The organism is Segetibacter sp. 3557_3, from assembly GCF_004354985.1.
In the GTDB taxonomy this organism is placed as follows: domain Bacteria; phylum Bacteroidota; class Bacteroidia; order Chitinophagales; family Chitinophagaceae; genus Segetibacter.
On the sequence record NZ_SMSK01000011.1, the window covers coordinates 1 to 115,343 of the forward strand.

Below are 115,343 nucleotides of genomic sequence, written 5' to 3' on the forward strand. Positions count from 1 at the left end.
ATTGAGGTGTATAATGGGGAGGGTGAGCGAACGTGGGCAGCGGAATACGACATCTATGGCCGGATCCGGACTCAGCTCGAGGGCAAAGCAGCAGATTGTCCCTTCCGCTACCAGGGACAGTACGAGGATCAGGAAACCGGGTTATATTACAACCGCTTTCGCTACTACTCCCCTGACGAAGGCACCTACCTCAGCCAGGACCCGATCGGGCTTGCAGGAGGTATGCAGTTGTATGGGTATGTGGGGGACACTTGTAAGTTGCTTGATGTTTTTGGGCTTGCCCCAGGTGTGGATGTTACTACGTTTTATCATGCAGGACGTGAAATTATTGGTTCAATAGACTTGTCAAGAGGTAGATTAAACTTAGATTTTAACCCTGGTGGCCAGAGAGGATTTTATGTTACAGATGATTTGAAACAGGCACAAGACTGGCTCAATCCAGCAAAAGGAAGAACGGCTATAACACAATTTAATATACCGAAAGGCGAACTAATAAAACTGAATATCAAAGTTTTTGAAGGGCCTACTTCTGAGTGGGAAGATTTTGTTACAAAGGGCAGACTAGGAACATTACAGCATAACTTTGACGCGGTAGCAGGACCTATGGTAAGAAATCCAGGAGATGTGTTAGACTATGACGCTAAACCAATCTCGAAAGGTTCACAGTTAGCTCTTTTTAGCAAGGAGGCTGCCGCATTATTTGATAAATATAAAACACGCTCCATATGTCGCTAGTTGAGAAGCCTCAGTATAAAGATGGAATAGTTCTACGTAATGAACAAAACCCCGAAGAATTTATAACTGTTAACCAGCTTACCCTCATTGAAGTGATAAAAGGTATCATGGTCAAATATGCGAACAAAGAACTAAAAGAAGCTGAGTCAATAATTGAACTGGATGAATTTCTATCTGAGAAAATTAACAGTTTCAACAAAGCAATTCAAATTGCTCATGAACATGAATATCACTGGGCAATGCTTTTAATTTATGGAGATCTATATTGGCACAAAGGGGTAAGTGAAATACTTCCCGCTGACTATCGAGAGTGGAATCGAAAATACAGAAGGGAGAATGGTCTGGCAAAATCAAGCTTTGAATATGCTTGAAATTGAAAGACACGCTGTTGCGCTTCTTTACTCATCCTTCCGCTGTTGGTTGAGTGTCTTCCGCAGCATGACCTAGAACCCGCCCGTCACTTGTCTGAGTTAACGCACACTTTTTCAGGTAAATTCCGTTTGAACAAATGGGTCCGTCATCTGGGCTTCGATCAATCGCTATAAGGTAGTTTGAGTTTCTTCCGGAGGGTGAGGGGTTGTTCGAGTGTCTTCCGCAGGATGACCTCGAAATCAGGATATCGGGAGGTCTTTGACCTCCTCGGGAGTACATACGCGATTTTTCGAAAGCCTTATGCGCGCAGGAGAGTTCTGTAACCAAACTGTTTTACAAAGCAAATTCTATCCAGAGGTGGAGGTTCCCTTCGAAACACGTCGCTTCGGACACACTCATTCAACATTATTTGAGTTGAGCCTTTTATTTGGTAAAGGCTGTACGAACGTGCAAAACATTTCATTGGCCATTCGAAAAATCGGTTCTGAAGCTAATCGGCCTTATAAAATGGCCTGCCTGGATGCTCAGTCGGACGGGCGTAAAGAACTTTCCTTCAAAGCTGCGTTAAACAGCGAAAATGACCAGGGCTAAAGAAAATATTTCATAGTCTTCGATCAGGCGGCTATGGTGGTCGCTCTAAGAAAAGATTTTGGGCAGAATTCGAGGTGCCCTTCGAAACACCTCGAACGACCCATAACAACTGGATTTGCTAAACCAAAAGCAGTCGAATATGTAATTTCCACATTCTATCTTTTCACCGCATTGATAAAGAAACGATGTGCCGTTAAATCCTAAGATATGAAACAGTACGAAAGTTTGATTTTAGACCTGATATCCGGACAAATGTCTGATGAAGAGTTTCTCAGAAAATTCCCTGTTGACTTAAAGGAAAACAAGATTTTCATCCTAGAAAGGTTGCAGGAAGTTTATACGTCAAGGAACGCTGACTTAGTCGAGTATGCTTTGATGTTGGGTTTTCGGTTTCATAGTTTCACCTGCGCCTTTTCTGAAGTACTCGCTAATCTTTTGTTAGCAAATTGGCATACCACGCATGAAGATATTCCAAGAATTTTGGAGGGCTTGAGAGATTCCCGAACCGTAAATGCGCTTTATGAGGCTTGTGGTCTGAAACTGAAATATTTGGCGTATGATGACAATTTCGGATTAGCTAGAAAATGTATTTATGCATTAGGAGCAATTGGTTCTGAGGAAGCAACGGAAAAATTGATGTTACTAAGCCGAAGTCCAAACAAAGTCATTCAGGGGTTTGCAGACAGGCAATTAAAGGCGTTATGTTAAGCACCAATAATTCTCTTTGAGTCATCGGATAAAGAATATTTGGTTTCTTTCGGAAGCAACGCTACCGCCTCCAAGCTGTTTTGATCCGCTGCTTTATTGTTTTAAATTTAAAGGTAATATCGGTAATATCAATTACCCATTCCGTAATATATTTTTCAACCGCAATGCCTGAAAGGCCGATTTGAATTGCTCGTTGCTCTAAAGGCTGAAGATAGAGATCACGGTCCGGGTCGCATTGAATTATTACCAGGCTATGTGCTAGCTTTTGTTTCCACTCATCGTAAGATGTATTTATTCTTGAGCCAGACTAGAAAGTCATGAGTGACGTAACGCCCAATCAAAACCTCCCGATTACGGTTTGATACGGAGAATATGATCCTGCCCCGCTTTTTTGCAAACCTGATCTATATACATCATCCATAAAAAAGACGTTTTAATCCCCGATTATTTTTCCCCATCTTGAAGGGCGGTCTACTTTAGCCAGGACCCGATCGGGCTTGCAGGTGGGATGCAGTTGTATGGGTATGTGAGCGATAATAATAGGGCGGGGTGGATATGTGGGGGTTGAGTGAGTGTGATGGAAGTGTTGAACGTTTTTATCGGACAATGAGCGAGGAACACTATGATATACTTTTACGAACGAATAAAATAACTGCAACGCGCGAGACCTTTATCTCACCTACAAGGGCATTTTCGCAGTATCCCAATATGGACATGCGAAAAGGGTGGACGTATACAAATGCATATTTCAAAACAGAAACACTACGTTCAACCTCAACCCAACAAATTAACATCGGGCTTGGCAAAGGAAAAGTCCTAGACATTTTCGATGAAAACATATTGAGCTTTTTAAAAGTCACTATATGAGCAGCAGAGAAAAAGAATTAATAATGGCACTTGCAATGCATTCAAATAATCAGAGCAATGCTACTTCTACTAAGTACAACACAATATCAAGAGCCGAGTTCTTTAAGTTGTTCCCGGTAGATCTTAAAAAAAATCACCGATTTCTCTTAGATGTATTTGAAGAGGCTTATCATAATAAAGATACAGAGACTATTGAGTATGGGCTGATGTTAATAGGTTTTTTAGAAACACCTTTAAGAACGTATGCCCCAATTTTTAAAAAGCTACTTAAAGAAAACTGGCATCAACTTCATGAAATGCTACTAGACCTATTGGTTTCAATGAAGGATGTAGAAAATGTAGAAGCAATTTACCAGGTAGTTTTATATGCAGGTGAGAGCTTCAATGTAGCTGACTATGAAACTATAGCGGTAAAAGCGATATGGGGGTTAAGTGCTATTGGGAGTAAAGAAGCTTGGGAAAGGATCAAAACAATAAGTGAAAATACAAGCAGTGATTACGTAAAGGGAGAGTATGAAAAGGTGAAAAATGCCTTTACGTTAAAACCCCTGTGAACTTCTTGAGATCTTCAGCTAATTTGTAGGGATACTCCATGGGCAGCTTCCGATAACAGTCTTCCACATCTCCTTTGTCTAAGGAACGTTTAATTGAATAGCAGACTTCTGTGATATCCGAGATCTCTACTATCCAGGCCGTTATGTATTTTTCCACCGCAATGCCTGAGAGGCCGATTTGAATTGCTCGTTGCTCTAAAGGCTGAAGATAGAGATCACGGTCCGGGTCCCATTGGACCCGAACAGGTGCATTCGCCAAATTTGCCTTCCACTCCTCATAGGAAGAATGTACCCGTGGATCAAAGTGAGACAAGCACGAATGACGTACCGCCCAATCAAAACCTTCCCGTTTCAATTTGATGCGCAGAATATGCTCTTGCCCTTCTTTAGTTGCCCAACCTGAACGATACATCATCCATAAAAAAGATGGTTTAATCCAGGTCATTCTCCCCATCTTGAAGGGAGGTGAAACAAAAGTTTGACTTGAAACTGCCGACTTGGCTATATCGGCATTATATGCCTGGTAAACTGTGATGCTCTCGTTATCGTATTGTGCTCTGATCTGCCGTAGCCTGAGTTCCTCAGATATTGCAACTGTCATTTTTAACTCTCTGCATTTTGTAACTGACCTTTTCTGAGAATGGCCGCAACAAGATATAGGTTTTATTAAGGCCGTGCAACAGTTGTGTTAACGACTTGAATAAGCTTCAAAGCGATACCATTTGGAGCCAACTACGAAATCTATTTGCCGCTCTGTAGACACAAGGGCATCATCTTCAGCCTGTCTCTTCCGCGACCAGGGACAATACGAGGATCAGGAAACCGGGCTATATTACAACCGCTTTCGCTACTACTCCCCCGACGAAGGCATCTACCTCAGCCAGGACCCGATCAGGCTTGCAGGGGGATGCAGTACAGAGCATCAAAGGAGTAGTTAGTTGCCGTTAAGATTAATATTAAAATGTGTCGAACGAATCCCGAAAAACTTACCTTATCGTTCACTAATAGCGTTGATGGAAAGACCTATATATACCGCCATTACTCTTTCGTAAATAAGATTGTAGCATGCCTTGTGAAATACGGAGGCCTAACTGAAAAGGAAGCTATAAACATGGCAAATCAAGCAGATTTCGTCAAAGATGTGCCCAAGGATGAACACGATGTTGCTTATCTCACTCATGAGTACGAGTATCATTGGGCCATGATAATTTTACATGGTGAGAATTACTGGACGAGTCAACCAAACCTCTACCCACCCCCACAAGCATATTTTCAATGGGTAAAAAATTATATGCACGCCAACAACATACAGGATGTTTTGGAAGAAGTCTCTGAAACTAAATATCAAAAGTTATAGCGGATTTACTGAGTAAAGTCTGAAAGGAAAGACCAATTGATCAAGTGTTTTCTGCGTTGTTCGAGTGTCTTCCGAAGGATGATTCCAGACTTACAAAAAGGTTGAGACTTAAACTTCTTCTTTGGCCAGGTTTTACTGGCCTACTGGTATAATAAAGCTTCAATGGAATCCCATCTCAAGGTTAACTTGTGAACTGATGCGTTTCGAAGCTGAGTAGATAAAAACGCTTTATAGAATTTTTGGGGTAATCGACTTGGTACACTTAGGTAGGCTGTAGTCCGCAATCATCTTTGATTTCTAAACTGTCCCCAGAATAGGTTCCATCAGGATGTTAGAGGTGCGTTGCCCAACACCTCGAGAAACGAGAGCCTTTTTTGTCGGCTCTTACCCCTCGATTCTGAAAGGAGGCTCCTATGGAGCCCTGACGACTATCTTGTGTCCCGATTCTATAAACCGGAGGCTCCTATGGAGCCAAGAATCATCGTCGGCAGATCACCTTCTCGTAGTAATCCCCCGGAATATTATTCATCAATCGTTTTAATAACCGGTTAGTTATTCCGGTCGGCAGCATACTCCCGAGCCTAGACTGCCGAAATTTCAATTATATGCCCCGACACCCGTATGCTGTTTGTCCTGCCTGGTCATGAAACCATCGCCAGCAGACATGGAGCTGCATAGCAGCTTCCTGTTTATAGAAAATCATATTAACATCTATTTCCCGGCTCCATAGGAGCCTCCTGTGAAGTAATGGATCTTAATGTAAAATGGGGTAATCAACAAACCTCGGTATATCCGGAGTATATTGTCGGCTTTAAACATTTGACCTCCAATCGCAGCTATCCTGAATATCTTGAAGACTAAGCCGCACGGTTCGGCTTGCGTAAGTTTTACTCCCATGGATATACGATTATAGGAACCCTTACCAGTAAACTGAAATTAATACATCCGAAGTATAGGGCTTCTCACCCACGATCTGTTTCTTTGTCTGACAGTTGTAAGTTGTACCTCGGTGTTGCCAATCTCGTGTCATCTCAATGTTCAAAGAACAACCGCTACCCAGGTTCGGGTTTGCCCTTCGAAACACCTAAAAACAACGGCAACGATTTTAAATGTTTAATCCATAAAAATGTCAGAAAACGCTACCCTTAACCGACGGGTTACTTCCATTGATCTGCTTCGTGGAATAATTATGGTCATTATGGCCCTTGATCACGTACGTGACTTTTTTCACGAATCCGCATTTCTGGACGATCCGTTGAATCTGCAAACCACCACACCCTTTTTGTACTTCACCAGGTGGATCACGCATTTTTGTGCCCCGATATTCGTGTTTCTTGCCGGTACATCTGCCTACCTGATGGGTTTGAAACGGTCAAAGCGCCAGGTAAGCAAGTTCCTGATCACGCGGGGGCTATGGCTCATCTTAATTGAGGTTACGGTGGTCACCCTTGGGTGGACCTTCAATCCCTTTTTCAACCTGTTTGTTTTGCAGGTGATCTGGGCCATTGGCGTTAGCATGCTACTGCTTGGAATACTCATCCACCTGCCTCACCCTATCCTGGTGGCGCTTGGATTGTTGATTGTTTTTGGGCATAATACGATTGATTATGCCGAAGCGGAACGCAATGGGAAAGTGGGGTTGTTGTGGGACCTGATGCATAAAGGAAATTACTCTTTTTATAGTCTTACCCAATCGCAGACTGTGCTTGTGGTGTATGCATTTCTGCCATGGCTCGGTGTGATGATTTGCGGCTATGGCATCGGGAAACTTTACGGAAGGGATTTCGATCCTGTGAGAAGAAGAAAATTTTTGCTGGGTATCGGAGCCGGGTCGCTGGTGCTCTTCTTTATCGTACGACTGTTAAACGGCTATGGCGATCCTGCACACTGGTCGGTGCAGCGTACACCTGTTTATACCGTGCTTTCTTTCCTGAACGTTTCCAAATACCCGCCTTCGATGTTGTTTGTCTGTATGACCATTGGTATAGCTTTGATTGCACTGGCGCTGATCGAAAATGTCAGGAACAAATTTACCGGTTGGATGACGGTGTATGGACGGGTCCCTTTTTTCTATTATATGCTGCACATCTACCTGATACATACCATTTGCGTGATCATCTTTTTCCTGTCTGGTTATGGAAGCAACGACATCATTTCCGACCAGGTCCCGTTTCTTTTCCGGCCCCAGCAGTTCGGGTTTTCGCTCCCTATTGTATATGGGCTATGGCTGCTGGTCATAGGCCTGTTATACCCGCTCTGCCGTTGGTTCAACAGGTATAAAGCCACCCACCACCAGTGGTGGGTGAGCTACCTGTAATCGCGCAGGGCAGGTGCAAGGTCGTCAACCTTAAACATTGGGAGAAATAGACGGACGTTGTTAAAGTCTTTGCTTAATTGTACAGACCTTGTAACTTTTGAGATGTGCGGCTTAGTGCGGCTATTGTGAAGCGACTTCAAATGCTCTACATAAAGCATGTTGAAAATTAATATCGGCTTCGGGCCGCGAAAAAAGTAAAGCAAACCATTATCGCATTGTAAAAAGGTTCGCTGATCGCAACAGAAAGCATTGCTGCTTTCTTTGAAAAAGTTAGCCCCAAAAGTTGCGCTAGTGATGCCCTGCGTTGATGACCGAGTTCACCCCTTGGTTAGCCATGTAGTTTAGTAAAGGCTACACAAAGAGTTGAAGCACCACGATGTTTCTTCGTTGTTCTGCCGTTAGGTCCACAAAAAACTCCTAACTGAAAGCGTTAATTGGTTTGCCGATAAGTGTTGCAATGGGCCACAGGTCGTTATGGGCTTTGCGTTAAGTTCCCCATTGATATGTTGTTGAACTGAGCCCGTCCAAATGTCCGTCCGACTGCCCGTCCGACTGCCCGTCCGACTAGTGTCATCCGGGCGGAGTGTCATCCGGGCGGAGCGTCATCCGGGCAGGGCTAGCCGGGCGGACGTAGCAACGATGATGCTATAAAAAACAAATGCTGGTATCCAGATAAATGAAATGAACCTTCAGATAAACGGCATTTAAATATTAATTGATCTCGTTTCGTTAAGCTTCTGCACTGCATAAAAGGCGAATACTGAATTATAGGTACAAGAGTGCGACGCAACGGTGCGAAATAGCATTTCTAAAGCTGGGTCCAAAAAAAATTCCTAAGCTAAACGGCTTTTAAATATTAATGTCAACGCTTTGCCCCGGGAGTGTTATTTTGTTAGCTGAAAACACTTCTCAATATACCGCTAATCAATCGACGAAATACACACAGCTAAATCGGCCCTCTATTAAAATTGCACTACTAACGTTTATCTTTTTCATATGAAATATTTGCCAGCCTCATCTTCCGCAAAGCGGCACCTTGGTTTTTTACTTGTTCTTGTGCTCTCCTCTTTCACCACAGCCTTTGCCCAATACGAGGTTGTTGTGGCAAAAGATGGTACAGGAAACTTTGCTACGTTACAGGCGGCTATCGACGCAGCACCAGCCAACCTGGCAACGCCATATAAAATCCTGGTAAAAAAGGGCAAGTATGTAGAAAAGGTGACCATCCCCACCAACAAACCTTTTTTGCATATCTTTGGTGAGGGTGTTAATGAAACCATTTTTACGTGGGATGACTATGCGGGCAAACCAGGTGTAACCGAAATTGCCACCATCACCATCTTTTCCAATGATTGTGTTTTTATGAACATGACCATAGAAAACGCGTGGGGTCGTAAATACGATGGTCCCCAGGCGTTAGCGGTAAGGGCAAATGGCGACCGAATTATTTTTAAGAACTGCAAATTTGTAAGTGGGCAGGATACCGTGATGGCGAATGGCAATGGCCGAAAGCAGTACTTCACCAATTGTTATTTCGACGGTAACACCGACTATATCTACGGCTCCGCAATTGCAGTCTTTGACTCGTGTGTGATCTTCAACAGGGACCGGGTGGATGGTTCTACAACCAGCGTATTCACTGCTGCAAGTACTCCCGCTGGTCAAACCTACGGTTATGTTTTTCGAAATTGTTTACTGCCGAATAACAATGGCCAAACAAGATATACCCTGGGTCGTCCCTGGGGCAATGCAGCGCCCCCGCATACCTCCGAAACAAAAGTGGTTTTTCTAAACTGTAGAATGGGTACCACTGTGTTGCCTGCAAGGTGGCAGGTTTGGACACCCGAGACCAATACCGCTTTAATCACCTACGCCGAATATAAAACCCGTTATTTCAACGGAACATTGGTCGACTTAAGCCAGCGGCTCAGCTGGACAAAAGCGTTCAGCGATGCAGAAGCAGCGCCTTATTTTGTCAACAGCAATATTTTCGGTTCCTGGGATCCTTGTACCATATTGGCAGAGATATGTCAACCATTTTCCGCCCCGATTACGATCAGCAATTTCAGGGTCAATCGCTCGTCGTCCCAATCAACCTTTTTGTTTAATATCTGCTGGCCCATAAACGGGGTGACCTACCAGTTACAAAGGAGTACCGACAGCCTGAACTTCTCTCCTATTAATTCATTTACCAGTATCACCGATACCACTGTGGCCTACCAGTTTACTGACGTGTTGCCACCCTCCGGCACTTCTTATTTTTATAAGTTAGTTGCTTCCAAAAGCGGTTATCAAACCAATACTGCCGACACCATCTTAAAAGTAAACATCTCCGTTCCTTTAAATGGAGAGTATCGTTCTGCCAACTCCGGACCGTGGTCAAACAGCGTTACAGCTTTCACAACTTTGTCGGCCGGTGCTGTTGGTGCGGTTTCGATCACTGCCAGCCCAGGTGGATTTACGGTACCACCAACCGTAACGTTCTCTGCTGCACCATTAGGTGGAACCACTGCAACCGGAACGGCTATACTAACCAACGGAGTGGTTACAGGTGTAAACATTACAAACGCAGGTTCAGGTTATACCACAGCGCCTTCGATCACCTGGAATTACACTGGTGCAGGTGGCAGTTCGGTATGGCAGTCGTATTCGTCCGCGACCGCTTCATGGGCTCCCGTGGCTTTGGGTACGTCTCCATCAAACGTCAATACGACCATTCGGTCGGGCCACACCGTAACCTTAAATGTATTGGCAAGCGCGGGCAGTTTAACCATCGAAAACGGCGCATCCTTAAATTCGATTTCCAACGCCCTCGCCGGTGCTACGCAAACCCTTCGTGTGGGTAATGGAACGGCGCCGGTAACGGCATCGGTAACCAATAACGGCTTGTTTGGTTCAACCTCCGGAACCCAGGACGGCATCGTGATGGAAGTAGCAATGGGTTGTAAAGAGCTCACCATTACGGGAACGGGTACAACATCCATCGCCCGCTTCCGGCCATTGGCACCTAACCCTAACAGCCTTAATGTAGTGATCGACCAGGACATGGATTTCAACATGAGCAACAACATAGGTTTCACGGGATATTACAACACCTCAACCAACACCAATACAGAAGTGGTAACCATTACGGTTAACGCGGGGAAAACGGTTAGGATTACCCAGCCGGGGGGTGGCTTTCACACGGGTACCACTACAGCTAACCCACAGGGTAATATCACCTACAACATCAATGGAACCCTGGATTTAAGTGCTACCAATAGTGCTAACATGGTTCCCGGTTCGGTAAACGCGGCTTCTTCGGTGATCATGAACATTGGCGTAGTTGGCCTTTTAAAAACCGGGACGACTTTCTCGATGACCAATACCGCTGGCAGTACCTATGGCACTTCCCGGATTGTGGTAGCCGAAGGCGGTGTAGTTGATGCAACAAAAACCAGCGCTATGAGTGCCGGGAGCGGTGCCAATAGTGGTTTGATTGTACTCAATGGGGGTTTGCTTAAACGAGCGGTTGGTAATACCCCGGTAACTTACCCGGTATCGGCTACTGCTTCCTCGTACAACCCGGTAACGATTAGCCATACCGGCACAATGGATAATTATTCGGTGGGTTTACAGGTAGGGTTTGATCATCCGGTTAGTAGTGCAAACAGGGTGGTGAACCGGCAGTGGACCATTAATAATGATGTGGCTGGTGGAAGCACCGTTACCCTGGGTTTTGGCTGGACGGTTGCTGACCAGGCTGCGGGTTTTGATCCGGCCCAAGCTGTTTCCATCATTCGATTTAACGGAAGTGCATGGGAGCAATTTCCGGCAACGGTTACAGGTTCCGGCACAATGGCCTCACCTTATGTAGCTACCGCAAGTGGAATCACCGGCTTGGGAGCTTTTGGTATACAGAACACCCAGGCAACTTTACCCTTAACCTTGTTGTCGTTTAATATAACGGCGAACCAAGCGACCAATAGCGTTGATCTCACCTGGACCAGAACCAACGAAAGCAATACCAAAGAATTTGTGGTTGAGCGTAGTTCAGACAACAGTGCATTTAAGACAGTTGGTGCAGTCGCTGCGTTAAATAGGGTTAACCAGAATGAATATCGTTACACCGATGGTACACCCCTGAAGGGCCTGAATTATTACCGGTTAAAGCAGGTCGACATCGATGGCAGCTACAAGTACAGCAACATACTGCTGGCGAACTTTAACTGGCCTGGTAAGATTGCTGTTTACCCTAATCCCGCAACAGATAAGGTTTGGATAAGTTATCCTGCATCAAACCATGCGCAGATCAACATTACAAGGCTTGATGGCGCTATGATGCTTTCCCTGCCCTTACCTGCATATTCCACTTCAAGGGAAATCAATATCAGAAATTTGGCTTCGGGTAGCTACCTGTTAATTTACGAGGATGGAAAGGGGAGGGAAACGATACGATTCTCGAAGCAATAAGGTTGTGTTATACTCGATTTTGGCTTATGGCGAAGGCTTTTTGAAGGCGGGAATTTATCCGTCCGAAAAGGGATGCATTCACCGGTCCCATCACCGAGAACCAAAGACGCTTGTGAAATACGGGAAGGTGAGTTTGAGATAGGAGAATTTTATTAGTCCGCCTTAATTGGGCTTTGTTGCACCGGAATAAACTTGTTCTAATGCGGTTTATTAGGTTTTTTGGTAACCGGCGGTAGACCTGCCTTCAACATCGTTGTGCGTGCCCCCAACACTTTGGAAGAGGCGTCAACCTTCCTATTTCGAGAATCTCACGTAATGTACGGTGGGCAAGAGCTTCATTGATTTTTAAAGCTCTTGAGTCACTTTCTTTTCCTTAATGAAAAGAAAGTAACCAAAGAAAAATCAAGGCTGTATAAAAATTGGCTAAAAATTGCCCAATGTCTCTACAGCGAAAAAGCTATCGCCGATCTGTTAATGTATGGTCGCCGGAGACATATGAAGATCGTTGGAATATAACTCAGGATTTTCGCTGCTTAACGAGACATCTGTCAATTTTCTTGACGCCATTTTTATAAGGCCGGATGAGCGAAGATTGAAGCGTATAACCGGAATGGCCTGGCGATGACGTCTCCATCAACGTAATTGTTATATAAGACGAAATTAGGTTGACGCGAATGCCAACACTTTGGTGGGTCACTCCCCGTCCGACTGGTGTCAGCCGGGCGGAACTTGTACGTCCGGTCTTTACTCATCGGAATAGGAATAGGGATGACACGGATACGACGGATGGAAGTGATCACCGTCCATTCGTTGATAATACTTGTTTGTTCGTGACACGTTAGTGCAGACGAAATATCATCTTAACACAGCAGATGTGATTGAATCGCCTGTTCCCTGTAAAAGAAATCTGTGAAAATCCGTTCAATCCGCGTTATCTGTGTGCCATGCTTACTTCGTAATATTGTCTTGAAATCAACCTACATGATTCAACGATTTTTTTGCTTCGCCACCATCCTGCTATTGTCCCTTTTTACAAATAGCAGCTCTGCACAAACCGACTCCGCCAAAGGTCCCGCGATCAGGATTGTTCCCAAACTGGAGAAACCCAGGCGTGCGGTGGCCCCCGCCGAACGGGACCTTGGTGGCTATTTAATGGTGTATTTTAAAGACCCCACGCATTCGGCGTATTTCGCCATCAGTAAAGATGGCTACACCTTCACCGATGTCAACAGGGGACAGCCCATCTTCATTGGTTCGCAATTAGCGGAGCAGAAGGGGGTTCGTGATGCCCACATCACCCGTGGTCCCGACGGTGCTTTTTACCTGGCTATGACCGACCTGCACATATACGGACAAAGGGCCGGCTACCGCGATAGTGCGTGGGAGCGGCCCGAGGCCAAATACGGTTGGGGCAACAACCGGGCGCTGGTATTAATGAAGTCGTACGACCTGGTGCACTGGACCCACTCCGATTTCCGGGTCGACAAGGCCTTCCCCGAGCTGGGCGACATCGATTGTTCCTGGGCGCCGGAAACTATTTATGATCCCATTGCAAAACGGATGATGGTGTACTTTACCATACGCTACAATAACAAAAACGCCAACATTTATTATTCCTATGCCAATGACGATTTCACCAGGCTGGAAACCGTGCCCAAAAAGATAGAGGGTATCGATGGTATAGATGCCGACATTACAAGGGTAGGTAGTGGGTACCAGATGTTTTATGTGGGCGATGCAAAAATCTGGCAGGCTACTTCCGATAAAGTCAATGCCGGCTATAAACCCGGTGGAAAAAGGATCGACCCCGAAAAAGTGTCTACCGAGGCGCCCAATGTCTTCAAGCGCCTTGGCACCAATACCTGGGTGTTGATGTATGATATCTATGGCCTGCGTCCCAACAATATGGGTTTTAGTGAAACCACCGATTTTGTCAACTTCCGTGATGTCGGTCACTTCAACGAAGGTGTCATGAAAGGCACCAATTTCACCAGCCCCAAACATGGCGCGGTCACCCACCTCACGAAGAAGGAACTGGAGGCCCTGGCCAAATACTGGAAGGTCGATTTGAAATAGGGGGAGCGGGGGTGTTCCAAGGCGTTGATATGCTTTCTTTTAATCAATGCACGGGCTTTCGAACCCGGAATGAAACATTTGCCATGAGATGCAGTTTTATTTTTTGGTAGCCGGCGGTGGACCTACCTTCGACATCGTTGTGTCACTCCCTTGTACTTGCAGAGTTTAATTCAGCGGAATAGGCACACGGATGACACGGATTGGAAAGATCAAAATTGGATTTTGGATAAACCATATCCTATACAATCCATTTCGCTCGGGATTTGACAAAGGATATTTTTCTGCTTCGCAGAACGATCAACCGTGTTTATCAGTTTTATTACTCACTTGTACATACCGTGTTTACTCATCGGAATAGGAATACGGATGACACGGATTGGACAGATCAAAGTCGGATTTTGAATAAATCATATCCTATAACAATCCATTTCCCTTGGGATTTGACAAAGGATATTTTTCTGCTTCGAAGAACGATTTTCAGTGTTTATCCATTTTATCCCTGTCATCTCCCGAAGTTTTTCAGGACGGGCTGTGTTTCGTTGTTAAGCCGCTAAAAAAGTGTCTCAACGTTAGCTCTTTTACTGGCCAGAATGCTATTCAGCTTTCTTGTTCAGTGACTGAAGGCAACAGAACGGTCGGTGAAAATAGCCGCATCGATCTTCAATTAGCTTTTTGTGATACTGGGGTGAGTTTCCGAAGTACTCTGCCGATGCAGCTAAATACCGTTCGCAATTCACAACCGTTTATTAGGACTTTACTTTTGATTGAGCACCGGGATACCTTTGAACACATGGAATTGGCTGCTTAATAGAAATTCAAATCCTTGCATAGAAGTACAGGTGAGTTCAACTTTGAAGCTGAGAGTGGGTGGGCGGCAAAACGGCCGGAGGCATTCGGGTTTGCCTTGAATTTTCTTTGGTTACTTTCTTTGTTTCAAGACAAAGAAAGTAACTGAGCGTGATGGGGAGAAACAACAGCTATCCACGGAGGACCATTTCCTCGATACCACATCGGTTTGCAAGACCTTAACAAGGTTAATAATGCACCCGCATTGGCCTTGCATCTTTGATGCTCCCAGAGGATAAAAAATGTAGATCCGTTCGTAAATTATCGCTTTTACTTCGCGGAAAACCCTTCAGAAAACACGTCTGAACAATTATATTTGTCGTATGACTACTTCCCCAACACCCGGTAAAGTACACCACGGCCGCAACATCAAACGGCTTCGCGAAATGCTTGGCATCAAGCAGGAATCCCTTGCAATCACCCTTGGAGACGACTGGTCGCAGCACAAAGTCTCCCGGCTCGAAGACAAGGAGGTGGTTGAAGATGAAATATTACAGGAAGTCGGGAAGGCGCTGCACGTAAGCGCAGAGGCGATTAAGCAATTTGATGAGCAGGCAGCGATTAATATTATCTCCAATACTTTCCACGACTTCCATGATAATGCTACTGCATCGGCCATGAACTACCAATGTTCATTTAATCCTTTAGACAAGATTGTGGAGTTGTACGAAAGAATGATTAAGGATAGGGATGAACTTATTGGAAAGTTGGAGAAGATCTTAGACAGGAGGGTTTAGATCTATGGATTGCATTACTGGATAGGTGACCTTGATTGTAAAATAAAGGACATCCTAAATTTCTAATATTTCATTGTCTTCTATTTGACTCTGCAAGTTGAAAGCTAGATGCAAATTGATTGTGCAGATAGCAAGTAAATCGATGAAGTTCCGGTCTGATGAATATCGATGCTCGGCTATTCTTTGCTTCCGGCTGTTCCGAGAGTAGACTTTATCCAACGTTTTAGGTGCACTACGGAACACCTCGCACAACCAGGTTATTACCACTAGCAAATCTGCCCATCCGACTTCCACTCTAACTCCCCAGCCATTATAATCAATTAGTTATCTTCGCTACCTAAATTTCTTTCTGATGGACCTTAAGTTCTTTGACTTCACTGATTCGGGATACTATCCCAAAGTTTTACTAACTGATATAGAACCGGACATGCGTTTCAAAGAAGATATTATAAGTAAACCGGGCAAATCGGAAACTTTCTTCGAGTATAAATTAAATCAGTACTTCAATAAGTACTTAATTAGAGATATTGAAAAGGATAATTATAAACCGGATTTTGTCATCGCTTCTAAAAAAGAGGGTTATATAATAGATATCGAAGTAGATGAACCTTACGCTTTTAAACAGGCGAAACCAATACATTTTACAGGAAAAGATGACAAAAGAGATTCGTTTTTTGCTAATGCAGGCTGGGATGTAATTCGTTTTTCTGAAAATCAAGTTATTAATTATCCTAATGGTTGTTGTAAGGTAATCTCTTATCTAATTTACCACAAAACGCAGAATCATATTTGGTTGGACGGGTTTGAAAATATTCCGTTCCCAGAGACGGAGGAATGCTGGGATCATGAAAGAAGTAAATATTTAGCACAAATTGGGTATCGTGACGAATATCTCAAGTTCTTAAAGCCAGCTTTAACGGGAAATGCTGATGCTTCAATTTTGATTGATGGTATTTATCTAGCGCAGGCAACAAGAGATACTAAGCAACTATATCAACGTATCCATGGAGAAGAGTATGGTAAGGGGAAATTCGAAAATTTAATACTTGAACTAAAAAAGTATTTGCCGAACCTAATACAGACGGACGGGCAAAAACTCAGAATAAAGGTAATAGTCTTTATTTCTATCTATCATGAGTTAACCAATTTTGACTTCGACATAGACTTTCTTCAGCTTGATAATTATGAGTTTGACTTTTGCTTTGTTAAAACCGACGAAATCATTTGCTTCGAGATAGGTGATTTTGTAAATAGTAACCCCCACGTCCCTTTTATTTTAATGTCTGACGATCCTGCTTATATAAGTTTTATTAAAGGCTGGGAGAAAGATAGACTTAATTTTATATTGTGCAGGAATAATCCTAATACCTTTTTACCCGGGCACTTGCGCTATATTGATTCAAGTTACCCTTGTGGGAGGGCAATTGGGGTCAAAGAGCTTTAGCTTTTTTGCCCTTGTTGGGGTGCCCTGCCGCAATGCCCGTTGCAAGTTGTTATTACCAGCAACTATAAACAACAATTAAAATATATCTCATAAATAGTTAAGCGTTTTTTTTTTGCTGATTATGTATCACGTTTTTCAACCACTTAAGGTAGAATTCGGCAAGGCGTTTGAAGTACCGCACAATGATTTAAGAATATTGCAAGAATGCCTACGTCTTCCTGGATAGGAGCAATTATTGCTTTAATATTATTTAGGGTGTGGAGGTCAGTTTTTTGAGCCTCAGGCAGATTTGTCTCCCTTTTAGAGGTACACTTGTTTTTTACTCATACTGTCACTCCAGTGATTTTTGTCTAGTTGAATAAATCTTCTAGGACGTTATTTTTTACAGTTCTATCTTGCTTTTCTTCCCTTATATTTGATTATCCTTGACAAGTGAAATATGAATCAATTGGGATCCTTTGATGAAACCCTAAGAGAACATAGAGAATCAAAAGGCCTTGTTTTCTGGGCGGCTCCTGCCTTTCCGATCACAGAAACACGATCTGTCAGCAAGCAGAAAAAGAATAGAGGTAAAGCAAAACGGACGCAGGTAGAGAAACTGGCTACATTTCTTTCTGCCTTTGAAGATGAGCTAATAACAGTTCTGTCAGCTGAAAGGGTTTTAAATACAGTTAATACGAGATGCAAGTAAAAGCTGCGCTGAAACTTGTTTTAAAACAATACAAGCAAAAATGGAGCTAACACCGTTGCACGCTAAATATTTTGCTCATGAACTTACCAGGCGCTATTCTTCTAATAGCTTGCAAAAGTTCACTGCTTCGCTTGCCGATGCACAGGTTGATTTAAACCCACATCAGGTAGAAGCCGCATTGTTTGCTTTCAAATCGCCGCTTTCTAAAGGAGCTATATTAGCAGATGAAGTAGGTTTAGGTAAGACCATTGAAGCCGGTATAGTCATTTCACAGAAATGGGCAGAGAGAAGAAGGAAGATATTAATTATCGCACCGGCAAACCTTAGAAAACAATGGAACCAGGAAATATCAGACAAGTTCTTCCTGCCGTCTTACATCTTAGAAGCGAAGTCATTCAATGAGACCATTAAGTCGGGCAACCTTAACCCTTTCATCCAGAAGGACAACATTGTAATTTGCTCATATCAGTTTGCACGGTCTAAAGATGTTTACATTAAGCAAATTGATTGGGATTTAGTAGTCATTGATGAAGCCCACCGTTTACGCAATGTTTACAAGTCTTCAAACAAAATTGGTAAGGCAATTAAAGAAGCCCTGCTCCCTGCCCCTAAAATCCTATTAACAGCAACCCCTTTACAAAACTCTTTATTAGAGTTATACGGATTGGTAAGCATCATTGATGAATACACTTTTGGAGACCTTAAAAGTTTTAAAACGCAGTTCACAAGGCTGTCCACCGAAACAAACTTCGAGGAACTAAAAAGAAGGTTAGAACCAATCTGTAAAAGAACACTGCGCAGGCAGGTGTTAGAATACATCAAATATACAAACCGGATTGCCCTTACGCAAGATTTCTACCCTACAGAAGATGAGCAGCGTCTATACAATCTGGTATCAGATTACTTACAAAGTGATAACCTGTATGCTTTGCCGCCAAGTCAACGGCAGCTAATGACTTTGATTTTAAGGAAACTTCTTGCTTCTTCCACCTACGCCATTTCCGGTACATTAGAAGCATTAGCTAACAAGCTCGAGACCATAGTAAACAAACAAAATTCTCCGGCACTTCCATTTGAAGAAACTGTTGCAACCAACTTTGAAACCTACGACGAATTGAAAGATGAATGGTTAGATGATGAAGAGGAAGAAACAGGTAAAGAGGAACGGATATATAATGAACATGAAATACAGGACATCAGGAAGGAAATAGAAGCCTTAAAAGATTTCAAAAAGCTGGCAGTATCAATCCGAATAAATTCTAAGGGTGAAGTTTTATTTACCGCGTTGGAAAAAGGGTTTGAAAAACTACAGGAGCTGGGTGCAAATAGAAAAGCTATCATCTTCACAGAAAGTACAAGAACCCAGGAATACCTGAAAAATAGTTTAGAAGCCAGAGGCTATAAAAATGAGATTGTACTTTTTAATGGCTCAAATAACGACCCCTTATCTATTTCTATTTATAAAGCATGGATAGAAAAACACAAGGGTACAGATATAATCACTGGTTCACGTACTGCGGACAAAAGAGCTGCTTTGGTTGACTATTTCAGAGAAACAGCAACCATTATGATTGCAACAGAAGCAGCAGCCGAAGGTATTAACCTTCAATTCTGCTCATTAGTTGTAAACTATGACCTGCCCTGGAACCCCCAAAGAATAGAACAGAGAATTGGTCGTTGTCACCGTTATGGACAAAAACATGATGTTGTTGTTGTGAACTTTTTAAATAGAGCCAACGCTGCCGACCAAAGAGTTTATCAGTTGTTAGATGAAAAGTTTCAATTGTTTCATGGGGTGTTTGGAGCAAGTGATGAAGTTTTAGGGACTATTGAAAGCGGAATTGATTTTGAAAAGCGGATTGTAAATATCTACCAAACCTGTCGTACTCCCGAAGCCATACAATCAGCATTTGATAAGCTACAGGAAGAGATGGAAAGCGGCATCGCTGAACAGATTGATATAACACGTAAAACCTTATTAGAGAATTTTGATGAAGAAGTACATGAAAAACTTCGGTTCAATCTTCTTCAAAGTAGGGACTACTTAGGCAAGTTTGAAGATTGGCTTTGGTCCATTACCAAGTTTTATTTAGAACCTTATGCAGTCTTTGACCACTCCGATGATTCGTTTTATTTGAAGGAAAATCCTTTCCCAAAAGAGCCAATTCATTCTGGACCTTACAGGATAGGAAAAAACATAGACGATGCGAATATCTACCGAGTTGGTCATCCTTTAGCACAAAAGGTAATTCAGCAATGCAAGATTTTAAACCTGCCCTTACAGCAGGTCGTATTTGATTTATCAGGTTCTAAGAAACTCATAAGCATTTTAGAACCACTAAAAGGCGCTACTGGCTGGCTGCAATTGCAGCAGCTAACCATCACTTCATTTGAGGCAGAAGACTATCTAATGTTTGCCGCATTTACTGATGATGGTATCGTACTGGATAAAGAGCAATGCCATCGTTTATTTTCATTAGCTGCTGAAAATGCTGCCATGCACGAAGAGTTTCCTGAAGAACTGCAAACAAAGTTTGATGAACTATACCATGCACAGGTAGTAGAAATAAGCCAGGAGAATGCAGAAAGGAACAATCACTTTTTTGATGAAGAAGTAGAGAAGCTGGATAAATGGGCAGAGGATGTACGCAACTCCTTAAAGTTTGAATTGAAGGAATTAGAGAAGGAAATAAAGTCCCGAAAGACTGAAGCCCGGAAGCTGCTTAACCTGGAGCAAAAAGTAAAAGAACAAAGAGCCATAAAAGAACTTGAAAAAAGACTGTCAGAAAAGCGAATGTCTTTATATCAAAGTGAAGATGATATTGATACAAGGAAAGAAGGCTTACTGGATGAAATAGAAAAGCGGCTAAAACAACAATCAGAGAAACAAACATTATTCACTATTAAGTGGCAGATAATATAACATGGGAAAGCAACTGCAAAAACTTGAATTAAGTTGGATAGGTAAAGGAGACGAACCGAATTTAGAACCGCGTATTCTCATAGAAGATGCAACTAAAGGATATGGGGTTCACATGCCTATTATTGGTAAATCAGGTCGCAGAATTGCAGATAGTAATATTTTAATTCATGGTGACAACCTTCTTGCTTTGAGGGCAATAGAAGCTGATTTCGCAGGAGAGGTTAAATGTATTTGTATTGACCCCCCATATAACACTGGTACTGCATTCGAACAATATGATGATGGTGTAGAGCATTCGCAATGGTTAAATCTTATAATTCCGAGACTGAGGCTCTTACACAAATTATTAGCTGAAGATGGCTCCATATGGATAACGATAGATGATAATGAATGTCATTACTTAAAAGTTGTTTTGGACGAGGTGTTTGGCAGAAAGAATTTTGTCACTACTATAATTTGGCAGAAAAAGTATGCTCCGAAATCCGATACCAAATTTATATCTGAAGCACATGACTACATTCTGGTTTATGCTAAGAACATAGAGAAGCTAAATCTCAATAGACTACAAAAGACGGAAAAGCAAACAACACGTTACAAAAATCCTGATAATGACCCGAGAGGTCCTTGGAAACCTTCAGATGTCTTGCGAAACGAATTTAGAGAGTATGCTTACTTTCCAGTACAACTTCCAAATGGAAAACAGGTACTTCCACCTTCCGGTACAAGTTGGAGATATACTAAAGAAAAATTTGCAGAATTAATAGCAGATAACAGGATATGGTTTGGTAAAGATGGTAGTTCAAGACCTGCCTACAAACGTTTTATATCTGAAGTAACAGATACAATACCTGCAATGAGTATTTGGGGTTATGATGAAGTAGGACACAATGATGAAGCAAAGAAAGAGGTAAGAAAATTCAATGAGGAAAGTGTCTTTGCTACTCCTAAACCAGAACGGTTAATTTCAAGGATAGTAGAATTAGCCACAAATAAAAATGAAATTATACTGGATAGCTTTCTTGGTTCAGGGACTACTGTAGCAGTTGCTCACAAGATGAATAGAAGATGGATTGGTGTTGAATTAGGTAGTCACGCTATAACACACTGCTTACCAAGATTATCTCAAGTTGTAGCTGGTAATGATGAAGGCGGTATAAGCCAAACCATCAATTGGAAAGGTGGTGGTGGCTTCAAGTTCTATACTCTTGCACCAAGTTTATTAAGGCAAGACCAATATGGAAATTGGATTATAGATGCTCAATACAATGCTGATATGCTTGCAGCAGCAATGGCAAAACAGGAAGGTTTTCACTATTCACCTGATGAAAGCATTTATTGGAAGCAGGGAAAGTCATCAGAAAAGGATTTCATTTTTACCACTACTCAATTTGTGACAGTTGAAATGCTGGACAGGCTTCAAGATGAGATGCAGCCTGATGAGAGTTTGTTAATATGTTGCAAGAGCTTCAAGAAAGAATGCAAGAACAGGCATAGCAACATCACCATCAAGAAAATCCCTCAAATGCTTTTAGGTAGATGTGAGTTTGGCAAAGACGATTATTCACTGAACATTGTCAATTCTACCGAAGAAGGGGTAGCAACTGAAGAAAGTGTTCAGGCAGTAGAAACTATAGAGCATATAGCAACAAAAGCAAAGAAGCAAAAATTGAAAGCAGAAAATCAACCAGAACTATTTTAGAAAAATTGTAAAAAACAAGAACGCTATGCAAACATTATTTTATTGGGGCGGAAAAGTTGAAAGAAAGATGAAATTGTAACAAATGAGTAAACAACCGCAAAAACTTGAACTTACTTGGATAGGCAAGGATATGGACCCTAAGTTGGAACCTCGTATCCTTATAGAAGAACCAACTAAAAGCTACGGTGACCCCAAAGCTGAAAATTTGCTTATTAATGGAGACAATCTTCTTGCGTTAAAAGCATTAGAACAGGAATTTACTGGTAAAATCAAGTGTATTTATATTGACCCGCCGTTCAATACCGGGGCTGCGTTTGAGCATTATGATGATGGTATAGAGCATAGTGTTTGGCTTGATTTAATGGCGAGGAGATTAAAAATACTGCAACGATTATTGGCTTCCGACGGCGTGATATTCGTTCATATTGATGATAAAGAAATGGCTTATTTGAGGATGGTGATGGATGAGATATTTCAAAGAAATAACTTCTTGAATATGATGGTTGTGAAAACTTCAGACCCTTCTGGTCATAAGGTTGTCAATCCATCTCCATATTCCCAAACGGAATACATCTTAATGTATGCTAAAAATAGGCGTAACTATAAATATGATATACAGTATGTTTCTGCAAACTATGACGTAATGTATAACAAGATAGTTACGAATATAGACGAAAATTATGCAGATTGGAAGATAGAAGGTTTAGCAGAACACTATGCTAAACTTCAAGGTTTCAACGATGTTAGAAGCGCAAAGAGAGCCAAAGGAAAATTAGATTTTGAAGCAGAGGTTGGGTTGTTTGCAGAACAAAATGTTCATAGGGTTTTCCAATCTACTGCTATTAGTGATGCTGCGGGGAGAACAATTGTGGAATTAAGGGAGCAGTCTAAAATCAATCCACAAACAGTCTTCTATTTAGAAAGAGAAGACTATGACGATATATACATATATGGTGGTCGCCAGATGTACTTTTTAAGTTCTAAAATTAAAATAGTTGATAACCAAAAGGTGATTGCTAAACCACTTACAAATTTGTGGACAGACATTCCATATAACGGAATTGCAGGTGAGGGCGGGGTGATATTTAAAAATGGGAAAAAACCTGAAAAGTTAGTCAAGCGATGTATCGAAATGTCAACAGAAGAAGGCGATTGGATATTAGACAGTTTTTTAGGGTCAGGAACAACTGCTGCTGTGGCTCATAAAATGAAAAGGAAATGGATTGGTATTGAGTTAGGGGAACACGCTAATACGCATTGCACATTCAGATTAAAACAAATTGTCGATGGAATTGACGAAAGTGGAGTAACTAAAACAGTTAATTGGAAAGGTGGCGGAGGTTTCAAATTTTACACACTTGCACCAAGTCTTTTAAAACAAGACCAATATGGCAATTGGGTAATTGATAGCCAATACAATGCCGATATGCTTGCCGCAGCTATGGCAAAACAGGAAGGATTTCATTATTCACCTGATGAAAGCATTTATTGGAAACAAGGAAAATCTTCAGAAAAGGACTTCATTTTTACAACTACTCAATTTATGACAGTTGAAGTGCTGGACAGGCTTCATGAAGGGCTAAAGCCGGATGAAAGTTTACTGATATGTTGTAAGAGCTTTAAAAAAGAATGCAAGAACAAGCATAGCAACATCACCATCAAGAAAATTCCACAAATGCTTTTAGGTAGATGTGAGTTTGGCAAAGACGATTATTCACTGACCATTGTGAATGCTCCCGAAGAAACAGAAGCAAATGGAGAAAGTGTTCAATCAGTGGTAACTGTTGAGCACATAACTATAAAGTCAAAGAAGCAGAAATCAAAGTCAGATAATCAACCATCACTATTCTAAACTTTTAAAAGCATCACCGAAACATGAATGCAACTGCAAGTAATATAAAACAACGTTTGTCGCTTCGTAAACCGTTACAGGAAAGTTTGGATATTCTGGCTGGCTTAGCGGATATATTGGAACTGAATAAAGAAGTGGATTTGACATCAGAATCGCAAAATGTCAGAGCTCTTTATCCAACGTGTACAGCTTTTGAAAGAGACTTTGTATCTATTTGTTATTCGATTGCTACAGGCGTTGGTAAAACAAGGCTGATGGGTGCATGTGTTACCTACCTGTATCTTGAGAAAGGCATAAGAAACTTTTTCATCTTAGCACCCAACCTTACCATTTATAATAAGTTGATTGAAGACTTTAGCAATGCTTCTGCACCTAAGTATGTTTTTAATGGCATATCCGAGTTTGTTCATAATAAACCGGTTGTTATTACCGGTGATAATTATAGCCAGGCAAGTACCTTATTTAGCAATACTGAAGTAAGGATAAACATTTTCAACATCTCAAAATTCAATTCTGAAAGTCGTGGCACAAGACAAGGAGGAGTTGCAAAGCCGCCACGGATAAAAAGACTTTCTGAATATTTAGGGCAGTCCTACTGGGATTACCTAAGCAAGTTGGATGACCTTGTAATCCTCATGGACGAAGCACATCGTTATCATGCTGACCAAAGCAGAAATGCCATCAACGAACTAAAACCAATTTTAGGTATTGAATTAACCGCAACACCAATAGCCGACGATGGTAGCCAGTTTAGAAATGTTGTTTATGAATATTCTTTAGCACAGGCATTGTCAGATGGTTTATATGTAAAGAACCCAACAATTGCCACCCGCAAAGACTTCGACCCGAAAGGCAGAAGTGACGAAGAAATTGAAAAAATAAAACTGGAAGATGCTATAAGCATCCATGAAGACACAAAGCAGGAACTGAAACTTTACTCACTCAACAACAATAAAAGGTTAGTAAAGCCTTTCGTCTTAGTGGTATGCCGTGACATTGCCCATGCAAGGGAAGTGTATAGCCTCATTAATTCAAAGGATTTTTATAACGGAGATTACACAGACAAAGTATTACAGATAGATAGCACCACGAGGAACGAGGAACAAATAGAGCAGCAATTTATTACACTGGAGCAGGAAGACAATGAAATCGAGGTTGTCATTCATGTGAACATGCTTAAAGAAGGATGGGACGTAGCAAACCTTTACACCATTGTTCCTTTAAGGGCTGCCAACGCTTCAATTTTGGTTGAGCAAACAATTGGTAGAGGATTAAGATTGCCCTACAATGGTGAACGTACAGGAGTGGAAAAAATAGACAAGTTAACCGTTGTAGCACATGACAACTTTCACCGGGTTATCACAGCGGCACAAGACCCCAATTCTATTTTAAACAAATTAAAGTTTGTTGAAATAGATGAAGCCGATTTGGCTGGTAGAACTGTTGTGGTTACATCTCAAACTACTATAACACAGCAGATAAAGAAAGAGCAGGAAGAAGTAGATAAAATTGTTGAACCTGAAAAGAAACAGCAAAAGCAAAATCAGGTTGATGCAAAGAAAATTTTAGTCACTGTCATACCTTCCTTCAACACCAACACTGCTGTTAAAAATGTAGATGACCTTAAAAAGCCTGAAGTTAAGCAACAGGTAATAGCGGCAGTAAAGAGAGAGTTAAGCACTGGTCAGTTGAATGTATTTGCCGAAAGCATTGTTACAGAAGCGGAAGCCATCTATGAAACGATGGTAAACGACTATAAAAACAACACCATTGAAATTCCAAGAATGGACTTGGTGCAAGGTGAGGTTACAGCTTCATTTAAGGAGTTCGACTTAGACACAGCGGATATACACTTCGACCCACTTAACGAAGAAATTGTAGTAGTTGGTTTGAAGGACAATAGCTACGATACAATTGATGTTCGCCCCGGTGTTGATTATGGTCATCCTGGCAAATTGTTGATTTCTGAATTGATAAACTTTTCAGAAGTAGATTATGACACTAATGCTGCATTGTTACACAAACTGGCAAAGCAGGCTTTAGACCGTATAGAAGACCAACTGGCAGACAAGGCGGATTTACGCAAAACAATTTTTCAATGGCGTAAGATTATTGCTAATAAGATTTACGACCAGATGATGCAACACTTTCAGTTGAATGAGCCTGAATACATTAAACCAAACGTAAGACCATTTACAAGAATAGAGGACTGGAACTTTACAGCCCTAAGAAATGCAGGTTACAAAGATTATCGTGATGAGACGTTTCCGGCAGTTGATGTTCCGAAGTATGTCTTCCGTGGTTTTGAAAAGGCTTGTCATTTTGAATACAAGTTTGACAGCCGTACAGAACAAACTATTTCTTACATCTTAGAAAATGACAAAGCCGTGTTGAAGTGGCTTCGACCAGCACCTAACCAGTTCCGTATTTACTGGAGCCACAATTCAAAACTTTACGAACCTGATTTCATTGTGGAAACAGAAGACACAATTTATATGTTAGAGGCAAAAGCCTTAAAAGACTTGAATGCAGCTGAAGTTATAGAGAAGGCAAATGCGGCTTGTAAATATTGCGCCTATGCAACTGAATTTACACAAGTCAATAAGGGCAAACCTTGGAAGTATGCTTTAATACCACATGACCAGGTTTCCAAAACAAAAAGTTTTGCCGGCATAGTTAGTCCAAACATTAAATGCTAAAATTGCATCCCACAGCATGCTAACTATCGGCTATCATACTTTACAAGACCAGTATAACGTTGATGATATAGAAAACAATGGTCCAATCAAATGTCAAACAAGGGCAGCCTGGTTAGGTCATGGTTATTACTTCTGGGATGCTAATCCAGATTGGGCTCATAAGTTCGGCAGGTCAAGGTATGGAGATGAGTACATGATTTTTGAGGCTGAAATTGCAATCAATAATGAAACCTATGACTTATATGGAAATGTGGGTCAGAAACTAGAGTTTTATGAAGTGTACAAAGAGCTTAAACAAAATGGGCATTTCGAGGAAGGTGAAGAAATAACAGTCCCAAAAGTTATAGAATACTTAAAAAGACATGTTGGTTTCCCATATACTTCAGTACGGGCTGCCGACAACCCAGAGAGACAGAATGTTATATCGTTTGGAGGTCAAAGAGGGGAGTACATGTTTCTAAACGAGCGAGTTCAGATTTGCCTCATCACTAAGAAAAACTTATCTTCGCAGTCCTTTAGGGTAATTTACCCGGAACATTATTTGCAGTAAACCAATCATGAACACTCCATTATTACAGAAATTAAGAGAACACCTTGCTTCAATTAGCAAAGAACAGTTCCGCAAAGAGTGGTCTGAAATTGAGGCATTGGAATTAGAAGGTCCTACAATGGAAGAGTTTATTCACTCAATTTCCCTTCACAACGTAGTTTCCAGAATTGAGACTATTAGCTACACAAATAGTCCTGCTGACTTGGAAGATGTTACTGTAAGTGTAGGTGAATGCAACTACGCTTCAGCAGCATGAGTGAAGTACAGCAAGCAGCCATTCGTTTCGTAAACTTTTTTGTTAAGGAAAGTCATATTATCCTTACAGAGCAGGGTGAGTTCAGCATCAAGGTAAACTTCACTCCTAAAGGCTATATTTTCAAAGCTCTTAATCAATTTCATTTAGAGTTAAATGTCGAAGTGATTGAAGAGGCTAATAAATTCAACATCCAGGTAAAAACCGTTTCAATATTTGATTACGACCAAGGGGCGGAAATTAAAGACTATACAAACAGCCTTTTTTTAGTAAATGCCCCGGCCATTGCATTCCCCTACATAAGAGCTTACGTTTCAAATCTTACGACCCAATCAGGTTTGTTTACGGTGACGTTACCGACTTTCAATTTAACATCTATAGGAAACAACCTAAAGACCAGTATGCAGGTGATTGAATGAATAAATTTGCTGGCTTCGGTTTTTTGCCTTCGCAATCTTTCGCCTTGAAAAAATTTGGAGAGTGGACCTTTGAACTTAAAAAATCTTCTCAAAGTGCATGTTTATGTAATGTAAGTGTAAACTCAAGAAATATCGTATGGAAATTGTATGCAAATGAAAAAGCACTTACTCCATTTCTGTTATAAGTGCTTGATGTTCAAGTGCGACCACTAGTAATTGAACCTGGGACTTCCTCGTCATGGGTCAGGTACGCTAACGACCTCAGCTACCCAGCTGTGCTTCGTCTAACCCTATGTTCAATAAGATTTAAACGTTTCTATAGATTCCGAACAATTCCGAACCCTTTCATCTTCATTTGACCGGTGAACGAAATGCAATGTCCGCCCGGGTGGCTTTTAGGACACGCTCAATAATGTGATACAGTACAAGCGAGCCCGCCCGGCTGAGCTGTTCGGACGGGCGTGGCAACCGGAGCTGATTAGCGTCCATCTGCCGGTCCCATAAGAAAACTACTTAACTAAACAACATTGATATAATGGAGCCGAAGGCACCCCCTAAACTATGATTGTATTACCTTAAAAAGCAATATCTGGCCACATTTTTGTGCTTTTTACCATAAGAAAACTACCCCGCTATGAACAGGCGTTTTCGTAAGAAATTATCCGTAATCGCGAGTTCAGTTTTGCTGCTTCCCTTCGCTTTTGGTTATGCCAAGTCTTCTGTGAAGCATGGTAAAAGAAAAGCTTCAGTTTCGGTGTCGGCCCGGAAAAAAGCCCCTGGTGAAAAGACCACTACAGCCGACCTGGCCACTAAAGTAAAAGGGAACGTTTATGAAAGCCTCGGACTTGGCAAATTAGGGTTGTCCAAACAAGCCTTTGACTACGCCATCAAGGGTCACGACTATCTTGCTGCAAACGGCAAGCTGCAAAACGGAGACATCATTTCAATTGTTGACTTCAGCCTTCCTTCCTCTCAAAAAAGACTATTTATCCTTGATCTGAAAAACAACAAACTGTTGTTCCACACCTATGTGTCGCATGGTCGTGGTTCGGGAAAACTAATGGCTACCGACTTTTCTAACGTGGCAGAAAGTTTCAAGAGCAGCCTGGGATTTTACGTTACGGGTGATACCTATATGGGGAAACATGGCCTGTCGATGCGGCTACTGGGCCAGGACAAGGGCTTTAACGACAACGCTAACGACCGTGCCGTAGTAATGCATAGCGCCAGTTACGTGAGTGAAGCCGTAGTTAAGGCGCAAGGCTTTATCGGTCGCAGCCTTGGTTGCCCCGCGGTTCCCGAAGCGCTCAATAAGCCAATTATCGAAACAGTTAAAAACGGCAGTTGCCTGTTTCTTTACAGCCCTGACAAGCAATACGCTGCTAATTCCGCTATCATCAATGCCCTGGCATAACGCCTGGAAGCTTTTCCGCATTCGGCAAGGGCACACGGATGGGAGGGCTTGGAAGGATGGTCACAGATTTCTTTTATTCATACCAGGAGCACACTTTCGAATATCTTCTGTTACATAGTATGCTGTAAGTTGCCCATGAATACACAAGCATTATCAACAACAGCAATCCCTATCGTCAAATCGGTGTCGTCCGTGTTCCACTGCGCTCGTTGGGGCACAGTAGTGAGATACGGTACAAGGGAGTGACACAACCGGAGTTCCATAGTAGTTCCTATGATGGTTCTATAAAAAATAAGCCTTCGTTAAACAGCATTGGCTCGCCGGTGTTTATTACATGTAAATAACCGTAAAAACCCTTCTGAAAAGTGAGCTTCAGCTGCTTCTTTGTTAGCATCAGTTCGTGCGCTGGATTTCCTCTTCTGAACCCAGTTTACGCTGCCGGGCATTTTTCAATTGCTGGTTGCCGAAGGCATACGTCAGTTTGAACATGGCTACCCTTGAATCTAAACGGATCCAAACTGTATTGTAAAAATCCGGAGCTTCAATCCTGAACCTGGTATAATTGGTGTGCAGCACATCCTGCACGCTTACACTGGCCTTCCATCTTGAACCGATGGATTTTTGTATTCCTGCATCTATTGAACCCAGCCATGGGCTGTGCTGTAGCGCCCTGACTGCCGGTGTGTTCAGCCACCCCGTCAGCTCAGCTGTCCAGCCTTTGCCCAACAAAATAGCGTTTGCAGCATTCAACCGTCCGGAGATTTGCTGAACAGAAAGCGGGGAGCTTTTATAAGTATATTGAAACTGGCTGTAATTGCCCATCAACGTACTTTGTATGGTCCAGCCTTTGCAAACTGCAACCGGGAAACTGATAACAAGACTATATGCCTGGGATTTGCCAATATTTTCGGGCATGCGCTCACTGAGTCTGGAATCAATGGGTTGAATAACAAAGAATACCAGGTCAGAAACATAACTGGCTGCAAGAGAAGTGAAGACCTTGTTTTTAAATCCATGTTTAAGTTCCACGGAATGTGTGTACTGCGGCTTCAGGAACGGATTGCCGGCAGTATACCTATAAGGGTCGAGGTACGAACGTGCCGGGTTGAGGTTCTGGTAATTCGGCCGGTCGATACGGTAGCTGTAGGAAAAGGTGACCGTATGACTTCTGGTTACAGCACGCGACAGGAAAACACTTGGAAATAGATTCAGGTATTTCCTGTCAACAACGTGTTTGAAGGTGAGCGAGTTGCCAACAGAATGGGTGTGTTCTGCCCTTAGTCCAAGCATCAAATTCGTCTTTACATCGAGTTTGCCGGAAAAGGTTGCGTATGCCGCATTTACCCGTTCCGTGTAGAGGAAGTGATTGGATAAGCTGGTATCCTTTTGCAGGTGGCCACTCAGGCCACTGTGCAATGCAACATCGTTATCGGAGCGTACGGAGCTGCTCTTGAGCCCCGCTTCCATTTTCCAACTGGGATTGATGGATTGACTGAAATCCGTTCTGAAGGAAAGTATGTCAATAAATGTGGGCATGTAGGTGTACAGACCGGTAAGCGGTTCAGCAGGGATGGAAGGTATTATGGTTTCCGTATTCAGCGCATTGTAATAATACCGCCTGAACCGTCCGGCATCAATGTCAGCTGACAGCTGCCCCTGTTTTTTCAGAAAAGTGTGTTGTATATTGAAGTTGCCTACATGGTTGGATGCCTGGCTTGATTGCCTTTTATCGGTAAGGGTCTGAAGATATACCGGCCCGGTTTCTTCTCTTCTGAAAAAGACATGTGCCGGACTTCTTTCCCCGATCTCATTCCATGATCCTGTCCAGACAAGGCCCATCGTAGTCGTTTTATTGACAAAGTAATCGAGGCCTGCTTTAGTATTCTGACTGCTGTTCTTAAAAATTATATAAGAGGAACTGTTGATAAAATTACGCTGTGCCCCATCGGCCTGGGTACGCCTTACATCGAAGTCAGAGTAGTTGCCGCCCAGGTTTGCACTAAAATTTCCAAACAGGTTGATTTTTGAGGTCCGATGGTTGATTTGCAGGCTCGCCTGTTCACGATGGTAACGTCCTGATCCGGCAGAAACGGAAAGTAAACCGTTTGTACCCAGGTTATTGTTCTTTTTCAGCCGGATGTCAATGATGCCTGCATTACCGGCAGCATCGTACCTGGCGGAAGGATTGGTGATCAGCTCGATCCTGTCGATGTTATCGCTCGACATGCTTTTCAGCATGGCAACAACGTCAGCCATAGAAAGGTAGGTCTGCCTGCCATCAATCTGTACGATCACCCCTTCTTTACCCCGGAGGCTGATCTGGTCATTCTGCCGGTCTATGGTTACACCTGGTGCTTTTTCCAGGATATCCAGCGCTGTACTCCCGCTGGCGATGATGCTGCCCGCCACATTGACCACCGTACGGTCTATCTTCTGTTCAAGAAAGGGGCGTTTAGCCGCAACGGTTACCTCGTTCAACTGTCCGGATTGAACCGAAAGGATTAAAACAGGCATGACAAGCTCACTCTTTTCTGCGTTGATCGTAAAAGGCAATGAATATCCCTGACTGTATCCTATCCTTGATGCCCTCAAAACATAGGTGCCTGGCCGAACATTGCTGATGGTATAGTTTCCCGATGTATCTGTTATGGTTCCCTTTACAAGGCTTGAATCTTTGGCTTTCAGGAGCAGCACATTAACGAGGGTCAGCATCTTTTTATCCGCTTCCTGCACGTTCCCGGTGATGGTTTGAGCGTATCCACTGAGATTCAACAGTACTATAAAGAGGTAGAGCCTGGTGGTAATCATTCCATGTGATTTTTACTCAACCGGAATAACTAATTTAATAAATGTTTTCAAATATGGCCGACCCGAAATCAGGAAAATTAAGGAAAGAAATCACGGAAACAGAAAGTTCGGGATTTTGCTATTTCAGTTTGCTAATCTTCAATGATTTAAGTTTTGTAAAATGTTTGGGGTAGCTCTGTCTTCCCTAAATTGCGAGAGAGAAGTTTTTAGTTTTGCAATGTTGTTGCCCGTGTAAGTGAAATATGATTGGGAGATTTTTTAAAGGGTGTAGTTTTTTTGAAGTAGCCTTCTAAAAGGCTTTACCTCACGTGCATTCCGGCATTCCCATGCTTGTTGCCTTCCCATCACTTTGCAGCAGCACAAGCAATTATTTAAGTGGTGCATTGGTGTGCGGCATGCAGCCTGAGCAGCTTACCTGTTCTTTACAGTGTCCTCCTTTTTAGCCCTTAATTGGGCTTTTATTGTATTAGTGAATATGAGTTGGGTTCTATGGTACCCCACCTTCATGTTTAGTTGAAAATCTTCATTCGAAATTTTAATCCCAATCCTTTAATGAAAAAATGATGGGCCACAATGTTGCGGAATGGTTGTGGTCTTATAAAATATGTTAACCGGGTAATCTTCTGTTATTATCCGATTAAATTAAACAAGGCCCTAAGTAGTTATTAAATACTCGAGCTGCTAAACGGTTAAGGAATTAGATTGTCTAGCCGAAGTTGTTTGAACAAGTCATAAAATGAATCCTCGGTTTTTTGGAATACAAGAAAGCCGAGTTTTCTACTTTTAGACATGTCTGTCATAACTTAAATTGGGCGACCTAAATCAAGGTCAGTGTGCCAGGCAGAAGCAAGCTGGTATAGGTTGGGTTCCACCAGATTATATTTATTCGCTATCTCTGTCCATTCAGATTCATACTTTGATAATTCTACCTCTAAAGGTTTAATTTCTCCCTCATAACCGATTGCTCTTAAACCAAAAAACGAGGCAAGCTTTAGCCATAAATCTTTCCATCTGAAATAATCGCCATTAACAATATTGAAGGCTTCGTTATGAGCAGCTTCTGTGGTTGCTGCCCAGATGAGGTGTTTAGCAAGTACCCTTGCATCTGTTACATCAGAAAGTCCTTTCCATTGCGCTTCTGAACCCGGCCAGCGAAAAGGCAGGCCTTTCTCTTTGCAGATCGTTGCATAAACGGCAAGGGTTGTACCCATGTTCATGAGGTTACCAGTTGCTTTACCAATAATGGTATGGGGACGATGTATAGACCAGGTGAAACCACCCCGTGCGGCAGCAGCGTATACTTCATCTTCCTGGGCGTAATAAAAGTTTTCGAGTTTGAGCCGGGGTTGCTCCTCGTTTAAAGGTGTTACAGGCAGAAAGCCGCTTTTAGCATAAGCATCAAAGGGGCCAAGGTAATGTTTAAGACCAGTTACAAGCGCTACATGTTGCAGCGATTTTTTTGGTGATAGAACTGTAAGCAGGTTACGAACCATGGCACTGTTTACCCTAATGTTTTCAGCTTCTGTCTCATTGCGCATCCAACTGGTTATAAATACATGGGTAGGATTAATATCGGCAAGTGCATTTGTAAGGTTATCCACGTCGAGCAAATCAGCAGCTACGGGTTGTAGGTTTGCTATATCATTCTTTGGTCTGCGAGCCAGGCCATAGGTTGTCCACCCATTAGATATAAGTTCCTGGCTTAAGTTATTACCCACAATTCCACTTGCTCCAACAACTAGGGCTATCTTGTTCATAAGTCTTTTGTTGAATTTAGTGCAATGTTCACGCCATCAACAATTTAATGTTGCTGAAATAAGTAAGATCGGTTATTAACAAAAAGCCCGAACGCTTAGAAAGGGCAAACATGGAGAGAGAGTCTCTTTTGCGTATGCCGTCACAATAGCAAGATTATGAATACAGATTGCTTGGTTTATAATTCTAATCGACCAGCTTTATCTTATTTTATCTAATTGAGCTTTTAGCAAACCAGTAAACTGATCTTTAAAGTCCTGACTTAAAAAACTTGACGTAATCATATCCTTCCACTGCTCTTTTGTCCTAATCATTTTATTAAACATGTTTTGTTGTTGTTTGTCGCTAAGCTTTGAATTATTGAACGCAGTTATAAAGTCCGCCTTTTTTATTCTTTTTTTTTTGCCGTTCAAGGTCAAGGCCAGTTCTTCATCATCGGCGCGATTTACCAGTTTTGTCGCAACTAAATCGTAAGCCGGTGAAAATATCATTCCTACACCCGGATCATTTATTAATGAGAAATTTTTTAAATGCATGTCAGCATTACCTGTTATAAAAGAAAACAATACCACTTCAAAAAAATTAATCAAATCTAATCCGGGCGTTGCGGAATATTTTTGAATCGCTTTTGCTATCTGTTCGTAACTCCCATTGTATTTATCTTCTGTAAGCCTTCCCGTTAATTGACACATGTCTTCCATGTGCAACTTGCCTTTCTTTGTCCGATCAATCCTCCTGGTTATATAGGCCAGGTTTCCTGAGCTTAAACGAATTAAGCTATGTGGAACAACTTTGATCCTGGCAATGGCGGCCAGGTGCATAGTAAGGTCTTCTACTTCGGGCAACTCCGGGTAATTAAGGGTGGGCGGTTTCAAGATGTAGTTGCCCCACAACCCTACAAGAGTAAACCTGCCTACTGTATTAGGTCCGTTTGTCGTCGGAAGATTTAGAGAAATCTTGGGCTGAACTCCGGTGACAGTGGTACTTGCCTGTATTATTTTCTGCGCCAATTCCCCTAGTTGATCCTCGTCAAAAGGCAACTCTGGTTGCGAACCTGTTCCAAACATCTTTTTACTGCAAGCAGCATGAAAGTCTAACTCAATAGTAATTAATGGTTTATAGCAGTATAAGCAGCGGCGATTCATTGTTCTTCTATTACTCGATTAACGCTCACAGCACCTATGCAGTCTTTGCAACAAGCCAGCAACAGGCCCATTCTGTCCCGGGGGTTTAGCTTCCAGTTTTTTTCGGCTATGTCCAATAACCAGCCTTCGGGTATTAAACCATCAAAAAAAGGAAATAATATGTTCGAGGTAAATTGGCGATCTTTTATTGGCAGGGTTAAGCTAACCGGCTCAGCGGCTTCTGATTGAAGATATTGCTCATCGTATTGAAAATGATAACCATACTCATCCTGAGTAAGCCAGCCTGCTGTTTTATCATGCATCTTTATTTCTGCCTTTCTCATGCCTGCGGATTTTTATTTGACTCAATTGCGCCTACTTCGTAACCAAACAATTGTAACACCTGATTTACTTTATCCAATCTCAAGGTTTCTTTGCCTTGTTCTAGCTCACGGATAAACCTTAACCCTACACCAGCCTTTTGTGCTAATTCGGGTTGCGTAAGTTTTACCTTACTTCTGCTTAGTTTTACAAATTGGCTCAATTTCATGTGTATACCCGTTCAGGTGTAAAATTAGTCAACTTTCTTTTATTATACCTCATCAGGTATAAAACCTCAGGGTAAACGTAACTTGTAACCGGAGGGGTACAATTTTCAATGCCGGCGATAATTTGATAAAAGTTCAACAATGAATTGCAGAAAAACTAATCAGGATTGGGTTGCCAAAAGTCTAAAACAGGTAGGAGAGTAGTTCTCTATTCAGAGAATGGACATTGGTGACTCACGTCTATTGGTATCAGAACCGGCAGTTTTCAACATTTGTCCGCAATAGCTGCAATTGATTAAAACGGGCAAACCAACGCGAAAAGGAAAACGAACACGATTAAAACAGTCCCCTGTTCAGCGTCTATTAACGACAAAAACCTTTGAAAAAACATGTATCAAATTAGTATCAAACAAAAAGCAGCTATAAACTTTCATTTATAACTGCTTGAGTTCAGTGGGCCCACTAGGATTTGAACCTAGGACCACCTGATTATGAGTCGAGCTTATCATGATAAACAACAATACAATAACACGAAGCAAATACTGTAGAGTGCAGTCCTGTTAAGGCTTTTGGCCAATTCACTTGTTTTTAATTCTTTGAGCTAATGGTTGTTTTGATTGAAAATGTATGCAAATTGTATGCAAATAGAGTTATCTTGCATACACAATGAGTGCAACTACCGCGATCATCCTGGATACTAGAAGACCGTTAAAGGACGGGACATATCCCGTTAAATTGCGGGTAACTCACAATCGAGCACAAAAATATTACCCCACACCTTTCAACTTAAGTAAAGAGGATTTTGAAAAGTCTCAGGGAGGTAAGCCCCGGCATGATTATAAAGACATCTCTTTAAAACTCCAAGCCAACGAAAGAAGGCAGTCGACATTATCAAAGAGCTACAATTATTTACATGGCATGGATTTGAAAAAAAGTTTCTCAACAATAAGGTAGCAATTAGCTCGCTCCATCACGCCTTTGAAGCCTGTTCAAAGGCATTACGCGCGGAGGGAAGGATTGGTACAGCTGTGTCTTATGAGTGTGCGCTAAGCAGCCTTAGTAAGTTTATGCCGGGGGCTAAGTATGCCGACATAACCCCGGAAGTTTTAAGAAAGTATGAAAGGTGGATGCTTGATAATGGGAGCAGCATTACAACGGTTGGAATATATCTACGCGCAGTCCGTGCCATTTTCAATAGCGCGATAGTCGAAGGATTACTCACACAAGAACTTTATCCATTTGGTAAGAAAAAATACGAGATACCTACAGCAAACAATGTAAAAAAGGCACTCACTTTGAAAGACATTGCCTTAATTTACTACCATAAGCCAGAGTCTGGATCTGCTGCAGAAAGGATGAAGGATTTCTGGATATTTATGTATTTGTGTAACGGGATCAATGTAAAAGATATGTGCCTCTTGAAATACGAAAACATCAAGGGCGAAGTACTGGAATTCGAGAGAGCCAAGACCACACGAACAAAACGGAAGGTTGAACCGATCCGGGTTGCACTGGTTGACGATTTAAAACAAATCATTAAAAAGTGGGGTAATCCGCGGTTAGATGGGAGCACTTACATTTTCCCGGTGCTTACCCAGGGCATAACAATCGTTCGAGAGTGGCAGTTGGTTAAGCAGCTTACGGCTGTTATTAATGATCACATGAGAGCAATTACCCGCACCTTAGGCATCGAAGCCGATTGCACAACCTATGCCGCCCGTCATAGTTTTGCAACAATACTTCAGCGAAGTGGAGCAAGTACGGAGTTTATAAGCGAGGCTTTAGGACATAGCAATGTAAAAACTACTCAAAACTACTTAGCAGGCTTTGAGGATGAAAGTAAAAGAGAGACAGTGAAAGCCTTGACAGCTTTTAAGACGGAGGAAAGAAAAAATGTACTATAGTAGCTGTCTTTCCTTAACTGCCACTTAATAATTTGAAAAGTTCTTTGTTAAGATAGAAGTTATCTCTTCCAACTTTTACCTTTTCTAAAATACGAGCAGTAACCAATGTTTCTAAATAACGGATAGATGTACTACGGCTTACCCCCAAATCTTTCTCTACAAATTCTATTTTTGTGTAAGGGTATTTGAATAAATTACTTAGCAGATCCTGGCTGTACATCTTAGGGTAGTCGCTTCGTATTGTTTGTTTAAATTGTTGCATCAGGTTTTTGATACTTGCAATCAGGAACACACTTTCCCTTGCGGTTTGTTCAATGCCATCTAAGACAAACAATATCCATTCTTCCCATTCACCGGTGTCTCTTACCCGTTGTAAAAGGCGGTAATAATCATTTTTATGCTGAATAATATACCTGCTGAGGTAAAGAACAGGCAAATGCAGTAAATTTTTTTGAACCAGGTATAAAATATTAATGATCCTCCCGGTACGCCCATTTCCATCGTAAAACGGATGAATACTTTCAAATTGATGGTGAATAATTGCCATCTTAACCAAATGATCCGCATCCATCATCTCATCATCGTTTATAAACGTTTCCAGATTAGTCATTAAGGTTGAGATAGTGTCAAAGTCCTGTGGAGGAGTATAGATTATTTCACCGGTTTTGTCATTTAATAGCTGGGTGCCAGGCAATTTCCTAAAGCCAGCATTATTTTGCTCAACGACTTCCTGAATTTGCAAAATGTAATTATTTGTTAGTAAACCATGAGTTTTAACCAGGGAAAAGCCTCTTTTTAGTGCTTCCGCATATTGGTGTACTTCTTTAGATGCGGGAGTAACAAATTGGCTGGACAAAAGATTGCTTTGATACACTTCATCGAACGTACTAATAATGTTTTCGATAGCTGAACTTTCTTTTGCTTCTCTTAAAGTAAGTGTTTCTAAAAAAATGTTTTCATTTGGAATACTGCTGATTACGCCTTTGAGTTCAGCTAAAGCTTTGTGGGCCAGAGCAGTTTTACGTAAAACAGCTTTAGTTTCTACATCAGCATCTAAGGGAAGTAACTTGATCATCAGGTTTGACTTACATTCTGTAAACATAAGTCAAAAACAAGCTTTTTTGACTCATTTACTTTCGATTTGAGTCAAAATCTACTATTTTTGATCTACATCAAAACTATCGGAAACAATGTAAAAGCCAATTAAGTCTATTATACCTACCGATTATGGTTAGCCGTGGCAAAACCAATATGAGGTAGTTTATACTGGTAAGACTTAAAAAAACTACCAAGGAGCATCATGAAGCATTACAACGACTTTATAATAAAGCTCCAAACGCTGGACATTAAAATAAGCCTGAAGAGATCAGTTGCCGAAGGTACCCGTGGGGAATTGTCAGTTTACAGCATCAGCCACCAAAATCCGCATTTAAACGATGGTTTCGCAAACGAGTTAAAGGCATTGAGAGAGCTTGCCCTCACAGATATCCTGAACCTGCCAGGCGAACAGATACAACTCCAGTTGCAGCGGCTGGGTGAAGTAAAAGAAAGGTTTAACAAGTTCTGGTACAACTTAAATCATTCCGATGTTCCTATTGGCACCGAACACCTGACCGATCTTTTATTTAGCCTGGACTTAAAAGAGCTTTTCATACTTCCTGCACTATCATTCCAGGATCATGCAAAAGCCGACGTTGATTTTATGCATGATTTAGAGGATACCATCCGGGCCAGGCAGAAAGTATTGGGCCAATTTGAGGAAAGCGTTCTGAAAGTTACTCAGGTACAAAAGTCGCCGGAAAAGCAACTTTTTACTAAACCGATCAAAAAGGAAGAAGCAACACCGGTTTTTAAAAGGGGTATAGCACTGGAGTTTTATGATCTGATAAAAGATTATTTTAAAACCGACCACCAACCACAGCTGCAAAGCCTGCTGATGAAACAGGCAGTTCCCAACGAGCCGCTTGTTTTTAAAAGTAATGGCAACCAACTGGCAGATGCTTTCAAACAGCTATTTGAAGCCAACTTAATTGTAGGTTGCAATAAAATAGAACTTATTAACTGGATACAGGAACACTTTGAATATGTTGACAGGGGTTCAGTTAAAAGCTTCTCCGAAAAGTACCTACTCGACATAATTTCCTCCAACACTAAAATCTGTCAATCCCCGATCTTAAATGTTCGCAAAAAGGATGGACAGTTTGTTATCCTGCTCGAACAAAGAAACAATAGAAACAGCAAAAATTAAGGAGCCTTGCAGGCGGTTTGGGAGTTTAACCCCTTGTAACCCTACTTAGCATCACACTACCATTGCAGTATAAAACAAAAAATGCTGTTATGGATGCACTCACCTTCGATCAATTACCCCAGGCGGTAAGGCAGCTTTATGATAAGCTGACCACAATAGAGCAGTTATTACGGGAAGAAACGAGCTCATCGGAAAAAGAAGATGAACTGTTGACGATTACCGAAGCTGCGAAATTTCTTAATCTCTCCATCCCCACCCTCTACGGGAAAGTCAGTCGCCGGGAAATACCTGTTAATAAGCAGGGTAAACGCTTATACTTCTACAAATCCGAGCTAATCGAATGGATAAAGCAGGGAAGAAAGAAAACAACCGCAGAAGTAAGGGAAGAAACCGACCTATTCCTGGCTTCGCGAAAAAAGAGGTAACCAACAGTATTGCAGTAGAAGCAAAAATAATGATATGAGTTATCTGCGTATTGGTACCATTTACTATAAGAAAGTGCGTAAACCGCTGGCCACCGGAGATTTGGTTGAGTTCCTGGTTCCCTGGTCACCGGAATGTATAAAACAGGATCATGGAAAACATTTCCTTTCTTCGGTTCCAAGGTTTGACGGATTTTGTCTTGTGCCTGGTCACTTGGACTACAAAAGAGAAATTGAAGATTTTTACAATCGGTACCACCCTTTCGTACATCAACCCGCTGCCGGCCATCCAACAAAAATCCTGGTGTTTCTAAACCATGTCTTTGGCGAACAGCTGGATATCGGACTGGACTACCTGAAAATCCTGCTACTCTATCCCATGCAGACCTTGCCCATCCTTTGCCTGGTGAGCTCCGAAAGAAACACCGGTAAAACAACGTTTCTGAATTTTGTCAAAGCTATTTTCTGCGACAACATGACCATCAACAGCAATGAGGACTTCAGGAGCAACTTCAATTCCGAATGGGCACACAAGCTCATTATAGGGGTGGATGAGACCTTTCTTGACCGGAAGGAAGACTCAGAACGGATTAAAAGTTTAAGCACGTCTAAGTATTATAAGATAGAAGCCAAAGGGCAAGACCGCCAGGAGATCGAGTTCTTTGGTAAGTTCATTCTCTGCAGTAACAATGAAGATAACTTCATAATCATTGATCCCGGCGAGATCCGTTATTGGATCCGCCGGCTGCCGCCGCTGCAATACGAAAACACGAACCTGCTGAAGGAACTTAAAAGTGAGATCGCCTTTTTCATTCATTACCTGCTAGAAAGATCTTTTACAACCCAGCGGTCGACAAGAATGTGGTTCCGTCCGGATCAGCTCGCAACCCCGGCTCTCAAAAGAGTAAAGCGCTACAACCACAATAAGCTGGAGGTGGAAATGGCCCAGATGCTCTTATTGATCCTGGATGTAAAAGAAGGCGTGGAAGAGATCTGTTTTAGCTTGTCTGATATCCAGGAGTGGCTGGCAAAAAAAGGTTTGCGGCAAGATGCCGGCACCATTAAAAATGTGCTGCAAAATGCCTGGTGTTTAAAGCCTGCAGGCAATTCTCTCGCCTACCTGCAATACAAGTTTGGGCCAGATGGAAACATCCATGAATTCAATGCCAAGGGGCGGTTTTATTCAGTTGATCAAAAAAGGGTTTTTCAACTCAACAATCTTGATGATTTTGATGCCGGCAGTAGAAGTTGTTAATACTTAGAAGAATATACGCATCAAAACTGTCATCCATTATTTATCAAAAAATACTATTGATGCCGAAATTCAACTGATGGTGAGGGGTTGTTGACAACATAAGGGTTTAATAAACAAGCACGTACAAAGCTTCTCATCAACTCAACAAAAATCACATCATCAGCTGCCCCTCATTTTCCGGGTTGGAAGCAAAGCAATGGGAAGCTGATAAAGTACCTGGAATCTTTTGGTCAGCGGCAGTAGTTTCTTATAGCATCATCGTTGCTATAAGTTTATCGCGCCTTTAGCGCGACTCAGTTCAAAGGCATCGCAAAACGCCACTCAAGGGTTCATGTGCCAGGCCGTTGCGATCTTTTTTTTGATCCTGAAAGTTTTCATCATTTACATAATCACGTAATGAACAGTCAACATATTTCTAACAAGGAATCGAGGCAGGTTGATAAAGTAGAGTACCTCGAAAAGCTCGGCCACCCTCCGAAAAAGATCCGGAACAATGATTGCTGGAAGGGGTCTCCATTACGGCAGGAAAAGGAACCATCTTTTATAATCAACCGGAAATTTAACGCCTGGTACGACCATGGTTTAGGACGGGGTGGCAACCTCGTTGACTTCGGGATTTTGTATCACGATTGTTCTGTTGCAGAACTACTGAAAACACTGCAAGATTCTTTTTCTTTTCACCGCAGATACCGACGATTTAACCGCATCAAACTTTCACACACAAGCCGGTGGATGCCCTTGAATCTAGGATCAAACCCATAGCCGCAAAGCCACTCACACACCCCTCACTTTGCCGCTATCTTGATGAAAGAAAGATACCTTTTGAGATAGCAAATAAGTAGAATTTGAACTCAGCCAACGTAGATATTTTGCCATCGGTTTTGAAATAAATCCGGCGGATTTGAGCTTCAGAACCGGCACTTCAAAGGCAGTAGTTCTCCCAAAGATGTAACACAAATTGGTGCTAGTAACAGCGGCAAAAACCTCGTCGTTTTCGAAGGATTTTTCAACTTCCTTTCCTACCCGACGCTCTATCAAAAAAAGCCCAATCAACTGACAAATTTTCTGGTGCTAAACTCTCTTTTCTTCCTTGAAAAAAGTTGACCGCTTATGGACAAACACGACACAATACACCTGCACGTCAACCGCGATGAAGCCGAAATAAGAAACACCCAGGCAGCCCCGACTGGAGCAGGAAATACCTCGGTCAAAGTCACCTGTACAACAATCACATAGACTTAGCCGACTACTTGACCAATTCTGGCAAAAAGAAAAGCAAGGTTTTCGGCCAGGTAGACATTTGTAGGATTTTTAGGAGCCAGCTATGTTTCGGTTATACCGAAACCCACTGTCTCCCTTCATGCGAGTCGCATTTGGGGATGGTTTTCTCATGCTGCCGCATTCGTTAACCCTGAGGAGAGACTATGGAAGAGCAAGATAAATCCCGGAGAAGTAAGGGCGGACGGCCCGGAAAAGAGGTGAAAAGAGAAGCACTGCTGGGCGTGAAGTGTACCAAAACTGAAAGGTTTGTCATAAAGGCGAAGGCCGAAAAAGCGCAGCTGACTGTTTCAGAATATCTACGTCAGATGGGTATCAACGGGAAAATTGACATGCTCAAAAGAGCACTTCCCCCGGAAGTTTTACGGCTCACGGGAACCCTAAATCACATGGCTGCAAACCTCAACCAGATCGCCAAAAAACGGAACAGTTTTGAGGAACTGAATGCAATTGAAAGGGCAGAATTACAGTACCTATCCGGGCAGGTTAAGCAGCTCGCAATTGACATTAAAAACTACCTCCAATGATAGGCAAAGTCACTATAGGAAAGTCCTTCGCCGGTTGTATAAAATATTGCCTGAACGATAAGATACAGGAGCCCGATATCGAGCCGGTAATGAAGAACCGCGCAGAGATCATAATGTTCAATCAATGCTATGGAAACGAGAAAGAACTAGTGCAGCAATTTAACGATGTGAGGCGGTTGAATGCAAAACTCTCAAAGCCGGTTTTGCATATCACGTTAAGCCTCGCCCCGGGTGAACAATTAAGCAAGGACAAGCTGATGGAAATGAGCCAGGCATGTGCAAAGGAATTCGGTTTTGAAAACAACCAGTATGTGGCCATTGAGCATCGCGATACCCTTCACCGGCATATACACATTGTAGCTAACAGAGTGGGCTATGATAAACGAACTGTAAGCGACAGCAATAGCTATAAAAAAGTAGGGGATTACTGCCGCAAAATGGAGCAGCGATACAACCTGCAACGGGTGCAAAGCCCACGAAGGTTTTTAGCCAAAGAACAGAGAAGTACACCAAGGCTTGATCAGCGAAAAGAGCGATTAAAGGAGGAGATCCGCCAGGCTCTGTGCAAGTCTAACACCTTCGAGCAGTTTGAACGGCAGATGAAAACCTATGGATACACGATTAAAAAAGGGAGGGGAATTTCTTTTACCGATGAAAAGAAAGTAAAGGTCAAAGGCAGCGAGCTGAACTATTCTTTGCAAACAATCGAGCGTTTGCTCGACAGGAAACAGCTCCACCAGTCGGAGCAATCCCGAATTAACTCACCCGTAAATTCAAATCTGTTCCAAATGCAACCAATCAGGCAAGAGCCAGCAACTGCCGGAAGAAATAATGCTTCAAAAATGTTAAACCAGCTTCTTAAGCCGGAAGGAAACCAGGAGCAATTAGACCCCCACCTGGTAAAGAAACCACGACAAAAGAGAAGGCGTTCACAACATTTGTAGACAACATCTAAAAAGTGTGACATGGAAAGTGAGATTATTCAAACCGTACTGGCCGAAGTGCTGGATGAACTGAAAGAGGTGGAACAACAACAGGTGGAGCTTATAAAGGGGCTCGCAGCGCTGGCGGGCAGAATGGAAACTTTTTGACCAGAAGTTATCCAACATAAAGGTTACAGCACCTCCGGTCAACACCGTGCCTATACAATTAACCATGGCAAATGGGATAGACAAGTTGGCCGCTATCATCGAAGCGCAACCGAAAAACATAGTAAAACAGTTCCGAATCCTGCTTTTCCCTGAACATGGCGCACGGGAATATTACAAGGTGGTTTTCGGGAGAGTGCTATTTTGGATGATGATTCTGGTGACGGCCACTTACCTGTTTTCACTTGGAAGGCAGTTTATTTTTAGCTGGACCTACACCAAAGAACAGGAAATGGCTGCTAACCATTATAGGAAAGTGTGGCAGGTGATATATAACCAGGAAAGTAAAAGTGGTAAACGGAAAATGGATACTGTTTGGAGTAAGACTTGGTAGTCTCGTGTTCATAGTAACTATTGTTTACGCAAATGCAAAGATCTATTTAGAAATGTTCCGTGATCTTTATAGAGTTGCCTGATACAGATTATCCAAATTATGGTTAAGGTGCTTGCCTACATCAATATCCTGCTATATCTTTCGAAAACATTAGAAAAGAAAGTATCTCTAGTTTTACAGTGATTTTTTTTCACTTGCAAACTTCCTTATCTGATTTTGCATTGCAACTTTAGATGTTCTCAGTTTTTCAATAGAAGAAGGTACAGGGGGTATTATAACCTAGGAGATCCAGTAAGTGTACCTGAGGAATAGCAGACCTTTCTATTTATTGAACCGCCTATCATATAAAGTTAATCTTATGGCATCACTCCAGAGATCTTTTCAGTACCAGGGCAGTATTGATTGGCTGCCGTTTAATGAGATCATTCTTGAAGTGCATTTTCCCCAGTATGCGCATACTATTGTCCGGGAAGTTTTGACCCACGTGAATGAGGTAGTGAAAAGAGAACCGGCAGGCATCAAGCAGCTATCTGCTGTTCAGTTGCTAGGGCAAAGTGAGTATCATGTACCAGTACCTTTCTCTTTACTCCATGACGAGTCACCTGATCTGTTATATCCATTTTTGATCTATCATAAAGTTGAAAGATTACGGGCACAGAACCTGACAAATTTTATCTCAACAGTAAAGTATTTATATAAGGATGAGTATAACAATGAGCTTGGTCAGCAGCAATTCGATGTCATTTATGGTTTGAAAGCCACTGGATGGCTGAACATGAAAAGCATTCGGGATAATCTGAGCCAGGTTACACAACAGCTCATGTCGTTGAATAACGTAAACTTGCAGGAAGTTCAAAGAGCATTAGAAAGTGAAAAGAACAAGCTTTTTCTTATCAATAAATCTGCTTATGATCAGCTGCTAGAGCAGATTAGACGCCTTGCTGAGGGAGACAATAATGATTTGTATTTGCTCCATATCATTGAAGGAACAGTAAATTTGAGTGCCAGGCAACCAAGACTTACCAAGATGGACTCCTATCTGCAGCGATGGGTTTATAGTATATTATCAGAAAGTGGAATTGCAAATGAAAAGCAGAAAGAGGTTCTTGAATTAATCAAGGATAACTTTAATTCACTGTTTGATTTTCCTATATCAGTGCCTGAAATTAAGACTATAGAGATTGAAGGCACATTTGTAGTAATCTCTGATAGTACTATTTCTGAGAATGATTTAGGATTCTATGATTTAGTAATAGAGTACACACAGAAGAATGGCCTACCTAAAATCATTCGCTATGATTGGGCTACTAATGATAGTAGCCTAACTGATAACAGCATTAACTTTTCGTTTTTAGATTCTCAACCTGTTGTTGTAAATAGTATAGCCAACCACGTATCTGTAAAAGTTAAAGGTTTTGATGGTTCTTTACTATGGCATCGGGTGTACAATGCAACAGACCCAATATTACAGGCGCTAGAGATTGAAGTTCAGGCATATGGTCCTAATGTAATGAGTGGTATACCGGCTACCCCTACCCGCGGTAAACAAGGAAAAAGGCTACGCGGTAAGGTGATTCAGCTTGGCAATAAATATGATCTGAATGAGCTCACTATTGTAGTGCAGGCACAGAAAGAAGTGAGTGGAAGTTGGAGAATTGTGGGGGCAGCACAAACAGATAAATCCGGCAATTTTTCATTAGACTATCCTTATGGGATATATACCGCAGCCCAGGCTTTAGTATCCTTAATGCCCAATAGTCCGGCTGATCTTGAAATTGATGCCAATAGTACAACTAATGAAAGTATATCCAATGACTTTATCTACCTGTTATTGCAAGATGATCAGGTAGTAGAGCCAGAGCAAGAGGAAGATAGGTTCAAGGAGGAAGAGTGTGATTGCGAGAAGCCAACTAAAGCGAAACGGTTGCCTGACCAGGCTGATTTAATTGCCTCCGATGAATATACACAAGATATCGGAGGAACTTGCCTTAACTTATCTACACCAAACCGAACTTTACGGGAATACAGTTACAATGCCATTGTCAGAATTTCTGACCCTGATGTTGCCAATTATGTGCTCAAGAAAAATGCTCAAGGAGATAACATAACCTATACTTTAGAAGGCGGACAACAGAAATTAGAACGCCGAATTGTAGACTTGGACAATCGGATCTATTGGGAAGATGCTCCGGACGCCAAGAGTAATTTATCATTCTATCAGGCAGTCACAGTAGCTACAGGTCATATCCTGTATTACAAATCAGTTTTCAAAGCGGATGGCTATTCTTTAGGCGACTTAGTGTATTCTTTGCCGCTGGCGCCCGGACAGAAAAAACAAATTGTTGTGTTTGAGTCATCCCACTCCCTACAGGGCGCGGAAACGCAAAGCCTTACACAAGGCGAACGGCTCTCAGCAGAGTTACTCAACGAGCGCATCATTACCGATCAGATAAGTGGTGGCATCAGTGAGGACATAAGCGGAAGGAGTTCCGCTTCAACAGCCGGAGTCTCGGCCGGATTAGGAGTAGGGGTTTCTTATGGAGGCATAGGCGGCTCTTTGGGCGTGGCCGGAGGCTACTCCAACTCAAAATCCTCAGCATCACAGAATAGTGAAAGAAATATATCGCAGTTTTTTGGCGAAAAACTCCGGCAGTCAATCATGCAGAATGCAGAAAGCTTCAGGGCCTTAAATGCTTCTGTAGTAACAACAGTTACTGAAGGGCAGAACTATGGAGTTACCAGTGAAGTAGTAGCTAATCACAATCATTGCCATTCCCTAACTATGATGTATTTTGAGGTGCTAAGGCATTACGCTATTTTTCAGGAGCTATCCCATGTAGAAGAATGTGTCTTTGTCCCTTTGCTATTAACTCACTTCACAACAGAAAATATACATAAGTGGAAAGATGTGCTAGCGCAACACTTATTGCCAGTACATTCAAGTACCTATCTGCAACCCTTTCAACAAGTATTCAAAGGGAGAAGTCATCCGTTACTGAAAGCCTTTGATGCCAATGAACGCATAAAGACTGATTGGACAAGAGTAGATTTTCCGGCAGAAAATGAGACTTATGCCGATGGAATGATCACTCAGATCAGAGGCAGCTTTGATATGGAAGTTAATATCCAACGACCCAAGACGCGCTATGATCGGATTAAATCACTGCCCATCATAACACAAACGATAACAAGGGAAGAACTTGATGTGGAAGGCACAATTAAAAAAAATGTGACCGCTGCCTTGGCCGGACCATTTGCTCCTTTTTTAATAGGCTCGGAAACCCGAACAGTTCAGCAACAAGTGCAGGTAGCAGGACAGATCTTTGACCAATTCATGACCTTAGATGCTAATTATGCCTCAGTACCCCCTTCAAAATGCATTCGAGTAATTAACTTTCACTCGCCAAGCATACCCCTACCCTTTGGATTAGGCACTTTCAATCCTGCCGGAGAAGAGTTTTTCGACGGGGGCCATATGGACAGACAATTATGGGAAGCCTATGCTAAAATATTAGACTATACAGATGCGAATGGCGTATTTGATATGCTTACATACTATTTCAGTGGAAGGTTAATTGCTGAATGGGATGAGATATTCTTCAACGACATCTTGCCTTTAGTATTTGCAAAACTAGTGGATTCTATTTCCATTCACTGGGATCGGGTAAGAACAGAAACGATTAGCGGTGTCGAGACCTTAGTTCATTCGGGAGATGGATTTAGTCTTGACTTTTCAACCAACTTACGCTATACAGGAGGGAACAAGAAAATAACAGTAAATTTTTCATCACAGGGAGAGGTGGGTAAGAAAAGATCAGCATTACCTTTATATATTAGTGTTTCATCCTCGAACTCTGATGCAATAGCAATAAAGAACCATATAAGGCTCAATATTGGCAGGGTAAGTATTGATTATGACACCGCAAATTTTCATGGTTCCTTATTCAGAGGATATGTTAATGATGATTTACTGGATGGAACAAATCTCTATATCCCCCTAAATGCAAGAGACAAAACAAATCCACGAAAAGAAGATCGCTACATTGTAAGTCAACTCATAGAACACCTTAACAGCAATCTTGAACATTACAATAAAGTACTTTGGTATAGATTGGACCCTGACAGGCGATTTATGCTATTGGATGGCTTTCATATTCAACTCTACAACTCGTTTGGCCTTCCAGCAGGGTATAAAAGTTTAGCTTCTGTTGTAAAAAATGAGTTAATCACAATAACAGGCAACTCAATGGTTTTCCCTGTTGCCGGCGGGTATAAAGTAAGCAGAAGCTACATAATAGAAGAATCTGATGAAGGCTTGCAGGAAATATCTTTGATGGATTACTATAAGCCACCCACTCCAACTCCACCTTATAGAATAAGTGTACCCACAAGAGGCGTATTTATGGAAGCCATTCAAGGCTCCTGTGATGCTTGTGAGATGGTAAAGGAGAACTCTTCACAGGATTGGGATAAATTCAGGACAGAAGAGCCTACGCCTATCTCGCCCGTAGTTACTCCAACCCCTACCATCACAGAATACAAACCCCAATACAAAGATTTTGCCCCACCAATGGTCAACATCCAGAATGCACCTGAAACACCTGCCCCGGCAGCAGGATTAAGTCAATTAGCAGAACTCTTAGGCAAATCAGAAGCATTTAGAGACATAACAGGTTTGCAAGGAAATCAGCGCAATGTGATGGAGACCTATCTATCCAATCAAGCGAATGCAAAAGCCTTTGCAGAGATGGCCAAAAGCCTGGCCACACAGCAGCACAATACAACCAACTCAGAAGATTTATCCAGAAGAATGCAGGAGGCAAGGCAAAGAGATGCTATCAGTGAGGAAGATTATCAAGATCTGACACGCCAGCATTTACAACAGCAGATAGACGGAGGAGAAAGTTTAAGAGAAAGGGCACGCACAGAAAGAGAAAGCAGTCAGCCGTCATTAATGCCTACTGCAGCTGAAGCTGCAAGTCAGGGGCAAACAGTTCATGCAGAAAGAACCACTGCAGATGGTACTAATGAATCTGTCAGCATTAGCGGGAGACAACAAAGTGACTTTAGTATTAACATTGAACATCAAGTTACTCCATTACGACAACCAGACGATATGTCTTGTTGGGCAACTGCAGCTACTATAATGGTAAATTGGAAGAACGGTAGTAGCTTACAAATAGAGGAAGTACTCAGAAATGCTGGGACTAATTTAACTCCTTCAAATGAAGATTACTATGTTCAAATGTTTACGTCTGGTAGTGGATTAGCAGCAAGTGAAAAAGAGGAATTTATAGCTGCTTTAGGAATGATTAGCCAGGCACCCGCAAGTTATCCTGTAGAACTATATGTAGGATGGCTACGCAGTTACGGCCCTCTTTGGATTACCACTGATGATGACCTAGGATCTGGTTTCTCACCCCATGCAAGAATATTATTCAAAATACAAAGCGATGATTTAGGCAATCTAAATGAAACATGGTTTCATTTTATAGATCCTACTGTAGATGAACCAATTAGAGAAACGTTTATTCAATTTATGCAGCGATTCGAACAAATGGCTAGAGATATCGATCCTGAAGCATCTCTATTCATACAAGTAGTTCATTTTCGACAAAGACTTGCAGTTGGCGAAGGAGGTGATGGAGATGAAGCCGGGCATCGTGAATTGTATAGGAATACTAGCATTGGTGATGAACTGAGACCTGGAGATACTGTTCAAGGCCATCCTGTAGATATTGCTAGCCAAAGAGTCAGATTGGGCGGTAGAAGCTATCAACTTAGGAGAAGAACACAATGGGGTATCATTTATGGCGGTCGCAATCCAGATAACTATAGACAAGTATTAGAAGAGGAAGCAACGCGATACCGAGCAACTGGCGAAACAACCGGTGAATTCAAAGCGTTGGCTACTTTAGGCTTTGAAGCTGTAATAGCCCATGAAGGTAACGTTACAGCAATTAACACTTGGGATAATCAAGACTTTACATGGGGTGCTGGTTTTGCACCTCACCGCTTGAATAACATGCTGCAATTTTTAGCTGATAACCCAGAAAGTATTGCTGATATTTTAACCAGGATACCATGGCTAAGAGGCAATCGGTTTAATCATGATTTATTCCTTAGAGGCCGTGAACATTTAGACATTGAGAGTTTTCATCTGTTAACCCAAAACATTGAAAGGAATAATGAATTTATCTCACAACTTTTAAGAGCACAAGCACGGTATTTTGCTGAAAACGAAGTATTAAACAGAGCCAACACAGCTGCAAGGCAAGTTATGGCAGCCGAAATCGCAAGAAATACGGTTGCTGCGGTGATCGGAATTGCTGGTTACTTGAATCACGGACGGCCTGCCTATGCTCAGATTCCCGTTGAAATGTTAAATGTGGCAATTGCAAGGGGTGAGTCCAACTATTCAAAACAAGTTGCTCTCCTATTTAAAATTTATTTGCAGAGAGTAAATCAATCAGCAGTTCGAATGGAGCCTGAAGTTCGATTAGAACTTATATGGGACACTTTATCTGCAAGAATACCAAATAAAATAAAAGCATTTAATGAAGTAATGAAGAATAGTGGTTTTCCTGATTTTGAATTTGACTTTAGTGCGTGTAATGAAGTCCTTCCATGTATCAAACCGGATTATAATATGGAAGAATTAAATAGAAGATCAGCTATGTTGATGTATCAGCAAACAAGTGATGAGCCTGCAAGTCCTATTTTATCAATTAATTATGACACGCCCAATCCAAGTATCAGAAGGTACAGGGGGTATTATAACCTAGGAGATCCAGTAAGTGTACCTGAGGAATAGCAGACCTTTCTATTTATTGAACCGCCTATCATATAAAGTTAATCTTATGGCATCACTCCAGAGATCTTTTCAGTACCAGGGCAGTATTGATTGGCTGCCGTTTAATGAGATCATTCTTGAAGTGCATTTTCCCCAGTATGCGCATACTATTGTCCGGGAAGTTTTGACCCACGTGAATGAGGTAGTGAAAAGAGAACCGGCAGGCATCAAGCAGCTATCTGCTGTTCAGTTGCTAGGGCAAAGTGAGTATCATGTACCAGTACCTTTCTCTTTACTCCATGACGAGTCACCTGATCTGTTATATCCATTTTTGATCTATCATAAAGTTGAAAGATTACGGGCACAGAACCTGACAAATTTTATCTCAACAGTAAAGTATTTATATAAGGATGAGTATAACAATGAGCTTGGTCAGCAGCAATTCGATGTCATTTATGGTTTGAAAGCCACTGGATGGCTGAACATGAAAAGCATTCGGGATAATCTGAGCCAGGTTACACAACAGCTCATGTCGTTGAATAACGTAAACTTGCAGGAAGTTCAAAGAGCATTAGAAAGTGAAAAGAACAAGCTTTTTCTTATCAATAAATCTGCTTATGATCAGCTGCTAGAGCAGATTAGACGCCTTGCTGAGGGAGACAATAATGATTTGTATTTGCTCCATATCATTGAAGGAACAGTAAATTTGAGTGCCAGGCAACCAAGACTTACCAAGATGGACTCCTATCTGCAGCGATGGGTTTATAGTATATTATCAGAAAGTGGAATTGCAAATGAAAAGCAGAAAGAGGTTCTTGAATTAATCAAGGATAACTTTAATTCACTGTTTGATTTTCCTATATCAGTGCCTGAAATTAAGACTATAGAGATTGAAGGCACATTTGTAGTAATCTCTGATAGTACTATTTCTGAGAATGATTTAGGATTCTATGATTTAGTAATAGAGTACACACAGAAGAATGGCCTACCTAAAATCATTCGCTATGATTGGGCTACTAATGATAGTAGCCTAACTGATAACAGCATTAACTTTTCGTTTTTAGATTCTCAACCTGTTGTTGTAAATAGTATAGCCAACCACGTATCTGTAAAAGTTAAAGGTTTTGATGGTTCTTTACTATGGCATCGGGTGTACAATGCAACAGACCCAATATTACAGGCGCTAGAGATTGAAGTTCAGGCATATGGTCCTAATGTAATGAGTGGTATACCGGCTACCCCTACCCGCGGTAAACAAGGAAAAAGGCTACGCGGTAAGGTGATTCAGCTTGGCAATAAATATGATCTGAATGAGCTCACTATTGTAGTGCAGGCACAGAAAGAAGTGAGTGGAAGTTGGAGAATTGTGGGGGCAGCACAAACAGATAAATCCGGCAATTTTTCATTAGACTATCCTTATGGGATATATACCGCAGCCCAGGCTTTAGTATCCTTAATGCCCAATAGTCCGGCTGATCTTGAAATTGATGCCAATAGTACAACTAATGAAAGTATATCCAATGACTTTATCTACCTGTTATTGCAAGATGATCAGGTAGTAGAGCCAGAGCAAGAGGAAGATAGGTTCAAGGAGGAAGAGTGTGATTGCGAGAAGCCAACTAAAGCGAAACGGTTGCCTGACCAGGCTGATTTAATTGCCTCCGATGAATATACACAAGATATCGGAGGAACTTGCCTTAACTTATCTACACCAAACCGAACTTTACGGGAATACAGTTACAATGCCATTGTCAGAATTTCTGACCCTGATGTTGCCAATTATGTGCTCAAGAAAAATGCTCAAGGAGATAACATAACCTATACTTTAGAAGGCGGACAACAGAAATTAGAACGCCGAATTGTAGACTTGGACAATCGGATCTATTGGGAAGATGCTCCGGACGCCAAGAGTAATTTATCATTCTATCAGGCAGTCACAGTAGCTACAGGTCATATCCTGTATTACAAATCAGTTTTCAAAGCGGATGGCTATTCTTTAGGCGACTTAGTGTATTCTTTGCCGCTGGCGCCCGGACAGAAAAAACAAATTGTTGTGTTTGAGTCATCCCACTCCCTACAGGGCGCGGAAACGCAAAGCCTTACACAAGGCGAACGGCTCTCAGCAGAGTTACTCAACGAGCGCATCATTACCGATCAGATAAGTGGTGGCATCAGTGAGGACATAAGCGGAAGGAGTTCCGCTTCAACAGCCGGAGTCTCGGCCGGATTAGGAGTAGGGGTTTCTTATGGAGGCATAGGCGGCTCTTTGGGCGTGGCCGGAGGCTACTCCAACTCAAAATCCTCAGCATCACAGAATAGTGAAAGAAATATATCGCAGTTTTTTGGCGAAAAACTCCGGCAGTCAATCATGCAGAATGCAGAAAGCTTCAGGGCCTTAAATGCTTCTGTAGTAACAACAGTTACTGAAGGGCAGAACTATGGAGTTACCAGTGAAGTAGTAGCTAATCACAATCATTGCCATTCCCTAACTATGATGTATTTTGAGGTGCTAAGGCATTACGCTATTTTTCAGGAGCTATCCCATGTAGAAGAATGTGTCTTTGTCCCTTTGCTATTAACTCACTTCACAACAGAAAATATACATAAGTGGAAAGATGTGCTAGCGCAACACTTATTGCCAGTACATTCAAGTACCTATCTGCAACCCTTTCAACAAGTATTCAAAGGGAGAAGTCATCCGTTACTGAAAGCCTTTGATGCCAATGAACGCATAAAGACTGATTGGACAAGAGTAGATTTTCCGGCAGAAAATGAGACTTATGCCGATGGAATGATCACTCAGATCAGAGGCAGCTTTGATATGGAAGTTAATATCCAACGACCCAAGACGCGCTATGATCGGATTAAATCACTGCCCATCATAACACAAACGATAACAAGGGAAGAACTTGATGTGGAAGGCACAATTAAAAAAAATGTGACCGCTGCCTTGGCCGGACCATTTGCTCCTTTTTTAATAGGCTCGGAAACCCGAACAGTTCAGCAACAAGTGCAGGTAGCAGGACAGATCTTTGACCAATTCATGACCTTAGATGCTAATTATGCCTCAGTACCCCCTTCAAAATGCATTCGAGTAATTAACTTTCACTCGCCAAGCATACCCCTACCCTTTGGATTAGGCACTTTCAATCCTGCCGGAGAAGAGTTTTTCGACGGGGGCCATATGGACAGACAATTATGGGAAGCCTATGCTAAAATATTAGACTATACAGATGCGAATGGCGTATTTGATATGCTTACATACTATTTCAGTGGAAGGTTAATTGCTGAATGGGATGAGATATTCTTCAACGACATCTTGCCTTTAGTATTTGCAAAACTAGTGGATTCTATTTCCATTCACTGGGATCGGGTAAGAACAGAAACGATTAGCGGTGTCGAGACCTTAGTTCATTCGGGAGATGGATTTAGTCTTGACTTTTCAACCAACTTACGCTATACAGGAGGGAACAAGAAAATAACAGTAAATTTTTCATCACAGGGAGAGGTGGGTAAGAAAAGATCAGCATTACCTTTATATATTAGTGTTTCATCCTCGAACTCTGATGCAATAGCAATAAAGAACCATATAAGGCTCAATATTGGCAGGGTAAGTATTGATTATGACACCGCAAATTTTCATGGTTCCTTATTCAGAGGATATGTTAATGATGATTTACTGGATGGAACAAATCTCTATATCCCCCTAAATGCAAGAGACAAAACAAATCCACGAAAAGAAGATCGCTACATTGTAAGTCAACTCATAGAACACCTTAACAGCAATCTTGAACATTACAATAAAGTACTTTGGTATAGATTGGACCCTGACAGGCGATTTATGCTATTGGATGGCTTTCATATTCAACTCTACAACTCGTTTGGCCTTCCAGCAGGGTATAAAAGTTTAGCTTCTGTTGTAAAAAATGAGTTAATCACAATAACAGGCAACTCAATGGTTTTCCCTGTTGCCGGCGGGTATAAAGTAAGCAGAAGCTACATAATAGAAGAATCTGATGAAGGCTTGCAGGAAATATCTTTGATGGATTACTATAAGCCACCCACTCCAACTCCACCTTATAGAATAAGTGTACCCACAAGAGGCGTATTTATGGAAGCCATTCAAGGCTCCTGTGATGCTTGTGAGATGGTAAAGGAGAACTCTTCACAGGATTGGGATAAATTCAGGACAGAAGAGCCTACGCCTATCTCGCCCGTAGTTACTCCAACCCCTACCATCACAGAATACAAACCCCAATACAAAGATTTTGCCCCACCAATGGTCAACATCCAGAATGCACCTGAAACACCTGCCCCGGCAGCAGGATTAAGTCAATTAGCAGAACTCTTAGGCAAATCAGAAGCATTTAGAGACATAACAGGTTTGCAAGGAAATCAGCGCAATGTGATGGAGACCTATCTATCCAATCAAGCGAATGCAAAAGCCTTTGCAGAGATGGCCAAAAGCCTGGCCACACAGCAGCACAATACAACCAACTCAGAAGATTTATCCAGAAGAATGCAGGAGGCAAGGCAAAGAGATGCTATCAGTGAGGAAGATTATCAAGATCTGACACGCCAGCATTTACAACAGCAGATAGACGGAGGAGAAAGTTTAAGAGAAAGGGCACGCACAGAAAGAGAAAGCAGTCAGCCGTCATTAATGCCTACTGCAGCTGAAGCTGCAAGTCAGGGGCAAACAGTTCATGCAGAAAGAACCACTGCAGATGGTACTAATGAATCTGTCAGCATTAGTGGCGACACAACAGAAGGACAAACCAGAAGGAGATGGATGGATGGTGTACCTGCAGATATGGTAGCATTTAAGAGTAACATTGCAAGAGTAGCCTCCTCCGAATATAATTTCTGGCATACTGGTGGTCCCCATCCTGGGGAAGCATATTGGGAAACAGATAGCCATGTGCAACCAAGGTTAATTGACTATTGGATGTCGGCTTATGCAGTTAATGCAACGAACGGGGTTGTGCCAAGCAATCCATTAACAAGAGAACAAGCACTTGCTAAAATAGCTGCACGCGAAGCATGGAGTGCAGCATTTATTTGCTACATAATTAGAACAAACGGTATCACTAATAATGACGTATTCTTACGATCAATTCGTCATGTTAATTTTATAAGAAATGCAAAATTAAGCAGAGATACCAGAGCCTTTAACAATCCTTTTTGGGCGGTTAGAATAAATGAATATGCCCCTCAACTAGGAGATATTGTATGCCGTTCGAATAATAGTTCTGGAATAACATATGATACAATTGGAAGGGTACACAGCGGACATTCACATACCGATATTATTACTGAAGTGAATCAATCCGAAAATTATATTATTGTAATTGGTGGCAATTTAGAGTATGAAGAAATATGGGCACAATGGGATAGCTCACAGAATAGATGGATTAATAGATTCAATAGGCCAGACTCTGTTAGAATAAATAGGGTAACTCAAAGATTTAACACCGGTGAAGAGATTCCCTATGGTGTTGACAGAGAAAATGTTTCAGTTGGAAAGAGAAAAATTTATCTAACGCAAGATGGTAAGATAGATCTATCTAAGAATTGGGAAGTATTTAATAATGTGCAATCTGATAACCCTAATCAAAGAGTTCAATTTGTCGGACCACAAACCGAATATTTTGCAATAATAAAAATTAGAACCAATCAACAAGTAGAATAGGTAAATTCTAATTACAAAAAAATGATAGCGACACAGTAATGGACCAGCGTTAAATGCACTGTAACATTGAACACCATAATGGCACGAGCAGTGTTACTGAAGGCCACATCGAGAACGACAAAGTTTACGTACACCCTGTGGATGCTTAACATCACATGGATCGTCTTGTGTTTCTCGTAATTGCAGACAGAATTCCTTCTAAAAGCGTGGTGGTGCAACTGAAACACTGATATGACCAGTCGGCGAAGCTTTCTTTATCCGCCCTTTCTGGTGACAGATTAGGAAGGGATTTACGGGATATTATAATACTCACTTCTTTACCGAAAAGAAAATTTTTATCACATTGTTGAACCCAATACACATATCATTTTTATTACTAAAAAAGTGAGGGAAAATGAACATCTGCAAAAATGTCTCCAATCGGAGTATGAGAGGGTCTATCTAGGTATAATGATCCTGGGTCTATTTAGCTGTCAGTATTGAGTAAGACAGTTGCAGCAAAAAACCTAACTGTATGCAAATTGTATGCAAAATAAAAGCACTTACTTCCATTTCGGTTATAAGTGCTTGATTTCAATGTGGGCCCACTAGGATTTGAACCTAGGACCACCTGATTATGAGTCAGGTGCTCTAACCAGCTGAGCTATAGGCCCTGCTTCTGCGAAGCGGGTGCAAATATAGAAATTTTACGTTTCTATACGCACTATTTTTGCCGCATGGGCAAAATAAAAAACATCATTTTCGACATGGGAGGTATCTTCCTGGGCATCGACTATAAAAAGACGGAACAGGCCTTTATCGACCTGGGGATTACCGACTTCAACTCCTTCTATAGCCAGCACAAGGCTTCCCCGCTGTTCGAGGACCTGGAAATGGGCAAATGCACCGCTGAGGAGTTCTACGAGGGCTTTTGTTCGGGCACGAAAAGCCAGCTGGAGGCCGAAAAGATCCAAAGGGCCTGGAACGCTATGCTGGGTAGCTTCTCCCACGATACCCTGGAGTGGCTGGAGAACATCGGCAAGAAGTACAAGATCTACCTGTACTCGAATACGAACATCATCCACTTCGAGGCGTTCCAGCGGGGTTTTCGCGAGCTGACCGGTAAAAAGTCGTTTGATGACTACTTTATCAAAGCTTACTATTCTCATACGCTTGGCCTTCGTAAACCTTACCCCGAGTCGTACCTGAAGATCCTTGAACTGGAAGGGCTCAACGCTGAGGAAACGCTATTTATTGACGATACCCCCGTAAACATCGAAGGCGCGAAAAAGGCGGGACTGCAGACGATTTTGTTGCAGCCGCCGGCGTCCGTTCTAGATTTAGACTTGTGAATTTCATGGTGATGAGTGATGAGAGATGGGATATGAGACGTGACGGGATTAGCGTATTACGGATTGGCGAATCAGCAAATCAATAGAACACGGATGACACGGATTGAACGGATTTGAATTTTACCGCAGAGAACGGGAGAAAACAGAGTTTGGCGCAGAGGGGAGGAAGAGAGTTATGAGTGTAAAATTGAGAGTTAAAAGTAGTGATTGGCAAATTTCGGATTTGCGGATGGCGGATGTAGGGAACACGGATGACGGGATTGAACGGCCTTGGTTTTATACCGCAGAGAACGAGAGAGCGGAGGGGAATCGCAGAGGTGACTAGATTTGCGGATGGCGGAGGCATGGAACACGGATTGAAATAGTTATGAGTTATGAGAGATGGGATATGAGACGTGATGTTTGATCGTGTATTCAAGCTGGGCACGGGTTGATTTTTAATTTTGCATTTTACCTTTTGCATTTGTTCACCTAGTTTGATTTTGTAACTTCAACACTGACCAAAGTCCTTAGACCATTAGATACGGACCGATAAATATTGACCCTGAAACGTTGGGCGGTACTCCAGTATTTACCGGAACACGAGTTCCGATCCAAACACTTTTCGACTATATCGCGGGCGGAGATGATCTTAACGAATTTCTCGAGGACTACCCATCAGTGGCAAAGGAAACTGCTATTCAGGTTTTAGAAATGGCGAAACAATCATTAACGACCGAAAAGACGCTTAATGAGAATTTTGCTTGACGAAAACTTACCTAAACAGCTTAAGAATGATTTCTCGCCGGAGCATGATGTAAAGACTGTCAGAGACATGGGCTGGCAAGGCAAAAAGAACGGCGAACTTTTAGGACTCTTCGCTGCCGATGGCTTTGACTTTTTTGTCACGATTGACAAAAATCTTCGCTACCAGCAAAACCTGTATCGCTATGATGTTAAAATATTACTGTTAACAGCCAAAGACAACCGAAAAGAAACGCTAAGAGCTTTTGTCGAAAAAATTCAACATACAATACGTGGTGATGGAAAATTGCAACAAGTAACTGAAGTCTCCTAAATGGTAACACGTTGCAAATTGATTGGTAGTACTACGGAGGATAATGTTGAACAGGACAGGGAGTCAGGTATAAACGCCTTTGTGCTTTTCTATGTTCATATGATTCTATGTGGTGAAAAAGCATCGTTATGGTATTCGCTTCCGACAATTAAAACGACCGCGTTAACCACATAGACACATAGACACATAAGTAGGAACACATAGGTATCTAGTATGTTCCGCGTTGCGCGGTGAAACTACAGTACAAGAGTGCGACGCAACGATGTCCCATTACATTCCGGATGTTGGGTCCAAAAAAAGCCTTACTAATGAGATCGATAGACTAATTCGAGGAAAGGCAGTCTTTGGGTTCTCCCTTTTGACTTTTTGATTTTGACTTTTGACTTCTCGGTCGGCAATATCTTCCTATTCCGATCCCCCTTTTACATTTTACATTTTTAATTTTACATTGGTTCTACTCCTTAATCTCCTCAAAGTCGATATAGTCTTTCTGAACCGGGGCTTTGCGGGTAGTTCCGCCCGTGGGGTCGCTTCCATTTGCCTGCTGGCTATTGTGGGGCTGGCGGGGATCGCGGCCTTGCTGGAAGTCCTGCATCTCTTTCATCTTGCGCTTCATGGTGAGTACCCCCGAAATGACCGGGATGAGGAACCTGACCACAAACTGCACCATTAAGAAACACAGTATAATGAGGAAGATATATTTCGCCATAACCCTTCAAAGGTAATAACCGTTTTTATTTCTCAGGCCCTTTAGCTGACCCCGGTTTCGTTTTATAAAAAGCTTAACTAGGGTTGCACGCACAAACCCATGGGGAACATTTGGTTTGTATCCCAATTTGTACATACATTTGCGGCGGAAAAATGAAACAGCAGAAGGGAACGGTTACCGTTCCCTTCTCTTATTAACATGAGTAACGAAACAGTAATTCAAGCCATCGAACAAATGATTGCGGAAACCCTGGACCCTAGCCAGGGCGACTTCCTGGTTTCCGTACGGATCAAACCAACGAATAACGTTAAGGTATTTATCGACAGCGACGGCGAGGGCGGCATGACCATCGATAAATGTGTTCGCTATAACCGGAACCTTTACAAGAAAATGGAAGAAAGCCCGCTTTTTCCGGACGGGAACTTTTCGCTCGAGGTTTCCTCCCCGGGTTTGACCGAACCGCTGATACTGCACCGGCAATACGTTAAAAACAAGGGCCGTATAGTAGAAGTAATGTTTAAAGACGGTAGCCAGAAAGAAGGGACACTGTTGGAAGTAACCGAAAATGATATCCTGCTGGAGCAAACCATACGCAAGGGCAAAAAAGCAGAGACCCACCAGTTCGTTATTCCGTTCGAAAACATCAAATCAACAACCATTCAAATCCAATTTTAATTCTGAGTAGCGGCTTTTGCAGCCCGGTACTTAAAATTTTTCACTATGGCAAGTATAAATCTTATTGAAGCATTCCAGGAGTTTAAGGACGCCGAAAACATCGACCGGCCGACGATGATGAAAGTAGTAGAGGATGTATTCAAAACGCTTCTCCGTAAAAAGTTTACCAGCGACGAAAACTTCGACGTGATCGTAAACGCTGAAAAGGGTGACCTCGAAATCATCCGCAGGCGCATGATCGTTGAAGACGGTGAAGTAATGGATCCGCTTGCTGAAGTTGCCTACAGCGACGCCGCGAAAATTGAACCCGACTTTGAAGTGGGAGAGGAACTATACGAGGAGGTGGATATTCTTGATTTTGGCCGCCGTGCAATCCTTGCCGCAAAGCAAACCCTTGCCAGCCGGATTAACGACCTGAAGAAAAATGTACTGGTTAAAAAATACAGCGAAAGAATTGGTGAAATTGTAAATGCGGAGGTTTACCAGGTGTGGAAGAAGGAAGTGTTATTACTAGATGAAGAGGGAAGTGAGCTGATCCTGCCTAAATCTGAACAGATCCCGAGCGACTTTTTCAAAAAAGGAGAAAGCATCCGTTCGGTGGTGGAAAGGGTTGACCTGAAAAATAACAATCCGGTAATTATCCTTAGCCGTACGAGCCCGAAATTTTTATCAAAATTGCTGGAAATTGAAGTTCCGGAGATTTTCGATGGCTTAATAGTTGTACGGAAAATAGTACGCGACCCCGGTGAAAGGGCCAAAGTGGCAGTAGAAAGCTTTGATGACCGTATTGACCCCGTGGGTGCTTGCGTTGGTATGAAAGGTAGCAGGATACATGGTATCGTTCGCGAACTGAAGAACGAAAATATCGACGTTATTAACTGGACCAACAACATCAACCTGCTGATACAGCGTTCATTGACTCCCGCCAAGATTACAAGTATGGATATCGATCAGGAAACGAAACACGCCAGTGTTTACCTTAAGCCTGACCAGGTTTCGCTTGCAATCGGCAGACGTGGTGTTAACATCAAACTGGCTTGCGAACTTACCGGCTACGAAATTGATGTTTACCGCGATAATGAAGGAGAGGTTGAAGAGTTTGATATCGATCTTGAAGAATTTGGCGATGAGATTGAAGCATGGATCATTGATGAGTTGAAGCGGATCGGTTGTGATACTGCCCGCAGTGTACTCGAGCTGACCGCCGAAGAGCTGGAACGCCGTACAGACCTGGAAAAAGAAACCATCGACGAAGTTAGAAAGGTATTGAGCGATGAATTCAATAAAGAATAACGGATATTTGTATGTAACCGGTTGTCGATAAACTGGCGCATCGTTGCCGCCTCCGACATCCTGGTTGAAATGGGTCACAGCTTCAGCCGCATACAACTTCCATAACAGCCTATTGAGACCATCCTGGCGCCAGGATACTGTTTAAAAGTTTTTTAAACCCACAGGTGCAGCGAAAAGACTGCATTTTGTTGTTATAGAGTCGGAGTATTGAACAACGATGTTAAAGCGAACTGAAAGTATCGATCTGCGTAAAGAAGCTGTAAAAACATTGGCTTTCCACGTAGTTTCAGATTACTTTTGGGGCCACCAGTGACGTGGCAATTGAACATATAAAAAAATTGAATGTCAGAACTTAAATTACCAAGGTTATTAGCGGCTGCAAAAGAGTTTAACGTCGGGCAGGACACCATTGTGGAGTTCCTGGTGGCGAAAGGCTTTAATAAAGATGATCTTAAGCCCACCGCCAAACTTGGCGAAGATATGTACCTCTCGCTTCAGCGTGAGTTCCAGGGAGATAAGCAGGCTAAAAACAAGGCCGACCTGGTAGAAATACCAAAAGGAGTACAACAGGAAGGACGGAAAAGAAGAGACGAAGAAGAAATTAGCTTTGTTAAGAAAGACGAACGGAAGCCAACAACCGCTGTTCCTCCTGCACAGCCGGCAGCCCCGGCACCAGCACCTGCTCCGGCCCCGGTTGCAGCAGCACCCGTAGTGGAAGCACCTGCTCCCGCACTGGTTGTTGCACCTGAGCCCGCACCAGCACCTGCCCCTGAGCCCGTTATGCAGGCTGAGCCGGTTGTTGTTGAGGCACCTCCTGCACCAGCACCCGTAAACGAAAAGCCGGTTCCTGCACCTGTGGAAGATCCGCTTCCGCCAACAGGGGCACCAGCAGCACCAATAGAAGAACCCGTTACCGCTCCGAAAGAAGAAGGTGGTGGTACCATGCGTATAGAAGCACCTGAAATCGAAGGATTGAAGGTGATCAATAAGATAGACCTTTCTACAATCGACTCTTCTACAAGACCGAAGAAAGGCATGAAAAGGAGAGATGAGGGCGATGCCCCCGCTCCTGCAGTTGCGCCAAGACCTGCACCTGCTCCCGCTCCTGTATCAGGCCCGGTTGCACCTGCACCGGCGGCACCAGCACCTGCACCGCAGGTACGGCAGCCTGCACCCATTCCAATGCCACAACAGCAGCCTGCAGCTCCGCTTGCACCCGCTGCAATGGCGCCTGCCGCAAGCCTTGAAGTTTCAATGCCGGTAGTCACCAACATTAAGGCAGACAGGATTGAAGGTCCGAAAATATTGGGTAAGATAGAATTGCCCGTACACAACGATACCCGTCCGAAACCCAACCAGGAAAAACGCAAACGCAAACGTATCCCGGTTGACCGTAAGGGCGACGCGCCGGTTCAAAACCCGAACCAGCAAACACAGGGTACCCCCGGTGGCTTCCGTCCCGGAATTACACCGCGTCAGCCGGACAGGCCACAACCGCAACCCGGCAGCAGACCTCCGATGGGTGGTGGCTTCAACCGTCCGCCGCAGGGTGGACCAGGTGGTCCACGCCCAGGTCAACCAGCCGGCACGGGTGTTCCACCAAGTGGCAACCGTTTCGGACCACGTTCTTCAGATAATAAGCGCAGAGAAGATAAAGAGATCGACCAAAAAGAAATCCAGGAGAAGATCCGGGAAACACAGGCAAAACTTGCCGGTGGTGGTGGTCGCGGAAAGAGCCTGAAGGCAAAATACCGCAAAGCCAAGCGGGATGGAGTTTCCGATCATGCAGGAATGGATGGGGCAGACGACAACAAACTGTTGGTAACCGAGTTCATTAGTGTTAGTGAACTCGCCAACATGATGGATGTAAGCTTTGCCGAGGTGATTGGTAAATGTATGGGCTTGGGTATCATGGTTTCGATCAACCAGCGTTTGGATGCGGAGGTTATTGAATTGGTAGCCGGTGAATTTGGCTACGACGTAGAATTCATCGACATGGAGGCGCAGGCCGAACTGGAAGATGAGGAAGACGATGACGACGCAGATGAACTTGTACCAAGGGCTCCAATCGTTACGATCATGGGTCACGTTGACCACGGTAAAACGTCGTTGCTTGACTATATCAGGAGTGCAAACGTGGTAGCCGGTGAGGCCGGTGGTATCACCCAGCACATTGGTGCCTACGAGGTAACTAATAGTGCAGGTAAGAAGATCACCTTCCTGGATACACCCGGTCACGAAGCGTTTACCGCGATGCGTGCAAGGGGAGCCAAGGTAACCGACATATCCGTAATCGTGGTTGCTGCAGACGATGCAGTAATGCCTCAAACAAAAGAGGCCATCAGTCACTCGCAGGCTGCAAGCGTACCGATGATTTTTGCGGTGAATAAAATTGATAAAGAGGGTGCAAATCCACAGAAGATATACGAACAGCTCGCTTCAATGAACCTGCTGGTAGAAGAGTGGGGTGGTAAATTTCAAAGCCAGGAACTGAGTGCGAAGAAAGGCCAGAATGTAGACTTACTACTTGAAAAGATCCTGCTTGAAGCAGAATTGCTCGACCTGAAAGCGAATCCTAACCGCGAAGCGACAGGTACGATTGTGGAAGCAACCCTCGACAAGGGTCGTGGATACGTTGCTACCCTGCTCGTTCAAAATGGAACCCTTAAGCAGGGCGACATCATGGTGAGTGGACAGTTTTATGGTAAGATTAAGGCGATGTTCAACGAGCGAAACCAGCGTTTAACAGAAGCGCCGCCAGCAACACCGGTTCTTGTTCTCGGTTTGAATGGTGCGCCGCAAGCAGGTGAGAAGTTCAAGGTTTACGAAGACGAAGCAGAAGCAAAGGAGATCGCTACAAAACGTGCACAAATCTTACGTGAGCAAGGCTTAAGGGCAAGGAAACACATTACCCTTGATGAGATTGGACGTCGTTTGGCACTGGGTAACTTTAAAGAGCTGAACCTGATCATCAAAGGTGACGTGGACGGATCGGTAGAGGCACTGAGTGACTCATTACAGAAGCTTTCTACAGAAGAGATTGCTGTTCGCGTTGTACACAAAGGCGTCGGACAAATCTCTGAAAGTGATGTATTGCTTGCAACTGCTTCTGATGCGATCCTGATCGGTTTCAACGTACGTCCTTCCCTGCAGGCTGCAAAAGTTGCGGAAACCGAAGGATTGGAGATCAAGTTGTACTCGATCATCTACACCGCAATCGACGAGATCAAGAGTGCGATGGAAGGTATGCTTGAGCCGAAGTTCCAGGAGAAGATTACTGCGAATGTTGAGGTTAAAGAGGTCTATAAATTCGACAAGGCTACTGTCGCAGGTTGTATCGTTATCGAAGGAAAGATCTTCAGGAACTCGAAGATCCGTGTCATCCGCGATGGTATTGTTGAACATCCGAAAGGAGAAGGTGCAAGTGCTGAACTTGGATCGCTTAAACGCTTTAAAGACGACGTGAAAGAGGTAACCACGAATATGGAGTGCGGTCTGACAGTCAGGAATTACAGCGACCTGAGGGTTGGCGACATCATCGAGGCATTCGAAGAAGAAGAAGTAAAGAGAACATTGTAAAATAACCGGAAGCACTAAAGCTTTCTAAACCATAGCTTCGGCAAAGTGATTAATCCCACTTAACCGAAGCTATTTTTTTTGTTAAATCAGTCCTGGCCTGCCGTATTCACTTTTGTAATCAATATTTTTGATACCCTTACAAGTCTTTATGAAATACATTTTTTCCCTTTTTATTTTACTCTCTGCACTTACCATCACTGCAGTTGCCCAGCCTAAACGGGTGATTGCCGATAAGATCGTTGCGCAGGTGGGTGACAAGATCATCCTGCTTTCCGACATCACCAATTCGATTGCCGATATTCAGCGGCAGGGCGGACAACTTCCGCCGGAACCGGAGTGTGCGCTTATTGAGGCACAGCTAATTCAAAAGGCGCTGGTGCTGCAGGCAGAAAAAGACTCCCTGGTTGTAAGCGACGACGAACTCGAAGCATCGCTGGAAAACCAAATCCGCGGTTTTATCAACCAATATGGTTCAAAGGAAATCCTGGAAGAGGTTGCCGGAAAATCGGTTTACCAACTAAAAGAAGACTTCCGCGATCCCTTCAGGGAACGTAGTCTTGCTGACCAGATGCGTAAGAAGATCATCGACAATATCAAGATTACGCCTACTGAAGTAAAAACCTATTTCGAGACCATACCCAAAGACAGCCTTCCGTATTACGAAAGTGAACTTGAGGTAAGTGAAATTTTGGTCTATCCCAAGTCAAACCGCGATGTTGAAAGTTATGTAACAAGGGAGTTGAATGATTTCAAACGGGACGTAGAGGCTGGTACTAAAAAGTTCGAAGTACTGGCACGCCAGTACACCGAGGACCCCGGAAGTAAAGAAAGTGGTGGACAGTATAATATCAATCGCAACGATAAAATCTGGGATCCTACCTTTCTTTCTGCAGCCTTTAAGTTGAAGGAAGGTCAGATTTCCCCGGTAATCAAATCCAAGTTTGGACTACACATTATTCAAATGGTAAGTCGTGCAGGCGACGACGCAATCATTCGTCATATTCTTCGTATTCCTCCGGTGACCGATGTCGAGGTAAAAGAAGCCATTGAGAAGATGGATAGTGTTCGTTCGAAACTTGCAGCAGGGGCGATGTCGTTTGGTGAAGCCGTTAGTAAGTTCAGTGAAGATGAAGGCTCCAAGTTTAACGCCGGCCAAAAGCAAAATCGTGAAGGATCAACATATATTACCATCGATCAGCTGGATAAGGATCTGGTGATTGCATTAAAGGATATGAAGGTGGGCGACTACTCTCAACCACTTGCATTTACCGACGAAAGAAACAGGAAGGCTGTTCGTATCGTTCACCTGAAAAGCCGAACCGAACCACACCGCGAAAGCCTGAAGGACGACTACAACAAAATAGCACAAAGAGCACTGGACGAAAAGAGGTCGAATACGCTTGAAAAATGGTTTGCCTCGCATATTCCAGGCTACTATATCCAGATTGATAAAGACTTTACCAACTGCAGCACCATAAAAGAATGGGTTAGCAAAGCTGTTGTAAGTAAATAACTACACCTAAGGTAAATGCCCAAAGCCCCGCAAAGTTGCGGGGTTTTTTGTTGAATGAAGAACCATTGAACACGGATGACACGGATAGTAGGGATTTGAGACATAGATTGCGTCCTTCAGAGAAAGTTTTATGGACCCGGCTATTGGGGATTCTTAAATGCATAACTATGAATGATGAATGCTGAATTATGAACGCAGAACCCTGACTAACGAGTTTTCTACAATAGATAATTAATTTTTAAGGACCAGGCCACAGGAATGCTATTAGGCATCCTTGCGTCGCACTCTTGTACTTTGTGAGCTTTACGGAGCGGATCATCTCTTTAGGAAATGTAAAATGTAAAATTAAAAATGAACCCCTGCCCAGCTTGGATACACGACCGAAAATCACTCTCATCTCTCATCACCCATAACTCATAACTTCTTCCATCCGTTCAATCCGTGTCATCCGTGTTCCATTAATCCGCCATTCGCCAATCCGTAATCCGCCAATCCAATCACGTCTCATCTCTCATCACCCATAACTCATAACTTCTTCCATCCGTTCAATCCGTGTCATCCGTGTTCCATTAATCCGCCATTCGCCAATCCGTAATCCGCCAATCCAATCACGTCTCATATCCCATCTTATAACTCATCTCTATTTCCATCCGCAATTCGCCAACCAGTAATATGCTAATGGAACCTCTGCTTCTCTCATTGTCTGCGGTGGAGAAAATGCAAAATGTAAAATGAAAAATGTAAAAAGGAACTTTCTGCACGATTAGCATTTTTAGTGCACGGATGATAAGCGAAGCAAGATTTTCACGTTTCAACTGATCAACCAATCAACATATCAACTATTCCCAATCCGCACATCCGCAATCCGTAATCCGCCATCCTCGCCTCTGCGCAACCTCTGCTTCTCCCGTTCTCTGCGGTGGTATAATGTAAAATGAAAAATTTAAAATTAAAAAGAACCCGTGCACAGGATCTGATCGCAAGCAATCCGCACATTCGCCAATCCGTAATCCGCTAATCCAATCACGTCTCATATCCCATCTCTCATAACTCATAACCTCATTCGATCCGTTCAATCCGTGGCATCCGTGTTCCATCAATCCACAATTAGGCAATCCGCAATTAGGCAATCTAAATTTGGTAAATTAGATGTACGTACATATATTTGTATCGTGAAATTGGAAGAGGCAATTCAAAGTACGAAGTTCAAGGACCAGAAGCATAAGGCAGTATTGAACCTGCTTTATACGGCATGGTGGCTAAAAACCCTGATGAGCCGCGATCTTAAGGAAGTCGGGCTAACACATGAGCAATATAATGTGTTGCGCATACTCAAGGGTAAACACCCTGACCAGATGTGTGTTCGTGATATTGGCTGTAGAATGATAGAAAACAACAGCAATGTGCCCAGGATTATTGATCGTCTGCAGCTCAAGAAATATGTTGAACGCTCAGTATCCGAAGAAGACAAACGCGAAACAGTGATTACCCTTACCACAGCCGGACTGGATATCTTAAAAGCAGCAAATGAGCGTGTTGACAAGGTTTTTAACGAGTTTATCCAATTGGAGGAAAATGATGCAGGCGTACTGAACGATTTGCTGGAGCAGTTGCGTGAAAAACAGTGATTTTTTTTGACCTAATAGGTGTACATACACCTAATTGTCAAATAAGCGGCCCTGATGACTTAACGATAAAACAAAGGAGTTGTATGAACACATTAAGAACAATCAAGTCCCTGGTATATGCCGGCACCCTCGATTTGGGTGGAATGCCGGTTCGCCAGGCATTCCCTTCGGCTAAAATCGGCCAGGTAGATCCGTTTTTGCTGCTGCACCATGCTGACCTTAAAGTTCCATCCCACATACCGGTTAAACAGGCAGGGGTTGGGCCACATCCACACCGGGGATTTTCACCCGTTACCATTGTTTACAAAGGAGGGGTTCAGCACCGGGATAGCCGCGGAAATGTGAATGTTGTTTATGAAGGTGGCACTCAGTGGATGAATGCCGGTATGGGGATCATTCATAGTGAGCGTCCACCACAGGACATTTTTGATAAAGGCGGCAGACAAGAAATCGTACAACTGTGGGTGAACACACCGGCTGCACACAAGATGGACCAGCCTTCGTATTTCCCCCTTAACGCTGAAGACACGCCAACAATCATAAGTGAAGACGGGCTTGTAAAAGTCCTGGTTCATGCAGGTGAACATGCAGGTAAAAGGTCGCCCGTTCCAACGCTTTCGCCTGTTAACGTCATCAGTCTGTTTATTCAAAAGGGTGGCAGGTACCAACTTGAAGTGCCTGTTGAACACAGCGCATTCTTTTATGTGTTAAAGGGCAAACTGAATTATAAAGGTGATGGAGAAATTGAGGCGCACTATGCAGCAATCCTAAACAATGACGGAAGCGGCTTTGAACTTGAGGCGTTAGAAGACGCGGTTGTCCTGCTTGGCAGCGGCACTCCCCTGAACGAAGCCGTTACATCGCACGGACCCTTTGTAATGAATAACCAAACCGAAATCATGGAAGCATTCCGCGATTATAAGCTTGGTAAAATGGGGGTACTCATCGAAGATTAAAGCAAACAACTTATATAAATTTCTAACTACTAAAACAACAAACATGGCTACTTACAAAATCGATCCTACGCACTCCGACATTACTTTTAAGATCAAACACCTGATGATCTCCTCTGTTACCGGGAGCTTCAAAAAGTTTGATGCTACATTCGAAACGAACAGTGCCGACTTTACGGATGCTACCATAAACTTCGAAGCGGATGTTAACAGCATTGATACCGGCAATGAGCAACGTGATGCGCACCTGAAAGCCGATGACTTCTTCAACGCAGAACAATTTCCTACCCTAAAGTTCTCTTCCACCAACGTAGAAAAGGAATCAGACGAAGAATACAAGGTAACCGGGAACCTCACCGTACGGGATATTACAAAGCCGGTTGAACTGAAAGTAGATTTCAACGGAACCATCGTTGACCCCTGGGGACAGGAAAGACTTGGTTTTGAGATTAATGGCAAGATCAATCGTAAAGAATTTGGCCTTACCTGGAGTGCACTTACAGAAGCCGGTGGACTCGTGCTCGCTGATGACGTGAAGTTGAATATGAACGTGGAAATGGTTAAACAAGCTCAATAAATTATAACGGTGGATGGCAGTTTCCAAAGCTGCCATCCACTTTCATTTTTGGCAATTATGCAAAAAGCACTGTTCCCCGCAGCCGATCGCGGGCAAAAAGATATCGGTTGGTTATTGAGCAAGTTTACTTTTAGCTTCTCTTCGTACCGTAATCCAACCAGGAATGGCTTTGGCCTCTTAAAGGCGTTTAATGATGATCGTGTTGAAGCCGGTAGAGGGTTTGGTTTACATCCGCACGGCAATATGGAAATCATCAGTATTATGCTGCAGGGGAAAATGAGCCATAAGGACAGCATGGGCTATAACGAAGTAGTGGAAAAAGATGGGGTTCAGATCATGAGTGCAGGCTCCGGTTTGCGGCATGAAGAATATAATGTGGGTGACGACGACGTAAAGTTTCTGCAGATCTGGATAGAGCCAAAATTGCAAAATATTTCGCCGCGTTACCAACGGCGTTCCTTTCCGCGTGAGAACAGGATCAACAAGCTACAAACGGTTGTAAGCAACGAAGAAGGCGCCGAACACTGCTGGATAAACCAGAATGCTAAACTTAGCCTGGGCTATTTCGAGGGCGGGCAAACAGCCAATTATGTGCTTAACCCAACCAATAAGTGTGTTTTTGTGTTTGTTACCGAAGGCGAAGTGGCAATTGATGGGGAGCGGCTGTTGCAAGGAGACGGGCTTGGTATATGGGAGGCAGATCAATTTGACATCCGAACTGAAGGTGGGGCCCAGTTTATTGTAGTGGAAGTTCCGGTAAATCACTAGTACTAGCATTTGATGTCAACAATGCTCAGCTAAAGATAGAATTGCAGTACAAGCCTTTGGTTTTTCTGGTACCAGCATTGGTTTTCTATGGCATCATCGTCCCGACTTGCCCCGAACTCATTGGCAAGTTGGGAGCACTTGATCGGCAGGAGCAATAGGCAGCTTCGGTCTTCAACTCAATGCGTTCTAACTTCTCAGGATCTTTTGATATAGCCATTGTTTTAAAAGTGGGTTTACGTATTTGCGTGCCTGCGATATGAAATCAGCAGTAAGTTTAGCCAAATGGGCTGAGTTGCAAGGCATCTATAATTATTAATGAACTATGAATATTGAGATTGTTTCGGGAAGTCCAAGAAAGGAGAGCACCACGTTCAGACTGGCTATTTTTCTGCAGGAGCAATTGCAGCAAAAAACACCACATGATGTTGGCATTTTAGATGTGCGCGAATGGAACTTTCCGACCCTCCAGGAAGAAGTGTATTCGTCTGAACAAAAAACGCCCGATCACTATAAGCCGCTTGCCCGGCGAATGTTTGCGGCAGATGCATTTATCTTGCTTACCCCCGAATATAACGGCAGTTATACTCCACCACTAAAAAATCTATTCGACCACTTTCCAAAACAGCTGCACAAACCGTTTGGCATTGTAACCGCGTCAACGGGTTCGCTTGGGGGTATACGGGCGGCATTGCAGTTGCAACTGCTTATATGCGCTTTATTTGGCATACCTAGTCCCTACATGCTCATTACACCACAGGTAGATAAAAAGTTTGATGCGTCAGGTAACCTGGTTGATCTGTCGTTTACAAATGCGGTCAACAGTTTTATTTCCGAATTTCTCTGGCTGGCTGAAAGGTTGAAAACACCTGAGCTGGTTCGAGTAGATTGATATATAACATTAATAAAGGAATATTCTTAATACCTTCGCGGCTTCTTTTTTAAAACCTTCCATGAGCGACGAAATAAAACATGAATGCGGCCTCGCATTCATCAGGTTGAGGAAATCGTTTTCGTATTATCTGCAGCAATATGGCACCGTAATGTATGGCTTGAACAAGCTGTACCTGCTGATGGAAAAACAGCACAACCGTGGCCAGGATGGTGCCGGGCTTGCAGCGGTAAAGCTCAATGTTGAACCGGGTTACCCTTTTTTACACCGGATAAGAAGCAATGCCAATCAGCCGATTGCCGACCTTTTTGCAACAGTTGGAAGGGAGATGAACGAGCTTGAAAAGTACCAGCCCGATATTCAGAAACATCCCGGATTGTTGAAGGGACACCTTCCTTTTCTTGGCGAACTGCTGTTGGGTCACCTTCGTTATGGCACCCAGGGGCGCAACAACGTTGAGTTTTGCCATCCTTTTATAAAACGCGATACCATACCTGCCCGCAACCTTGCACTCGCCGGTAATTTCAACCTTGTAAATACAGATGAACTTTTTGACCTGATCAACTTTGATCCGGGGGAGTTCTCAAAGCAAAGCGATCTTGCTGCGATGATCGAGGTTATACATCACTTTCTTGTTCAGGATGATGGCGCCGGGCAACATGATCTTGATGTTGCTTCTGTTCTCCGGAAGTCTGCTTCTCTGTTTGATGGCGGCTACACCATTGGGGGACTGATCGGCAATGGTGACAGTTTTGTACTCCGCGATCCACATGGTATCAGGCCCGCATATTATTACATTAACGATGATGTGATTGTAGCTGCAAGTGAACGTGCAGCCATTCGCACCACCTTCAACGTTGGTGAAAATGAAGTGCTCGAACTGATGCCGGGCAGCGCATTGCTGGTGAAAGACGACGGATCGTATACCATTGAGCAGGTATTGGATGCGAAAGAACGACGGGCCTGCAGCTTCGAGCGGATCTATTTTAGCCGTGGAAGCGACGAAAAGATATACCGTGAGCGGATTGCACTGGGTCACCATCTGAGTAAACCTGTGTTGGAATCCATCAATCACGACCTCAAGAATACCATATTCTCGTATATACCCAACACCGCTGAGATTGCCTTTATTGGTCTTTGCAAAGGCATGGAAGATTACCTGAATCAAACCAAGGTTCAACGTATTATCAGCTGGGGTAAAGACATCGATGAAGAGAAACTTTCTGCTATCATCAACCGGAAGATCAGGCAGGAAAAGATTGCGATCAAAGACGTCAAGCTGCGCACCTTTATTACCCAGGATTCGAATCGTAACGAAATGGTGCAACACGTATACGATGTAACCTATGGTACGGTTCGCAACTGGGAAGATACACTGGTGGTAATCGACGACTCCATTGTTAGAGGCACCACGTTAAAGGAAAGTATTGTAAGAATGCTTGCCCGTTTGAAGCCGAAGAAAATCATTGTGGTATCGTCTGCACCACAGATCCGCTACCCCGATTGTTATGGTATTGACATGAGCAAGCTGGGCGACTTTATTGCCTTTAAGGCTGCAGTAGAATTGCTGAAAGAGCGTGGTATGGAGAACCTGATCGATGAACTTTATACGAGGATTAAAGAACTTGCCCGCACCAACTCGTTACACCTTGAAAACATTGTACGGCAGGTTTACAAGCCGTTTACCACAGAAGAGATTTCCGATAAAATTGCTCAACTTATTACGCCGCAGGATGTAGACATCGACGTTGAGGTAATTTATCAAACCATCGAGGACCTTCATGAGAGTTGCCCTACCAATACGGGCGATTGGTACTTCACCGGCAATTATCCCACACCGGGTGGCAACCGGGTGGTTAATAAGGCTTTTCTCAACTACGTAGAAGGCCGGAATGTTCGCGGTTACTAAGCTGTCCCCGGTTCGAAATGCAACTTTTTAAGCAAACAGGTCATCTGACGCATAAGGCTGTTTGCTGATTGCATTTAAAAAACCGGAAGGTTTATGTATTTGTTTTTTAGGAAAATCAGTTATATAGCCGGTATAACCCTTTTCTACCATGAACCCCGAACCAAGAACAGGAGACAGTCCTGGCCCAACAATGTCCACCGATCTGGAATGTGCAAGCTGCGACTCACCTGTAGCCGCTGACGACATTGAGTGCCCACATTGTGGCTACCCCTTAAAAGGTTCATCAGAAGCTCAGGAGAAATTCTTTAGGGACCGTGATAATTGGTTGCTGAATTTTCAGGACATGAACAGGAAGGTTCGTATCGCAACCCAAACACTTTATGTTTTATCGGGTCTTAGTGCCATCTGGGGTATTGTATTGTATTGTATCTCTCCGGCAAATACTCAGCGGGCTTTTACACTGTTCGCTTACCTGCTGGTTGCCTGCATGTACGCAGGATTAGGTTGGTGGAGCAAAAAGCGACCTGTGGCAGCAGTTGTTTCCGCCTTGGTGATCTACATCATTTTACAGATGCTTGCGTTTATCGACGATCCGGACAACCTTATTCGGGGTGTCATTTCAAGGGTTATTATTTTGGTCTACCTGGTAAAGGGAGTTCGCGCGGCTGTAGGTGCGGAACGCATCCGGAGGAACTTCCATGCAAATCCCTGATGCAAACCACGCTCGTCGTTAGACCAACTGATCTATACCTAAGCGCATGGTTAACTAAGTATCAGTCAAAGCCGTCTTCACGTCTGCATAACTAAACTACATGAACAATACAGCAGGCTAAAACGGCATGGACATCATCAGCCAAATAAGAATTATCTCACTTTTGTCCTTATCATCCGTGTTCCATGGCACCGGCTTCAACAGCACCGAAGCTACCCATCAATCCTTCTATCTTCTTCTTTCGATAATTAAATACTTCTTTCAACTTTTTATTTACCGTTAAGGTATTTGCAATATCACCCATAAACCAATAGGGTATCTTGTAGTGTACAATATCGGTCATTTCAACCCCGCCTTCAATTTCCTTGAAGTGGTGCTGATGATGCCATAAGCTGTAAGGTCCAAACCGTTGTTCATCCACGAAATATTTAAGTGGTTCAACATGGGTTATTTCTGTCATCCAATACAAGGGAATACCAAAAAGTGGTTTCACGGTATACTCGATAATCTGTCCCGGGTACATCTTTTTGCCGTGGTGTTTGCTCCTGACTACAAAGCCAAATGATGGAGGTGTTATTTCTGCGAGATTATCCGGCGAACTAAAATAATCCCAGGCCCGTTCAAGCGTAACCGGTATTTGTTGTACAAACTTTATTGAATAAACCTTTGACATACTGCTGATTTTGCCTATACTAACAAAGCCGTGCACAAAAGGTTTCGCCATGCGAAAACTGGTGTAGGGCAGGGGTGCAGGAAGATTTACCATTCACCAAGCAATTAGGGTCTGAACGTCGCCGCATGTTGTTCTATTAACGTGCAAAGAGTTCTAATGATCACACAAATTTTGCGGGTATTGCAACAACACAAACGTACATAAACCACCATGGTATAACTTTAAACAATGGTCGATCACAGTGGCAAGGAACCAGGGTCTGCACAGTTAAGCCATCCCGAGATCGTAGCTTACAACACAGCAGAAGAAGAATGGAATGGTGTTGGAGTTCGTATCCTGGAGTTAATTGAATCAGGCATTGCGGTTAATGATATCTGTATTTACCTGCCCGGGGATGAGGTCGGCAGGATGGCTGGCAGCCTCGACCAAAAAGGGATTGGTGTAATAAGCAATGCTGAGTTCGATGTTCTCCGGGATCCAACTTTGCAACAACTGGTCTTATTGCTCAGGTATTTTGCAGCTGAGCAACATATCACCTATAGTGGTGATGACCTGCTCTTCCGGCTATTGCATCTTGAGTGGTTTGCAATACCTGCAACAGAAATTTCGAAGCTGGCGATTGAAACTTACCATCCGCAATCAAAGACGGATATATGTGCCTTACGAAAGAAACTGGCAGATAAAAGTAGCGGGCATGCTACATCACTTTTCGAAGCGGAAATACCTGCTGTACTGAAGCGGGCTTCAGCAATGCTCGAACAACTTATCGTTGCTGCATCAAAACTAAACCCGGCGCAGTTGGTTGAGAACATCCTTGAACACGAGCTATTCTCCAGCTTTATCAGTCGACAACCCGGCAAGGAATGGGTGCTGCAAGTGCTTCGTGGATTTTTAGGATTCGTAAAAAGGGAAACCGCCAACGATCCTGCACGCACATTAGCTGATATACTCGCCCAGGTTGACTTAATGTTAAAGCAGAAAGTTCCATTACTCATCACGCCATTTTCTGGTAATACCAACGGAGTACAACTGGCTACGGTTGAGCAAACCCATGTACATCACCCCTATGTTTTCGTGTTGGCCAGCCACGCTGCTCAACCTCAAAAAAGTGAGCTGGCTGGTCAGGTACCGGAGGGACACAATTACGGGGACCTTACCCGTAAGTTAATAATCGGAGAAGGAATAGCACAGCTCCATGTTTCTTACCGCCGTTATAGTTTTGGCGGCCGCATAACAGCAGTGCCGGAACTGGTAACGCAAATCATCCGTCATTACCCGGGTCTTGTTCCGGTCAGGCAATCTTCAGTCTTAAAGAATTTTAAGAAAGAACAACCACTTCAACTTAAACCTAAGATTGAAAGCGTTGAAACGGTACTGATCGGCAGGTTGGTCGACAAATTTGTGATGAGCGTATCTGCGCTAAATACTTACCTGCAATGTCCGTTGTCTTTTTACTATTGCAATATTCTTCGAATTCCATCTGGCAGAAATGAATACATGTCATTTGGCTCGGCAGTGCACTACGCACTGCAACGACTCTTTGAAAAGATGCAGGGATCTTCAAACCGTTTTCCTTCGGCTAACGAGTTGGTGAGCGACTTTACAGGTTTTATGCACCAGAATAAAATGGGCTTTACTGAAGAACAGTTTAAACGAAGACTGCAATACGGTGCAACTGTGCTTACCAATTACTACAACCACTATCGGTACAGTTGGAACCATGTGGTGGCGGTAGAGCGCAACATCAATAACGTAGTGGTTAAGGGGGTGCCGTTAAAGGGTAAGCTAGACAAGCTCGAGTTTGATGGACGATTTGTAAACATTGTTGATTATAAAACGGGTGATTGCACAAAGGCATTGCAGCACATGAACCCGCCTAACGCGATTACCCCAAATGGTGGCAACTATTGGCGGCAGGCAGTTTTCTATAAGATCCTGGTAGATAATTACCAGCAAAAAAATTGGCAGGTAGTAAGCACAGAATTTGATTTTATTGAGCCGGACAGCGAAGGCGAATATTGCAAACTAAAATTGGTGCTCACACCGGCCGACGTAACAACGGTAACCCACCAGTTTGTAGAAACTTGGACGAAAATCCGGAACCATGATTTTTATACAGGATGTGGCAACCCTTACTGTTATTGGTGCGACTTCGTAAAATCGAACAACCTGGTCACAGCTCATTGCACAAGCACTGGCTAGTGCATTGTGCAACGCCAAACATCGAAACAGTAGCGGTTAATCTTGTATGCTGCTAATCCTAAAAAACAGATAAATCCCGCAAATGGAAGCCATTGAGCGTACATAGCACCTAAGTTTGCATGCGATGAAAAAACTTGCGCCCCTGTTTTATAGTTTACTATTTGCATGTACGGGATTACTCTTCCTGTTAAGCGGTACAGGTTGCGCCAATATCATTCCACCAGGGGGTGGGCCAAGAGACAGTATTCCACCGGTTCTCGTTGCTGCTACACCGCCCGACTCGGCTTTTAATGTTTCAACAAACCGGATCACTTTTACTTTCAACGAATTTGTTGAGGTGCAAAACATCACCGAAAACGTTCTGGTGTCACCTACACCCACTACACCTCCATTCATCGACTATAAACTCCGAAATGTAACGGTTCGGCTCAAGGACACCCTCGAACCAAATACGACCTATTCCATCAATTTTGGCGACGCCATTCGGGATGTTAATGAAGGCAACATCGTAAGAAATTTTACCTACGTATTCTCGACCGGTCGTACGGTAGATTACAATACTTTTTCCGGGAAAGTTGTACTGGCCGAAACGGGGCGGATAGATACCACGCTACTGGTTGTGCTGCATCGGAACCTGGATGACAGCGCCGTTGCAAATGAAAAGCCCAGGTATATTACCCGGCTTGATGGACAAGGCAACTTTGTTTTCCGAAACCTGCCTACCGGAACGTTTGCCGTGTATGCATTGCCAAACGAATACTCCCGCCGTTATGACGATAAAACAAAATTGTTTGCGTTTTCCGACTCTGCTGTGGTGATAAGCGACAGTACCCCACCGCGTGTCCTGTACGCATATGCTGAAACGGTTAAGCCCCCGGCGGCAAGCCCGGCTGCGGGCACAAGAACAGCCGCGGGTAACCAGGACAAGCTGCTGCGCTACGCTACCTCGCTCGAAAGCGGCAAACATGATGTAAACGAGCCGCTCCGCATCGACTTCAACCGAAAGATAACGATGTTCGACAGCACAAAAGTGCAGTTGACCAACAAGGACTTTCAACCGGTTACCAATTATACCATCAGCCGGGATACCATTCCAACCCGGTTTTTTGTTCGTCACCCATGGCCCACAAACACGGAATTCAACCTCCTCATTCAACCTGATGCTTTTGCCGACTCTACAGGCCTGAAGCTCGCAAAAAATGATACCATTGATTTTGCTACAAAAAAGCAGGAAGAATATGGGAGTGTGAAAATACGTTTTACGAACCTCGATTTTTCGAGGCACCCGGTGTTGCAGATTATAGAAAATGACGTGATCATTTTATCTGACTCAATCACCCAACGCGACTGGTCACGTAAGTTATTTAAGCCGGGTGAGTATGGGTTGCGTATACTGTACGATGCAAATCGAAATGGCAAATGGGACGCAGGCGAGTTTTTTGGTGTGCACCGTCAACCTGAAATCGTTCGTTTTATTGATGCGAAACTTACCGTACGAGCCAACTGGGACAATGAACCGGAGATCAGGCTATAGTGATATCTCCACACATATATTCAGCGCCTTGTAATTACACATTGCCCGATTGCTGCATGTCAGGGTTATCGGGAACCATGCGCCAGGGATTGAAGCGGATACCCCGCTGAAGGCTATGCAGCATGGCTTTTGGCGGAGTAGGAGCGAAAAGCCCGGCCCTCCGGGGGCGCCCAGGACAATAATCCACTGGGTCATTTCCAAAAAAAGGGCGAGCATACGTACTAACCAGAACTCCCGCCGGGTAAAATCCCCGATTTATGTGTTATACCAACTATCAACGGGTAAGTTGTTAATGCCTTACCAATGCAGCTTAAAGCCCAATTACATTCCACATCCCGCAGTACATTTGTATTATGCAACTTCCTTCTTCTCTTTTAGAAAATGCGGTGAATGAATTTTCGAAGCTACCGGGTATCGGTAAAAAGACGGCCCTTCGACTTGTACTGCATTTGCTAAAACAGGAGCCTTCAGAAGTGCAGCAATTCAGCGAGACCATCTCACGTATGCGCGAAGAAATAAAGTTTTGCCAGCGATGCGCAAACATCAGTGATGCTGACATCTGCTCGATATGTGCTAACCGGATGCGCAACCAGCAACTGATTTGTGTGGTAGAAAATATCCGCGATGTAATTGCTGTAGAGAGCACACAACAGTACAACGGAACCTATCATGTGCTCGGCGGAATCATTTCGCCGCTTGACGGCGTTGGCCCTGATCAATTGAATATTGATGCGCTCGTAAGTCGTATTCAAAAAGAAGAAACGGAAGAGTTAATCTTTGCCCTTAACCCGAATATACAAGGGGATACCACCATTTATTACATCCAGAAAAAATTGCAGGTGCACTCCTGTAAGATTACAACCATCGCAAGGGGGATTGCATTTGGTGGTGAACTGGAATACGCTGATGAAATGACCCTTGCAAGAAGTATTAGCAACCGGTTGCCCGTATCGCAGTATGTTAATGGTTAAACATCAATTCTCCCCCACTCAGTACCTCTTTTTACGGTTTCAGTAATTTTATCCCGGCAACTCCGCCTGCGGAATGTTACTTTAGCATTGGTAATAACAACATTATGCGAAAAAAGAACCTGGGTACTATATTGTTGGTGATCCTTATATTGGCAGTTGCCGGTGCTGTTATCGGCTACAGGATGTGGAACAAACCAAACAGGTCGGTTGCAAACGAAGCGGGGATCGCCATTACTGCAGCTGATCTTGTAACAGCATACCAGGCAGATGAAAACGCGGCAAATGCAAAATTTCTTGACAAAGCCATAGAGGTTAGTGGTACCATAAGCGCTGTTGACAAAAGCCAGGATGGTAAATCAACAATTATGTTGTCTTCCGATGATCCGATGACGGGGGTTTATTGCACTTTGAAAATCGGCGCGGATAATTTGGCCGTAGGAACCCCGGTTAAAGTAAAGGGTTTTTGCAGCGGCATGCTCAGCGACGTTCGACTCAGGGACGCCGTTATCGTGAAATAACATCAAGAATATTCCTTAACGGAAAAAAGCCGCACCGGAAATCAGGCGCAAGGCAACTCCGTGTGCTTTAAACTCGTACGGTTATAATTGAATGTTGCGGCTGTTCGGATGTGCCAAATTGCCGGCGTCACCAAGCGCAACTGTCTTTTCCTAAATCAAAAATCCTATACATGAAGAAAATTGGCGGAATGCTCCTGGTAGTGATCATGTTTGCCGCAGCAGGCTGTTATTACGATAAGGGAGAACTGGTTTACCCACGTGCATCGACCACAACACCTGCCACAGGTTGCGATACAACTTCTGTAATGCGCTACAGCGTGGAGGTGGTGAATATCCTTTCGGCGCGTTGCTATAGTTGTCATAGCGGGACCGCATCAGGTGGAGCCGGTTTTAAACTTGATACGTATTCATCCGTAATGTCCATGGCCAATAATGGCCGGCTCGTTCGTGCAATTACCCATACTGGTCCGCAAAACACCCATATGCCACTTGGCGGAAGCAAGCTTGCAGACTGCGATATCGGAAAAATCCGTTCATGGGTAAGAAGTGGCGCATTAAACAATTAACCTTTAAAAACACCAGTCTAAAAATGAAATCAATTCTCTTGTTTGCTTGTATCATCATCGGTACATCCACCTTAAATGCCCAAAAAATCTTAAGTACCAAGTCGGGCCAGATCACCTTTTTTTCTAATGCTCCACTTGAAGACATAGAGGCTAAAAACAGCGAGGTCGAGAGCAAGCTATTGCCGACAAACGGCCAATTGGTATTTACCCTGTTGATGAAAGGTTTTGAGTTTGAAAACCAGCTTATGGAAGACCACTTCAACGAAGACTATCTCGAAAGTTCAAAATTTCCCAAATCCAGTTTCAAGGGTTTTATCACCAATGTGAAAGAGATCAATTTCGCGAAAGACGGAACATACCCTGCAAAAGTAAAAGGCGATTTGACGATACACGGGGTTACCAAGCCAGTTGAAGCAAATGGAACGGTTACCGTAAAAGGAGCCAAGGTTGCGGCAAAAAGCAAGTTTAATATCAAGCTTAGCGATTATGGGATCGGTGGCAAGATGGTCGGCGACAAGATCGCCCAAAATATCGCCATTACTGTAGATTGTCAATACGAATAACCAACTAAAAACTGCTTTATGTTTAGGAAATTTATACTTGTTGTTGTCGCTACGCTTTCAGCAGGCAGTATGATCGCCCAGGACGTTGACCTGTTTAAAGTGATGGACGAAGACAGCAAAAAGGCCGACGCAAAACGTACGAATTACAGCACCGCGACATTTAAAACTACCCGCCTGATCAATGGGCACTCGGTAGAAAATGTTGGAAAGGGTATACTCGATTTTAAGATATCGCACCGCTTTAATCCTGTCAGCGATGGTATCCGGGAGTTGTTTGGCTTTGACCATGCAAGCATGCGTATTGGCCTCGACTATGGCATTACCGACCGGCTGATGATTGGTGCGGGCAGAAGCACATTTCAAAAGCAAGTTGATGGATTTGTAAAGTATAAGTTGTTGCGGCAGTCCTCTGGCTACCAGAATATGCCGGTGACGGTAAGTGTACTTGCCTCGGTAATGTTAAATACAATCGCCAACGACACCGTCAAAAATGCACACTTCAGTGATAACCTTTTCTATTGTTATCAGTTGCTGATTGGAAGAAAGTTCAGCGAGAATACTTCGATCCAGATTATGCCGACCATTATTCACCGGAACATTGTTCAACGTGAATCAGAACCGAATGACAACATTGCGATTGGAATCGGCGGCAGGCAAAAAATTTCGAAACGCGTAAGCATCAATGCAGAATACTACTATGTATTGCCCGAATACAAGATGCCCGGAACCAGGAACTCACTATCTTTTGGAGTAGATATTGAGACCGGTGGACACGTGTTTCAGCTGCATTTCTCTAATTCAATGGGTATGACCGAGCGCACCTTTATCGCGGAAACCGATGGACGTTGGGGTGATGGCGACATCCATTTTGGTTTTAACATCGCAAGGGTTTTTGTAATTGGCAAGAAAAACAAAGCCAACAGGCTTAAGCTGATGCAGGCAGGCGAAAAATACTAATTATGCCCGTGAAGGCGATACACCTCCTTATTGTTTTTATGATTTCAATTACCTCCCTGGTGGCACAGGGAGGTAATTTGTTTTCGACCCGTTCCGGAATAATCCAATTTCAATCCGACGCTCCTTATGAGCTCATCAAAGCTTCTTCGCGGGAACTTTCAGGTATCCTTGATATCCAAAAAAAGACGTTTGCATTCAAGGTAAACATGCAGACCTTCCAGGGTTTTAATAGTGCGCTGCAAAAGGAACATTTCAATGAAAATTACCTTGAGAGCAATAAGTATGAAAGTGCCACTTTCAGCGGAAAAATCATTGAGGATATCGACTTTACGGCAAATGGTACATACCATGTAAGAGCAAAAGGTACCCTGCTGCTGCATGGGGTTTCGCAGGAGCGAATCATAAAATCTGACATCACCGTCAGGCAGGGAAGGATTAACATATCTGCTAACTTTACCGTATTGCTGAGCGATCACAATATACCGGTGCCTAAAGTAGTAAAAGACAAACTTGCTTCGGAAATACAAGTGGACGTATCCGCCCAATTAACGCCCCGTTGATATGAAGTGTAATGGCACCTATATCCTTCTAAGCATACTACTTTTTTTTACTTCCTTAACTATCCGGGGCCAGGTGATGGGGGTAAAAGCCTATGCTATCACCGGGGATGATTTTTCGCCGGGAATATTCTCGGTTGTTCAACATTCAGCAGGCTATATGTTGGTTGGAGCAGCCGACGGGTTATACCGCTTTGATGGTAATGCCTTCTCGCGCTTTGCTTTTACCGATACCCCGAAAAACAAGGCCGTTACTGCAATTTGCGAAGACAGATCGCATACGGTTTGGCTTGGCTTTCAATCCGGTGAAATTGCCCGGTTGGAGCGTGGAAGTATCTGTTTCCTCAACGCAGAAGAAGGCCACCCGAAAGTCGCCATAAACAAAATCATACAAGACCGTGCGGGCACTTTGTTATTTGCCACTGCCGGAGAGGGAGTCTACTACTATACAAAGAGTCGTTTTTACAACATTAACACCGATGATGGGCTTACCGATGATTATGTGTACGACATCGTACTTACGCCAACAAGCCTGCTTGCAGGCACCGACCGGGGCTTGAATGCATTATTGTTGCCGCTGAGCACGAAAACAATCAAAGCGGTTACATCTGCCCAGGGATTGCGCGACAACATCGTTCGTTGTTTGTATTCCGACCCTGGCAAGAATACACCCTATTGGGTCGGTATGCAGGATTTTGGCCTGGGTAGGTTCACCTTTCGAGGTGGCATAAATCAACTGTCATATCCTTCGCACAACTGGAACTTTGGGCAGGTTAATGCCATTCTTGGTACAGGTGACAATATATGGGCAGCCACGGATGGATATGGGATCATAAGTGTACCTAATCGTCGCGACTCAGGCGCAGTAAGACCGTCGCAAATAACTGGGTTGAACTATAAAAAAACCGCGAATTTGTTTACCGATGGCGAAGGCAATACCTGGTTTTCTGCCCAAAACCAATTGGTAAAAACAAACGGCGCACAGCTGCAGAACATACTTCCGCAAACAGCCAATATTCACGACCAGGTGCATTGCCTGTTGGTCGACGAAAAGGAAAATATATGGCTGAACTATAATGGGGGACTAAAAAGGTTCAGCCTTGTTAACGGAAGCTGGGTTGAAAAAAGCTTCCCAATCCCGCAGGTAAATAAGCGTGCTGAAATTACGTGTCTTTACGAAGACCGTTTTGGACATATCTGGATCGGTACCATGGGTAAAGGCATATTCCTGCTGGATCAAATGACCGGCAGCCTGCGGCAAGTGAATGAAAACGCTTTGCTCAACAATGGTAGCATCCTGTCTATCCACGGCAAGGATAAAGAAGTATGGCTGTCGGGACTGAGCGGTGCTATATCGGTGCTGCTCACACCTGAAAACAAGAGCATTTCAAGCCTGTTGCGTTTTAACCGGTTTCCTAACAAATCACAGATAGGAAGCAACTATGTTTATAGCATTATGGTCGACTCGAAAAACCGGGTTTGGTTTGCTACCGATGGTGAGGGTATCACGGTAAACGAAGGTGGCAGGTACACCAATTATAATGCAAAGCACGGGATTAAAAGTCCCGTTGTCTACAGCGTTTGCGAGGATCATAAAGGCAATATCTGGTTCAGTACCCTTAATGCAGGTGTGTACAAATTTGATGGATCAGGCTTTACAAATTACAATGTTGAACATGGATTGAACGATCCGACAATTACCGCGCTGGCGCCTGACAGTTACGGAAACATCGTTGCCATTTCCAAAAAGGGAATGAACATCATCGAACAATCTACGGGTACCATCTTTTCGCTTGATGCCGACCAGGGTATCAATGGGATCAACGACGACCTTAACTGTATCGCCACGACGTCTAACGGTAAGGTATTGTCTTCTTCTGCTAGTGGCATTCTACAATATGCGCCGGCTTACAAACGGTTGCAGCCAAAAATTTTTTTGGAAAATATCCAGGTCTTTGGTGAGTCCATCGACCCCGATACGAAGCAGCCATTTTCATACGACAACAATAATTTCAGCTTTCTCTTTTCAGGTATATCCTATTCGCATCCCTCCAGGGTAAGGTACCAATACCAGCTGCAGGGATTGAGCAATCAATGGGTTACCACCAGAGATAATAAGGTAAATTTTCCAAAACTTGCCCCCGGGTACTACACCTTCAGGGTAAGAGCATCAATAAACGGAAACTTCGAAAACAGTCAGGTAGCGCTTTATTCATTTTCCATATCCCGTCCATATTATCTCCAGTTGTGGTTTATCGCCCTGGTTGTTTTCGCTGGTGTTGCTTCAATTTACCGTTACATTAAGCTTCGCGAGAAACGACTTCAACGCCTCGACCGGCTTGAAAAGGATCGTATTCAATCGCAATTTGAAACGCTGAAGAGTCAGGTAAACCCACACTTTCTCTTTAATAGTTTCAACACCCTTATTGCCGTTATAGAAGAAAGCCCTGAACATGCCGTAGAATACGTAGAGCATTTGTCTGATCTATACCGTAAAATTGTATCGTACCGCGATAAGGATGTAATTACGCTGGCAGAAGAACTCGAATTAATTCATGACTACTTTTTTATACAACATAAACGCTTTGGTAATAACCTGCGGCTGGATAACCAGGTTACCAGCGAGTTCGCCCAAACCTTTATGATTGCGCCACTTACCTTACAGTTGCTGGCCGAAAATGCAGTAAAGCACAATTCAATATCCGCCGGCAATCCGCTAACAATCACCATTGCCATTACAGGAGATTACCTGCTGATGACAAATAATCTAAATCCTAAAATAACGCCTGAAAAAGGGGAGCAGATGGGATTGCAAAATATTCAGAAGCGTTACCTCTTACTCAGTGCAGCGCCTTTGAAGATTGTGCAGGATACGAATACTTTTTCGGTTTATATACCTTTGATCTACGGCGAAAGGCTGCATAAAACCAACCGGATTTGAACACAAGAATACTCATCATCGAAGACGAAGAAGCGGCTGCAAGAAGGTTGCAGAAAATGATCCTTGAGGTTGTACCCGATGCCGAGGTATTGCCATTTGTTACAGGTATACAATCAGCCATTAACTGGTTCCAGGCAAACAGCGCACCCGACCTGATATTCTGCGATATCCATTTGTCAGACGGTAATAGCTTTGAGATATTCAGGCAGGTCAGGATTACGGCGCCAATCATTTTTAGTACTGCTTACGACCAATATGCCCTGCAGGCATTCAAAGTAAACAGTATTGATTACCTGTTAAAACCGGTAAAGAAAGACGAACTGGATAGGGCAATCAAAAAGTTTTTATCGTTGAACCTTACCGCACCGGCAGCGATCGATGTAAATAAATTATTGCAATCCTTGCAGCAGGCCAAACCTTCCTACAAAGAGCGCTTTGTAGTTAAATATGGTGAACACATAAAGACTATTGAAACTACGGATATCGCCTACCTGTATACCGAAAACAAAATCAATTTCCTGGTAACAAAAGATCAGCGTCGCTTTGCTATCGATTACAATCTCGACCAACTGGAAGAACTGCTTGATCCAAAACGGTACTTTCGCATCAACCGGCAATTCATCATTGGTTTCCATTCTATCGCCGAGATGCTTACTTACCCGAAGTCACGTGTGCTGGTACATCTAAACCCGCCATCAAAAATCGAAACCATCGTCAGCACCGAACGGGCAGCCGCATTCAAAACCTGGCTCGATGGCGGATAATCCTGCTTAAACCCATCCTTGCTATAAACATCACACGGGTTTTTTTGGCGATCAGGTATTAAAACCTTATGATTTTGCAATGCGGCATTGTTATCCTACTTTTGCGCCGCAGCAGGAGGATTTGTTTATTGTTCGGCCTGCTGACTTAAGATTACCAACTGAACTAATAAACGAATCCATTCTGCCGGTCCTCCACAGCTTGAACTCGTTATTAGTTCCAAATATTTCTTCAAGTCAGCATCCCAATAGTTCAATTGATCGTCCGTGTACAACCAGGCAGGCGATGCAAGCCCCCGCTGTAGACCCCGTGATGCGCCTTTGGGTCGGGCATAAAACCTAGATGCATGCAAATACAAAATGAACTCAGCAAGCGTATTCTTATAATTGATGGTGCAATGGGAACAATGATTCAGCGCCGGAAGCTTGAAGAAGCAGACTACCGGGGAGAACGTTTCAAGGACTGGCATACCGATGTAAAAGGAAATAACGACCTGCTTAATATTACGCAGCCACAGATCATCATCGACATCCACAAAGAATACCTTGAAGCTGGTGCAGACATCATTGAGACAAATACTTTCAGCTGTACCTCGATTGCGATGGCCGACTACGATATGCAGTCGTTTGCATACGAACTAAACGTAGAGGGTGCTCGTTGCGCCAGGATTGCGGCAGACGAGTACAATGCCAAAGATCCTTCGAAACCTCGTTTTGTTGCCGGTGCAATCGGCCCGCTTAATAAAACCCTAAGCCTTTCACCTGATGTAAACAACCCCGGCTACCGGGCAGTTACGTTCGACGAGGTTGCAATCGCCTATACCGAACAGATCAGGGGCCTCGCAGATGGGGGAGTTGACCTGTTTTTGATAGAAACGATCTTTGATACGCTAAATGCCAAGGCTGCTATTTACGCCATTAAGAAGTACTTCCGCGAGAATCCCAGCGGCAAGGGAGAGCTGCCTATTATGATCAGTGGAACTATCACCGATGCTTCCGGGCGTACCCTCAGCGGGCAAACCCTCGAAGCGTTTTACACCTCCATCAGGCATGCACGACCCATTAGTGTTGGCCTCAATTGTGCACTTGGTGCAACCCAAATGCGACCACATATCGAAGAACTCAGCCAGATCGCTGAATGTTATACCTCGGCATACCCCAACGCCGGTTTGCCAAATGCCTTTGGAGAATACGACGAGCAGCCACATGAAACCGCCCACATTATTGAAGATTGGGCTAAAGAAGGTTTTGTAAACATCGTAGGCGGTTGTTGCGGAACTACCCCCGATCACATTAAACACATTGCCGACCAGGTAAAAAACTATTCACCACGGCAGCTGCCGGTTTTGGAAGCGGTGCTGTAGTACAATAAACAAAACCATCGCGATAAGCAATTTTTTGTCTTCCGCCTTAGTCTTTCACTCGTCACTACGTAACACCCAGGTTATAAGTGGCTCTAGTAAGCAAAAATCACCTTGCACGTTTTAACCAGCGTGATGTGGATCAGAAATAAAATATGGAAACGACAGTTATTAAACCTTACCTGCGACTCGCCGGCTTAGAACCACTTGTGGTTCGCCCTGAAACAAACTTCGTAAACGTTGGCGAAAGAACAAACGTGACCGGGTCAAAGAAGTTTGCCCGGCTGATCAGGGATAATAAGTATGAAGAGGCCCTTTCAGTTGCCCGGCAGCAGGTAGAAAGCGGCGCCCAGATACTCGATGTAAACATGGATGATGCTTTACTCGATGGTGTTTTGGCCATGACAACTTTTTTGAACCTCCTTCAGGCAGAACCGGATATTGCCAGGATACCTGTAATGATTGACAGCTCCAAGTTTGAGATCATCGAAGCGGGGTTGAAATGTGTGCAGGGAAAGTGCATCGTAAATTCCATCAGCCTTAAAGAAGGTGAGGAAAAGTTTATTGACCAGGCATTTATTTGTAAGAGCTATGGCGCCTCAGTAATCGTTATGGCCTTTGACGAAAAAGGCCAGGCGGATACGAAAGAACGCAAAATCGAGATCTGCGAAAGAGCTTACAACATTCTAGTTCAGCAAGTCGACTACGATCCGCAGGATATCATCTTCGATCCCAACATTTTCGCCATTGCAACGGGTATCGAAGAACACAACAACTACGCAGTTGACTTTATTGAAGCTACCCGTATCATTAAACAAAAAATGCCCCTTACCAAGGTGAGTGGCGGGGTAAGTAACGTTTCCTTTTCGTTCCGCGGCAACGATACCGTTCGCGAGGCCATACATTCAGTTTTCCTCCTGCATGCTATTGCTGCAGGTATGGATATGGGTATCGTAAACGCCGGGCAGTTGCAGGTGTACGATGAAATTGAGCCGAGGTTAAGAGAGCTTTGTGAAGACGTCATACTCAACCGGAATCCCGAAGCGACTGATCAGCTGCTTGCTTTTGCAGAAACCGTTAAAGCAAAAGGTAAAACGGTTGTACAGGACCAGGCATGGCGCAGCGAGCCGGTTGAGAAGCGTTTGTCGCATTCGCTTGTAAATGGTATTACCGACTTTATCGATGCCGATACAGAGGAGGCCCGGGTTAAATATCCCAAGCCACTCGATGTTATCGAGGGTCCGTTGATGGACGGAATGAATATCGTGGGTGACCTGTTTGGTGCCGGAAAAATGTTTTTACCCCAGGTGGTTAAAAGTGCCCGGGTAATGAAAAAGGCAGTTGCTGTACTTACCCCTTACATCGAGGCCGAAAAGGAGGTCAGAAGATTAGCACATATCGAAGCCGGAACTGTAAACGAAGAAGGTGCCGGTGCAGCGAAAATATTATTGGCAACTGTAAAAGGCGATGTTCACGACATTGGAAAAAATATCGTGGGTGTCGTACTGGGTTGCAACGGTTACGATATTATCGACATGGGTGTTATGGTACCCGCCGATAAAATCCTGGAGACCGCAAAAAGGGAGAAGGTTGACATCATCGGTCTAAGTGGATTGATCACGCCTTCACTCGACGAGATGGTTCACATAGCAAAGGAAATGAAGCGTCAGAAGTTCGAGCTGCCCTTACTAATCGGTGGCGCAACCACCAGCCGTATGCATACCGCTGTTAAGGTTGCCCCTGAATACGACGAAGGTGTGGTGCACGTGCTTGATGCGTCAAGAAGCGTTACCGTTGCGGGATCGTTGTTGAGCAAAGAGCAGAAACCTGACTTTTTGAAGACGTTAAAGGATGAATACAGCAAGCTTAAACAGGATTTCGCCAACAAGAAAACTGCTAAAAGCTACCTGCCTTTTGCCCAGGCCCAGGAGAATAAAGTAAAGATCGATTGGGACGCATTTACTCCTGTTGAGCCAACCTTCACGGGTACCAGGGGATTTACCGATTACAGTCTAGAAGAGATTGCTGCCTATATCGATTGGCAACCCTTCTTTATTGCCTGGGAACTGCACGGAAAATTTCCGCAGATACTGAGCGACGAAAAAGTGGGTGCAGAAGCAACACGATTGTACAAAGATGCGCAGGTGCTATTAAAAAAGATTATCGCCGAAAAGTGGCTTACGGCCAACGGAGCAATTGGATTTTGGCCGGCCAATTCGAACGGTAAGGATACGATCACCGTTTTAAACGAAGAAAAAAAGGAGTTGGTTTACCTCGAAAGCCTGCGTCAGCAGGTCAAGAAAGCCGGCGGCCAACCAAACATTTCGCTTACCGATTTTATTGCCCCAACTGAGTCTGGCAAGCAGGATTACCTTGGTGCTTTTGCAGTAACCATACAGGGAATCGAGCCGCACCTCAAGCGTTTCGACGAACAACACGACGACTATAATAAAATTACGTTACAGGCACTTGCCGATCGCCTTGCCGAGGCATTTGCTGAACTGTTGCATAAGCGCACCCGTACCGAATTGTGGGGCTATGCAAAAGATGAAAGTCTTACCAACGACGACCTGATTAATGAGTCGTATGTTGGTATTCGTCCTGCGCCTGGCTATCCCGCATGTCCCGATCATACAGAGAAGTACAAGTTATTCGACCTGTTGGAAGTTACCCGATTAACCGGGATCCAACTTACTGAAAGCCTCGCCATGTACCCGGCAGCCTCTGTTTGCGGTTGGTATTTTGCTAACCCGCAAAGCAAATATTTCGGCATCGGCAAAGTTGAAAAAGATCAGGTAGTGGATTATGCCAACCGGAAAGGTATGGCGCTGGAGGAAGTTGAAAGGTGGTTGAGGCCTGTATTGGAGTACGATGCTTAGTAAGATGAACTATGAATGATAAGAGATGAAATATGAGTGATGAGGTATCATTCGTAAGGTATTAAGAAGCCACAGCTTTGAAGTCATACGATATGCTGTAATGGAGTTAGCAATGAGTAATCGAACGCAAACTCCCGGTTTTTAGTATTGTCAAGAAAATGCATTCATACTTCATCATTCATACTTTCTTTTTGTTTCCAGCAGGAGGAATGCTATTTGGCTCCGGTTGTGTCACTCACTTGTACGGCATATCATTGCTGGGCAAAAATGCTCTCCTTATACCAATTGGCATTTCATGTAAATATAAAGGATCAATCTCCTGGTAACAAAAGCTGCGGTAAATCTAAGATACAAGCCCGCCCGGCTGACGCCGTTCGGACGGGTGGGCTTGTACGGCATATCGTTGCTGGGCTAAAATGCGCTCCTTATAGCGAATAAGACTAAATTCCTGTGGAAGGAATCAGTTAGTGTAGATGCAGGAGAATATTCTCTTAAATCGGTAAAAAGGCTAGAGTCAAGGAGCTGCTGACCTTTCACGTCTCATCTCTCATCGTTCATATCTCATCACTCCTTTCACGTCTCATATCTCCTAACCTTTCATTCAACATCTGGCATTCAACATACAACATAAAGAAACTACCCCGGCACCCGGGTGATGTATTTTTCGATCTCTTTGATTTGATCGACAACCTGCTTGGTGGTTGGCTTAAGCGCTTTGGCTTTACGGAAGAAATCTTTTGCCGCGCGGAATTCGCGTTTGTTCATGTAGATCTGGCACATGCTGAGGAAGGCGACGGCCTGGCTTTCTTTGTCGGGGATCCCGGCCCGGATTGCCTGGCGGATATAGCTTTCGCCATTTTTCATATCACCTTTTTGCAGGGCCATCATACCGAGCTGTAACTTATTCGCACCCTCGGCTTCCGCCATGGGCGAACCCAGGTCGAGGCTTTTCTTCATGTGCTTTTCAGCAGAGTCGAAATCCTGGTTCATCATCGCCAGGTTGCCTTTGAGTGTATAATAGGTTGAGCGGATCGGTTTATACAGGAGGTTTGGAAACCAGATCGAGTCCATTATTTTCTTCACTTCCTCCATATTGCCCTCTTCCATCGGCTTTTGAATCAGCCGGAGGGGTCCGATAAAGAAATGGCTTGCAATGGCAATAACGCCCAGGAAATAGAGAATGAAAGCAGCCCAGAAGCCCGCGCTGATGTTTACCCAGATGGCGAGGGCGATAGCCAATACCCCAAGGTAAAGACGGTATTTTATAAGGAGATTATAGAACTTCATACGAGGTGAAAATTGGCCTGCAAAGATAGCGGAAAAGGAGATTACAGATTTTCAAATTGAATTGAAGGTTGAATATGTTTAATCTCTATTTTTGCCGCCTGAATAGCCAGTTCTTTTTGGTTTGGTCCCGTAGTTCAATGGATAGAATAGAAGTTTCCTAAACTTTAGATACAAGTTCGATTCTTGTCGGGACTACTAATTAGGTTGAAAATGTTTTATGCTTATGTGCTGAAAAGCGTCTCGCATAACTACTATTACAAAGGTCATTGCCACGATCTGGAGACCAGACTACGCCAGCACAACTCCGGCATGACCCAGTCGACCCGCCCATATCTTCCATTTGTTATAGTTTACTTCGAAACCTTCGACACGGAGGTTGATGCTATTGCAAGAGAGAAATACTTTAGACGGCGAGTGGGAGAAAGTTTATTAAAAAGAAGTTGGATGAATAAGTCAATGTTAGGTGCTAACGACCGTGAACAGTTGTAGCATAGAGGCTTCCTTAACTTTAGATACACCCGCCCGACTGTACCAGCCGGTACGGGCGGGAGTTCGATTCTTGTCGGGACTACTAATTAGGTTGAAAATGTTTTATGCTTATGTGCTGAAAAGCGTCTCGCATAACTACTATTACAAAGGTCATTGCCACGATCTGGAGACCAGACTACGCCAGCACAACTCCGGCATGACCCAGTCGACCCGCCCATATCTTCCATTTGTTATAGTTTACTTCGAAACCTTCGACACGGAGGTTGATGCTATTGCAAGAGAGAAATACTTTAAGACGGCGAGTGGGAGAAAGTTTATTAAAAAGAAGTTGGATGAATAAGTCAATGTTAGGTGCTAACGACCGTGAACAGTTGTAGCATAGAGGCTTCCTTAACTTTAGATACACCCGCCCGACTGTACCAGCCGGTACGGGCGGGAGTTCGATTCTTGTCGGGACTACTAATTAGGTTGAAAATGTTTTATGCTTATGTGCTGAAAAGCGTCTCGCATAACTACTATTACAAAGGTCATTGCCACGATCTGGAGACCAGACTACGCCAGCACAACTCCGGCATGACCCAGTATATCCGTTCCCATTACAGGTTGCCGATTTAATGTTTCTTGCCTGGCGAGTTATTGCACATCCCTCGTGAAAACCTCATATACCATCTTTGATTGATCGACAACTCGTACTGCGACTGTTTCCCAATAAGCTTTGAAGAAGATGTTATTGGATTGATGACTAAATAAATCCTGACGGTTCAATTTCTCTGTAACGTATACTTTGTTCTCTCATTCCACGCATAGTATATTCCTGGCTTCAACTTAGATAAGTAAAAAATCGCATAGGGGTAACATCCGCCTTTAAACAGGACCCGGCCCGAAGTAGTGGTTACTTTGTAATATGCACGTCGGGAGCTATTTTCAATTAATAAACTGTGGTTGATTATTTCTCTTCTTCCAGAAGGGTGAATGAGATAACTGGGGCGCGTTTCACTTGTTTGGTAGTCCGAATGAAAGAGGGTGTCCGGGCCTCCCGAAATAGATTTAGTTCTGGGATGCTGGGGAAAAAATACCCTGACCTTAGACTTCTCAGGATCGTTAGAGATCCACATTCTACCATGTTTTTCAAAACGAAAAGGCTGCCCAATCGAGAAAATCGGCACCAGTAAGAGAGCCGCTAATATTTCCTTAATTGGGTTCATAAGGTCCCCTCCGGTGCTTTTCTCCTGCTGGTAAGCTCATTTTCGGCAGTCACTAACGGCTTTTTACGTAACGTGGTCTTTGTTGACATTTTCTCCCTTTTCCTTTGCCAAAAATAAACGATTTTCAATACTTACACGACCTTCAACACATGATACCTTCTCCATCCCGCACTCCGATCCGATCTTGACTGAACCGGGTGGTACTTATTTCCATTCTTCCCCACGCCGAGCGCTTTGCTTTGCGCCAGTACTTTGTTATACCGCTTAAACATCGTCAGTGCTTATGACCGCGGATGCGCACAATTTATTCGGCACTTACCGTTTCCAAATGGGACGGTTGCGCAGATCGCCGGCCGGCGCAGTTGCCGCGTTTAGCTGTCCAAAGTACGGGGAGAATACTGTACCAGCACAACTTCGGTATGACACAGCCTACCCGACCTTACATTCCCTTTGTTATTGTTTACTTTGAGAGCTTCGAAGCGAAAATTGATGCTATTGCAAGAGAGAAATAGTGTAAGACGGCGAGCAGAAGGAAGTTTATTAAAAAGAAGTTAGGGGGTAGGTTTATCAGTTGTGTTCAGGGTAGGTTGGAACTGAAGAACGGAAGTTTCCTAAACTTTAGATACACACGCCCAACTGTACCAGCCGGTACGGGCGGGAGTTCGATTCTTGTCGGGACTACGTATTGGTTTGAGATGCATTTAAGTCGATCGTCCTTTATGGGTAAAGTAGGTTGCAAAAGACAGAAAGCAGAACTCTAAATGATCAACCAGCAGCTTTCAAGATTTTATAAATCCACAATGCGCTATCCAGCTACCTAGCCACCTCGATCTTCACCTTTTTGTTTTTGATCTTTTCATTTTTAATCAACTCCAGCGCGGCACCAAGCTTTGTTTTCCGCACCGCTACAAAGGAGAAGAAATCCTTGACTTCTATCAACCCGATATCTTCTTTTTTCAGCTTGCCTTTGTTCGACAAAAAGCCTACAACGTCGATCTTGTTGACCTTGTCTTTTTTACCCGCAGCGATATACAACGTGGTCCATTTTGGCTTGGCGGGAAGCTCTGGCTTTTCTGGTAAATCAATGCGTTCCGGTTCGGGACTAATGTAATCCGGGAGCTTCTCTTCTTCGGATAGGAGTAAGATTGCGGTTCCGCTGGCATCCATTCTGGCGGTTCTTCCGTTGCGGTGGGTAAACGCATCTTCCGTGTGCGGAAGGTGATAATGAATGATGTACCGGATGTTAGGAATATCAAGACCTCTTGCAGCCAGGTCGGTGGTCACCAGCAGGTTTGTGCTGCCGTTCCTAAACTTCGCCAGGGCACTATCGCGTTGTTGTTGCTCCAATGCGCCATGATAAAATTCATTGTAGATACCTTTTTGCGTTAACAGCTCACTTGTTCGTTCAACGGCTTCGCGGTGGTTACAAAATACCAGGGTTGAACGATCTCCCAGGAAACAGATTAACCTGAAAAGGGCGTCAGATTTGTCTTTTTCTTCAGAGAGCACCATCTTAATGGCAAGCTTATTTGGCTCATCTGCTTCGCCATCCAGGAAATTTAATTTTAATGGCTGTTGTAAGCCAATAAACGGAGGAATCTCAACAGCCTCGGTGGCTGAAGTGAGGATACGCTTATCAATAGCAGGCAATGAACCTATAATGAAAGACATTTCTTCCAGAAATCCCAGTTCAATTGACTTGTCAAATTCGTCAAGTACAAGGGTTTTAATGGAGTCCACGGTAATGTTTCCGCGACGAATATGATCTGCCAGTCGGCCCGGGGTGCCAACCAATAATGCAGGAGGTTGAACAAGGTTGTTTTCTTCAGTTTCCCTCAGGTGTCCGCCATAACAACAGGTTACTTTTAATCCGGTACCCATCTGCTTGAATACCTGTTCGATCTGTAAGGCTAGTTCGCGGGAGGGTACAATGATGATTGCCTGGGTCTTATTGATCTCTTTATCCAGTAAATCAAGTACGGGCAGGAGAAAAGCAAGTGTTTTGCCGGAGCCGGTTTTCGAAAGCAGGATAACCTCCTGGTGAGATTTATTGGCCTCAATTGCAGCAAGCTGCATTTCGTTTAATGCATCAATGTTTAAATTGGCCAGGATTGTTTCCGTGGAGTATGCTTTTTTGTTCATGAACAGCGTGCAGGTTTGGTGAATAGGAATTCACTGCACGTTTACAAAGATAAACGTTATGCCTGCTAATAAGCTGTTATGAGCTTCAGCCAATGCTGTTTGTAGATCTGAAATGCGCCCCCGCGCTCGTTAGTCAAACTGCAACATAATTTCCGTAGAGCCATTAATGGCTGAACCAGTGTTGTTGTGTGCCTATAAATAGAAAAGAGGGGATGTCAAATCCCCTCTCTCAATGATAATCTAATCAGTAAAGTTGGCTTGCAAAGTTGTTACAAGGTCGATCAGGTTGTTATTGAACAACTGATAGTCATTACCTGGTTACACAACTTATAAGTTACATACTGAATTATTATTTCCCCTTTTTCTGCTTCAGGATGTCTTTTTGAGCAACCACAACCTGGTCTACCACCCCTCCTAACACTGTCACACCAACGACCACCTGGTTACCTGTAATTATATTGGCATCTCGCAACAAGTTGTTTAACACGTTGTCAATAGTCAAATCGTTTAAAATGTCATTAAGAGCTACGATTGTAACAGTATTATTGTTCAGCACATTAGATACGTCAACTACATCAGTGATAGTGATGTCTTGAACGTTTATGGCTACGGTTCCCACCTGAACAGCAATTAGATTGCCTGCTGCAGCCAGAACCTGTTCACCGGTGGTGATTTGAGCCTCTGCTGTTTTAGAACTTAAAGTCAGTGCCATGCACATTGACAATGCAATCAGTAAACTTTTCATGTTTAAATGGTTTTAATCGTTAAAGAATGATTGTCTTAGCGCGCACTAAGGTTTACATGGGTTCAAGATTGGTGCCGTTAGGGGTATTTAGAACAATGTTGAAGAAAGTTGATCAACTGACCGTATGAATGATCGTTGACAAATGACTCACAGACCACAAGATTGACATAAGTCACTGACTTGCAATAAGGTACTTCATATTTGTTGTTTTTTGACCCGTTTTGAGCCACATTTCCACACTATGTTTTCATGAGCTAAGCGGCTCGAATTATTGCTCGACGGACATCACCTATGATCCAACAAAGGTCTAATCTGTTGAACTTTAAAGCCAAACGATGCCAGCTAATAAGCCCGATATCAGAAGCAACTCCCTTCTATCATTGCTCAGCATCAAACTTCATCAATCGGGTACTGCATGTTGATTGTGGAAAAACCATGTTAAGTGCAATTCAAAATAACAGGCACCGTCTTTGTTATGTAGCCGCGCCTCACCTATCATAATATCCTTTGGATCACATGACCGTAATAGTTACCGAACTATCACCAAATCATTAATCCATGAACGAAATACATTATGACTTTGTTGACCTGGATAGCGAAGCGGCTTTCCAATTGTTCGGGCAAACGTTAGGTGGTGTTTCGCAAGGAGATTTGTTAGTGTTTGATAACCAGCTCGCAACAGGAAAACTCACCATCTCCACCCCGGAAAACGGGTTATGGATGAGAAAGTGGACGTTTACCGTTTTTCAAAAGATTTTGCTACACAAACGCCCTGCTCCGGCAGAAAGTGAACGCAAATTCATCCTCATCTATTTTCTAAACCCCGAAATCTTCGGTCTTAAACATAAGAGCCGGAAAATTCAGGTAAAGGGTGCTGAAAAAAACATCTTTCTCACCAGTAAGGTGGCAATGGATTTCACCGTATTACCAAATCAGCCCTTTTATGTTTTAGACATTGCCTTTACAGAAGGGTGGCTTCAAAAGCATTTCATTGATGCTGAGCCCGAACATCTTTCAGCTTTAGCGAAACACTTTGCCCATAACAATTCCAGCGTTGTACAACGATGTTGTGTGGATGAATACACGGTGTTGGACGAGCTCGAAAATGCTTCATCACAACAACAGGCTGATCCACTCTTTATACGATCCCGTGTTTACAACCTCATCATACTCTTCCTGAAGAAATTGCTGGCAGTCGACAAGCAGCCTGAGTTAGTGAGCACCGTCAGTTATGAACAGCTCATGCATGCAAGGAGCTTGATTAATGATCGCCTTGGGACCCAACTTAATATCAAATCCATAGCAAGGGAGGTAAATATGAGCGTGGCTTCACTATCAAGGCAATTCAAAAAAATTTATGGGAAAAGTATAAGTGAATATCATCTTGGTGAGAAAATGGAATGGGCAAAGAAAATCATCATTGAAAATGATTTTCCAGTAAAGGAGGTGGCGATGATGTTAGGCTATCATCAACCAAGTTCGTTTATCGATTGCTTTTCAAAATATCATGGTTTTAGCCCGGGAACCCTTAGGGCTGTTACTGCTGACACTTGATTATTGGCAAAATGGATGGTCTTTTTTTTACTTAAAACAGGTTGATCTTGAACATTATAGACAATTCAAAGCCAATCTGTATAGCTTTTGGAGAACTGATACGATTCTTTATAAAAAGCTCGGAAACAACCTATGTGCTTGATCCCTTTCTTGGAAGTGGTAATGTTAAGGTGTTTAAACTTGAACACGGCCTATATGTACGTTTGTGGGACTGTTCTTTTGATCATGCTATAGAATTGGTTAACGAGGAATTCTTTGATGTCCGAAAACAGTACTACACCCTTGCTTTTTTCCTGGACCTGGCAGGAGTAAAATTTGCGCATCATGGGACGTATGCCGGTGAGAACAAGATTTGGGACACGGCGTTGATCCCCGCTGATTCGGATTACAAGATTGCGATGGATGCACGTGCAAAAGTGAACTGTTTTAGTGTTAGTTTTTCAAAGAAATGGTTGGATGCCAATAATATCAACTTAAGTAGTAAGCCGGGTGAAAACCAACATACCTCTAAGCTTTTTCCAGCAACACTGCAATCCATGACGGTAGCTGAAAAAAAGCTGTTGAGCGAGATCGCCACTAGTTCGTTCAACAACCCTCTTGGATCGTTTTACCTTAGATCAGCTGTGTTAAAAATTGTTTGCGATTTTTTTTATAAAATCAGGCTAACAGAACCTGCTAACGGACTTTCTCAAAGTATAACCATTTCTGATGTTGAGCGGCACCTTTGCAGCGATCTTTCCGCGGCCTTGCCCAACCTAAAAGCATTGGCCGAAAAATTTTCCAGGAGTGAGGTCACATTGAAAAGGCACTTCAGGAAGAAATTCGGGGTTAACATGTCAAATTATTTCATCAATAAAAAAATGGAATATGCGCGTAAACTTTTAGGTGAAGGCGGTAAAACCATCGCTGAGGTAGCAAATATTGTCGGATATAAGAACGTTCATCACTTTGAAAGCATGTTGAAGAAACATAAGTAGCTCGTCCGGGGTTATCTGATGTTACGAATAAAAAAGGTCACCTCAATTAAGGTGACCTTTTTTGATTGAACACTAAACCTCTCTAAAGTTATTGGGTGTTGTTGGCAGCTGCACGAACCCTCGAATAAGGCAAGTAGATTTGGAAACCAACCTGTAAGTTGAGGTTGCTGCTTGATACCGCACTTCCAAAACCAACAATGTTGTTGTACTTTAAAAGTCCTTCCAGACCAATGTTCGGGGTAATAAAATACGCCAAGCCCGGACCGACACCAATACCTAATCCATTGGTATTGTCACCAACAGTTGGGTTATAGCCTTCAATACCAACATTACCTTCGAAGAAAAACCTTGAATGTCTTACCAGGTTTAGTTCAGCGTCGTTGATATAGTAGCGGCCGAGTGCACCAACACCATAATTTACACTTGCACCCACGCCTTTAGCAGTCGCAAGACCGAAATTCAGGTATGCACCCAAGGCAGTGTTGTTCCTGATAAACCAGGCTGCTTTAGGATTGATTTGCACATTAAAGTTACCTCCCCTGTTAAGGCTCAATTGCAAATTGGCAAGATCGGCACCCACCATTACATTCCCCTTCTGAATTTGCGCGTTTAAGATCTGCCCGCTCGCAAACACAAATGCGAATACACATAAAATTTTTTTCATAAAAATCATTTTTATTGAAGGTTATAAATTTTATGCCATAGTCGTGAACATACAACAGTATTGTAAGGATAAACAGATATTAATTTCTCAAGCAACTGCGTTCGGATTTATTGTTGCATAAGCTAATTGCCAGTCTACCAGGCGCTTAAAAAAGAGGTGAGTAGCTAAAGTCAGGAAAGAAAAGTTTTTTAACGTGGTGTTCTTTAATTCTTTCGCCTGCAATAAATTTTATTTCACCATCAATTACATACAATTGTGTTGCAAGGGGCCAGGTTCGTCCGCAAGGTTTGGAACAATATGCACCAGGATAACACCACCATTGAGCTTATATGCGGGATCGTTTGTTTGACTGCGTGAAAATCAACATTGTTGATGCATCACCCGGTGAGTTACCCGATAGGCTACTCCTTAGATTGAATAACCAGCAACAGGAAAAGGTATATACCGGCTTCGTCATCAGGGACGTTGATTATCGTATAACAGCCTGCTGCTTAAAAGGGCAATAAAATGTACAGTATGGAAAGCAGCAATTGGATAAGAATAGAAATGGCCAGTGTTGTGCTGAGCATGTTTTGAAGTTTTTGTTGCAGGTAAGCTTTTGGGTCCTCCCTTTTGCTCACCTGAAGCGCGTCGAAGTAGACGTAAGTATTTATGTTTGCCTGTTCCCGTTTGAATATGAAATAGTGAAATGATTTTGCAAACAGCAAGCTGGTGATAGCAATAAGGTTGATATTGATCAATAGGGTAATAGGGCCTTGCATAGCTGGATTTTGGAATAAAAACGAATATTTGCGCGGATTATTATTTTGTTGCAACTACGTGTTACTGCCTTGCGTTCTTCATGGCTTAGCAATAGCAGCCACTAACATAACACCACTATTTTCAAAGTACCTGCGCAACCGGGGCATTCTTGTACCCTCCTGGACCCGTATGGGGTTTAACTTACCAGCACGACCCGGGTCTCCACTTACTAGAATCAGATCTTGAGGCAAAAAAGATGGTTGGTTCCTGCAAGCACCGGCTTCAGCGGACGGGATGCCGTATTATATTTGATCATCTCATTCGTTTTCATAATTTTATTCCTTCAGTATGGCAGCCGTGCTGAGAACCTTCCCCGCTTAAATTCAATAATCCTCATTGCTATTGTATAGTCATTCCCACCCGTTGTTAACGGCCAGGTATTCTTGTACTTTAAATCATCTATTGTTGAAAAATGCTGTTTATCTTACCAACCTCGTGTTGGTATTAATTTCCATTTACCTGTTTAACATCGCACCACCGACAACACCAAACATCTTCCTGTTTTGGGCACTAGCCATTCTATGGTTGAGTTGTATTCCATTATATCATTTTTTGCTTATTGGCTGCGAACGTGAAGCCATTCCGTTAATGCCAGTGTGGAGCGGTTTTATTGTTCTCTCATATTCATTGCCGGTATTCCTAATTAAACCTGAAGACTACGAAATCTATGATGTTACTGCAGAATGCCTGGAATATTCTTTTTGGAGTTTCCTGTTGTTTTATATTTATTATTATTGTTTATACCATACCCTATCGACTAAGATCCGGTTTACGCCAATTCAGTTTTCAGTAACGGGCGCGAGATGCCGGTTTTATGCCTTGCTATTTCTTTTAGTAAATATTGTAACGTCAAAAGTTTTCTCAATTGATTCAATCCAGTTTATCGGGGTACTTGGTTTCTATTTTTTTGTAGGAACTTATATTGTATTGCAGCATCAAAAAGTAAGGATCACAACAGTTGAGAAAGTACTCTTTAATATCATTTTGCTGTATGAATTTATTGAAAGAGTGATCTCGGGACAAATACTTGCATTTGGGTTATTGTTTATCTTTTATGTTTTTGTTTCGTACGTACTAAAAGCTGGAATGAAAAAATTGGTAATTGTGTGTGTCAGCTTTGTGCTTTTATATTCCTGGTATTCGCAGGTAAAATACAGCTATCGTGAGTTTATCTGGTTTAGCGACAAAAGCTACAACTTCATAGAGCGGGTACAGCTGCTTGGTGATCTTGCTTTCCATCCCGAAGCCTACAATGCAGGTCCGCCGAAGGAAACCGAAAAGCAGAACTCACACATCATCTGGAGGTTTTCCTACCAGGCATCAGCTTTTGCTTTAATCATCGACAAAACGCCCAGGGACGTGCCCTTTTGGGAAGGTAGTACTTACCAGGTGCTGGCGAAATTTATACCGCGAATTCTATGGCCCGATAAGCCGCTAGAAGATGCCAACCTTCAATACAATAAAACGTACGGCCTTGTTCCGCCTGAAGCTGAGGTCTCGCCATTTCCACTACCGACGCTGGCAGAGATGTACATGAATTTCGGAACGGCCGGAATAGTTTACGGGATGTTCGGGTTAGCCCTTTTGTACTACGGAATGAACAGCTATTTCAATTCGATCAACAATAACCCGATCAATAAAGTTTATGGGATCGGTATCCTTATCAGTTACATCAATATAGAGGGTAATTTTACGATGACCTTTGGTGTTATTTCTTTGATGATCCTAACTTTACTCGCGTTATTGTACTGCTTCAAACTTCTGGCAGACAAGCTTAATATACACTAGCGTTTCCGCTTCAGTCTTTTTCTGATTGCCTGCCTGAAACCCTTTAACTTGAGGTAGGTAACCTGCTATATGCAAAGGTGATCTTTTGCCTGATACCCCTAGCCCGATTACAGTTCAAAAAATTTAAACTATAGCCCATTTGGGTTTTTGTACTTCGTCGTTTTTATCCCATTTATAACCTGTTTTTGACCTCCAATGATTCTCGTTTAAAATAGGGTTTAATTAAAGACTAAAACGGGGGATAATATGCCATTTACAGAGGGAAAACGACTTTTTGCAGTGTTTTAAAAACCCTTCTATTTGGCGGATCGGCTGGTAAGATTTAGAAGATATTTCTTGTCTGAATTCCGCCCCTTTTTTCTGCCAGAATATACCGGCAGGCCCTATTACAACAGGCAATCTTTTTCCCCGGGTCTCGTTTCATATTTATCCAATATTCTAAATTCCATGAAAGCTAAAATCCTCATGTTGAATGTGCTTACCATGCTTACATTCAACTCATTCAGCCAAACCACAACCACGGTTATGGCCGCCGCCGGTGCCACCGGTTCCGCAGAGGGCGTAACCCTCGACTGGATACTTGGCGAAACAGTAGCAGGTGCAGTTGAAACCGGGTCGATCATGTTGACACAAGGTTTCGAGCAACCTTCAATCGTTTCTACAAGGATACCTACATTTTTAAAAAGTGTGAAGGTGCCAGCTCAAACATCTGTATTTCCTAACCCGGTAAACGCCTTGTTAAACGTCAGGGTCCAGTCACAGGAAGAACGTGTTGTATTGTCACTGTTTGATCTTCAGGGAAATCTTATTATGACAAGGCAAGCGAATGCAAAAAATGATCTTCAGCAGATCGACATGTCAAAGCTTGCTGCCTCTGTGTATATCCTTAGAATAACAAATATGAATGGCCTTTTAATCGACAATTTCAGAATTGCTAAACTTAAATAATCCAATAAACCTTTACTATGAAAAAATTATCATTTGCGCTACTTTTTGCCCTCGCATCCACTTTTGGTAAAGCACAAACGGTGCCCCAGGGAATGAATTACCAGGCAATTGCACGAAACCTCAATGGCGAAGTGCTGGTTAACCAACCGGTCTCTTTAAAAATAGATCTTTATAAGGGTCCGCAGGAGTCGTCTTCAGTATTCTATAGCGAAACGCATGCGGCAAACACCAACCAACTTGGTCTTTTCACGCTGATCATCGGTTCAGGCAAACCCGTTACAGGTACGTTTTCGAAAGTGCCCTGGAGTACAGAGGAAGTCTGGATCAATATATCAATAAAAACAAGCAGCCAGGATAGATACAGTGTTATAAATAGCACGAAGTTATTGGCAGTGCCTTATGCGTTCCACGCAGGAACTGCTGCTGAACTGGTCGGCAACCAGATCACCGGTCAAAGCCCTGCACCCGCAGCAACTGAAACAAATTTTTGGCGGACTGTAGGCAATGCAGGTCATTCGGAAGGCGACCGTCTCGGATCTACCGACTCTACAGACCTTGTACTGATTACCAATAACAAACAGCGCATTAAGATTACGGCCGGCGGTAACTTACAACTGGATAAACTTGCACATAAGGAGTCTGCTGAGCCGATGCAGGTACTTGCTAATGCGGACGGTGAATTGTTTACCCGGAAGATTAGCGATAATGTTGACAGCCTAGGGGTTAAAATTATAGGCGGTAAAAACCTGGACGTTTCGGGTGATGGAACTGCAAGCAAGCCATACGTAATTAATGCAAACATGGATAGTATCACTGCTTCGCCGCTTGACCGTGTTATTGCAACAGGTAATACGACTACCGGCAACATAGTATTCGAAAATGATGACAACTTCATTGAAACCAAACCCAGCAACTACAACGAATCCGTGAAACAGGGCAAGTTTAGTATGGCTGTAAAAGAGTTCCCCGGTGTAAATGGCTCTGGCAGCAGGAGTAATGTAGTTGGTAGCTTTTGGGGATACAATACTACCCCGGGTGGTGGTCAGTCAATACAAGGTGAGGCTGCGTATCGCTTTGCAGGTGAAACCTTTTTTGATGTAGGTGGCCGTAAAGTGATGGAGTTCCACTTACCGGAAATGCACACGAATTCAGGTCATGGTCTTCGCCCCTTCTCAATGTATATTGATCGCGAAACCGGTATTGGTTCAGCCGACTACCAAATGCACCAGTTTAATTTCAAAAAGGTTAACGACGCCAGTATCGACTGGATGAGGATGCGGAATGATGCGGGCGACATTCGCATAGAGATGCAGCCGGAAGCGGGAGGTAGTTCTTACCTGGAGATGAATGGCCGTGGTGAAACAGCGCCGGGTTCTGCCAACCATAACAAAGCATTTATTGTAAACAGTGGCAACGGTTTATCTTTTGTAAACAGTTCCGGTAATTTCAAGTTCAACAATGGTCTCGAAATAGAAGGTGGTGTTAGTCACGGTAGTACCTATGCCAATAATACCGACGCCAGCACTGGTTCTACTGCACACACGTTCCTTGGAAGGCAGACAAACAATCGCCTGCTTTCAATTGGTGACGATGCGTATTCTGAGAAGTTCTACATTACACCTACAAGTGTTATTTCAAGCCTTAACTTCCTCAGCATGGGTAAGTTGGAGATTGGTGGTTCAATTGCACCTGCAAATTCAGGCGACCTGAACATCAAGTTCAACACAGCAGGAAACAATGCAAAACTGAATTTTGTAAGCGATGCCGGCAACGTAATGGGTGGACAGGTATCCGTAGAAGGTGTATATGCAAAAACGATCCAAACCGAAAAGCCTTTGGGTGCTGAAAGTGCAGCGAAACTTAAGGTCGGAAACGTTGTAAGCGCAACCATCAGGAACATTACAAGTAAGTTTCTCCAGATTGAAATTGATGGCGTGAGCTATAAAATACCTTTAATAGACTAAGCGCTTAATTGATTACAACAAACGGGTTCATCTTTAACCACGAACCTATCTTTTAAAATGCAAAAACCGGAACGTGTTCCGGTTTTTGCATTTTAAATATACCTCCTCCACTAGTGAATGGGATTACAAACCCGATACACCAAGATTGGAGAAAGGATGAAGAACCAGGCTATTTACCGGGTATGTCCCGGACCGTACAGGATGTTGCCTGCCCTTGTGCCATTGTGCACCCCATTATCAACGGTAATGGCCCCGTTTACCAGTACATATTTAAAACCTGTGGAATATTGGTGTGGCTTATCAAAGGTGGAAAGATCGGCAACGGTTTTTTCGTCGAACACCACGATATCTGCAGCATATCCTTCCTTCAATAATCCCCGGCCATTCAGTTTAAACTTTTGCGCAGGCAAAGAGGTCATTCTCCGGATTGCTTCTTCTAGTATGATAACCCGTTCGTCGCGTACATACTTGCCCAGGACGCGTGCGTTTGTGCCGTAGCCGCGTGGGTGAGGTGCACCCTGGTTAAAGATGCGGATACTTGCATCGGAGGCAAACATGTTAAACGGGTATTGCATGATCTCCTTTACATCATCTTCGCTCATGCCATGGAAGACCATACCTGCACCACCATGCTCCATCATTTGGAGGATTGTTTCCGTTTCGTCAAGCGCCTTGTGTTTGCGTTCCTTTAAGAGGTTTATTGCCTCGATGCTTTTTCCGTTTAGCGTGGTGTCGTACTTATGGTAAGCAACCATTGCGTAACTAAAATGCTTCAAACGGCGTTTCTTCAGGCTCGTCAACATCTTTTCCTTTACACTTTTCCTAACATCCGGCCTGGAAAGCCGAGCGATCAATGAGTCCTGGCCATCTGCAAGCACCCACTCAGGCAAAAGTGTACTTAGCGACGTACTACTGGCGGTATACGGGTATTGATCTATGGTGACATCCAAACCCTCGTTGCGGGCATTGCGTACCATTTCAAGGGTTTGTTTACTTCGTCCCCAGTTTTGCTGGCCGCTTACTTTGAAGTGCGAAATCTCAACCGGCATATTGGCCTGCCTGCCAATGTTAATTGCTTCTTCAATGGCCTGGACAACACTGTCGCCTTCATCGCGCATATGTGAGGCATATACCCCATTGTATTTTGAGGCGGCTTTTGCAAGTGCAACTACCTCCGGCGTTTTTGAATATGTTCCGGGAATATAGATGAGTCCTGTTGACAAACCGGCAGCGCCATCTTTCATCGCCTGTTCCACCATCTGGCTCATCTGCGCCAGCTCAGCAGGATTGGGATCGCGGTTAGCGGAACCAATAACTGCTCTTCGAACTGTATTGTGCCCAACCAGCGAAGCGACGTTTACGGACAACTTTAAACTGTCGAGGCTTTTCAAGTACTGGTTGAGGTCTGGCTGAGATGATCCGCAGTTTCCGGTAACTACTGATGTAACACCATCGTAAATAAAGTTATTCGCCTCCGGGTTTTCCCGCTCATCGCCTTCAATATGCGTATGCACATCAATAAAGCCCGGGGCTACAATAAGGCCGTTTGCGTTGATTATCCTGGTAAAGCCCACACTATCCAGCTTTCCAATGGCGACAATCTTCCCGTTTTTTACCGCGACATCGCCATAATACCAGGAGTTGCCGGTGCCATCAATAATTTTTCCATTCCTGATCAGCAGGTCAGGACCCTGCCGGCATGAAGCCACCACCGGAACCATTAAACACAGTATAAGCCACCGCATAAACAAAATTTTCCCAAGTTAAGGATTGTGCCATTTCCTGTTTTGTAATTTAAATTTGAATATGCTCGAGATTAAAACAGCAGAGCCGGTGGCTGACCGGCAGGTAATACAACAGCTTTTTAAAGAATATGCCGATGGTTTGCAGGAAGACCTATGTTTCCAGGGTTTCACCGATGAACTGAATGAACCATTTAAAAAGTATTCACCCCCGCTTGGTTGTATTTTCATTGCCTATTATGAAGGCTTGCCTGCCGGTTGTATTGCTTTGCAGCCGCTGACAGCAGCAGGTGTGTGCGAAATGAAAAGGTTGTATGTACGACACGAATACCGGTCGAATGGTATAGGTGATAAGCTGGTGGCCCGTTTACTTATTGCTGCGGCAGCTATGCGTTATCACACGATGGTACTCGATACCCTCGACCGTTTACAACCCGCCATCAGGCTTTACGAACGACATGGCTTTGTAATAACAGAACCCTACTATGCCAATCCGCTTCCCGGAGTGGTATATATGCAACGGGGAATTAGCGCCTCCGCGGTGACTGATCTCGTTTAAGTGTCGTGCAGGTGCTTGTTGTAGTTATAAGGGCGAAGGGCTGCCGGATGGAAATGGAAAACACGCTGAAGGCTCCTGTGCCTGGCTTTGTGGCGGATTTGGAATGAACAGCCGGAACCGCTGTTGACGGAGAACCCCCGGATGAATGCCCCAAAAAAGAATCGTGTTAAAAGCAAAAGCACTTAGATCGTCGATTGCACTGGTATGTCGGGCACTTAATGCGAAAGCTGAAAGGTTTGTGTAACTACCTTATCGATAACAACAGGATAGTGCAGGTGCTCCAGTGCATGTATCTTGTTTGCGAGGGTGCCTGGTGTATCAGTGTGTTCGACCTTGCAACGTGCCTGGAAGATGATGTCGCCGGAGTCGTAATGTTCGTCCACATAATGGATCGTGATCCCGCTTTCTTTGTCGCCTGCCGCCAGCACACTTGTATGAACGTGTTCGCCATACATGCCTTTACCACCATAAAGGGGAAGTAGGGCCGGATGAATGTTTATGATTTTGCGTGGGTAAGCAGCGATAAGTGCAGCCGGAACCTTCCACAAAAAGCCGGCAAGTACAATAAAATCGATTCCGAAAGCTTTTAGTTCATCTGTATAAGCATTACCCCGGAAAAAGGGTTCCTTATCAATCAACAGCACGGGCACCTTGTTTGCGTTCGCTATGCCAATGACACCAGCACCAGGCTTGTTGCTGACGACCATGGCCACACGGGTAGTTTTATGATCGCGAAAGTGGTCGATGATCTTTGCTGCATTGCTTCCGGCACCCGACGCAAAAACAGCCAGACGAAAATGTACTTTGGCCTCAGCTTGTGAAGAATGCAATGCACTTACGTTTTGGGAAACCATGCTTCCGGCATCCTCAGTCATAACATGCTGTATTTAGTACGTACCAAAGGCTGGGGTTTCTGCAATGTTAAAACCTGTTTGTCTTACAACAGCACTTTTAAGAAAGAAAAATAGAGGCTTGGGCTTCATTATGCGCCTACTTCGCTTGTAAATAACTGTTGAAAGATGATGAATAGTGGTGCGATGGCCTTTTCTTTTCACCAAATTCTGGTTTTGTTTCAGGCTTCCTACGGTTGCCCCGGATGAACAAAACAGCCAAAAAAAGGGGCAGGCCCCAAAAAGGTTAAACAGTGCCGATGAACGTTGAAATGGTATGCCCGGGTTGGTGATTGTAAACGGCTGTACAATACGGCTCAGCGCGTGTTTGCACCCGTTTTTACAGCTTTCAAAAGTGTTCAAAAACACACAAAATTTTAACAGGAATATTGAACAAATTCGAGTTACAAAAAAATGACAATCAAAAAATGTTCAACACCGAAATCGGCTCAAACTCAAGCCAGACAAGGGAAAATTTTTTTTTTGTATGTTGATAATATGTGCAGTTCCTGCGCTATTTTTGCCACGCACTTTAGGAAATTTTTCCACTCAAAGCACAATCTTTTGTGTATATGATCCATCATCGCCGAATTGCCAATACCCTTGTACTTAGTTTAATTTTATTCTTTACTGTAGCTGTTAGAACCAATGTAATTGCCCAAAACGGCCAGTCATTATTCAACGCAAACTGTGCTTCCTGCCATAATCCTCACCGGGATCTTACAGGTCCGGCATTGTATAAAGTTGAAGAACGTTGGCCTGATAAAAAGAAGCTTTACGCATGGATACGCAACAACCAGGAAGTGATCAAATCTGGCGACCCTTATGCCAATGAACTCTACCTTAAGTGGAACAAAGTTGCGATGAACCTGTTTCCACAACTTACCGATCCTGAGATTGACGCAATTCTTGCTTATGTAAACAGTGTTCCTGATCCTAAAGCTGCTGCTGCAGCAGCTGCAACCCAGGGTGGTGGTGGAACATCAGGTGGCGGTGGTAGCGACAATACCCTGCTTTTTGGTATTCTTACGCTTATACTTGCAGTGGTTGCGATGATCTTGCTACAGGTAAATGCTAACCTGAAGAAGTTGTCGGATGAAAGAGAAGGTCTGCCTGCTTTAGAGCCTATTCCATTCTGGCGTAACAGGGCTTACATTGCTTTGGTTGCGATAGCGTTTTTCTGTGTGGGTGGTTACTTTACCGTAAAAGGTGCTATCGGGCTTGGTCGAAACAAAAACTATCAACCTGAACAGCCGATCTACTATTCACATAAGGTTCACGCGGGTGTAAACCAGATCTCTTGTCTGTATTGTCATACCGGTGCGCAGGAAGGCAAGCACGCCAATATACCTTCGCTTAACGTATGTATGAACTGCCACATGGCAATTAACGAGTACACCGGTACCGAAAAAATATACAAAGAAAACAACGTAGAAGTAAACGGTACAGCCGAGATACAAAAGCTGTACGAGTATGCAGGCTACGATCCTTCTGTAAGCAAAATATGGGATCCAACAAAGGCAAAGCCGGTTGAATGGATACAGATACATAACCTTCCGGACCACGTTTATTTTAACCACTCTCAACACGTAAAAGCCGGCCAGGTAGCTTGTCAAACCTGCCATGGCGAAATCCAGAAGATGGACGAAGTTTACCAGTTTAGCGACCTGAGCATGGGCTGGTGTATCAATTGCCATCGCGAAAGCAAGGTTCAATTTAAAGAGAACGGTTTCTACAGCATTTACCAGAAATTTCAACACGACCTGAATAGCGGTGCAATGGACAGTACCAAAGGTGTGACTGTTGAACAGATCGGGGGAACAGAATGTATGAAGTGCCACTATTAATATTGCCTCTTTTACTTTTCAGGAATAGGCTGAGTTCTTAGATCTCTTACAACAATCAACGCATGTATTTAAAGCCCAACGGTTGGGTTAAAAGATAAATTATGGAGCAAAAAAAGTACTGGCAAAGTTTTGGGGAGTTGAATAGTATAAATGCTACTGATGCCGCTGCTGGCGACGAGTTCCAGGAAGACCTTCCACTTGAAGCTGATGATAAAGGTTTTCTCGAGGCTAAAACACCACGAAGAGACTTCCTAAAATATATGGGATTTAGCACCGCTGCTGCTGCTGCCGTTGCGGGTTGCCAGATACCTGTAAACCATGCCATTCCTTATGTAAATAAACCCGAAGAAGTTACCCCGGGTGTCTCAAACTGGTTTGCTACTACCTATGTTCAGGATGGCGACGCTGTTAGTGTTATTGCCAAAGTTAGAGATGGTCGTCCCATCAAGATAGAAGGTAATGAATTATCACCCATCACCTATGGTGGTACCTCTGCCAGGGTGCAGGCTTCGGTTCTTGACCTTTACGACACGGCCCGTGTTCGTTTTCCAATGCGCCGGTCCGGTAACGAGTTCAAAGAAGTCAGCACCTTTGATGCACTGGATAAGATGGTTACAAGTGAAATGGCCGGACTAGGTGGTGCGCCAATTGTACTGCTAACTGAAACAATCACGTCGCCAACCACACGCAACATTATCACCCAGTTCTTAAGCAGGTTTCCTGGAAGCCGCCATGTTACTTACGATGCAGTAAGTAACAGTGGTATGTTACTTGCGAACGAAGCTTCATATGGCCGTCGTGCAATTCCTTCTTATCGCTTCGATAAAGCAAAAGTTATTGTCAGCCTTGGTGCCGATTTCCTGGGTACATGGTTAAGCCCGGTTGAGTTTACCAAGCAATATGGTAAAACCCGGAAGATTAACGAGAAGAACCCCACCATGAGCCGCCACATTCAGTTTGAAAGCATCATGAGTGTAACCGGTGCGAATGCTGATGAAAGGTTCAACCACAAGCCATCAGAAACCGGCGCCGTTGCAATGGCCATTTATGCAGGTCTTGGTGGAGCCGTTACAGCACCTCAGGTAAGCGAAAGTGTAAAAAAGGGTATCGCAAAAACAATACAATACCTCAATGCAAATAAAGGTGCGGCACTTGTCGTATCGGGCAGCAATGATCCGAATGTACAGGTAATTGTAAACGGCATAAACGAACTAGTCGGTGCAGGTGGAAACACCATCGAATGGTCATCAACATTTAATGGTCGCCAGGGTATCGACAGCGATATGGTGCGGCTTGTTGCTGATATGAACGCAGGCTCCATTGGTGCTTTGCTCATTCACGGCGCTAACCCGGCTTATAATTATTTCCAGTCAGCCAACTTTGTAAACGGGTTAAAAAAGGTCAGGCTGTCGATTTCATTCAACCAAAAACGGGATGAAACAAGTCAGCTCTGCAACTTCATCATTCCCGATCATCACTACCTCGAAAGCTGGGGTGATGTGGAGCCTAAGTCTGGCTTCTTTTCTCTAATTCAACCAACGATTTACCCCCTGTTTAAAACCAGGCAGTTCCAGGAAAGCCTGTTAAGGTGGAGTGGTAACACCACCCCCTATTCGGCATACCTGCGTACCTACTGGAGTGAAAGACTGGGTGGTCAAAGTAACTTCGATAGAGCATTACAAGATGGCGTAATTACGCCTGCAGGGTTCAGGCGTGATAATTACACTGCAATGAGCCCGCACTCTACAGGTAGTGTACACGGTTCAACAGGTATAGACTCCAGCCAGGCACATTCAGGAGCGGCACCGGCAGCAGCAGCTGCACAAGCAGGCGCCGCCAACACGAATACTGGTGCAACCGCCCCTGCTGCAATTGCTGCTACACCGGTTACAGCACCGGTAATCCGGAGCACCGGATTCAACAGTGCTGGTGTTGCTGCTGCAGCTACCGCCATCACTGGTGCCAAAAAAGGTGGCAAAACTGAACTGTTTCTATACGAAAAAATCTCAATTGGTAGTGGAACCCAGGCAAACAATCCCTGGTTACAGGAGATGCCCGACCCGATCACCAAAGCTACCTGGGATAACTATGCCGTGATTTCACCTGCCATGGCGCTGGATATGTTTGGCATCGACCTGACCAAGAATGGTGATATCGACGCCTACGAGGTACACCCTGAAAAGCCAAGTTTAAAAATCACCGTTAACAATATAGCTCTTGAATTGCCAATCATCATTGTACCGGGTACAAACCCTGATACAATAGGCGTTGCGCTTGGTTATGGCCGCAGCGAGCAAATTGGAAAGGCAGCCAATGGTGCAGGTCAGAATGCTTTTCCATGGGTTGGCTTCAACGGCACAACACGTGAATACGGTTTAAACAATGTCGCTGTTGAGAAGGGCGCAAAGAAATATACCGTTGCCCAAAACCAGACACACAATACACACGAAGGCAGAACAGAAGTTGTACTCGAAACAACCCTTGCTACTTTAAGCAAAAGTCCAAAAATGTTTGCTGGCATGCGGGAGGAGTTACACAAAGACTTCGCGCCAAAAACAAACAATTTCGAACAGGAGGCTACCCTTTACCCGGTTTATGATAAGCCCGGGGTTAAATGGGGCATGAGTATAGATTTAAACAGTTGCGTTGGTTGTGGCTCATGCGTAGTTGCATGTATGGCTGAAAACAACGTAGCGGTAGTTGGTAAAACAGAGGTGGCACGTTCACATGATATGCACTGGATGCGGATCGACCGTTACTTCTCGGGTGACCTCAATAATCCAAATGTTGTCTTCCAGCCCATGTTGTGCCAGCACTGCGATAATGCGCCATGCGAAAACGTATGCCCGGTATCTGCAACCAACCACAGCAGCGAGGGTTTAAACCAGATGGCTTACAATCGTTGTATCGGTACAAGGTATTGTGCAAACAACTGCCCATATAAAGTACGTCGTTTCAACTGGTCTGATTACATGGGTGCAGATAGCTTTCCCGATAACCAGAAAGAGGTGCTTACTGATGCCTCGATGATGATGAACGACGATCTTACCAGGATGGTGCTTAACCCTGATGTAACGGTGAGGAGCCGTGGTGTTATCGAAAAATGTACTTTCTGCGTACAACGTTTGCAGGAAGGAAAACTGAAAGCTAAAAAAGAAAGCCGGCCTTTAAAAACGGGTGCAAACAACGAGTGGGATGTTAAAACTGCGTGTCAGCAGGCTTGTCCGAGCGATGCAATTGTATTTGGTAACGCAAACGACAGTCACAGTGCGCTTACTTACCATCGTGGTACCAACAACGGTCGCCTGTTTTATGTACTCGAAATGCTGCATACGCTGCCAAACGTCAGCTACCTGGCAAGGGTTCGCAACACCGACGAAATACTGCATACTGAACCACAGCAGTCTACCGTAGGAGGAGAGGAGAATAAAGAAATGGATCATCAAAGTGCGCCGCACTAACAAATAGGCCGGTGCACAATAATGCATTTTTTGTCACCAGCCGGGTCACTTTAAGAAACATCGTTGCGTCGCAGTACGTTCATCCGTATCGCTTCAGGCAGCGGGGGACAAAACAGGATCAAACACAGAAACAGGAATAAGGATCGTTTGATTGAACGTTATCATGGCCCCGGAAGGATGATTTGCGTTGATTGTGGGAAAACGAATACCTCATATACGATCGGTCGTTAAAGGCTGATGTTAAACCAAACCAGATGCAGTTAAAGTACGAATCACAGATCAGGGAACCACTGGTAGATGGTAATAAGAATTACCACCAGGTAACGGAAGACATCATAAGCCCGATTGAAGCCAAGCCAGGCAAGCTTTGGTATGTTGGTTTTTTTATATCACTTGCATTGCTGCTATTCGGTGTTTATAGCGTTTACCGCGAGGTGACTTATGGCATCGGGCAATGGAACCTGAACAAAACTGTGGGTTGGGGTTGGGACATCACCAACTTCGTATGGTGGGTTGGTATTGGTCACGCCGGTACACTAATTTCGGCGATCCTTTTACTCTTCCGCCAGGGTTGGAGAACAGGGGTTAACCGTGCAGCTGAGGCGATGACGATCTTTGCGGTAATGTGTGCGGGTCAGTTCCCGATATTTCACATGGGTCGTGTTTGGGTGGCCTTCTTTACACTTCCTTACCCAAATACACGTGGTCCCGTATGGCCTAACTTCGCTTCTCCGCTCCTTTGGGACGTATTTGCGATCTCTACTTACTTTACGGTATCATTACTCTTCTGGTATTCAGGTCTTATTCCTGAT

Annotated in this window: 85 protein-coding genes and 2 tRNA genes (1 of these 87 running past the window's edge); 69 read left to right on the forward strand and 18 right to left on the reverse strand. The window is 43.5% G+C overall.

Annotated features, from left to right (window positions below):
• The 4 genes from EXU57_RS25830 to EXU57_RS15770 form a co-directional block, all read left to right on the forward strand.
• Positions 1-735 (forward strand): RHS repeat-associated core domain-containing protein (locus EXU57_RS25830; protein ID WP_165958173.1); only part of this gene is annotated, 735 nt, incomplete at its 5' end.
• Entirely contained in the window at positions 726-1,106 is a 381-nt protein-coding gene (locus EXU57_RS15760) for a hypothetical protein (protein ID WP_133269200.1), read from the forward strand. The genes EXU57_RS25830 and EXU57_RS15760, both read left to right, overlap by 10 nt.
• 301 nt (positions 1,107-1,407) lie before the next feature.
• Positions 1,408-1,698, forward strand: a complete 291-nt coding sequence (locus EXU57_RS15765; RefSeq protein WP_133269201.1) for a hypothetical protein — start codon at positions 1,408-1,410, stop codon at positions 1,696-1,698.
• A gap of 207 nt (positions 1,699-1,905) precedes the next feature.
• Positions 1,906-2,406, forward strand: coding sequence for a hypothetical protein (locus tag EXU57_RS15770; RefSeq protein WP_133269202.1), 501 nt, complete (start codon positions 1,906-1,908; stop codon positions 2,404-2,406).
• Positions 2,407-2,467: 61 nt separating this feature from the next.
• Here the strand turns inward: EXU57_RS15770 and EXU57_RS25905 are convergent, their stop codons facing one another.
• Positions 2,468-2,701, reverse strand: a complete 234-nt coding sequence (locus EXU57_RS25905; protein ID WP_133269348.1) for a DUF4291 family protein — start codon at positions 2,699-2,701, stop codon at positions 2,468-2,470.
• A gap of 568 nt (positions 2,702-3,269) precedes the next feature.
• Here EXU57_RS25905 and EXU57_RS15780 point away from each other — a divergent pair.
• The gene (locus tag EXU57_RS15780) at positions 3,270-3,827 is read left to right on the forward strand and encodes a hypothetical protein (protein WP_133269203.1); all 558 of its coding nucleotides are present in this window, start codon (positions 3,270-3,272) and stop codon (positions 3,825-3,827) included.
• Here the strand turns inward: EXU57_RS15780 and EXU57_RS15785 are convergent.
• On the reverse strand, positions 3,808-4,428 hold the full coding sequence (locus EXU57_RS15785) for a DUF4291 domain-containing protein (protein ID WP_133269204.1): 621 nt from the start codon (positions 4,426-4,428) through the stop codon (positions 3,808-3,810). The two genes, EXU57_RS15780 and EXU57_RS15785, sit on opposite strands and share 20 nt — an antisense overlap.
• A gap of 121 nt (positions 4,429-4,549) precedes the next feature.
• On the opposite strand from EXU57_RS15785, the gene EXU57_RS15790 reads away from it, so the two are divergent.
• The 15 genes from EXU57_RS15790 (at position 4,550) to EXU57_RS15860 (ending at position 29,556) form a co-directional block, all read left to right on the forward strand.
• Positions 4,550-4,765, forward strand: a complete 216-nt coding sequence (locus EXU57_RS15790) for an RHS repeat-associated core domain-containing protein (RefSeq protein WP_133269205.1) — start codon at positions 4,550-4,552, stop codon at positions 4,763-4,765.
• A 173-nt stretch (positions 4,766-4,938) separates the two neighbouring features.
• Positions 4,939-5,184, forward strand: a complete 246-nt coding sequence (locus EXU57_RS15795) for a hypothetical protein (protein ID WP_133269206.1) — start codon at positions 4,939-4,941, stop codon at positions 5,182-5,184.
• Between the two features lie 1,126 nt (positions 5,185-6,310).
• The gene (locus tag EXU57_RS15800) at positions 6,311-7,501 is read left to right on the forward strand and encodes a DUF1624 domain-containing protein (RefSeq protein ID WP_133269207.1); all 1,191 of its coding nucleotides are present in this window, start codon (positions 6,311-6,313) and stop codon (positions 7,499-7,501) included.
• Positions 7,502-8,497: 996 nt separating this feature from the next.
• Positions 8,498-11,953, forward strand: a complete 3,456-nt coding sequence (locus tag EXU57_RS15805; protein WP_133269208.1) for a pectinesterase family protein — start codon at positions 8,498-8,500, stop codon at positions 11,951-11,953.
• Between the two features lie 981 nt (positions 11,954-12,934).
• On the forward strand, positions 12,935-14,029 hold the full coding sequence (locus EXU57_RS15810; protein WP_133269209.1) for a glycoside hydrolase family 43 protein: 1,095 nt from the start codon (positions 12,935-12,937) through the stop codon (positions 14,027-14,029).
• Between the two features lie 1,169 nt (positions 14,030-15,198).
• Entirely contained in the window at positions 15,199-15,612 is a 414-nt protein-coding gene (locus EXU57_RS15815; protein WP_133269210.1) for a helix-turn-helix transcriptional regulator, read from the forward strand.
• Between the two features lie 352 nt (positions 15,613-15,964).
• A complete protein-coding gene (locus EXU57_RS15820) occupies positions 15,965-17,056 on the forward strand; it encodes a hypothetical protein (protein ID WP_133269211.1) in 1,092 nt (363 codons plus the stop codon).
• A 731-nt stretch (positions 17,057-17,787) separates the two neighbouring features.
• Positions 17,788-20,670, forward strand: coding sequence for an SNF2-related protein (locus EXU57_RS15825; protein WP_133269212.1), 2,883 nt, complete (start codon positions 17,788-17,790; stop codon positions 20,668-20,670).
• 1 nt (position 20,671) lies between these two features.
• Positions 20,672-22,369, forward strand: a complete 1,698-nt coding sequence (locus EXU57_RS15830) for a site-specific DNA-methyltransferase (protein WP_133269213.1) — start codon at positions 20,672-20,674, stop codon at positions 22,367-22,369.
• Between the two features lie 82 nt (positions 22,370-22,451).
• Positions 22,452-24,221 (forward strand): site-specific DNA-methyltransferase, encoded by a 1,770-nt coding sequence (locus tag EXU57_RS15835; RefSeq protein ID WP_133269214.1) that lies wholly within the window; start codon positions 22,452-22,454, stop codon positions 24,219-24,221.
• A 23-nt stretch (positions 24,222-24,244) separates the two neighbouring features.
• Positions 24,245-26,920, forward strand: a complete 2,676-nt coding sequence (locus EXU57_RS15840; protein ID WP_133269215.1) for a DEAD/DEAH box helicase family protein — start codon at positions 24,245-24,247, stop codon at positions 26,918-26,920.
• Between the two features lie 16 nt (positions 26,921-26,936).
• The gene (locus EXU57_RS15845; protein ID WP_133269216.1) at positions 26,937-27,470 is read left to right on the forward strand and encodes a hypothetical protein; all 534 of its coding nucleotides are present in this window, start codon (positions 26,937-26,939) and stop codon (positions 27,468-27,470) included.
• Between the two features lie 7 nt (positions 27,471-27,477).
• On the forward strand, positions 27,478-27,726 hold the full coding sequence (locus tag EXU57_RS15850; protein WP_133269217.1) for a hypothetical protein: 249 nt from the start codon (positions 27,478-27,480) through the stop codon (positions 27,724-27,726).
• A complete protein-coding gene (locus EXU57_RS15855) occupies positions 27,723-28,142 on the forward strand; it encodes a protein-export chaperone SecB (protein ID WP_165958174.1) in 420 nt (139 codons plus the stop codon). Before EXU57_RS15850 ends, EXU57_RS15855 begins: the two co-directional genes overlap by 4 nt.
• Positions 28,143-28,776: 634 nt before the next feature.
• Complete coding sequence (locus EXU57_RS15860) at positions 28,777-29,556, forward strand: murein L,D-transpeptidase catalytic domain family protein (protein ID WP_133269219.1); 780 nt, start codon at positions 28,777-28,779, stop codon at positions 29,554-29,556.
• A gap of 393 nt (positions 29,557-29,949) precedes the next feature.
• On the opposite strand, the gene EXU57_RS15865 is transcribed toward EXU57_RS15860, so the two are convergent.
• The 5 genes from EXU57_RS15865 to EXU57_RS15885 all read right to left on the reverse strand — a co-directional run bounded on the left by EXU57_RS15865 (position 29,950) and on the right by EXU57_RS15885 (position 35,793).
• Positions 29,950-32,364, reverse strand: a complete 2,415-nt coding sequence (locus tag EXU57_RS15865; protein WP_133269220.1) for an outer membrane beta-barrel protein — start codon at positions 32,362-32,364, stop codon at positions 29,950-29,952.
• Between the two features lie 803 nt (positions 32,365-33,167).
• Entirely contained in the window at positions 33,168-34,121 is a 954-nt protein-coding gene (locus EXU57_RS15870) for an SDR family oxidoreductase (RefSeq protein ID WP_207955501.1), read from the reverse strand.
• Between the two features lie 198 nt (positions 34,122-34,319).
• Positions 34,320-35,264 carry a HipA domain-containing protein gene (locus tag EXU57_RS15875; protein ID WP_133269221.1) on the reverse strand — a complete coding sequence of 315 codons (945 nt, stop codon included), beginning with the start codon at positions 35,262-35,264 and terminating at the stop codon, positions 34,320-34,322.
• Complete coding sequence (locus EXU57_RS15880; RefSeq protein WP_133269222.1) at positions 35,261-35,587, reverse strand: HipA N-terminal domain-containing protein; 327 nt, start codon at positions 35,585-35,587, stop codon at positions 35,261-35,263. Before EXU57_RS15880 ends, EXU57_RS15875 begins: the two co-directional genes overlap by 4 nt.
• Positions 35,584-35,793 (reverse strand): helix-turn-helix transcriptional regulator, encoded by a 210-nt coding sequence (locus EXU57_RS15885; RefSeq protein WP_207955502.1) that lies wholly within the window; start codon positions 35,791-35,793, stop codon positions 35,584-35,586. The genes EXU57_RS15880 and EXU57_RS15885 overlap by 4 nt, the downstream gene beginning before the upstream one ends.
• Positions 35,794-36,457: 664 nt before the next feature.
• On the opposite strand from EXU57_RS15885, the gene EXU57_RS25910 reads away from it, so the two are divergent.
• Positions 36,458-36,745 (forward strand): Arm DNA-binding domain-containing protein, encoded by a 288-nt coding sequence (locus tag EXU57_RS25910; protein ID WP_133269224.1) that lies wholly within the window; start codon positions 36,458-36,460, stop codon positions 36,743-36,745.
• A 2-nt stretch (positions 36,746-36,747) separates the two neighbouring features.
• On the forward strand, positions 36,748-37,695 hold the full coding sequence (locus EXU57_RS15895) for a tyrosine-type recombinase/integrase (RefSeq protein ID WP_262708563.1): 948 nt from the start codon (positions 36,748-36,750) through the stop codon (positions 37,693-37,695).
• Between the two features lie 13 nt (positions 37,696-37,708).
• Here the strand turns inward: EXU57_RS15895 and EXU57_RS15900 are convergent, their stop codons facing one another.
• Complete coding sequence (locus EXU57_RS15900; RefSeq protein ID WP_133269225.1) at positions 37,709-38,770, reverse strand: Fic family protein; 1,062 nt, start codon at positions 38,768-38,770, stop codon at positions 37,709-37,711.
• 225 nt (positions 38,771-38,995) lie between these two features.
• On the opposite strand from EXU57_RS15900, the gene EXU57_RS15905 reads away from it, so the two are divergent.
• The 9 genes from EXU57_RS15905 (at position 38,996) to EXU57_RS15940 (ending at position 57,392) form a co-directional block, all read left to right on the forward strand.
• Positions 38,996-39,943 (forward strand): hypothetical protein, encoded by a 948-nt coding sequence (locus tag EXU57_RS15905; protein ID WP_133269226.1) that lies wholly within the window; start codon positions 38,996-38,998, stop codon positions 39,941-39,943.
• Positions 39,944-40,032: 89 nt separating this feature from the next.
• Positions 40,033-40,368: a helix-turn-helix domain-containing protein gene (locus EXU57_RS15910; RefSeq protein WP_133269227.1), complete on the forward strand. Its 336-nt coding sequence runs from the start codon at positions 40,033-40,035 to the stop codon at positions 40,366-40,368.
• A gap of 34 nt (positions 40,369-40,402) precedes the next feature.
• A complete protein-coding gene (locus EXU57_RS15915; RefSeq protein WP_133269228.1) occupies positions 40,403-41,620 on the forward strand; it encodes a primase-helicase family protein in 1,218 nt (405 codons plus the stop codon).
• Between the two features lie 1,424 nt (positions 41,621-43,044).
• Positions 43,045-43,425, forward strand: a complete 381-nt coding sequence (locus EXU57_RS15920; protein ID WP_133269229.1) for a plasmid mobilization protein — start codon at positions 43,045-43,047, stop codon at positions 43,423-43,425.
• Positions 43,422-44,369, forward strand: a complete 948-nt coding sequence (locus tag EXU57_RS15925; protein WP_133269230.1) for a relaxase/mobilization nuclease domain-containing protein — start codon at positions 43,422-43,424, stop codon at positions 44,367-44,369. The genes EXU57_RS15920 and EXU57_RS15925 overlap by 4 nt, the downstream gene beginning before the upstream one ends.
• Positions 44,370-44,390: 21 nt before the next feature.
• The gene (locus tag EXU57_RS25780; protein ID WP_262708561.1) at positions 44,391-44,516 is read left to right on the forward strand and encodes a hypothetical protein; all 126 of its coding nucleotides are present in this window, start codon (positions 44,391-44,393) and stop codon (positions 44,514-44,516) included.
• Positions 44,517-44,580: 64 nt separating this feature from the next.
• The gene (locus tag EXU57_RS15930; RefSeq protein ID WP_133269231.1) at positions 44,581-44,907 is read left to right on the forward strand and encodes a hypothetical protein; all 327 of its coding nucleotides are present in this window, start codon (positions 44,581-44,583) and stop codon (positions 44,905-44,907) included.
• Between the two features lie 358 nt (positions 44,908-45,265).
• Entirely contained in the window at positions 45,266-51,721 is a 6,456-nt protein-coding gene (locus EXU57_RS15935) for a papain-like cysteine protease family protein (protein ID WP_133269232.1), read from the forward strand.
• Between the two features lie 46 nt (positions 51,722-51,767).
• Positions 51,768-57,392 (forward strand): DUF2272 domain-containing protein, encoded by a 5,625-nt coding sequence (locus EXU57_RS15940; RefSeq protein WP_133269233.1) that lies wholly within the window; start codon positions 51,768-51,770, stop codon positions 57,390-57,392.
• Between the two features lie 579 nt (positions 57,393-57,971).
• Here EXU57_RS15940 and EXU57_RS15945 read toward each other — a convergent pair.
• Positions 57,972-58,045: transfer RNA gene (locus EXU57_RS15945), tRNA-Ile, on the reverse strand.
• A gap of 63 nt (positions 58,046-58,108) precedes the next feature.
• On the opposite strand from EXU57_RS15945, the gene EXU57_RS15950 reads away from it, so the two are divergent.
• The 3 genes from EXU57_RS15950 to EXU57_RS15960 all read left to right on the forward strand — a co-directional run bounded on the left by EXU57_RS15950 (position 58,109) and on the right by EXU57_RS15960 (position 59,780).
• Positions 58,109-58,723 carry an HAD family hydrolase gene (locus tag EXU57_RS15950; protein ID WP_133269234.1) on the forward strand — a complete coding sequence of 205 codons (615 nt, stop codon included), beginning with the start codon at positions 58,109-58,111 and terminating at the stop codon, positions 58,721-58,723.
• Between the two features lie 537 nt (positions 58,724-59,260).
• Complete coding sequence (locus EXU57_RS25915; RefSeq protein WP_410528414.1) at positions 59,261-59,470, forward strand: DUF433 domain-containing protein; 210 nt, start codon at positions 59,261-59,263, stop codon at positions 59,468-59,470.
• Positions 59,454-59,780 carry a DUF5615 family PIN-like protein gene (locus EXU57_RS15960; RefSeq protein WP_165958175.1) on the forward strand — a complete coding sequence of 109 codons (327 nt, stop codon included), beginning with the start codon at positions 59,454-59,456 and terminating at the stop codon, positions 59,778-59,780. The genes EXU57_RS25915 and EXU57_RS15960 overlap by 17 nt, the downstream gene beginning before the upstream one ends.
• A 454-nt stretch (positions 59,781-60,234) precedes the next feature.
• On the opposite strand, the gene EXU57_RS15965 is transcribed toward EXU57_RS15960, so the two are convergent.
• The gene (locus EXU57_RS15965; RefSeq protein WP_133269235.1) at positions 60,235-60,489 is read right to left on the reverse strand and encodes a hypothetical protein; all 255 of its coding nucleotides are present in this window, start codon (positions 60,487-60,489) and stop codon (positions 60,235-60,237) included.
• Between the two features lie 198 nt (positions 60,490-60,687).
• Between EXU57_RS15965 and rimP the strand changes: the two genes are divergently transcribed.
• The 11 genes from rimP (at position 60,688) to EXU57_RS16020 (ending at position 74,985) form a co-directional block, all read left to right on the forward strand.
• Positions 60,688-61,164, forward strand: a complete 477-nt coding sequence (rimP, locus tag EXU57_RS15970; RefSeq protein WP_133269236.1) for a ribosome maturation factor RimP — start codon at positions 60,688-60,690, stop codon at positions 61,162-61,164.
• A gap of 45 nt (positions 61,165-61,209) precedes the next feature.
• Entirely contained in the window at positions 61,210-62,457 is a 1,248-nt protein-coding gene (gene nusA, locus EXU57_RS15975; protein ID WP_133269237.1) for a transcription termination factor NusA, read from the forward strand.
• Positions 62,458-62,799: 342 nt separating this feature from the next.
• A complete protein-coding gene (gene infB / locus EXU57_RS15980; RefSeq protein WP_133269238.1) occupies positions 62,800-66,036 on the forward strand; it encodes a translation initiation factor IF-2 in 3,237 nt (1,078 codons plus the stop codon).
• Between the two features lie 148 nt (positions 66,037-66,184).
• Positions 66,185-67,549 (forward strand): peptidylprolyl isomerase, encoded by a 1,365-nt coding sequence (locus EXU57_RS15985; protein ID WP_133269239.1) that lies wholly within the window; start codon positions 66,185-66,187, stop codon positions 67,547-67,549.
• 1,172 nt (positions 67,550-68,721) lie between these two features.
• Positions 68,722-69,177: a MarR family winged helix-turn-helix transcriptional regulator gene (locus EXU57_RS15990; protein WP_133269240.1), complete on the forward strand. Its 456-nt coding sequence runs from the start codon at positions 68,722-68,724 to the stop codon at positions 69,175-69,177.
• 83 nt (positions 69,178-69,260) lie between these two features.
• Complete coding sequence (locus EXU57_RS15995) at positions 69,261-70,133, forward strand: pirin family protein (protein WP_133269241.1); 873 nt, start codon at positions 69,261-69,263, stop codon at positions 70,131-70,133.
• A 43-nt stretch (positions 70,134-70,176) separates the two neighbouring features.
• A complete protein-coding gene (locus EXU57_RS16000) occupies positions 70,177-70,707 on the forward strand; it encodes a YceI family protein (protein ID WP_133269242.1) in 531 nt (176 codons plus the stop codon).
• Between the two features lie 57 nt (positions 70,708-70,764).
• The gene (locus tag EXU57_RS16005) at positions 70,765-71,475 is read left to right on the forward strand and encodes a pirin family protein (protein ID WP_133269243.1); all 711 of its coding nucleotides are present in this window, start codon (positions 70,765-70,767) and stop codon (positions 71,473-71,475) included.
• A 322-nt stretch (positions 71,476-71,797) separates the two neighbouring features.
• Complete coding sequence (locus tag EXU57_RS16010; RefSeq protein WP_133269244.1) at positions 71,798-72,364, forward strand: NADPH-dependent FMN reductase; 567 nt, start codon at positions 71,798-71,800, stop codon at positions 72,362-72,364.
• A 61-nt stretch (positions 72,365-72,425) separates the two neighbouring features.
• Positions 72,426-74,273, forward strand: coding sequence for an amidophosphoribosyltransferase (locus EXU57_RS16015; RefSeq protein ID WP_133269245.1), 1,848 nt, complete (start codon positions 72,426-72,428; stop codon positions 74,271-74,273).
• 148 nt (positions 74,274-74,421) lie between these two features.
• Entirely contained in the window at positions 74,422-74,985 is a 564-nt protein-coding gene (locus tag EXU57_RS16020; RefSeq protein ID WP_133269246.1) for a zinc ribbon domain-containing protein, read from the forward strand.
• 172 nt (positions 74,986-75,157) lie between these two features.
• Here EXU57_RS16020 and EXU57_RS16025 read toward each other — a convergent pair whose 3' ends face one another.
• Complete coding sequence (locus tag EXU57_RS16025; protein WP_133269247.1) at positions 75,158-75,658, reverse strand: SRPBCC family protein; 501 nt, start codon at positions 75,656-75,658, stop codon at positions 75,158-75,160.
• Positions 75,659-75,886: 228 nt separating this feature from the next.
• Here EXU57_RS16025 and EXU57_RS16030 point away from each other — a divergent pair, with 228 nt between their 5' ends.
• The 12 genes from EXU57_RS16030 to metH all read left to right on the forward strand — a co-directional run bounded on the left by EXU57_RS16030 (position 75,887) and on the right by metH (position 91,468).
• Positions 75,887-77,860: a PD-(D/E)XK nuclease family protein gene (locus EXU57_RS16030; RefSeq protein ID WP_133269248.1), complete on the forward strand. Its 1,974-nt coding sequence runs from the start codon at positions 75,887-75,889 to the stop codon at positions 77,858-77,860.
• 124 nt (positions 77,861-77,984) lie between these two features.
• Complete coding sequence (locus tag EXU57_RS16035; protein ID WP_133269249.1) at positions 77,985-79,394, forward strand: Ig-like domain-containing protein; 1,410 nt, start codon at positions 77,985-77,987, stop codon at positions 79,392-79,394.
• 353 nt (positions 79,395-79,747) lie between these two features.
• Positions 79,748-80,365: a recombination mediator RecR gene (recR, locus tag EXU57_RS16040; RefSeq protein ID WP_133269250.1), complete on the forward strand. Its 618-nt coding sequence runs from the start codon at positions 79,748-79,750 to the stop codon at positions 80,363-80,365.
• Positions 80,366-80,469: 104 nt separating this feature from the next.
• Positions 80,470-80,883 carry an OB-fold protein gene (locus tag EXU57_RS16045; protein WP_133269251.1) on the forward strand — a complete coding sequence of 138 codons (414 nt, stop codon included), beginning with the start codon at positions 80,470-80,472 and terminating at the stop codon, positions 80,881-80,883.
• Positions 80,884-81,053: 170 nt separating this feature from the next.
• Entirely contained in the window at positions 81,054-81,449 is a 396-nt protein-coding gene (locus EXU57_RS16050; RefSeq protein WP_133269252.1) for a c-type cytochrome, read from the forward strand.
• 23 nt (positions 81,450-81,472) lie between these two features.
• Complete coding sequence (locus tag EXU57_RS16055; protein WP_133269253.1) at positions 81,473-82,012, forward strand: YceI family protein; 540 nt, start codon at positions 81,473-81,475, stop codon at positions 82,010-82,012.
• Positions 82,013-82,030: 18 nt separating this feature from the next.
• Positions 82,031-82,969, forward strand: coding sequence for a DUF5777 family beta-barrel protein (locus EXU57_RS16060; protein WP_243745620.1), 939 nt, complete (start codon positions 82,031-82,033; stop codon positions 82,967-82,969).
• Between the two features lie 2 nt (positions 82,970-82,971).
• Positions 82,972-83,529, forward strand: coding sequence for a YceI family protein (locus tag EXU57_RS16065; protein WP_133269254.1), 558 nt, complete (start codon positions 82,972-82,974; stop codon positions 83,527-83,529).
• Position 83,530: 1 nt separating this feature from the next.
• Complete coding sequence (locus EXU57_RS16070; protein WP_133269255.1) at positions 83,531-86,467, forward strand: two-component regulator propeller domain-containing protein; 2,937 nt, start codon at positions 83,531-83,533, stop codon at positions 86,465-86,467.
• Positions 86,464-87,231, forward strand: a complete 768-nt coding sequence (locus EXU57_RS16075) for a LytR/AlgR family response regulator transcription factor (protein WP_243745621.1) — start codon at positions 86,464-86,466, stop codon at positions 87,229-87,231. The genes EXU57_RS16070 and EXU57_RS16075 overlap by 4 nt, the downstream gene beginning before the upstream one ends.
• A 344-nt stretch (positions 87,232-87,575) precedes the next feature.
• Positions 87,576-88,592: a homocysteine S-methyltransferase family protein gene (locus tag EXU57_RS16080; protein WP_133269256.1), complete on the forward strand. Its 1,017-nt coding sequence runs from the start codon at positions 87,576-87,578 to the stop codon at positions 88,590-88,592.
• 152 nt (positions 88,593-88,744) lie between these two features.
• Positions 88,745-91,468: a methionine synthase gene (gene metH / locus EXU57_RS16085; RefSeq protein ID WP_133269257.1), complete on the forward strand. Its 2,724-nt coding sequence runs from the start codon at positions 88,745-88,747 to the stop codon at positions 91,466-91,468.
• Positions 91,469-92,104: 636 nt separating this feature from the next.
• On the opposite strand, the gene EXU57_RS16090 is transcribed toward metH, so the two are convergent.
• The gene (locus EXU57_RS16090; protein ID WP_133269258.1) at positions 92,105-92,755 is read right to left on the reverse strand and encodes a hypothetical protein; all 651 of its coding nucleotides are present in this window, start codon (positions 92,753-92,755) and stop codon (positions 92,105-92,107) included.
• A 123-nt stretch (positions 92,756-92,878) separates the two neighbouring features.
• Between EXU57_RS16090 and EXU57_RS16095 the strand changes: the two genes are divergently transcribed.
• From EXU57_RS16095 to EXU57_RS16105, 3 genes are all read left to right on the forward strand, one after another.
• Positions 92,879-92,950: transfer RNA gene (locus EXU57_RS16095), tRNA-Arg, on the forward strand.
• Between the two features lie 15 nt (positions 92,951-92,965).
• The gene (locus EXU57_RS25920) at positions 92,966-93,244 is read left to right on the forward strand and encodes a GIY-YIG nuclease family protein (RefSeq protein WP_133269259.1); all 279 of its coding nucleotides are present in this window, start codon (positions 92,966-92,968) and stop codon (positions 93,242-93,244) included.
• A 97-nt stretch (positions 93,245-93,341) separates the two neighbouring features.
• Positions 93,342-93,584 carry a GIY-YIG nuclease family protein gene (locus EXU57_RS16105; RefSeq protein ID WP_133269260.1) on the forward strand — a complete coding sequence of 81 codons (243 nt, stop codon included), beginning with the start codon at positions 93,342-93,344 and terminating at the stop codon, positions 93,582-93,584.
• A gap of 1,678 nt (positions 93,585-95,262) precedes the next feature.
• Here EXU57_RS16105 and EXU57_RS16110 read toward each other — a convergent pair.
• Both EXU57_RS16110 and EXU57_RS16115 read right to left on the reverse strand, forming a co-directional pair.
• The gene (locus tag EXU57_RS16110; protein WP_133269261.1) at positions 95,263-96,591 is read right to left on the reverse strand and encodes a DEAD/DEAH box helicase; all 1,329 of its coding nucleotides are present in this window, start codon (positions 96,589-96,591) and stop codon (positions 95,263-95,265) included.
• A gap of 349 nt (positions 96,592-96,940) precedes the next feature.
• Complete coding sequence (locus EXU57_RS16115) at positions 96,941-97,336, reverse strand: hypothetical protein (RefSeq protein ID WP_133269262.1); 396 nt, start codon at positions 97,334-97,336, stop codon at positions 96,941-96,943.
• Positions 97,337-97,894: 558 nt separating this feature from the next.
• On the opposite strand from EXU57_RS16115, the gene EXU57_RS16120 reads away from it, so the two are divergent.
• Together EXU57_RS16120 and EXU57_RS16125 are read left to right on the forward strand one after the other, a co-directional pair.
• Complete coding sequence (locus EXU57_RS16120; protein ID WP_133269263.1) at positions 97,895-98,890, forward strand: helix-turn-helix domain-containing protein; 996 nt, start codon at positions 97,895-97,897, stop codon at positions 98,888-98,890.
• A gap of 47 nt (positions 98,891-98,937) precedes the next feature.
• Positions 98,938-99,867 carry a helix-turn-helix domain-containing protein gene (locus tag EXU57_RS16125; protein WP_133269264.1) on the forward strand — a complete coding sequence of 310 codons (930 nt, stop codon included), beginning with the start codon at positions 98,938-98,940 and terminating at the stop codon, positions 99,865-99,867.
• Between the two features lie 88 nt (positions 99,868-99,955).
• Here EXU57_RS16125 and EXU57_RS16130 read toward each other — a convergent pair whose 3' ends face one another.
• Complete coding sequence (locus EXU57_RS16130) at positions 99,956-100,531, reverse strand: hypothetical protein (RefSeq protein WP_133269265.1); 576 nt, start codon at positions 100,529-100,531, stop codon at positions 99,956-99,958.
• A gap of 491 nt (positions 100,532-101,022) precedes the next feature.
• A complete protein-coding gene (locus EXU57_RS16135) occupies positions 101,023-101,292 on the reverse strand; it encodes a hypothetical protein (protein ID WP_133269266.1) in 270 nt (89 codons plus the stop codon).
• Between the two features lie 445 nt (positions 101,293-101,737).
• Here EXU57_RS16135 and EXU57_RS16140 point away from each other — a divergent pair, with 445 nt between their 5' ends.
• From EXU57_RS16140 to EXU57_RS16150, 3 genes are all read left to right on the forward strand, one after another.
• A complete protein-coding gene (locus EXU57_RS16140; RefSeq protein ID WP_133269267.1) occupies positions 101,738-103,120 on the forward strand; it encodes a hypothetical protein in 1,383 nt (460 codons plus the stop codon).
• A 447-nt stretch (positions 103,121-103,567) separates the two neighbouring features.
• On the forward strand, positions 103,568-104,068 hold the full coding sequence (locus EXU57_RS16145; protein WP_133269268.1) for a T9SS type A sorting domain-containing protein: 501 nt from the start codon (positions 103,568-103,570) through the stop codon (positions 104,066-104,068).
• 17 nt (positions 104,069-104,085) lie between these two features.
• A complete protein-coding gene (locus EXU57_RS16150) occupies positions 104,086-106,032 on the forward strand; it encodes a hypothetical protein (protein WP_133269269.1) in 1,947 nt (648 codons plus the stop codon).
• A 173-nt stretch (positions 106,033-106,205) separates the two neighbouring features.
• Here EXU57_RS16150 and EXU57_RS16155 read toward each other — a convergent pair whose 3' ends face one another.
• Positions 106,206-107,777 (reverse strand): N-acyl-D-amino-acid deacylase family protein, encoded by a 1,572-nt coding sequence (locus EXU57_RS16155; protein WP_133269270.1) that lies wholly within the window; start codon positions 107,775-107,777, stop codon positions 106,206-106,208.
• Between the two features lie 61 nt (positions 107,778-107,838).
• Between EXU57_RS16155 and EXU57_RS16160 the strand changes: the two genes are divergently transcribed.
• Positions 107,839-108,333 carry a GNAT family N-acetyltransferase gene (locus EXU57_RS16160; RefSeq protein ID WP_133269271.1) on the forward strand — a complete coding sequence of 165 codons (495 nt, stop codon included), beginning with the start codon at positions 107,839-107,841 and terminating at the stop codon, positions 108,331-108,333.
• 215 nt (positions 108,334-108,548) lie between these two features.
• On the opposite strand, the gene EXU57_RS16165 is transcribed toward EXU57_RS16160, so the two are convergent.
• Positions 108,549-109,208, reverse strand: coding sequence for a phosphoribosylglycinamide formyltransferase (locus EXU57_RS16165; protein ID WP_243745622.1), 660 nt, complete (start codon positions 109,206-109,208; stop codon positions 108,549-108,551).
• A gap of 587 nt (positions 109,209-109,795) precedes the next feature.
• On the opposite strand from EXU57_RS16165, the gene EXU57_RS16170 reads away from it, so the two are divergent.
• The 3 genes from EXU57_RS16170 to nrfD all read left to right on the forward strand — a co-directional run.
• Positions 109,796-111,070: a c-type cytochrome gene (locus tag EXU57_RS16170; protein WP_133269272.1), complete on the forward strand. Its 1,275-nt coding sequence runs from the start codon at positions 109,796-109,798 to the stop codon at positions 111,068-111,070.
• 101 nt (positions 111,071-111,171) lie between these two features.
• Complete coding sequence (locus EXU57_RS25655; RefSeq protein WP_243745623.1) at positions 111,172-114,531, forward strand: TAT-variant-translocated molybdopterin oxidoreductase; 3,360 nt, start codon at positions 111,172-111,174, stop codon at positions 114,529-114,531.
• A gap of 254 nt (positions 114,532-114,785) precedes the next feature.
• Positions 114,786-115,343, forward strand: the 5' end (the start) of a protein-coding gene (gene nrfD / locus EXU57_RS16185) for an NrfD/PsrC family molybdoenzyme membrane anchor subunit (RefSeq protein WP_133269273.1). It continues 927 nt past the right edge of the window; only the first 558 of its 1,485 coding nucleotides appear in the window; its start codon is at positions 114,786-114,788; the stop codon falls past the right edge of the window.

Coding starts and splice junctions, on each gene's coding strand:
- EXU57_RS15760 (WP_133269200.1), top strand. CDS start 726: ATGTCGCTAGTTGAGAAGCCTCAGTATAAAGATGGAATAGTTCTACGT.
- EXU57_RS15765 (WP_133269201.1), top strand. CDS start 1,408: ATGCGCGCAGGAGAGTTCTGTAACCAAACTGTTTTACAAAGCAAATTC.
- EXU57_RS15770 (WP_133269202.1), top strand. CDS start 1,906: ATGAAACAGTACGAAAGTTTGATTTTAGACCTGATATCCGGACAAATG.
- EXU57_RS15780 (WP_133269203.1), top strand. CDS start 3,270: ATGAGCAGCAGAGAAAAAGAATTAATAATGGCACTTGCAATGCATTCA.
- EXU57_RS15785 (WP_133269204.1), bottom strand. CDS start 4,428: ATGACAGTTGCAATATCTGAGGAACTCAGGCTACGGCAGATCAGAGCA.
- EXU57_RS15795 (WP_133269206.1), top strand. CDS start 4,939: ATGGCAAATCAAGCAGATTTCGTCAAAGATGTGCCCAAGGATGAACAC.
- EXU57_RS15800 (WP_133269207.1), top strand. CDS start 6,311: ATGTCAGAAAACGCTACCCTTAACCGACGGGTTACTTCCATTGATCTG.
- EXU57_RS15805 (WP_133269208.1), top strand. CDS start 8,498: ATGAAATATTTGCCAGCCTCATCTTCCGCAAAGCGGCACCTTGGTTTT.
- EXU57_RS15810 (WP_133269209.1), top strand. CDS start 12,935: ATGATTCAACGATTTTTTTGCTTCGCCACCATCCTGCTATTGTCCCTT.
- EXU57_RS15815 (WP_133269210.1), top strand. CDS start 15,199: ATGACTACTTCCCCAACACCCGGTAAAGTACACCACGGCCGCAACATC.
- EXU57_RS15820 (WP_133269211.1), top strand. CDS start 15,965: ATGGACCTTAAGTTCTTTGACTTCACTGATTCGGGATACTATCCCAAA.
- EXU57_RS15825 (WP_133269212.1), top strand. CDS start 17,788: ATGGAGCTAACACCGTTGCACGCTAAATATTTTGCTCATGAACTTACC.
- EXU57_RS15830 (WP_133269213.1), top strand. CDS start 20,672: ATGGGAAAGCAACTGCAAAAACTTGAATTAAGTTGGATAGGTAAAGGA.
- EXU57_RS15835 (WP_133269214.1), top strand. CDS start 22,452: ATGAGTAAACAACCGCAAAAACTTGAACTTACTTGGATAGGCAAGGAT.
- EXU57_RS15840 (WP_133269215.1), top strand. CDS start 24,245: ATGAATGCAACTGCAAGTAATATAAAACAACGTTTGTCGCTTCGTAAA.
- EXU57_RS15845 (WP_133269216.1), top strand. CDS start 26,937: ATGCTAACTATCGGCTATCATACTTTACAAGACCAGTATAACGTTGAT.
- EXU57_RS15850 (WP_133269217.1), top strand. CDS start 27,478: ATGAACACTCCATTATTACAGAAATTAAGAGAACACCTTGCTTCAATT.
- EXU57_RS15855 (WP_165958174.1), top strand. CDS start 27,723: ATGAGTGAAGTACAGCAAGCAGCCATTCGTTTCGTAAACTTTTTTGTT.
- EXU57_RS15860 (WP_133269219.1), top strand. CDS start 28,777: ATGAACAGGCGTTTTCGTAAGAAATTATCCGTAATCGCGAGTTCAGTT.
- EXU57_RS15865 (WP_133269220.1), bottom strand. CDS start 32,364: ATGATTACCACCAGGCTCTACCTCTTTATAGTACTGTTGAATCTCAGT.
- EXU57_RS15870 (WP_207955501.1), bottom strand. CDS start 34,121: ATGAACAAGATAGCCCTAGTTGTTGGAGCAAGTGGAATTGTGGGTAAT.
- EXU57_RS15875 (WP_133269221.1), bottom strand. CDS start 35,264: ATGAATCGCCGCTGCTTATACTGCTATAAACCATTAATTACTATTGAG.
- EXU57_RS15880 (WP_133269222.1), bottom strand. CDS start 35,587: ATGAGAAAGGCAGAAATAAAGATGCATGATAAAACAGCAGGCTGGCTT.
- EXU57_RS15885 (WP_207955502.1), bottom strand. CDS start 35,793: ATGAAATTGAGCCAATTTGTAAAACTAAGCAGAAGTAAGGTAAAACTT.
- EXU57_RS25910 (WP_133269224.1), top strand. CDS start 36,458: ATGAGTGCAACTACCGCGATCATCCTGGATACTAGAAGACCGTTAAAG.
- EXU57_RS15900 (WP_133269225.1), bottom strand. CDS start 38,770: ATGATCAAGTTACTTCCCTTAGATGCTGATGTAGAAACTAAAGCTGTT.
- EXU57_RS15905 (WP_133269226.1), top strand. CDS start 38,996: ATGAAGCATTACAACGACTTTATAATAAAGCTCCAAACGCTGGACATT.
- EXU57_RS15910 (WP_133269227.1), top strand. CDS start 40,033: ATGGATGCACTCACCTTCGATCAATTACCCCAGGCGGTAAGGCAGCTT.
- EXU57_RS15915 (WP_133269228.1), top strand. CDS start 40,403: ATGAGTTATCTGCGTATTGGTACCATTTACTATAAGAAAGTGCGTAAA.
- EXU57_RS15920 (WP_133269229.1), top strand. CDS start 43,045: ATGGAAGAGCAAGATAAATCCCGGAGAAGTAAGGGCGGACGGCCCGGA.
- EXU57_RS15925 (WP_133269230.1), top strand. CDS start 43,422: ATGATAGGCAAAGTCACTATAGGAAAGTCCTTCGCCGGTTGTATAAAA.
- EXU57_RS25780 (WP_262708561.1), top strand. CDS start 44,391: ATGGAAAGTGAGATTATTCAAACCGTACTGGCCGAAGTGCTGGATGAA.
- EXU57_RS15930 (WP_133269231.1), top strand. CDS start 44,581: ATGGCAAATGGGATAGACAAGTTGGCCGCTATCATCGAAGCGCAACCG.
- EXU57_RS15935 (WP_133269232.1), top strand. CDS start 45,266: ATGGCATCACTCCAGAGATCTTTTCAGTACCAGGGCAGTATTGATTGG.
- EXU57_RS15940 (WP_133269233.1), top strand. CDS start 51,768: ATGGCATCACTCCAGAGATCTTTTCAGTACCAGGGCAGTATTGATTGG.
- EXU57_RS15950 (WP_133269234.1), top strand. CDS start 58,109: ATGGGCAAAATAAAAAACATCATTTTCGACATGGGAGGTATCTTCCTG.
- EXU57_RS15960 (WP_165958175.1), top strand. CDS start 59,454: ATGAGAATTTTGCTTGACGAAAACTTACCTAAACAGCTTAAGAATGAT.
- EXU57_RS15965 (WP_133269235.1), bottom strand. CDS start 60,489: ATGGCGAAATATATCTTCCTCATTATACTGTGTTTCTTAATGGTGCAG.
- rimP (WP_133269236.1), top strand. CDS start 60,688: ATGAGTAACGAAACAGTAATTCAAGCCATCGAACAAATGATTGCGGAA.
- nusA (WP_133269237.1), top strand. CDS start 61,210: ATGGCAAGTATAAATCTTATTGAAGCATTCCAGGAGTTTAAGGACGCC.
- infB (WP_133269238.1), top strand. CDS start 62,800: ATGTCAGAACTTAAATTACCAAGGTTATTAGCGGCTGCAAAAGAGTTT.
- EXU57_RS15985 (WP_133269239.1), top strand. CDS start 66,185: ATGAAATACATTTTTTCCCTTTTTATTTTACTCTCTGCACTTACCATC.
- EXU57_RS15995 (WP_133269241.1), top strand. CDS start 69,261: ATGAACACATTAAGAACAATCAAGTCCCTGGTATATGCCGGCACCCTC.
- EXU57_RS16000 (WP_133269242.1), top strand. CDS start 70,177: ATGGCTACTTACAAAATCGATCCTACGCACTCCGACATTACTTTTAAG.
- EXU57_RS16005 (WP_133269243.1), top strand. CDS start 70,765: ATGCAAAAAGCACTGTTCCCCGCAGCCGATCGCGGGCAAAAAGATATC.
- EXU57_RS16010 (WP_133269244.1), top strand. CDS start 71,798: ATGAATATTGAGATTGTTTCGGGAAGTCCAAGAAAGGAGAGCACCACG.
- EXU57_RS16015 (WP_133269245.1), top strand. CDS start 72,426: ATGAGCGACGAAATAAAACATGAATGCGGCCTCGCATTCATCAGGTTG.
- EXU57_RS16020 (WP_133269246.1), top strand. CDS start 74,422: ATGAACCCCGAACCAAGAACAGGAGACAGTCCTGGCCCAACAATGTCC.
- EXU57_RS16025 (WP_133269247.1), bottom strand. CDS start 75,658: ATGTCAAAGGTTTATTCAATAAAGTTTGTACAACAAATACCGGTTACG.
- EXU57_RS16030 (WP_133269248.1), top strand. CDS start 75,887: ATGGTCGATCACAGTGGCAAGGAACCAGGGTCTGCACAGTTAAGCCAT.
- EXU57_RS16035 (WP_133269249.1), top strand. CDS start 77,985: ATGAAAAAACTTGCGCCCCTGTTTTATAGTTTACTATTTGCATGTACG.
- recR (WP_133269250.1), top strand. CDS start 79,748: ATGCAACTTCCTTCTTCTCTTTTAGAAAATGCGGTGAATGAATTTTCG.
- EXU57_RS16045 (WP_133269251.1), top strand. CDS start 80,470: ATGCGAAAAAAGAACCTGGGTACTATATTGTTGGTGATCCTTATATTG.
- EXU57_RS16050 (WP_133269252.1), top strand. CDS start 81,054: ATGAAGAAAATTGGCGGAATGCTCCTGGTAGTGATCATGTTTGCCGCA.
- EXU57_RS16055 (WP_133269253.1), top strand. CDS start 81,473: ATGAAATCAATTCTCTTGTTTGCTTGTATCATCATCGGTACATCCACC.
- EXU57_RS16060 (WP_243745620.1), top strand. CDS start 82,031: ATGTTTAGGAAATTTATACTTGTTGTTGTCGCTACGCTTTCAGCAGGC.
- EXU57_RS16065 (WP_133269254.1), top strand. CDS start 82,972: ATGCCCGTGAAGGCGATACACCTCCTTATTGTTTTTATGATTTCAATT.
- EXU57_RS16070 (WP_133269255.1), top strand. CDS start 83,531: ATGAAGTGTAATGGCACCTATATCCTTCTAAGCATACTACTTTTTTTT.
- EXU57_RS16080 (WP_133269256.1), top strand. CDS start 87,576: ATGCAAATACAAAATGAACTCAGCAAGCGTATTCTTATAATTGATGGT.
- metH (WP_133269257.1), top strand. CDS start 88,745: ATGGAAACGACAGTTATTAAACCTTACCTGCGACTCGCCGGCTTAGAA.
- EXU57_RS16090 (WP_133269258.1), bottom strand. CDS start 92,755: ATGAAGTTCTATAATCTCCTTATAAAATACCGTCTTTACCTTGGGGTA.
- EXU57_RS25920 (WP_133269259.1), top strand. CDS start 92,966: ATGTTTTATGCTTATGTGCTGAAAAGCGTCTCGCATAACTACTATTAC.
- EXU57_RS16105 (WP_133269260.1), top strand. CDS start 93,342: ATGTTTTATGCTTATGTGCTGAAAAGCGTCTCGCATAACTACTATTAC.
- EXU57_RS16110 (WP_133269261.1), bottom strand. CDS start 96,591: ATGAACAAAAAAGCATACTCCACGGAAACAATCCTGGCCAATTTAAAC.
- EXU57_RS16115 (WP_133269262.1), bottom strand. CDS start 97,336: ATGAAAAGTTTACTGATTGCATTGTCAATGTGCATGGCACTGACTTTA.
- EXU57_RS16120 (WP_133269263.1), top strand. CDS start 97,895: ATGAACGAAATACATTATGACTTTGTTGACCTGGATAGCGAAGCGGCT.
- EXU57_RS16130 (WP_133269265.1), bottom strand. CDS start 100,531: ATGAAAAAAATTTTATGTGTATTCGCATTTGTGTTTGCGAGCGGGCAG.
- EXU57_RS16135 (WP_133269266.1), bottom strand. CDS start 101,292: ATGCAAGGCCCTATTACCCTATTGATCAATATCAACCTTATTGCTATC.
- EXU57_RS16145 (WP_133269268.1), top strand. CDS start 103,568: ATGAAAGCTAAAATCCTCATGTTGAATGTGCTTACCATGCTTACATTC.
- EXU57_RS16150 (WP_133269269.1), top strand. CDS start 104,086: ATGAAAAAATTATCATTTGCGCTACTTTTTGCCCTCGCATCCACTTTT.
- EXU57_RS16155 (WP_133269270.1), bottom strand. CDS start 107,777: ATGCGGTGGCTTATACTGTGTTTAATGGTTCCGGTGGTGGCTTCATGC.
- EXU57_RS16160 (WP_133269271.1), top strand. CDS start 107,839: ATGCTCGAGATTAAAACAGCAGAGCCGGTGGCTGACCGGCAGGTAATA.
- EXU57_RS16165 (WP_243745622.1), bottom strand. CDS start 109,208: ATGACTGAGGATGCCGGAAGCATGGTTTCCCAAAACGTAAGTGCATTG.
- EXU57_RS16170 (WP_133269272.1), top strand. CDS start 109,796: ATGATCCATCATCGCCGAATTGCCAATACCCTTGTACTTAGTTTAATT.
- EXU57_RS25655 (WP_243745623.1), top strand. CDS start 111,172: ATGGAGCAAAAAAAGTACTGGCAAAGTTTTGGGGAGTTGAATAGTATA.